This window comes from Halobacillus sp. AWH4_228, assembly GCF_056158365.1.
The window spans coordinates 222,501-337,843 of sequence record NZ_JBSWTE010000001.1 but is presented as its reverse complement, the minus strand read 5'-3'; the positions used below and the strand labels follow the sequence as shown (position 1 = coordinate 337,843).

At 49.6% G+C, this 115,343-nt stretch carries 110 protein-coding genes, 4 tRNA genes, 1 other RNA gene and 1 other annotated feature (1 of these 116 only partly in view); of the genes, 51 read left to right on the top strand and 64 right to left on the bottom strand.

What is annotated here, in order from left to right; genetic code table 11:
• Positions 1–19: 19 nt before the first annotated feature.
• The 6 genes from ACXADP_RS01815 to ACXADP_RS01790 form a co-directional block, all read right to left on the bottom strand.
• Positions 20–1,303: a GntP family permease gene (locus ACXADP_RS01815; protein ID WP_474970663.1), complete on the bottom strand. Its 1,284-nt coding sequence runs from the start codon at positions 1,301–1,303 to the stop codon at positions 20–22.
• Between the two features lie 36 nt (positions 1,304–1,339).
• Positions 1,340–2,518, bottom strand: a complete 1,179-nt coding sequence (locus ACXADP_RS01810) for a thiolase family protein (protein ID WP_474970662.1) — start codon at positions 2,516–2,518, stop codon at positions 1,340–1,342.
• A 17-nt stretch (positions 2,519–2,535) separates the two neighbouring features.
• Positions 2,536–3,312, bottom strand: coding sequence for a 3-hydroxybutyrate dehydrogenase (locus tag ACXADP_RS01805; RefSeq protein WP_474970661.1), 777 nt, complete (start codon positions 3,310–3,312; stop codon positions 2,536–2,538).
• Between the two features lie 13 nt (positions 3,313–3,325).
• A complete protein-coding gene (locus ACXADP_RS01800; RefSeq protein ID WP_206934889.1) occupies positions 3,326–4,006 on the bottom strand; it encodes a 3-oxoacid CoA-transferase subunit B in 681 nt (226 codons plus the stop codon).
• A gap of 17 nt (positions 4,007–4,023) precedes the next feature.
• Positions 4,024–4,719: a CoA transferase subunit A gene (locus ACXADP_RS01795; RefSeq protein WP_474970660.1), complete on the bottom strand. Its 696-nt coding sequence runs from the start codon at positions 4,717–4,719 to the stop codon at positions 4,024–4,026.
• Positions 4,720–4,913: 194 nt separating this feature from the next.
• On the bottom strand, positions 4,914–6,275 hold the full coding sequence (locus ACXADP_RS01790) for a sigma-54 interaction domain-containing protein (RefSeq protein WP_474970659.1): 1,362 nt from the start codon (positions 6,273–6,275) through the stop codon (positions 4,914–4,916).
• 132 nt (positions 6,276–6,407) lie between these two features.
• Between ACXADP_RS01790 and ACXADP_RS01785 the strand changes: the two genes are divergently transcribed.
• From ACXADP_RS01785 to ACXADP_RS01775, 3 genes are all read left to right on the top strand, one after another.
• The gene (locus ACXADP_RS01785) at positions 6,408–6,551 is read left to right on the top strand and encodes a LapA family protein (protein WP_474970658.1); all 144 of its coding nucleotides are present in this window, start codon (positions 6,408–6,410) and stop codon (positions 6,549–6,551) included.
• Positions 6,552–6,783: 232 nt separating this feature from the next.
• Positions 6,784–7,305: a PilZ domain-containing protein gene (locus tag ACXADP_RS01780; RefSeq protein ID WP_474970657.1), complete on the top strand. Its 522-nt coding sequence runs from the start codon at positions 6,784–6,786 to the stop codon at positions 7,303–7,305.
• Positions 7,306–7,522: 217 nt separating this feature from the next.
• On the top strand, positions 7,523–8,716 hold the full coding sequence (locus tag ACXADP_RS01775) for a hypothetical protein (protein WP_474970656.1): 1,194 nt from the start codon (positions 7,523–7,525) through the stop codon (positions 8,714–8,716).
• A gap of 52 nt (positions 8,717–8,768) precedes the next feature.
• On the opposite strand, the gene ACXADP_RS01770 is transcribed toward ACXADP_RS01775, so the two are convergent.
• The 3 genes from ACXADP_RS01770 to ACXADP_RS01760 form a co-directional block, all read right to left on the bottom strand.
• Positions 8,769–10,022, bottom strand: coding sequence for a M48 family metallopeptidase (locus tag ACXADP_RS01770; protein WP_474970655.1), 1,254 nt, complete (start codon positions 10,020–10,022; stop codon positions 8,769–8,771).
• A gap of 55 nt (positions 10,023–10,077) precedes the next feature.
• Positions 10,078–10,545 carry an NUDIX hydrolase gene (locus ACXADP_RS01765; protein ID WP_474970106.1) on the bottom strand — a complete coding sequence of 156 codons (468 nt, stop codon included), beginning with the start codon at positions 10,543–10,545 and terminating at the stop codon, positions 10,078–10,080.
• A 790-nt stretch (positions 10,546–11,335) separates the two neighbouring features.
• Positions 11,336–12,460, bottom strand: coding sequence for an endonuclease (locus tag ACXADP_RS01760; protein WP_474970654.1), 1,125 nt, complete (start codon positions 12,458–12,460; stop codon positions 11,336–11,338).
• 237 nt (positions 12,461–12,697) lie between these two features.
• Here ACXADP_RS01760 and ACXADP_RS01755 point away from each other — a divergent pair, with 237 nt between their 5' ends.
• Entirely contained in the window at positions 12,698–12,979 is a 282-nt protein-coding gene (locus ACXADP_RS01755; RefSeq protein WP_474970653.1) for a hypothetical protein, read from the top strand.
• Positions 12,980–13,126: 147 nt separating this feature from the next.
• A complete protein-coding gene (locus tag ACXADP_RS01750) occupies positions 13,127–14,485 on the top strand; it encodes an FAD-dependent oxidoreductase (RefSeq protein ID WP_474970652.1) in 1,359 nt (452 codons plus the stop codon).
• A gap of 286 nt (positions 14,486–14,771) precedes the next feature.
• Here ACXADP_RS01750 and ACXADP_RS01745 read toward each other — a convergent pair whose 3' ends face one another.
• The gene (locus tag ACXADP_RS01745; RefSeq protein WP_474970651.1) at positions 14,772–15,788 is read right to left on the bottom strand and encodes a threonine aldolase family protein; all 1,017 of its coding nucleotides are present in this window, start codon (positions 15,786–15,788) and stop codon (positions 14,772–14,774) included.
• Between the two features lie 188 nt (positions 15,789–15,976).
• Here ACXADP_RS01745 and ACXADP_RS01740 point away from each other — a divergent pair, with 188 nt between their 5' ends.
• Positions 15,977–17,320, top strand: coding sequence for an alanine/glycine:cation symporter family protein (locus ACXADP_RS01740; RefSeq protein WP_474970650.1), 1,344 nt, complete (start codon positions 15,977–15,979; stop codon positions 17,318–17,320).
• Between the two features lie 221 nt (positions 17,321–17,541).
• Here ACXADP_RS01740 and xylE read toward each other — a convergent pair whose 3' ends face one another.
• The 4 genes from xylE to ACXADP_RS01720 all read right to left on the bottom strand — a co-directional run bounded on the left by xylE (position 17,542) and on the right by ACXADP_RS01720 (position 21,989).
• Positions 17,542–18,984 carry a D-xylose transporter XylE gene (gene xylE, locus ACXADP_RS01735; protein WP_202411455.1) on the bottom strand — a complete coding sequence of 481 codons (1,443 nt, stop codon included), beginning with the start codon at positions 18,982–18,984 and terminating at the stop codon, positions 17,542–17,544.
• A gap of 66 nt (positions 18,985–19,050) precedes the next feature.
• The gene (locus tag ACXADP_RS01730; protein WP_474970649.1) at positions 19,051–19,878 is read right to left on the bottom strand and encodes a sugar phosphate isomerase/epimerase family protein; all 828 of its coding nucleotides are present in this window, start codon (positions 19,876–19,878) and stop codon (positions 19,051–19,053) included.
• Positions 19,879–19,910: 32 nt separating this feature from the next.
• Positions 19,911–20,921 (bottom strand): LacI family DNA-binding transcriptional regulator, encoded by a 1,011-nt coding sequence (locus ACXADP_RS01725; protein ID WP_474970112.1) that lies wholly within the window; start codon positions 20,919–20,921, stop codon positions 19,911–19,913.
• 48 nt (positions 20,922–20,969) lie between these two features.
• On the bottom strand, positions 20,970–21,989 hold the full coding sequence (locus ACXADP_RS01720) for a Gfo/Idh/MocA family oxidoreductase (protein ID WP_474970648.1): 1,020 nt from the start codon (positions 21,987–21,989) through the stop codon (positions 20,970–20,972).
• A 369-nt stretch (positions 21,990–22,358) separates the two neighbouring features.
• On the opposite strand from ACXADP_RS01720, the gene ACXADP_RS01715 reads away from it, so the two are divergent.
• On the top strand, positions 22,359–23,063 hold the full coding sequence (locus tag ACXADP_RS01715) for a DUF2306 domain-containing protein (RefSeq protein WP_474970114.1): 705 nt from the start codon (positions 22,359–22,361) through the stop codon (positions 23,061–23,063).
• A gap of 386 nt (positions 23,064–23,449) precedes the next feature.
• On the opposite strand, the gene ACXADP_RS01710 is transcribed toward ACXADP_RS01715, so the two are convergent.
• The 9 genes from ACXADP_RS01710 to ACXADP_RS01670 all read right to left on the bottom strand — a co-directional run bounded on the left by ACXADP_RS01710 (position 23,450) and on the right by ACXADP_RS01670 (position 32,404).
• Positions 23,450–24,676: a S1C family serine protease gene (locus ACXADP_RS01710; protein ID WP_474970647.1), complete on the bottom strand. Its 1,227-nt coding sequence runs from the start codon at positions 24,674–24,676 to the stop codon at positions 23,450–23,452.
• Positions 24,677–24,755: 79 nt separating this feature from the next.
• A complete protein-coding gene (locus tag ACXADP_RS01705; protein ID WP_027955913.1) occupies positions 24,756–25,550 on the bottom strand; it encodes an MBL fold metallo-hydrolase in 795 nt (264 codons plus the stop codon).
• Positions 25,551–25,567: 17 nt separating this feature from the next.
• Entirely contained in the window at positions 25,568–26,479 is a 912-nt protein-coding gene (gene yycI, locus ACXADP_RS01700; RefSeq protein ID WP_027955912.1) for a two-component system regulatory protein YycI, read from the bottom strand.
• Positions 26,480–26,498: 19 nt separating this feature from the next.
• Positions 26,499–27,878: a YycH family regulatory protein gene (locus ACXADP_RS01695; RefSeq protein WP_474970116.1), complete on the bottom strand. Its 1,380-nt coding sequence runs from the start codon at positions 27,876–27,878 to the stop codon at positions 26,499–26,501.
• Positions 27,875–29,722 (bottom strand): cell wall metabolism sensor histidine kinase WalK, encoded by a 1,848-nt coding sequence (walK, locus tag ACXADP_RS01690; protein WP_474970117.1) that lies wholly within the window; start codon positions 29,720–29,722, stop codon positions 27,875–27,877. Before walK ends, ACXADP_RS01695 begins: the two co-directional genes overlap by 4 nt.
• Positions 29,723–29,726: 4 nt before the next feature.
• Positions 29,727–30,431, bottom strand: coding sequence for a response regulator YycF (gene yycF / locus ACXADP_RS01685; RefSeq protein WP_027955909.1), 705 nt, complete (start codon positions 30,429–30,431; stop codon positions 29,727–29,729).
• 178 nt (positions 30,432–30,609) lie between these two features.
• Entirely contained in the window at positions 30,610–31,848 is a 1,239-nt protein-coding gene (locus ACXADP_RS01680; protein ID WP_474970646.1) for a peptidoglycan DD-metalloendopeptidase family protein, read from the bottom strand.
• Between the two features lie 283 nt (positions 31,849–32,131).
• Positions 32,132–32,204 (bottom strand) — tRNA-Phe (locus ACXADP_RS01675).
• 123 nt (positions 32,205–32,327) lie between these two features.
• Positions 32,328–32,404: transfer RNA gene (locus ACXADP_RS01670), tRNA-Asp, on the bottom strand.
• A gap of 138 nt (positions 32,405–32,542) precedes the next feature.
• Between ACXADP_RS01670 and ACXADP_RS01665 the strand changes: the two genes are divergently transcribed.
• Positions 32,543–33,028, top strand: a complete 486-nt coding sequence (locus ACXADP_RS01665; protein ID WP_474970119.1) for a hypothetical protein — start codon at positions 32,543–32,545, stop codon at positions 33,026–33,028.
• A 14-nt stretch (positions 33,029–33,042) separates the two neighbouring features.
• Here the strand turns inward: ACXADP_RS01665 and ACXADP_RS01660 are convergent, their stop codons facing one another.
• Both ACXADP_RS01660 and ACXADP_RS01655 read right to left on the bottom strand, forming a co-directional pair.
• Positions 33,043–33,600, bottom strand: a complete 558-nt coding sequence (locus ACXADP_RS01660) for an LOG family protein (protein ID WP_474970645.1) — start codon at positions 33,598–33,600, stop codon at positions 33,043–33,045.
• 72 nt (positions 33,601–33,672) lie between these two features.
• A complete protein-coding gene (locus tag ACXADP_RS01655; RefSeq protein ID WP_027955905.1) occupies positions 33,673–34,962 on the bottom strand; it encodes an adenylosuccinate synthase in 1,290 nt (429 codons plus the stop codon).
• Positions 34,963–35,201: 239 nt separating this feature from the next.
• Between ACXADP_RS01655 and ACXADP_RS01650 the strand changes: the two genes are divergently transcribed.
• Positions 35,202–35,984 (top strand): DeoR/GlpR family DNA-binding transcription regulator, encoded by a 783-nt coding sequence (locus ACXADP_RS01650; protein WP_474970121.1) that lies wholly within the window; start codon positions 35,202–35,204, stop codon positions 35,982–35,984.
• Positions 35,975–36,829, top strand: coding sequence for a Cof-type HAD-IIB family hydrolase (locus ACXADP_RS01645; RefSeq protein ID WP_474970122.1), 855 nt, complete (start codon positions 35,975–35,977; stop codon positions 36,827–36,829). The genes ACXADP_RS01650 and ACXADP_RS01645 overlap by 10 nt, the downstream gene beginning before the upstream one ends.
• A gap of 140 nt (positions 36,830–36,969) precedes the next feature.
• Here ACXADP_RS01645 and dnaB read toward each other — a convergent pair whose 3' ends face one another.
• The 4 genes from dnaB to ACXADP_RS01625 form a co-directional block, all read right to left on the bottom strand.
• Positions 36,970–38,331 (bottom strand): replicative DNA helicase, encoded by a 1,362-nt coding sequence (dnaB, locus tag ACXADP_RS01640; RefSeq protein WP_035532384.1) that lies wholly within the window; start codon positions 38,329–38,331, stop codon positions 36,970–36,972.
• A gap of 134 nt (positions 38,332–38,465) precedes the next feature.
• The gene (gene rplI / locus ACXADP_RS01635; RefSeq protein WP_474970123.1) at positions 38,466–38,912 is read right to left on the bottom strand and encodes a 50S ribosomal protein L9; all 447 of its coding nucleotides are present in this window, start codon (positions 38,910–38,912) and stop codon (positions 38,466–38,468) included.
• The gene (locus ACXADP_RS01630; protein ID WP_474970124.1) at positions 38,909–40,882 is read right to left on the bottom strand and encodes a DHH family phosphoesterase; all 1,974 of its coding nucleotides are present in this window, start codon (positions 40,880–40,882) and stop codon (positions 38,909–38,911) included. The genes rplI and ACXADP_RS01630 overlap by 4 nt, the downstream gene beginning before the upstream one ends.
• Before the next feature lie 29 nt (positions 40,883–40,911).
• Complete coding sequence (locus ACXADP_RS01625; protein WP_474970644.1) at positions 40,912–41,865, bottom strand: YybS family protein; 954 nt, start codon at positions 41,863–41,865, stop codon at positions 40,912–40,914.
• 158 nt (positions 41,866–42,023) lie between these two features.
• Here ACXADP_RS01625 and ACXADP_RS01620 point away from each other — a divergent pair, with 158 nt between their 5' ends.
• Positions 42,024–42,839 (top strand): histidinol-phosphatase HisJ family protein, encoded by an 816-nt coding sequence (locus ACXADP_RS01620; protein WP_474970126.1) that lies wholly within the window; start codon positions 42,024–42,026, stop codon positions 42,837–42,839.
• Between the two features lie 459 nt (positions 42,840–43,298).
• Here ACXADP_RS01620 and ACXADP_RS01615 read toward each other — a convergent pair whose 3' ends face one another.
• The 3 genes from ACXADP_RS01615 to ACXADP_RS01605 all read right to left on the bottom strand — a co-directional run bounded on the left by ACXADP_RS01615 (position 43,299) and on the right by ACXADP_RS01605 (position 48,072).
• Positions 43,299–44,816, bottom strand: a complete 1,518-nt coding sequence (locus ACXADP_RS01615) for an AbgT family transporter (RefSeq protein WP_474970643.1) — start codon at positions 44,814–44,816, stop codon at positions 43,299–43,301.
• 505 nt (positions 44,817–45,321) lie between these two features.
• Positions 45,322–46,908: a phosphoglycerate dehydrogenase gene (gene serA / locus ACXADP_RS01610; protein WP_474970642.1), complete on the bottom strand. Its 1,587-nt coding sequence runs from the start codon at positions 46,906–46,908 to the stop codon at positions 45,322–45,324.
• A gap of 3 nt (positions 46,909–46,911) precedes the next feature.
• Entirely contained in the window at positions 46,912–48,072 is a 1,161-nt protein-coding gene (locus ACXADP_RS01605) for a pyridoxal-phosphate-dependent aminotransferase family protein (RefSeq protein WP_474970129.1), read from the bottom strand.
• Positions 48,073–48,374: 302 nt separating this feature from the next.
• Here ACXADP_RS01605 and ACXADP_RS01600 point away from each other — a divergent pair, with 302 nt between their 5' ends.
• Together ACXADP_RS01600 and ACXADP_RS01595 are read left to right on the top strand one after the other, a co-directional pair.
• Positions 48,375–50,024: a peptide ABC transporter substrate-binding protein gene (locus ACXADP_RS01600; protein ID WP_474972283.1), complete on the top strand. Its 1,650-nt coding sequence runs from the start codon at positions 48,375–48,377 to the stop codon at positions 50,022–50,024.
• 527 nt (positions 50,025–50,551) lie between these two features.
• Positions 50,552–51,184 (top strand): YczE/YyaS/YitT family protein, encoded by a 633-nt coding sequence (locus tag ACXADP_RS01595; protein WP_474970130.1) that lies wholly within the window; start codon positions 50,552–50,554, stop codon positions 51,182–51,184.
• Between the two features lie 2 nt (positions 51,185–51,186).
• Here the strand turns inward: ACXADP_RS01595 and hmpA are convergent, their stop codons facing one another.
• A complete protein-coding gene (hmpA, locus tag ACXADP_RS01590) occupies positions 51,187–52,410 on the bottom strand; it encodes an NO-inducible flavohemoprotein (RefSeq protein WP_474970641.1) in 1,224 nt (407 codons plus the stop codon).
• Positions 52,411–52,589: 179 nt separating this feature from the next.
• On the opposite strand from hmpA, the gene ACXADP_RS01585 reads away from it, so the two are divergent.
• Positions 52,590–53,027: an Rrf2 family transcriptional regulator gene (locus ACXADP_RS01585; protein WP_474970640.1), complete on the top strand. Its 438-nt coding sequence runs from the start codon at positions 52,590–52,592 to the stop codon at positions 53,025–53,027.
• 56 nt (positions 53,028–53,083) lie between these two features.
• Here ACXADP_RS01585 and rpsR read toward each other — a convergent pair whose 3' ends face one another.
• The 7 genes from rpsR to ACXADP_RS01550 all read right to left on the bottom strand — a co-directional run bounded on the left by rpsR (position 53,084) and on the right by ACXADP_RS01550 (position 57,790).
• A complete protein-coding gene (gene rpsR / locus ACXADP_RS01580) occupies positions 53,084–53,311 on the bottom strand; it encodes a 30S ribosomal protein S18 (protein WP_027955890.1) in 228 nt (75 codons plus the stop codon).
• Positions 53,312–53,332: 21 nt separating this feature from the next.
• Positions 53,333–53,821 (bottom strand): single-stranded DNA-binding protein, encoded by a 489-nt coding sequence (gene ssb, locus ACXADP_RS01575; protein WP_027955889.1) that lies wholly within the window; start codon positions 53,819–53,821, stop codon positions 53,333–53,335.
• 12 nt (positions 53,822–53,833) lie between these two features.
• On the bottom strand, positions 53,834–54,127 hold the full coding sequence (gene rpsF, locus ACXADP_RS01570; RefSeq protein ID WP_027955888.1) for a 30S ribosomal protein S6: 294 nt from the start codon (positions 54,125–54,127) through the stop codon (positions 53,834–53,836).
• 136 nt (positions 54,128–54,263) lie between these two features.
• The gene (gene ychF, locus ACXADP_RS01565) at positions 54,264–55,361 is read right to left on the bottom strand and encodes a redox-regulated ATPase YchF (RefSeq protein ID WP_474970133.1); all 1,098 of its coding nucleotides are present in this window, start codon (positions 55,359–55,361) and stop codon (positions 54,264–54,266) included.
• A 241-nt stretch (positions 55,362–55,602) separates the two neighbouring features.
• Entirely contained in the window at positions 55,603–55,797 is a 195-nt protein-coding gene (locus ACXADP_RS01560) for a DUF951 domain-containing protein (protein WP_474970134.1), read from the bottom strand.
• 14 nt (positions 55,798–55,811) lie between these two features.
• Entirely contained in the window at positions 55,812–56,720 is a 909-nt protein-coding gene (locus tag ACXADP_RS01555; RefSeq protein ID WP_474970135.1) for a mechanosensitive ion channel family protein, read from the bottom strand.
• 50 nt (positions 56,721–56,770) lie between these two features.
• Entirely contained in the window at positions 56,771–57,790 is a 1,020-nt protein-coding gene (locus ACXADP_RS01550; protein ID WP_474970136.1) for a YkvI family membrane protein, read from the bottom strand.
• An 89-nt stretch (positions 57,791–57,879) separates the two neighbouring features.
• On the opposite strand from ACXADP_RS01550, the gene yyaC reads away from it, so the two are divergent.
• Positions 57,880–58,506, top strand: coding sequence for a spore protease YyaC (yyaC, locus tag ACXADP_RS01545; protein ID WP_474970137.1), 627 nt, complete (start codon positions 57,880–57,882; stop codon positions 58,504–58,506).
• Between the two features lie 2 nt (positions 58,507–58,508).
• On the opposite strand, the gene ACXADP_RS01540 is transcribed toward yyaC, so the two are convergent.
• The 5 genes from ACXADP_RS01540 to ACXADP_RS01520 form a co-directional block, all read right to left on the bottom strand.
• Positions 58,509–59,213 (bottom strand): DUF554 domain-containing protein, encoded by a 705-nt coding sequence (locus ACXADP_RS01540; RefSeq protein ID WP_474970138.1) that lies wholly within the window; start codon positions 59,211–59,213, stop codon positions 58,509–58,511.
• 62 nt (positions 59,214–59,275) lie between these two features.
• Entirely contained in the window at positions 59,276–60,109 is an 834-nt protein-coding gene (locus ACXADP_RS01535; RefSeq protein WP_474970639.1) for a ParB/RepB/Spo0J family partition protein, read from the bottom strand.
• Positions 60,090–60,863: a ParA family protein gene (locus tag ACXADP_RS01530; protein ID WP_027955880.1), complete on the bottom strand. Its 774-nt coding sequence runs from the start codon at positions 60,861–60,863 to the stop codon at positions 60,090–60,092. The genes ACXADP_RS01535 and ACXADP_RS01530 overlap by 20 nt, the downstream gene beginning before the upstream one ends.
• A gap of 112 nt (positions 60,864–60,975) precedes the next feature.
• Positions 60,976–61,839, bottom strand: a complete 864-nt coding sequence (noc, locus tag ACXADP_RS01525; RefSeq protein ID WP_474970638.1) for a nucleoid occlusion protein — start codon at positions 61,837–61,839, stop codon at positions 60,976–60,978.
• A gap of 336 nt (positions 61,840–62,175) precedes the next feature.
• Positions 62,176–62,718 carry a GNAT family N-acetyltransferase gene (locus ACXADP_RS01520; protein WP_474970637.1) on the bottom strand — a complete coding sequence of 181 codons (543 nt, stop codon included), beginning with the start codon at positions 62,716–62,718 and terminating at the stop codon, positions 62,176–62,178.
• 156 nt (positions 62,719–62,874) lie between these two features.
• Here ACXADP_RS01520 and ACXADP_RS01515 point away from each other — a divergent pair, with 156 nt between their 5' ends.
• Positions 62,875–63,135 carry a transcriptional regulator SplA domain-containing protein gene (locus ACXADP_RS01515; RefSeq protein ID WP_474970142.1) on the top strand — a complete coding sequence of 87 codons (261 nt, stop codon included), beginning with the start codon at positions 62,875–62,877 and terminating at the stop codon, positions 63,133–63,135.
• Positions 63,129–64,157 carry a spore photoproduct lyase gene (gene splB, locus ACXADP_RS01510; RefSeq protein ID WP_474970143.1) on the top strand — a complete coding sequence of 343 codons (1,029 nt, stop codon included), beginning with the start codon at positions 63,129–63,131 and terminating at the stop codon, positions 64,155–64,157. The genes ACXADP_RS01515 and splB overlap by 7 nt, the downstream gene beginning before the upstream one ends.
• 48 nt (positions 64,158–64,205) lie before the next feature.
• Here splB and ACXADP_RS01505 read toward each other — a convergent pair whose 3' ends face one another.
• Genes ACXADP_RS01505 through ACXADP_RS01495 form a run of 3 tightly spaced genes read right to left on the bottom strand, consistent with a single transcriptional unit; the run spans position 64,206 to position 67,903 of the window.
• On the bottom strand, positions 64,206–65,294 hold the full coding sequence (locus ACXADP_RS01505) for a Ger(x)C family spore germination protein (protein ID WP_474970144.1): 1,089 nt from the start codon (positions 65,292–65,294) through the stop codon (positions 64,206–64,208).
• Positions 65,284–66,399 (bottom strand): GerAB/ArcD/ProY family transporter, encoded by a 1,116-nt coding sequence (locus tag ACXADP_RS01500; RefSeq protein ID WP_474970145.1) that lies wholly within the window; start codon positions 66,397–66,399, stop codon positions 65,284–65,286. Before ACXADP_RS01500 ends, ACXADP_RS01505 begins: the two co-directional genes overlap by 11 nt.
• Positions 66,392–67,903, bottom strand: coding sequence for a spore germination protein (locus ACXADP_RS01495; RefSeq protein WP_474970146.1), 1,512 nt, complete (start codon positions 67,901–67,903; stop codon positions 66,392–66,394). Before ACXADP_RS01495 ends, ACXADP_RS01500 begins: the two co-directional genes overlap by 8 nt.
• Positions 67,904–68,008: 105 nt before the next feature.
• Between ACXADP_RS01495 and ACXADP_RS01490 the strand changes: the two genes are divergently transcribed.
• From ACXADP_RS01490 to nei, 5 genes are all read left to right on the top strand, one after another.
• Entirely contained in the window at positions 68,009–68,215 is a 207-nt protein-coding gene (locus tag ACXADP_RS01490) for a hypothetical protein (protein WP_474970147.1), read from the top strand.
• Positions 68,187–69,173, top strand: a complete 987-nt coding sequence (locus ACXADP_RS01485) for a DUF3231 family protein (RefSeq protein WP_474970148.1) — start codon at positions 68,187–68,189, stop codon at positions 69,171–69,173. Before ACXADP_RS01490 ends, ACXADP_RS01485 begins: the two co-directional genes overlap by 29 nt.
• 22 nt (positions 69,174–69,195) lie before the next feature.
• Positions 69,196–69,663 (top strand): hypothetical protein, encoded by a 468-nt coding sequence (locus ACXADP_RS01480; RefSeq protein WP_474970149.1) that lies wholly within the window; start codon positions 69,196–69,198, stop codon positions 69,661–69,663.
• 75 nt (positions 69,664–69,738) lie between these two features.
• Entirely contained in the window at positions 69,739–70,608 is an 870-nt protein-coding gene (locus tag ACXADP_RS01475) for an SDR family oxidoreductase (protein ID WP_474970636.1), read from the top strand.
• A 16-nt stretch (positions 70,609–70,624) separates the two neighbouring features.
• Positions 70,625–71,455 carry an endonuclease VIII gene (nei, locus tag ACXADP_RS01470; protein ID WP_474970635.1) on the top strand — a complete coding sequence of 277 codons (831 nt, stop codon included), beginning with the start codon at positions 70,625–70,627 and terminating at the stop codon, positions 71,453–71,455.
• On the opposite strand, the gene ACXADP_RS01465 is transcribed toward nei, so the two are convergent.
• The 8 genes from ACXADP_RS01465 to rpmH form a co-directional block, all read right to left on the bottom strand.
• Positions 71,452–71,943, bottom strand: coding sequence for a metallophosphoesterase family protein (locus tag ACXADP_RS01465; RefSeq protein ID WP_474970634.1), 492 nt, complete (start codon positions 71,941–71,943; stop codon positions 71,452–71,454). The genes nei and ACXADP_RS01465 overlap by 4 nt on opposite strands.
• Positions 71,944–71,998: 55 nt before the next feature.
• Positions 71,999–72,715, bottom strand: coding sequence for a 16S rRNA (guanine(527)-N(7))-methyltransferase RsmG (gene rsmG / locus ACXADP_RS01460; RefSeq protein ID WP_474970153.1), 717 nt, complete (start codon positions 72,713–72,715; stop codon positions 71,999–72,001).
• A 17-nt stretch (positions 72,716–72,732) separates the two neighbouring features.
• Positions 72,733–74,622: a tRNA uridine-5-carboxymethylaminomethyl(34) synthesis enzyme MnmG gene (mnmG, locus tag ACXADP_RS01455; RefSeq protein ID WP_474970633.1), complete on the bottom strand. Its 1,890-nt coding sequence runs from the start codon at positions 74,620–74,622 to the stop codon at positions 72,733–72,735.
• Between the two features lie 59 nt (positions 74,623–74,681).
• Positions 74,682–76,058: a tRNA uridine-5-carboxymethylaminomethyl(34) synthesis GTPase MnmE gene (gene mnmE, locus ACXADP_RS01450; RefSeq protein ID WP_474970155.1), complete on the bottom strand. Its 1,377-nt coding sequence runs from the start codon at positions 76,056–76,058 to the stop codon at positions 74,682–74,684.
• A gap of 261 nt (positions 76,059–76,319) precedes the next feature.
• Complete coding sequence (gene jag / locus ACXADP_RS01445; RefSeq protein ID WP_474970156.1) at positions 76,320–76,934, bottom strand: RNA-binding cell elongation regulator Jag/EloR; 615 nt, start codon at positions 76,932–76,934, stop codon at positions 76,320–76,322.
• Entirely contained in the window at positions 76,931–77,692 is a 762-nt protein-coding gene (gene spoIIIJ / locus ACXADP_RS01440) for a YidC family membrane integrase SpoIIIJ (protein WP_474970157.1), read from the bottom strand. The genes jag and spoIIIJ overlap by 4 nt, the downstream gene beginning before the upstream one ends.
• A 104-nt stretch (positions 77,693–77,796) precedes the next feature.
• Entirely contained in the window at positions 77,797–78,150 is a 354-nt protein-coding gene (gene rnpA / locus ACXADP_RS01435) for a ribonuclease P protein component (protein ID WP_027955860.1), read from the bottom strand.
• A 169-nt stretch (positions 78,151–78,319) separates the two neighbouring features.
• A complete protein-coding gene (rpmH, locus tag ACXADP_RS01430; protein WP_084163166.1) occupies positions 78,320–78,457 on the bottom strand; it encodes a 50S ribosomal protein L34 in 138 nt (45 codons plus the stop codon).
• A 671-nt stretch (positions 78,458–79,128) separates the two neighbouring features.
• Between rpmH and dnaA the strand changes: the two genes are divergently transcribed.
• The 8 genes from dnaA (at position 79,129) to ACXADP_RS01390 (ending at position 89,480) form a co-directional block, all read left to right on the top strand.
• The gene (dnaA, locus tag ACXADP_RS01425) at positions 79,129–80,484 is read left to right on the top strand and encodes a chromosomal replication initiator protein DnaA (RefSeq protein ID WP_027955859.1); all 1,356 of its coding nucleotides are present in this window, start codon (positions 79,129–79,131) and stop codon (positions 80,482–80,484) included.
• A gap of 174 nt (positions 80,485–80,658) precedes the next feature.
• The gene (gene dnaN / locus ACXADP_RS01420; RefSeq protein ID WP_474970158.1) at positions 80,659–81,798 is read left to right on the top strand and encodes a DNA polymerase III subunit beta; all 1,140 of its coding nucleotides are present in this window, start codon (positions 80,659–80,661) and stop codon (positions 81,796–81,798) included.
• A 260-nt stretch (positions 81,799–82,058) separates the two neighbouring features.
• Positions 82,059–82,280, top strand: a complete 222-nt coding sequence (gene yaaA / locus ACXADP_RS01415; RefSeq protein ID WP_027955857.1) for a S4 domain-containing protein YaaA — start codon at positions 82,059–82,061, stop codon at positions 82,278–82,280.
• A gap of 12 nt (positions 82,281–82,292) precedes the next feature.
• Positions 82,293–83,411 carry a DNA replication/repair protein RecF gene (recF, locus tag ACXADP_RS01410; protein WP_027955856.1) on the top strand — a complete coding sequence of 373 codons (1,119 nt, stop codon included), beginning with the start codon at positions 82,293–82,295 and terminating at the stop codon, positions 83,409–83,411.
• Positions 83,412–83,421: 10 nt separating this feature from the next.
• Positions 83,422–83,706 (top strand): extracellular matrix regulator RemB, encoded by a 285-nt coding sequence (gene remB, locus ACXADP_RS01405; RefSeq protein WP_027955855.1) that lies wholly within the window; start codon positions 83,422–83,424, stop codon positions 83,704–83,706.
• A gap of 63 nt (positions 83,707–83,769) precedes the next feature.
• The gene (gene gyrB, locus ACXADP_RS01400) at positions 83,770–85,692 is read left to right on the top strand and encodes a DNA topoisomerase (ATP-hydrolyzing) subunit B (protein WP_474970159.1); all 1,923 of its coding nucleotides are present in this window, start codon (positions 83,770–83,772) and stop codon (positions 85,690–85,692) included.
• Positions 85,693–85,764: 72 nt separating this feature from the next.
• Positions 85,765–88,305, top strand: a complete 2,541-nt coding sequence (gyrA, locus tag ACXADP_RS01395; RefSeq protein ID WP_474970632.1) for a DNA gyrase subunit A — start codon at positions 85,765–85,767, stop codon at positions 88,303–88,305.
• Positions 88,306–88,379: 74 nt separating this feature from the next.
• Positions 88,380–89,480, top strand: coding sequence for an HD-GYP domain-containing protein (locus tag ACXADP_RS01390; RefSeq protein ID WP_474970631.1), 1,101 nt, complete (start codon positions 88,380–88,382; stop codon positions 89,478–89,480).
• 18 nt (positions 89,481–89,498) lie between these two features.
• On the opposite strand, the gene ACXADP_RS01385 is transcribed toward ACXADP_RS01390, so the two are convergent.
• Positions 89,499–90,332: a YaaC family protein gene (locus ACXADP_RS01385; RefSeq protein ID WP_474970630.1), complete on the bottom strand. Its 834-nt coding sequence runs from the start codon at positions 90,330–90,332 to the stop codon at positions 89,499–89,501.
• A gap of 53 nt (positions 90,333–90,385) precedes the next feature.
• Here ACXADP_RS01385 and guaB point away from each other — a divergent pair, with 53 nt between their 5' ends.
• From guaB to ACXADP_RS01355, 6 genes are all read left to right on the top strand, one after another.
• The gene (guaB, locus tag ACXADP_RS01380; protein WP_206934994.1) at positions 90,386–91,855 is read left to right on the top strand and encodes an IMP dehydrogenase; all 1,470 of its coding nucleotides are present in this window, start codon (positions 90,386–90,388) and stop codon (positions 91,853–91,855) included.
• A gap of 94 nt (positions 91,856–91,949) precedes the next feature.
• The gene (locus ACXADP_RS01375; RefSeq protein ID WP_474970629.1) at positions 91,950–93,281 is read left to right on the top strand and encodes a serine hydrolase; all 1,332 of its coding nucleotides are present in this window, start codon (positions 91,950–91,952) and stop codon (positions 93,279–93,281) included.
• Positions 93,282–93,400: 119 nt separating this feature from the next.
• On the top strand, positions 93,401–94,285 hold the full coding sequence (pdxS, locus tag ACXADP_RS01370; RefSeq protein WP_027955848.1) for a pyridoxal 5'-phosphate synthase lyase subunit PdxS: 885 nt from the start codon (positions 93,401–93,403) through the stop codon (positions 94,283–94,285).
• 17 nt (positions 94,286–94,302) lie between these two features.
• Complete coding sequence (gene pdxT / locus ACXADP_RS01365; protein WP_474970164.1) at positions 94,303–94,893, top strand: pyridoxal 5'-phosphate synthase glutaminase subunit PdxT; 591 nt, start codon at positions 94,303–94,305, stop codon at positions 94,891–94,893.
• Between the two features lie 35 nt (positions 94,894–94,928).
• Positions 94,929–95,142: a binding site (T-box leader), on the top strand.
• A gap of 44 nt (positions 95,143–95,186) precedes the next feature.
• Entirely contained in the window at positions 95,187–96,461 is a 1,275-nt protein-coding gene (gene serS, locus ACXADP_RS01360) for a serine--tRNA ligase (RefSeq protein ID WP_474970165.1), read from the top strand.
• Between the two features lie 196 nt (positions 96,462–96,657).
• A tRNA-Ser gene (locus tag ACXADP_RS01355) sits at positions 96,658–96,750 on the top strand.
• Positions 96,751–96,897: 147 nt separating this feature from the next.
• On the opposite strand, the gene ACXADP_RS01350 is transcribed toward ACXADP_RS01355, so the two are convergent.
• Positions 96,898–96,970, bottom strand: a tRNA-Arg gene (locus tag ACXADP_RS01350).
• 216 nt (positions 96,971–97,186) lie between these two features.
• Between ACXADP_RS01350 and ACXADP_RS01345 the strand changes: the two genes are divergently transcribed.
• Both ACXADP_RS01345 and ACXADP_RS01340 read left to right on the top strand, forming a co-directional pair.
• Positions 97,187–97,828: a deoxynucleoside kinase gene (locus ACXADP_RS01345; RefSeq protein WP_027955845.1), complete on the top strand. Its 642-nt coding sequence runs from the start codon at positions 97,187–97,189 to the stop codon at positions 97,826–97,828.
• Positions 97,825–98,508 (top strand): deoxynucleoside kinase, encoded by a 684-nt coding sequence (locus tag ACXADP_RS01340; RefSeq protein ID WP_027955844.1) that lies wholly within the window; start codon positions 97,825–97,827, stop codon positions 98,506–98,508. The genes ACXADP_RS01345 and ACXADP_RS01340 overlap by 4 nt, the downstream gene beginning before the upstream one ends.
• A gap of 59 nt (positions 98,509–98,567) precedes the next feature.
• Here the strand turns inward: ACXADP_RS01340 and ACXADP_RS01335 are convergent, their stop codons facing one another.
• From ACXADP_RS01335 to modA, 4 genes are read right to left on the bottom strand one after another with little or no spacing between them, the layout of a single operon-like run.
• A complete protein-coding gene (locus tag ACXADP_RS01335; RefSeq protein ID WP_474970628.1) occupies positions 98,568–99,020 on the bottom strand; it encodes an NUDIX hydrolase in 453 nt (150 codons plus the stop codon).
• Between the two features lie 23 nt (positions 99,021–99,043).
• Positions 99,044–99,655 (bottom strand): NAD(P)-dependent oxidoreductase, encoded by a 612-nt coding sequence (locus tag ACXADP_RS01330; protein WP_474970168.1) that lies wholly within the window; start codon positions 99,653–99,655, stop codon positions 99,044–99,046.
• A 36-nt stretch (positions 99,656–99,691) separates the two neighbouring features.
• Positions 99,692–100,372 (bottom strand): molybdate ABC transporter permease subunit, encoded by a 681-nt coding sequence (modB, locus tag ACXADP_RS01325; RefSeq protein ID WP_474970461.1) that lies wholly within the window; start codon positions 100,370–100,372, stop codon positions 99,692–99,694.
• Positions 100,372–101,151, bottom strand: coding sequence for a molybdate ABC transporter substrate-binding protein (gene modA, locus ACXADP_RS01320; RefSeq protein WP_474970169.1), 780 nt, complete (start codon positions 101,149–101,151; stop codon positions 100,372–100,374). Before modA ends, modB begins: the two co-directional genes overlap by 1 nt.
• A 75-nt stretch (positions 101,152–101,226) precedes the next feature.
• On the opposite strand from modA, the gene ACXADP_RS01315 reads away from it, so the two are divergent.
• The 4 genes from ACXADP_RS01315 (at position 101,227) to aldA (ending at position 104,012) form a co-directional block, all read left to right on the top strand.
• Positions 101,227–101,883, top strand: coding sequence for a M50 family metallopeptidase (locus ACXADP_RS01315; RefSeq protein ID WP_474970627.1), 657 nt, complete (start codon positions 101,227–101,229; stop codon positions 101,881–101,883).
• A gap of 104 nt (positions 101,884–101,987) precedes the next feature.
• Entirely contained in the window at positions 101,988–102,092 is a 105-nt protein-coding gene (locus tag ACXADP_RS01310) for a YjcZ family sporulation protein (protein WP_084163164.1), read from the top strand.
• Positions 102,093–102,190: 98 nt separating this feature from the next.
• The gene (locus ACXADP_RS01305) at positions 102,191–102,442 is read left to right on the top strand and encodes a hypothetical protein (protein ID WP_160890095.1); all 252 of its coding nucleotides are present in this window, start codon (positions 102,191–102,193) and stop codon (positions 102,440–102,442) included.
• A gap of 118 nt (positions 102,443–102,560) precedes the next feature.
• On the top strand, positions 102,561–104,012 hold the full coding sequence (aldA, locus tag ACXADP_RS01300) for an aldehyde dehydrogenase (protein ID WP_474970626.1): 1,452 nt from the start codon (positions 102,561–102,563) through the stop codon (positions 104,010–104,012).
• A gap of 72 nt (positions 104,013–104,084) precedes the next feature.
• On the opposite strand, the gene queF is transcribed toward aldA, so the two are convergent.
• Positions 104,085–104,579 (bottom strand): preQ(1) synthase, encoded by a 495-nt coding sequence (gene queF / locus ACXADP_RS01295; RefSeq protein WP_474970625.1) that lies wholly within the window; start codon positions 104,577–104,579, stop codon positions 104,085–104,087.
• Positions 104,580–104,923: 344 nt separating this feature from the next.
• Here queF and acsA point away from each other — a divergent pair, with 344 nt between their 5' ends.
• The 5 genes from acsA (at position 104,924) to ACXADP_RS01270 (ending at position 110,931) form a co-directional block, all read left to right on the top strand.
• Positions 104,924–106,633, top strand: coding sequence for an acetate--CoA ligase (gene acsA, locus ACXADP_RS01290; protein WP_474970174.1), 1,710 nt, complete (start codon positions 104,924–104,926; stop codon positions 106,631–106,633).
• A 102-nt stretch (positions 106,634–106,735) separates the two neighbouring features.
• Positions 106,736–108,034, top strand: coding sequence for a purine/pyrimidine permease (locus ACXADP_RS01285; protein ID WP_474970175.1), 1,299 nt, complete (start codon positions 106,736–106,738; stop codon positions 108,032–108,034).
• Between the two features lie 39 nt (positions 108,035–108,073).
• A complete protein-coding gene (locus tag ACXADP_RS01280) occupies positions 108,074–109,393 on the top strand; it encodes a lysine N(6)-hydroxylase/L-ornithine N(5)-oxygenase family protein (RefSeq protein WP_474970624.1) in 1,320 nt (439 codons plus the stop codon).
• A 93-nt stretch (positions 109,394–109,486) separates the two neighbouring features.
• Positions 109,487–109,999, top strand: a complete 513-nt coding sequence (locus tag ACXADP_RS01275; protein WP_474970623.1) for a type 1 glutamine amidotransferase domain-containing protein — start codon at positions 109,487–109,489, stop codon at positions 109,997–109,999.
• A 146-nt stretch (positions 110,000–110,145) separates the two neighbouring features.
• Positions 110,146–110,931, top strand: coding sequence for a DUF3891 family protein (locus ACXADP_RS01270; protein WP_474970622.1), 786 nt, complete (start codon positions 110,146–110,148; stop codon positions 110,929–110,931).
• Positions 110,932–110,944: 13 nt separating this feature from the next.
• Here ACXADP_RS01270 and ACXADP_RS01265 read toward each other — a convergent pair whose 3' ends face one another.
• Entirely contained in the window at positions 110,945–112,234 is a 1,290-nt protein-coding gene (locus ACXADP_RS01265) for a glycosyl hydrolase family 18 protein (RefSeq protein WP_474970462.1), read from the bottom strand.
• A 133-nt stretch (positions 112,235–112,367) separates the two neighbouring features.
• On the opposite strand from ACXADP_RS01265, the gene tadA reads away from it, so the two are divergent.
• From tadA to ACXADP_RS01245, 4 genes are all read left to right on the top strand, one after another.
• Entirely contained in the window at positions 112,368–112,847 is a 480-nt protein-coding gene (tadA, locus tag ACXADP_RS01260; RefSeq protein ID WP_474970178.1) for a tRNA adenosine(34) deaminase TadA, read from the top strand.
• 50 nt (positions 112,848–112,897) lie between these two features.
• An RNA gene (ffs, locus tag ACXADP_RS01255) (signal recognition particle sRNA large type) lies at positions 112,898–113,163 on the top strand.
• Positions 113,164–113,350: 187 nt separating this feature from the next.
• Positions 113,351–115,075: a DNA polymerase III subunit gamma/tau gene (gene dnaX / locus ACXADP_RS01250; RefSeq protein WP_474970621.1), complete on the top strand. Its 1,725-nt coding sequence runs from the start codon at positions 113,351–113,353 to the stop codon at positions 115,073–115,075.
• 24 nt (positions 115,076–115,099) lie between these two features.
• On the top strand, positions 115,100–115,343 hold the 5' portion of the coding sequence (locus ACXADP_RS01245; RefSeq protein ID WP_474970180.1) for a YbaB/EbfC family nucleoid-associated protein. Its footprint extends 74 nt past the window's final position; 244 of the gene's 318 nt are visible here — the first part of the coding sequence; it begins with the start codon at positions 115,100–115,102; its stop codon lies beyond the right edge, outside the window.

The window sequence follows — 115,343 nt, the reverse complement described above, 5'->3', positions numbered from 1 at the left end:
GACAAATCTTTCTCTCTTTTTATAGAATGCCAATCGTATTCAACAGAATGACGACCGCAACGGAAATGACCGGAATCAGAAGCGCGACGACGAAGATGTCGCGGTAGCTGTCCTTGTGGGTCATGCCGGTGATCGCAAACAGCGTGAGAACCGCTCCGTTATGCGGCAGTACGTCTAGCCCGCCGGAGGACAGGGAAGCGACGCGGTGGAACGCTTCGGCGCTGATGCCGGTGTCCTGGGCGATTTGATAGTACTTGGAGCCGAGGGCTTCAAGGGCGATGCCGAGGCCGCCGGAGGCGGAGCCTGTGGCACCGGCGAGGACGTTGACGGCGACTGCTTCGGAGATGAGCGGGTTGCCTTTGATGCCGACGAGGATCTGCGTGAGCTTCTCAAAGCCGGGCACTTCGCGGACGACAGTCCCGAAGCCGACGGCGGCACTGGTATTGATGATGGCGATGACGGAGCCGCTCGCCCCTTTGTTGATGGATGTGACGAACTTTTTGAACAAGGTGACGTTCAACAGCATGATTAAGAGAATTCCTGCGATTAAGGCGGTGACGACGTCCCATTGCAGCAAGTTGAGTGTCAGTAACACGGTCAGCAGTGGCAGAATCGACAGGATGAAGTGCGGCTCGCGCTCCACGTCACCGAGGGAACTTTTATCCTCCGGTTCGACGAAGATGTCGCCTCTGTCGCGCAGCTGTTTCTCTCTAAAGCGCAGGTACAAATAGCCTCCGACCGCCATGATGATGGCGGCGACGATCCCCATGACCGGGGCCGCGGATGCGGTTGTACCGAAGTATTCCATTGGAATGAGGTTTTGGATCTGCGGTGTACCAGGCAGGGCCGTCATCGTGAAGGTGAAGGCGCCGAGCCCGACGGTCGCTGGTATGAGCTTCCGGCTGATGTTGGCTTCCCGGAACAGTGATAAGGCGAGCGGATAGACCGCGAAGACGACGACGAACAAGCTCACCCCGCCGTACGTTAAGACGGCGGCGGAGACGAGTACGCCGAGGATGGCGCGCTTGGTGCCGATCACTTTTGTGAATGCGACGGCGACCGAGCGGGCCATGCCGGTGTCCTCCATCAGTTTTCCGAAGATCGCCCCGAGCATGAAGACCGGGAACCATGATTTCGCAAAGGCGACAAAGCCGCCCATGTACGTATCTTTATAAGCATCGAGCAGGTCGAGACCGCCGGTGACGGCGACGACGCCGGCAGCGATCGGTGCGACCCAGATGATCGACCAGCCGAGGTAGGCGAGCGCCATCAGGACGATGAGGCCGAGTAATATCCCGAACATTGGTGTTTCCCCCTAAATGATTTTTACGTTAAGATTTTAGACGGTTTCGACGACCATGGCAATCCCCTGTCCGCCTCCGATGCAGAGCGAAGCCACGCCATAGCGTCCGCCGCGGCGCTTCAATTCCTTGATCATCGTATACAACACGCGGGTCCCGCTGGCGCCGACCGGGTGGCCGAGCGCGATGGCGCCGCCGTTGACGTTCACTTTTTCACGGTCGAGGCCGAGCTCTTTTTCCACCGCCAGATACTGCGCGGCAAAGGCTTCGTTCACTTCGATAAGATCCATATCCTCAAGGGAGAGCTCCGCTTTTTCAAGCGCCTGACGAATCGCCGGCGCAGGGCCGATGCCCATGTAGTGCGGATCCACACCGGCCACGGACCAGGAGACGATTCTTGCGACCGGGCTTAAGCTGTGGTCGTGTACGTAGTTTTCACTGGCCAGAACGACCGCTCCAGCGCCGTCATTGATGCCGCTTGCGTTTCCGCCTGTGACACTGCCGTCTTTTTTGAAGGCGGGCTTCAGCTTGGCCAGATTTTCTGAATTCGTGTCTTCCCGTATGTGCTCGTCCTGATCGACGACGGTCATGCCTTTGCGTCCCTTCACTTCCACCGGAGCGATTTCCTCAGCAAACCGGCCGGAGCGGCGGGCTTCGGCGGCACGCTGGTGACTGCGGGTCGCATATTCATCCTGGGCTTCGCGTGAGATTTCATAACGTTCGGCCAGATTCTCCCCTGTCATGCCCATGCCGGCACCGATGTACTCATCGGTGAGCGCGGACCAGAGCATATCATCGACCTTCGGTGTGCCGAGCTTCGTACCAAAACGGCTGCCGCGCAGGGCGTACGGGGCGAGACTCATGCTGTCGACACCACCGGCAAGTGCGGTATCCCCTTCCCCGAGGAGAATGGACTGGGCTGCAGATACAACGGACTGCATGCCCGAACCGCAGAGGCGGTTGACGGCAAGGGCCGGGCTTTCCATCGGGATGCCTGTCTTCAGCGCGATGTGGCGCGCCATGTACGGTGCGTTTTGAGATGAATGAATGACGTTGCCGATGACGGAAAAGTCGATGCTGCCGGCGTCGATGCCGCTCCGCTTCAGTGCTTCTTTTCCTGCGGTGATGCCGAGGTCTGTCGGCTCCACGTCCTTGAGGGCGCCGCCGAACGTGCCGAACGGCGTGCGCGCTCCTTCTACGATATATACGGATTTCATTGAAATACCCCTTTCGGTTACTGAGTCGTATAGCCGCCGTCGATGACAGCCGCCTGACCGGTAATGCCTTTCGCTTTGTCACTGGCTAAAAACAGCGCGTAGTCGGCGATTTCCTGAACTTTTAGAAGACGCTTCTGCGGCACGAGCGGGTAGATGACTTCCTCGAGTGCCTTATCGAGCGAGACGCCGCGGTTGTTGGCGAGATCCTCAAGCTGGTTGCGGACGAGCGGGGTATCGACATAGCCCGGGCAGATGGCGTTGACGGTGATGCCGTCTTCCGCGCCTTCCAGAGCGGTCACTTTGGTCAGACCGATGACGCCGTGCTTGGCGCTGTTGTAGGCGGACTTGCCGGCGAATCCGATCAGGCCGTTGATCGAGGCCATGTTGAGGATGCGGCCGAAGCCCTGCTTTTTCATAATCGGGAACACGTGCTTTGTCGCCATGAACGGCGCAACAAGCATGATCTTCGTAATCAGCTCGAACTTCTCTGTCGGAAACTCCTCGATGGACGAAACGTGCTGGAGGCCGGCATTGTTGACGAGCACGTCGAGACGGCCGTATTTGTCCACGGTGGCATCAATGGCGTCCTGGATATCCTTTTCCTTCGTCACGTCACAGACGAGCCCTGTGACGTCATATCCCTCTGAAGATAGCTGCTCTTCAGCTTCCTTCACTTTTTCCTCGTTTATATCGCTCAAGGCGACCTTGGCACCGTTCTTTGCGAATTCGGTGCCGATTTCATAGCCGATGCCGCTGGCCGCGCCTGTAATGAAGACGACTTTATTTTCTATCATCCGGTGTTCCTCCTCACGTGTTGGACTGGATTGTCATCAGCTCGTCGCTGACGATCAGATCCGCTTCTGTCGATGCCTTGATTTCGTCTACTGTCCAGCCTTCGGCGATTTCGATCAGCTTCAGGCCTTCCTCTGTTACGTCCATAACGGCACGCTCGGTAATGATGCGGTCGACGACGCCTTTTCCTGTGAGCGGCAGACGGCATGCCTTCAGGATTTTCGGATCGCCGTGCTTGTTCACGTGGTCCATGATGATGACGACTTTTTTGGAGCCGTGGACGATATCCATCGCCCCGCCCATGCCTTTGATCATTTTTCCAGGGATCATCCAGTTGGCGAGATCACCGTTTTCTGCGACTTCCATCCCGCCTAAAATCGCAAGGTCGAGGTGCTCACCGCGGATCATAGCGAACGATTCGGCACTGTCACAGTAGGCGGCGCCGATGGAGGCGGTGACGGTTTCCTTTCCGGCGTTGATCAAGTCCGGGTCGACTTCCTCTTCATACGGAGAGCGTCCGATGCCAAGCAGTCCGTTTTCCGACTGCAGGACCACTTCCTTATCGGAATCAATGTAGTTGGCGACCATCGTCGGCATTCCGATTCCAAGGTTCACATAGTAACCGCTTTCAATTTCCTTTTCAGCACGTCGGGCAATCAGTTCCCTGACTGCCGCTTTATCCATTTCTACGGCCATAATAGCCCCTCCTTTTGTTATGCGTGAGTGCGTACGGTCCGGCGTTCGATACGTTTTTCCTGCTGTCCTTCAATAAGTCCCTGTACGTAGATGCCCGGTGTGTGGATTTGATCGGCATCGAGTTCTCCCGGCTCGACCAGCTCTTCGACTTCAGCGATCGTGACAGCCCCGGCAGCGGCCATCATCGGGTTGAAGTTGCGCGCCGTTTTGTTATAAATGAGGTTGCCGTGCTTGTCACCCTTCAGGGCACGGACGAGGCTGACATCAGCGGTAAGTCCGGTCTGCAGCAGATAGTCCTTACCGTCGAAGGTGCGCACTTCTTTTCCTTCCGCAATCGGTGTTCCGACGCCTGCCGGTGTATAGAAAGCCGGAATGCCGGCGCCGCCTGCACGGATGCGTTCGGCGAGTGTTCCCTGCGGCGTGAGCTCGACTTCCAGTTCGCCTGCGAGCACCTGGCGTTCGAATTCCTTGTTTTCGCCGACGTAGGAGCCGATCATCTTATCAATCTGTTTGTTTTCCAAAAGCAGGCCGAGCCCCCAGTCGTCGACGCCGCAGTTGTTGCTGATGACGGTGAGATGCTTCACGTTCGATTCGACGAGTGCCAAAATGAGATTTTCCGGGATTCCGACGAGTCCGAATCCTCCGACCATAATCGTTGAGTGATCGTTTATGTCCTTAACCGCTTCCTGAAATGATGTGTGAATGTGTTTCATATTGGTTTCCACCCCTTCCACCCTACTACATGCAAGTTTCATGCCAACTTTTCAACCGCGGTACTAAAGGAATCTGGTTTTCCGGTTTCCGGATTTATGGAAAAACTGATTCGTTATTCATGAGAACCCTTACAAAAAGGCGTAAAAAAACCCATTCCGGATTTCCGGAACGGATTCCTGAAATCTGGAATGGCTTACAGGTCGTACTTTTTCACTTTGTCATACAGGCTTGATTTGCCGATGCCGAGGCGGTCGGCGGCTGTGCACTTGTCACCGTCTGCTTCTTCGATCGCGCGGAGGATCGCCGTTTTTTCCGCTTCCTCGATGACGTCCTTGAGCGTCTGTCCGGCGCGCTGGCCGTTTCCGGATGATGATAGATAATCCGGCAGGTCGCCGTAACGGATTTCCCCGTCGTCCGTCATATGAATGGCGGATTCGATGACGTTTTCCAATTCACGGACATTCCCCGGCCAGTCGTGTTTGTTAAAGAGAGCCTCCACATCCGGGGCGAGCGTCTCGACCCGTTTGCCGGTCCGGTCACTGAGCTTTTTCAACAGAAACTTCGTGAGCACTTTGATGTCGCCCCGGCGTCTGCGGAGCGGCGGAATATCGATCTGGACGACATTGATGCGGTAGAAGAGATCCTCCCGGAATTTGTCCTCCTTAATGAGCGCTTCGAGCGGCCGGTTGGTGGCAGCGATGATGCGGACGTCGATGGCCTGCGGCTTCTCTGCGCCGACCGCTTCGATTTCGCCTTCCTGCAGGGCACGGAGGATTTTCACCTGGGCGTGCAGCGGCATGTCGCCGATTTCATCGAGAAACAGCGTACCGCCGTGGGCGAGCTGGAATTTGCCCGGCTTGCCGCCTTTTTTCGCTCCGGTAAATGCCCCTTCCTGGTAGCCAAACAGCTCCGCTTCGATCAAATGCTCCGGGATGGCCGCACAGTTCACCTTGATGAACGGCTGCTGGCTCCGCTCACTCAAGTGATGGATGCTGTGGGCGAACAATTCCTTCCCTGTCCCGCTTTCGCCGCGGACGAGCACCGACACATCGCTGTAGGCGGTTTTACGGATCTTTTCCTTGACCTGCAGCACTTCCGGTGAGGTGGTGATGATGTCATGAAGCGAATACTTGGCACCGTTCACGTGCTGCATCTGGCTGCGGTACGTCTCGAGCTCAAGCAGCAGGTCCTTGATGTGGGTGTTCATGATTTTCCATTCGTCGGTATCACGGAACAGCACCATGCCGAGGGCCCCAATCACCTCGCCGTCCTCCTGGAGCGGAATCCGGTGGGCGATCATATAATCGCCGCGGATCTTCTGGAGATCGGCCATCTCCTCCTCCCCTGTGTCGACGACGATGTGCATCCGCGTATTCTCGATCACTTCGGTGACGTGGCGGCCGGCGATCTCTTTTGGATCCACTTCCAAAAAACGGCCGTAGCTTTCGTTCATATAGGAAATCCGTCCGTCCCGGTCGACGACGACGATACAGTGCTTCACATTGCCAAACAGCGTCTCCAGCACATGATTGCGCTCCTCAAGCATCGATGGCATCCTGGGTCACTCCTTTATTATGATAACGTTTTCAATAGTCGCTACTTTGAGTCTATCAAAAGAGAGCTGGCGTTGCTAGATACCCCACCTCCTTTTTTTACCATGATAGGATGGGAAAGGGAGGTGTTTGATATGGATTGGTTGTGGAGCTGGATGGCCTTATCTTTGGCCGTCGGTGCCTTTTATACAGCGGAACAGGCGAAAAAAGAGAATAAGAGGTTGAAGGAGCGGTTGGACCGTCTGGAGCGGGAAAGAGACGAGGACCATTCCTTATAATAGGTTATACTCTTCCTGTGTTTTAGTAAAAATTACAGCTTTTCCTAAAACAAACATGGGATATGTAAAAGCAAATACCTATATCATGCAATAAAATAGATAAAAATGCCTACAAAAGGAGCGTGAAGCCGCCAAAAATAAAAAAACGGGAGACCGCATCCATACAACCTTTCGGCCCGGACCAGTCAGAAAGAGAACCGGGATACACTTGAAGGAATACGAGGTGGTTGTTTTGGTTTATATCGTATGGGCAGAAGCCCTGATCATTGTCGTGTTTACCGTGTTATTAATGAAAGATCTTCTTAAGAAAAAGGCAGCGGACGCTCCAACAGCTGCCGATCCCCCCGCAAGAAGCGGCCCCCCGTCGAAACAACCGTACGTACAAAGAAGCTTCCGGGTCGATGTACCCCATGTCGAAAGTAAAATCATCATCATTGATATCGATACCAAACGGTTCAAAGCCTTGAACCAGAAATACTTTATCGGCTACATCGAAAACATCAGCCTCACCGGATTGAAATTTTCTTCACCGTACAACATCCCCATCCAGGAGAACATCACCATTGCGCTGCACTTTTTCTTGAACGACGAAGAGTTTGACCTGCAGGCCCGGATGGCCCGGAAACACGAGGAGTTATCAAGCTCCGCCGTTGTCTATGGGGTGGAGTTCATCGAAATCAGCGAAAAGAACCGGGAGCGCCTGGCGCGCATCCTGAATCAGCTGCAGATCGTGACAAATAATAAAGCGCTCTGAACAGAACAAACCCCCGGATACCCGGGGGCCTGTGCCTACTCCTCTTCGCTCAGCTCATAGTTTTCCAGCATATAGATCCGCTCCATCATGATTTACATAGCGTTTTGAAAAAATTAACATAGAATAGGTTATTTTTTCAATTTATGTTATTTTTTTGGTCGCTTTTCACATATTAAATGATAGAATTTTACTAAATAGAAAAGAAGGTGTGTGGGTTATGAGTTATATAAAAAGAGATTATGAAATAGTTTTTGATGGATTACAAATTGATAAGGATGATGAAGAAAAATATATTTCGTTGTCTAAAATTGATCAATATGGTATGCAAAGAATTAAAAAAATCACAATTGTGTCATTTATAATAACGTTCATAATATCTATATTTTATGGGGATTTCAATGAATTTAACATCGATTTTTCTATAATGCCGAAAACAACCACCGTAATTTTTTCAATAATATTCTACCTTATACTAGCAGGATTAATTAGATACGCACCATTTTCTTTAGTTAAAAGTGTATATTTGAAAAGTAATAAAACTTCTTCTAACAAAGAAAAAACACCTACACCTAGATTTGGGTGTATATTCAGTTTTATGAAATTTTTACTTAGCCCGGATTTATATTACTCTAATTACTTTAAAGTTAAATTCACAAAGCTTTGGAAGGAACAAAATGAATGCAATTGCTCCAATAAAAAATATATCAGCATTAAAGAGAATTTATGTATTCAATGCTTTGATTCAATCAAAATTATGAATAAATACTTTATAAAATTTTCAAATTGGCTAAATTTATGCTTTTCGTTAATTCTTGCTGATTTTATAATCCTTACTTTACTATATGGCAACTCAGATTTAAAAAGCATACTTCAAGTTATATTTCCTATATTAGTTTATCGTCTTATATCTCGAACATTTGAAATTACAACTGCATTTTACAAAGATGTAGTAAATGTCAAAGCTAAAATTTTCAAAACCAATGATAAAGTAAAATCTAAAGTAAGCCAACGAGAAAAAATGTATTTACACGAATGGAGAAACTCTTACTTAAGAAAGCCCGAGAGAATTTCACTAGCAGTTCACAGCCTAATAGAATTATTAATTTCTTTTTTTCTGCTTTACCTTTTTCAATATATAGCCTTGCCAGAAAATTTTATTAAAGTAGAACCTATAGGACAATTTTTCAGTGATAATGTCTCTTTGTTAGAACTTGCTCTATACACAACATCGGTAACCTTTTTCAACATATCTTACTTTGATTCAGGATCTATTTTTTGGAATGTGGTCCACGTTTGGCAAGTATCTTTAAGCATGGTTTTAATTGTACTTTCTATAGCTGCTTATCTCAGTTACGATGATGATATCTTTCAAAGAGAAAGAATTTTTTTCCAAAATGTTTTATCTAAATAGTTGATCAATGAATAAACATAGCCCCTCTTTATTTAATAAAGAGGGGCTATGTTTATTCATAGTTTTCCAGCATATAGATCCGCTCCATCATTGTCGGATGCCCGTAGCGCAGGTACTTCACGAGCGCCGGTGGATCGACGTCACTCAAACCGTTGACGGTGAGCTCCTGGAAGGACCCGACGGCCGCTTCCGTATCCTGTGTCATCTCGATCGCATAACGGTCGGCATCCGCTTCCGCATTGCGTGATATCGCAAGCTCCACAGGACTTGTGATAAAGGAAAGCAGCGTCAGAATCAAATAAAACATCGGCAGACTGGCAATGTCGGACACTTTCGTGAAGCCGAGTTTTTCTCCGTAGCGCCGGACGCTCCACCGCAGCAGATGATAGGTCGCCAGCAGTCCTAGGAAGGTGGCGAAGATGGCACCGGCAAGATTCCAATACAGGTGATTCATGACGTAGTGGCCGATTTCATGCGCCATGATGAAAAGCACTTCATTTTCCTGAAGCCGGTTCAGCGTCGTATCCCATAAAACGATGCGAAGATTGGAGCCAATGCCGTTCACATAGGCGTTCATGCTGTTCGTTTTCTCCGACATGTTCACTTCATAGACACGGTCGGCGGGAATATCCGCTTCATCGGCGAGCGTGAGAATTTTTCCCTCGAGCTCTTTATCCTGCAGTTCACCGAAATCATTATACAGCGGGTCGATGACGACGGGCTGCAGGTACATCATGAAAATGAGAAACGGGATCATGAGCAGCCAGGCGATCAGCCACCAGCGCTTTTCGAATTTTTTCATGAGGAAATATAAGACAGTAATGAGAACGGCCATGATGAGCCAGCCGATCCAGAAGCTGAGCAGCTCATCACGCATCCAGCTTGAAAAGCTCTGGGTGGAAATGCCGTACTCCACCGACAAGCGCCGCTTTACGTAATCGATCGGGAATAACAGGATCGATGTCAGCGTCGATAACAACAGCACAAACAACGGAATCTGGATGATGCGGAAGCGTGACACCTTCTCCCCGAACTGCTTGAAGACGATCGACGCGCCGAAAATCATCACACCGAGGTAGACGATCCACTCCAACGGCTCGCCGAGAAAGGAGAGGAAGTTCTGATAGGTCGAGTATTCCTGACTGAGTTCAAGCTCCCTCGCGGTCATAAATGTCGCAGGGTCGGCGGCGGTCCCTTCGTATTCCGGAGGCACGCCGGGGTTTGACCACTGGAAAAAATACAGGCCCAGGACCAGACTATAGAGGCCGTAGAGAATGAACGTCCATGTGATAAATTTTTTCTTCACTGCCTGCCCTCCCTGACATACGCATTCGTCATAGTGTACGAGCCCGTCCGCCCGCTTAGAACGTTTCCTTCAGGATCAGATGCATCAGATGATCCGGAATTTCCAGCAGCGACTTTTTAAGAAACGCCGGCTTCACCTCATGCAGGGACAGATCATCCAGAGCAATCCACTGATAGATAAGACGATCGCCTTCTTTACCGGAAAAAGGACCGGTCCTGAACTGTGGCTCCTTCGTTTCCAGCGCATAGTAAAAAGCCACCTCATGAAGCGCTTCCCCGCGGTGAGGGAAAAAGCTTTCGGCAATCCAGACCGTACGCTCGACCTCGACTTCCCAGCCGAGTTCCTCCCTCATCTCACGGATGATCGTATTCATCGAATCCTCGCCGAGCTCAATGCCACCACCCGGCAGGGACCAGTGGGCATCTTTCTTTTGTTTATGTAACAGCACATGCCCCTGCTCGATCAGTATGCCGGCGGCGCGGTGATTGAAAAACCGGCCGTCGCTGCGGAATCGTACATCCATCCGTCTGCCCCCTTTTTTCGTTAACAAATCCCATTCCTATTACTTACGCCGGACGGGGGCGGTAGTCCTTTATTTTTTTGGAGCAGCTGTGACTTATCTGAATATATGGATTTCCACCTATTCAAGGATATGTGGGTAAACAGAAGATCGGCTGGTTCTCCCCTCCCTTTTTATCAGCATATAAGAAAAGCCCCCAAAAAGGACGTTAAGACGGAAGATACTGTTTTGGAATAAAATCGTTTATTATTAGTTGCTTTCCCAGGGTTGTCTGTCTCAGGTAATCCATGAATAATTAGATGACAGAAGTGTTGTTTAAAAGAGGAGTTGATAGAACGTGAACTTTATAAAATATGGTGTCTTTCTTTTATTCGGTTCTTTTGTTCATTACAGTATAGTGATGATGTACAGCCAATGGCTCATGTTGCAGAATTTAGAGACTTTGGGGAGTGGCTGACCGATGGAGGCGCATGTCTTCACTGGCTTTCCCATGATATTCAGGACCGAACTCATCGTCGCAGCTGTACTGCTTGTCCTTGGAACCTACCAGATGTTGAAGAAAAATCGTTCGTAAAAACCGGAGCGGCTTTTTGTTAAGTCCCCTACTTTCCGGGACTGAATTAATGTATCTTAAGGTTGTACAACAAGGAAGAATATCATGAAGAACTCTAACAAGTTGGAGATACGTTTACATAAGTTCAGATACAATAGCACTCATCATGACTGATGTTGCTGCTGTAAGAATGAAAGAATGCAGAACCCCCGGAAGCAGGTCGCTTCCGGGGGTTTCTCTTTACCAGATCTGTTCCACATATTCCGGGTGGTCGATGAACGGGTTGCGGTTGCCTTGATAGTCACTGAAAATGATCTCGTTACGGTTACGCTCAAAGCTGTCTACCGGATCGCTCTCATGCCACTGTTTCAATGTGGAAAGCTTCCCTAAGTATGGACCGCTCGTACCGGTGTAATCCGCAATTTCAAGGTCCAGTTCGCCCTGATCGCCTTCATAGCGGACGGCCATATAGAAAATCATCCGTGCCACATCCCCTTTGACCTCATCACGGGGCTCCCAGGAGTCACTGTCCGAATACGTATCCGGAGCGTCGGCATAAGCGGATCCGCCATTATCAAAATCTAGGTTGCTGCGGGCAGAGTTCACCGATACATCGGTCGGACGCAGGTGATGAATGTCGGTGCCGGCTCCCATGCTCGTGCCGAAATCGCCGTGCGACTTCGCCCAGACGTGCTCGCGGTTCCAATCATCGACATACCCGCCGTTGTCATACTTGGATATCGAGTTCCCTGTATACAGGAGCAGGACATTGCCTGTGTTGCTCGGATCTTCATCGGTATGACGAAGCGCATCCCATACGTCGGAATATGTAAGCTCCGTGTGATCGTCGATGACGTTGTGCAGCTCCTGCTTCAACGCATCTCCTGTTAATCCATCCGCACTGCTGTAGTAGTCACCGGACGTCGAGCCGTCTCCGTCCCCGCTTCCGGTGTCGCCGCCGCAGTCGCCGGACGTTTTGGCGATCGAGCTTACGTATTCGACGCCTTCATGGCCGAAGTAGGCATCACGTGTGCCGTCCACGACGATTTTTTCACCCATCAGACCGGGGTTGTTCTGGAGTCCCCACTCATAGCGGTATTCGGAATCCAATTTGACCAGAATCATGTCGTTCATATCGGTTTCGCCGGCATCATCCGCAAGCGCGAGGGCATAATTGGAGGAAAAATCGCTCTGCTCCACGGTGGACTGGGATACCGGTACGCCGACGATGTACCCTTCAACAGTCACATCGGACCCGTTGGACGTCTGCATCGCTTCCTGGACAGACAGGTTTCCAGCGGCGCTTACAGCTGGTCCCCCGGTAAAAAAGACAAGACTAAAGACAATCAAAAATAATTTCTTCATCATGTACACTCCCTTGTTTGTCATGTGGCCTTACACCGCTTCTTTCCATATCGACCTTTGATTTCCTGCCTGAAACCGTGAAGTTAGCACGATTCTCACAGAGCGTTAACATCCGCTTCATAATGAGGACCTCCGGCGCATGACGTCCGAATCAGATTTCTTTTCTCCTGTCATAGGAACATCACGGGTACATATGTATAAAGGGTAAGCCATTGATTCCAAGGAGGAGATGTTCACATGAGTGAAAAGCGCAGCTCTAAGGAAAAAGACGGCTTCTTCAAGCAGGTGGCCAAAGAGGCCAACAACATCGTCCACCAGACGGTCGATTCGTCCGGGAAGGTCATCAAATCGATTACCGGTGAAGGCGGATTGATTGGCAGAACCGTCGATTCATCGGGGAACATCATTAAAAAAGCGTCCGAAAAAAGCACCGAAGCCATCGACAAAACGGTGGATACGTCCTCTGAAGCCTTCAAGAAAGTGAAAAATAAAACGTTCCCCCGCAAGGATAAGGAATAACCCCTGCCCCGCCGGCTTTCCGGCGGGTTATTTTTATTTTGTGAAATAGTGAGCAAAAGGGTTGTATTCTTCTTCGATCCGCCTTATAATACAATTACAGTTAACATGTGAAGTATTTCACATGAGCTTATAAGGAGGATCTATTCCATGAAGATTGCAGTAATTGGAAGTACCCACGCAGGAACCGCTGCGGTGACGAATATGGCGACCATGTATCCTGAAGCTCAGATTACCGTTTATGAACGAAACGATAACGTCTCCTTTCTATCCTGTGGACTCGCTCTCTATGTCGGCGGAGTCGTCGAAGACCCGCAGGGACTCTTTTATTCTTCTCCGGAGGAGCTGCAGAAGCTCGGCGTTACGATCCGGATGCAGCATGACGTGAAAGCCATTGATGCTGAAGCGAAAACGATCTATGCTGAGAACCTTGTGACCGGTGAACATCTCACCGATTCCTATGATAAATTAGTGATCACGACCGGATCATGGCCGGTGACACCGCCGATCGAAGGCATCGATCTTGAGAACATTCTGCTTGCGAAAAACTACAACCAAGCGAATACCATCATTGAACGAGCTGCACACGCTGAAAAAGTGACTGTCGTTGGAGCTGGTTATATCGGTGTCGAGCTTGTTGAAGCCTTTGAAAAAGCAGGCAAAGAGGTGACATTGATTGATGGTGCCGACCGGATTTTGAACAAATATCTGGATGAGGCGTTCACGTCCATCGTCGAAGAGGACTTCATAAACCGCGGCATGACGTTAGCGATGAATGAAACTGTCCAGCGGTTTGAAGGCAGCGACGGCCAGGTCGGGCGTGTGATCACGAACAGCGGAAGCTATGAGACCGATCTTGTCATCATGTGTGTCGGGTTCCGTCCGAATACCGATCTTGTCAAAGGAATCGTCGACACGCTCGATAACGGTGCGATCATCGTCAATGAATATATGCAGACGAGCCACCCTGATATCTTCGCAGCAGGAGACTGCTGTGCCGTGACGTACAACCCGACTGGAAAACATGCCTATATCCCGCTCGCAACGAACGCGGTCCGCATGGGAACACTCGCCGCCCGTAACATCATGGAGCCGGTCATGCCCCACGGAGGCACCCAGGGTACATCCGGGCTGCACATTTACGACTACAACATGGCATCCACAGGGCTGACAGAAACATCTGCTCAACTTTTAGATGTACATGTGAAAAGTTTCACAATAGAAGATACTCACCGCCCGGCGTTCATGCCGACAGCGGAAAATGTGAAGCTGAAAGTGACGATCGATCCGGAAACAAGGAAGATTCTCGGCGCCCAGGTGCTGTCCAAAGCCGATGTGACGCAGTCCATCAATACGATGAGCGTCTGCATTCAGGCCGGGATGACGATCGACCAGCTTGCTTACGTCGATTTCTTTTTCCAGCCGCACTTCAACCAGCCGTGGAACTTCTTGAACAAGGCGGGACTTGAAGCGCAGCAGGATTACAACCGAACACCAGCCCTTGTCTAATAAATCAAACCCCCGTGCCCATTCACGGGGGTTTGTTCATTTTTTCTTACAGCCTTTCTGCCGGTTCGTCAACGTCCGTCGCAGATGATGACCGAGTTCATCCAGAGGGATATTGTCATTCATGTACGGATCGCGCTCATATAACTCCACACATTCACGTTCTGCAGTTGACGTACGCTCACCTGACCTGAATGGAATGACATCTGCGATCAGAGCCCACCTCCAAGTGTGTTGTAGTCTCTGTATACTCGCAAACCTTCCATTTCCAACCAGTAAATCGGCTGGGTCAGCCTATCCGTTCGATATCATCCAGCACGTCGTAAATCTCCTGCTCTGTCACATCATAATGGGTCACAAACCTTACCACATAAGGTCCGAACGGGACAGCGAGAATGCCGCGTTCCTTCAGCTTTTCAACGAATGCTGCAGCCGTCATTCCGGTCGCTGTGACATCAACTAGGACGATATTCGTTTCGACCGGAGCGGCCTCATACCCCGGTAAACGGGACATTCCATCAGCAAGCAGCCGTGCTTTTTCATGATCGTCCGACAGCCGCTCCGTCATTTCCGTCAATGCAATATAGGCAGGCGCAGCGATCATCCCGACCTGCCGCAGACCACCTCCGAGCCGCTTCCGCCATTTTCTCGCCTGACGGATAAACGAGGACGAACCGGCGATGATCGACCCCACAGGTGCGCCCAACCCTTTCGATAAACAGATCTGCACGGTATCCGTCCAATCAGCGTACGCTTTCACAGACTTCCCTGAGGCAGCTGCGGCATTGAACAGTCGTGCCCCGTCCAAATGAACCGGAATGCCGTGCTCCCGGGCCGTTTCGTAAACCCGGCGCATGTTTTCAAGCGGGACAACGGCTCCCCCTGCTTTGTTGTGCGTGTTTTCCAGACAGATCAAACCAGTTTCCGGAAAATGAATATCATCCGCACGGACAGCCGCTTCAATATCATCCGGGTTCATCACTCCCCGGTGGCCGACGATCGTGCGGGGCTGAACGCCGGCAAGGGCGGACATGGCGGCCCCTTCGTAGAAGAAAACGTGCGAGGCGGCTTCAAGAATCACTTCATTCCCCGGTCTTGTATGGGTCAAAACGGCAATCTGGTTGCCTTGGGTACCGCTTGTGACAAACAAGGCGTCTTCCTTTCCGAGTGTCGCAGCCGCTTCGGCTTCCAATTTTTTGACGGAAGGATCCTCTTCATACACATCATCCCCCACCTCCGCTTCATACGCGGCCCGGCGCATCGCTTCCGTTGGTTTGGTTACTGTATCGCTTCGTAAATCGATCATCGTCTCTCCCCTTTTTCTTCTATTGTATAGAAGTTTCTGACAAAAGGAAAAGACGGCCGTGTCAAAAAACAGTCGAAAATCGCTTCAAATCGCCGAGTTTTCAATAAATGTCACTTGCTGTGAAACGCTTCCACGTGCGATACTCTTTTTTATGGTTATACATTAAAGAAAGAAAGGACATTAAAAAAGTGGAACAGTTGACGCAACTTTTTAAAGATATAAACAGTGTTCTCTGGGGACCTGTCATGCTCGTCTTCCTTCTCGGAACCGGTGTATGGCTCACCTTCCAGCTCCGCTTCATCCAGGTGCGCTTCCTTGGTAAAGGCTTCAAGATTACCTTCGCACCGCTTTTCAAAAAGGAAAAACAGGAAGGCATCCATTCATTCAAAGCGCTCGCCACATCGATTTCTGCGCAGGTCGGAACCGGAAACCTGGCTGGTGTCGCCACAGCGATCGCTGCCGGTGGACCCGGTGCGATTTTCTGGATGTGGATCAGCTCGTTCTTCGGCATGGCGACGATTTTTGCCGAAGCGGTCCTCGCCCAGCTCTATAAGGTAAAGAAAAATGGATCCGTCCACGGTGGTCCGGCCTATTACATCCGTGACGGTCTTGGCAGCAAATGGCTGGCCGGATTTTTCGCTGTAGCCATCATCATTGCGCTCGGCTTTGTCGGAAACATGGTGCAGTCCAACGCGATCGCTACAGCGATGAATCAGGCGCTGGATGCCTCCTCGTTCGGTCTCAATCTCGGTCTTGGTATTGTGATTGCTATTTTAATCGGTCTTATTTTATTCGGCGGGATTGACCGGATTTCCACCTTTGCCGGAAATGTCGTACCCGTCATGGCGCTGTTGTACATCGGCGGAAGCCTCGTCATTATGGTGCAGTACTGGGATCAGGTGCTGCCGACGCTGCAGCTGATCGTGCAGGCTGCGATTAGTCCGGAAGCCGCCGGCGGTGGTGTGCTCGGTGCAACGGTGAAAGAAGCGATCCGGTACGGCATTGCCCGCGGCTTGTTCTCGAACGAAGCGGGTATGGGTTCCACCCCGCACGCCCATGCCGTCGCTCAAGTGAAGCGCCCGTCCCACCAGGGGCTTGTCGCCATGGTCGGTGTTTTCATCGATACCGTGATCATTTGTACGATGACCGCCCTCGTCGTACTCGTAACCGATGCCCATAAAACAGGGCTTGAAGGAAGTGCGATTACGCAGGAAGGGTTCGCCCGCGGACTCGGTGAATTCGGTATTCCGTTTATCGCGATCTGCCTCTTGTTCTTCGCCTTTACGACGATCCTCGGCTGGGCGTTCTTCGGAGAGGTGAACGTGAAGTTCCTGTTCGGGGAAAAAGCCGTACCGGCATACCGTGCGTTCGTGCTGCTGTTTATCGTCACAGGAGCCGTCGTCCAGGTGGAATTCGTCTGGCAGATGGCCGATACGTTCAATGCATTGATGGTGGTTCCTAACTTGATCGCTGTCCTTGCCTTAACGAAAATCATCAAAAAGACGTGGAACAGCGACCGTCTTCACTCCTGAAACAGAAAAAAGCCAGCCTGATGCCGGGCTGGCTTTTTTTCTATCCTCAGTGCGTTTGCTTTTTTCTTCCGGAACGCATGTGATAAAATGATTCTGATTTGGCTGGATCCTTTCGTGTGCTGTTTTTTGGTCGAAACTCGTATACGAAAAGGGGTCCTTCCAAGTCACCTTCACATGAATAACGCTCCATTGTATATCCCTCTTTCTATAACCGCTTTCAGTTAAGCTTTTCTTTCTTCCAGTGTAGAATAGGCTGCAGATGATTGATCCTCCGCTTTGCTTGTCCAATGTTCTTCAATTTCCTCGAGTGTTTTTCCTTTCGTTTCCGGAACGAGCTTCCAGACGAATAGGAAGGAAAGGACACACATCACGCCGTAGAAACCGTAGGCGACGCCTGCACCGATTTCAAGCAGCGACGGGAATGTGGATGAAATCAACAAGTTACTTCCCCAGTTCGCTACAACGGTAATCGCCATGACCTGTCCGCGAATCTTGTTCGGGAACAATTCCGATGCCAGCACCCAGACGAGCGGTCCGAAGGAAAGGTTATAAAAAGCGACGTACAGCAGAATGAACAATAATGCGCCAAGTCCAAGTGAATCAGCGAAGGACAGGGCGGATATCCCGAACATCCCCACACCCATACCGACCGATCCGATCAGCAGGAGCGGTTTTCTTCCGACTTTTTCAACAAGCAGCAGCGCAATCAATACGAAAATGAAGTTGACGACACCAATCAGAACGGTCTGCATCATCGATCCGTCTGCCGATGCTCCCATGTTGGCGAAAATACGCGGCGCGTAGTACAGGATAACGTTGATACCGACGAACTGCTGGGCAGCAGCCAGTAAAATTCCGACGATGACGACAAGCTTGCCGTAGGAAAAGACGCGTGCTTTCTTCGTGCCTTCCTTCTGAACGGTTTCTTTGATCTCATCGAAGATCGCTTTCGCCTTTTCTTTCGAGCCGTTGACCTTCGTTAAAATATCCATCGCTTTTTCGTCTTTGTTTTTCAAGATTAAGTAGCGCGGTGTTTCCGGTACTAAGAATAACAATCCGAAAAATAACAGCGCAGGGATGGCTTCAGAAGCGAACATATAGCGCCAGCCGATATCATGGATCCACGCGGTACTCTGTCCGGCAGCAATCCGCCAGTTGATGATATAGACGACGAGCATACCGAAAATGATGGCCAGGTTGTTCAGTGTCACCAGCTTGCCGCGGATCTTGGCCGGTGATGTTTCACTGATGTAAAGCGGTCCAAGACCGGAGGCCAGTCCGACACCAATCCCGCCGATAATGCGGTACAGGTTAAACATAATGAAAAGTCCGATGGATGGATCGCCTTTCGTGAAAAATAAAAATTCAGGATACGCCGAAAGCAGAGCGGACAAAAAGAACAGGACAGCGGCTGTAATGAGGGAATTCCTCCGTCCGATGCGGTTGGAAAGCACTCCGCTGATCAGTCCGCCGATGATACATCCGAATAAGGCACTGGAGACCGTCAATCCCTGGAACAAGCTGTTCAGGCCTAGACTGTCGATGAAATACACCTCAAGCGACTGCTCCGCACCCGAAATGACAGCCGTATCATATCCGAACAACAACCCGCCTAAAGCAGCGACGACAGATAAAAAGATCATATACTTCAAATGCTTTGTCATAATTACGTGAACCCCACCTTTATACGTAATGTGATATAGACAGCGCTTTCAAATTTCAAGTGGCTGTCAGCCTTTGACCTCTGCGCCTTCCCACTGCTTCAATTTCTTAAGTGACGTCTCGTAATAGCCGGTGACCACATCCAGATAATCAGCGCCTTTGACCGGTGTGAACGGATCCGGTCCTGCAGCGGTCATTTCCATGATGATCGGTCCTTGATAGCCGATGTCATCGAGTGCCTGAACCTGCTCTGCCAGATCGGCGCTGCCGTTTCCGACAGCCTGTCTGTTCGAGTCGGCGATGTGATAGACACCAAGCTGGCGACCGGCTGCCTTCAACGCCTCGGCCGGGTTCTTTTCTTCAATATTCATATGGTAAGCATCAAGCAGCACCTTCAAATAGGAGCTCCCCACCGATTCAATCAGTTCCAGGGCTTCTTTTCCTGTAACGACCTGGTGGTTTTCATACCGGTTCAAGACTTCAAACACCACTTCCATGTTGTGGTCTTCCGCTTTTTTCATAATTTCAGAGGTGCTTTCTACAAGAAGCTGCCAGTCCTTCTCTTCGTCGCCGCTGCCGCGGACTTTCCCGACGTCACCATGCAGGCAGATTCTGTCCGCACCGAGCTCATCGGCCCAGCTGATCAGATCCAGGAAGTATTGGACCGCTTCCTTTCTCACTTGATCTTCGGCACTGGATATATCGACATTGTCCGGGGTGATGGATAAAATTTTAAGCCCGTACTGGTCGAGAACACCCTTCAGCTCTTTCGGGTTCCGGGAGACATCCCCCTGTACTTCCACGCCGTCCACCCCTATGTCAGCAGCAAGGCGGCACTTCTTATCAAAATCGATCTCTCCAAACGTCCATAAACACAAGCCGTAATCTCGATTCATTGGATTCCTCCGTTCTATAGTTCCCGTCTGTTCTATGTAAGACGGGCGGTTGATTCCCGTTCGATCAGCGACGGGGTGAGTACCAGCCGCTGTACGATTTTTTCTTCCTGCTCCTTCTTATTAAGGAGCTCTTCGACGAACAGCTCAATCGCTTTTTCCCCCATTTTCTGAGCCGGCTGGCCGATCGTCGTCAGCTGCGGATCGGTAACCTGGGCAAGGATGCTGTTATCAAACCCGATGACGGATAAATCCTCCGGCACCTTCAGCCCTTTTTCCTTGGCTGCCTGCAGAACGCCGACGGCCAGAATCTCGGTGGATGCAAAAATGGCTGTAGGAGCGCTTTCCTGTGACAGCAGATCAAGCGCCGCTTGTTTACTTTCGGCAAGCGAATGGGGAGCATAGCGTGTGAACGCTTCCGTCATAGGCACGCCGCAGGCCTGGAGGGCTTCTTTCAATCCATAAAAACGCTGTTTGATGGACGGTACATCTACATCCTCCATCAAGGCCGCCACCTGTTTGTGTCCAAGTTCAGCCAAGTGAGTTCCTGCATCATAGCCGCCCTGAAAATCATCCACCATCACCGAATGCGCTGGAAACTTAGGGACGTCCCTCGTCAGCAGTACAACAGGAACTTCACTTTTCTTCAGCTTGTTCAGCGCACGGCTGTTTTTCAAGCCGGTGGCGATAATCATGCCGTCGAGGTATTTTTGCTGCAGCATCGTGATATATTCCTCTTCCTTATCCGGATCGTTGTCTGTACTGCAGATCATGACGTTGAAGCCTTTCTTCCGGCCGCTGTCCTCCACGGCTCTCGTCACTTCCGCCATGAACGGATTGGAGATATCCGGGATGAGGACACCGATCGTCTTCATTGCTTTTTGGACAGAAAGGACGACACTCGGCTTATAATCGAGCGCCTTGATGGCGTCGTATACCCGCTGTTTCGTTTTTTCGTTAATGTTTCCTTTTTCATTCAACACCTTGGATACGGTGGAAATCGATACGCTGGCTTTTTCTGCTACATCATAAATGGTGACTTTCATTATTTGCTGCCCCTTTCTCTCTGCTGCCTGAGTGAGGGCAGCTTATGGTTAAACGAGTGCTGGTTTTGGTATTTGAACAGGCTGATTCGTCTGGACGGATTCAATACAGGCAAGCGCAATCTTCAGTGCCCATCTGGCATCTTCAGCTGTCGCATAGGAAGGATGCTTGTGTACGACACCGTCGACGAAGGCCCGCAGCTCTTCTACATACGCCTCGAACAATAAATGCTGGTCATAACGGCTTGTATCATAGCTGACTCCGTCCTTATTATAACGTGTCATACTGGATTCGCGGATGCCTCCGGCTGTAATCATCCCGTCAGATCCGAAAACTTCGGCTCTGACGTCATATCCATACACAGCCTGGAAGCTTGCTTCTGCTGTTGCAATGGCGCCGTTATCAAACTTGATCGTCGCTACGGCTGTATCCAGCAGGCCGCTTTCCTTAAGGTCAGGACGGACAAGCGCATCAGCGGCCACATAGACTTCCACCGGCTGCGCGCCCGGGTTCAAGTAGCGGAGGGCGTCAAAATCGTGGATGAGCGTCTCCAGGAAAATCGTCCACTGCGGCTTCGACTCTGCTCCCTGAAGCTCCGGATCCCTCGTATTCGATTTCAGCAGCTGTGGTATGCCAATGCGTCCTTCGGCAATCTCACGATGGGCAGCGCGGAACCCTTTTTCAAAACGACGGTTGAAACCAACTTGAAGGAATGTTTGATGCTCATCCGCCGCCTGTACGATTTCATCTGCTTCTTCCATGGTAATCGCCATCGGTTTCTCACAGAAAACCGCTTTCCCGTGCCGGATGGCAGCAAGAACATTCGCAGCATGCGTTTTTGCCGGAGACACGATGACAACAGCCTCTACTTCAGGGTCCTTGATCAATTCCAAAGGATCGGTGTACACCTTCGCTGTTGTATTCAGCGTGTGGACAAGCTGCTCTGCTGCGTTGGGTACCGGATCTGCAACCGCATACAATTGTGCGCCGGGTAAACGCTGGGCTATGGTTTCTCCGTGAAAGGCCCCCATTCTTCCTGCTCCGATCAATCCAATGTTCAATGTATTCAAAACAAACGCCTCCTAGATAAATGAAATTTAGGAAAGAACTTTCCTTAACTTGGATTGTAAACCTTTTCATAAAGCTAGTCAAACAGAATTTTAAATTGTTTGAAAACTAAAAGTTTTATTAAAGAGCAAGAAGATTCGTTTAAATCAAGGGATAAACAACAACACAAGACGGAATATGTTTGATGAGGAAAGTTCTTTCCTTTTTTATGTGAATGTTTCCTAAGACATCGTTCATCACCCCTCCACATAAAACGACAAACCCGTGTCCTGTGACCAAGGATTTGTCGTTTCTTTGTAAAAATCGTTAAGAATGCAGGAATTCCCTTCTTACGCTCCGTATAACTGGTAGAGTAGAGAGGAGTGAAAACCATGTCTTTATTTTCAATCATACTCATGCTTCATATTGCCGCAGGGTTTACCGCGCTCACCGTATTCTGGATTCCCCTCGTCACGAAAAAAGGCGGCCGTGCGCACCGCAAAATCGGCTGGGTATACGTCTGGGCCATGTATACAGTCGCGGGCAGTGCGCTGTTCATGGGGTTGTACCGCCTGTTTATCGATCAGGAAAGATCATCAGCCGAACAGGCTTTTTCCTTTTTTCTTTTGTTTATCGCCGTCTTGAGTGCAGCGACAGCCTGGATGGGCATCCGTGTACTCCGCTTCAAACGCCGGACAGACGCTCACCGCAACCCTTATGATTTGGGGATATCCGGTCTGCTCGTCATCATGTCCCTCGTTACTATGGTGGTCGGCTGGATCGATGATTTTGCCCTGCTGAAATTTTTCCCGATCCTGGGCCTCGTGCTCGGATGTGGTCAGCTTTCCTATTGGCTCACCCCTCCCAAAACAAAAATGCACTGGTATTTTGAGCATTACGGAAACTTGATCGGCTGCTCAATCGCCACCATTACGGCTTTTGTCGTTTTTGGTGCTCCAAGATTATTGAATATCTCAAGTGTGAGCATCTGGCTCTGGTTTCTGCCGGCGGCAGTCCTGACACCTCTGATTTACAGCTTCAATTTCTATTACCGCAGGAAATTCAATCTCCCAAGAGTTAAAAAGTCAGCCTCTTAAACAGGTACTCACGAATGACGTTAGCATTAGACATTTTTTTCACAGAACCGATGGAGAGAACGTTTGAAATTCATACACATGTGGAAAACAGCCACTAACGAAAGCAGTTACCCACAATTGTCCACAGACTTATGCACAAACCTTGTTAATTTTCTGATATTCACAGGCTCTCCTTAGATATAAACAGGTTATACACATATTTCATCCACATATTCACATGGTTGATGGCTATATGGTATCGGAATATATGTTCCCTACCATATATGACAGTTATCCAGAACTCTATACACAGGCTGTGGATAATCATATGTTGAACAAAAGAGAAGAATGTCGATTCCTGACCATAATAAGAGTACCTCCACAACGAAGGTACTCTTTTTCATGATTTATTCCTGTGAGCCGAGGGTAATGGATGTTGTCTGCTGCTGTCCATCGCGGTAGTAGGTGATTTCCATCTCTTCGCCAGGATTTTTCTCATTGTACAAATACTTTCTGAGGTCAATGATATCCTCAACTGGTTCGCCATCAAGAGCGGTAATGACATCAAGTGGCTCCAGTCCGGCTTTTGCGGCTGGTGACATCTGCCGGATGCTGCGGATGTAAAGGCCGCCTTCCACGTCCTCAGGAAGGTTCAACGTATTTCCCCATTCGGATGTCGGCACTTCATTCAGGCCATAGGCTTCAATGCCGATATAAGGGCGGTCGACCTGCCCTTTCTGCTCCAGCTCATCGATGATCGGCTTGGCTGAATCGATCGGAATGGCAAAACCGATCCCTTCTACAGAGGACTGGGCAATTTTCATCGAGTTGATTCCGATCAGCTGTCCTTCGATATTGATCAACGCCCCTCCACTGTTTCCGGGGTTGATGGCGGCGTCGGTCTGTATGACTTCCGCCTGCCAGTCTTCCAGGCCGTCTCCGTTAAAATCCTGCGGAATGGCCCGTTCTTTTCCGCTGATGATGCCCTGCGTGACGGATCCGGCGAAACTCAAGCCGAGCGGGTTCCCGATAGCAATGGCCGGTTCACCGACTTTCAGATCTTCAGAACTGCCAAGCTCAGCCACCTGTTCGACCTGATCCCCCGGCATTTTCAATACTGCGAGATCGGTGAAGACATCGCCGCCGATCAATTCGGCTGTGATCCTTGTTTCATCGGCGAGAACGACTTCGATTTCACTGGCGCCTTCAATAACATGGTTGTTCGTTACCACATAAGCGGTCCCGTCTTCCTTTTTATAAATGACACCGGAACCAACGCCTGCCTGCTGGGAGGAATCCTCAGCGCCTTCCTGCCAGAAATTCTCCCTCGTCTGCAGATTGACGACGCCGACAACCGTCGGTGTGACCTGTTCGACGACATCGGTAATCTGTGTCGTTACATCCACAGATACACTCTTCGTATCGCCGGTCAGTCCTTGATTGTCATCCACAAGGCCGCTTTCATCCTCCGGAATCGTCATATCGTATGGAAGCAGCTCGGTCTGGACGAGTGCCGGGAGAGCAAGCAGAACGAGCACAGCGCCTAAGACCCCTCCGACGATGGTCGGCATGACCCAGCGCCTGCGGGTTCTTTTCTGCTGTGTCTGGGGTGAATGGTCATCGTAATAACCCACTCCGCTTCACCTTACCTTTCCTTCGTTCCTATGAACTTCAATAGGTATTGTTCCCTTATGTTTAACTAAATCAAACCTTTTAAACCTCAAAAATCGGTGTGGCTTCAGCGGGATCAGTATCATACAGCGCTACTTTCGTGCCCAGCTCGAAACCACGCTCCTCAAGAATGTTGGAGACGGACATCCGGGCTAAGTCCTTCATATTGTTATCCAGACTCAGGTGGGCCAGGTAGATCCGCTTCGTCTGATCGGTGATGATATCCGTCAAGGCAAGCGCGGCATCTTCATTGGAAACGTGCCCGGAATCGCCGAGGATCCGCCGTTTCACATTCCAAGGATACCGTCCCATCCGAAGCATGCTGACATCATGATTGGATTCAAACACATAGGCGTCGGCGCCTTCCACTGTCTTTTTGATGCGCTCCGACACGTAGCCGAGGTCGGTGACCAGCGCCACTTTTTTCCCGTCCTGATGGAACGTATAAAACATCGGATCCGCCGCATCATGGGATACCGCGAAGCTTTCCACATCGATGCCCCCGAATGTCTGCACTTCCTCCATTCCGAAAAGGAACTTCTGGTCCAGAGACAGCTTGCCGATCTGCCCTTCCATCGCCTGCCACGTCTTCTCGTTGGCATAAACAGGCAGGTTGTAGCGGCGCGCCATGATGCCGAGCCCCTTAATATGATCACTGTGCTCGTGCGTGACGAGGATCCGCGACAGCGATGCGGGGTCGATGTCCACCTGCTCCATCAACCCTTCCATTTTTTTGCCGCTCAAGCCGGCGTCCACCAAAATCCGTTCGTCCCCTGATTCAATAAAAAACGCGTTCCCCGTACTGCCTGAAGCCAGTACACTAAAGCGTAAGGTCATGATGTAAGACACTCCATTTAATTGTTTTCACTTTCTTCGTTCTCCTCTGTCGTACTTTCTAATGGATTTTCCTGCAGATTGTACGTTTGTAACTCTTCTTCGATAAATTCTCCTTCTTCGACATCAATGACGCCGCCTGACAAAGCATAGACAAAGTGGCTGCGTTCTCCATTGACGGTCACTTTCCAGGCAGGGGCAAAGACCTGCTCCCCTTTTTCCTCACTCGGTTCAACAAAAATTTCTGTGTAATACCCGATGCTCATCGAGGTCACTTCGTCTCCGCTCTTCAGCATCCCCTGGTTACGGAGATTTCTCATTGCACTGAGGGGCGCTATAACCGCCCCGTCCTGTTCGGAATCAATGATCATTTCCCCTTCATTGAACGCAAGCATCGTCGCTACATAACCGGTAATCTCCCCGTCCTCAATCGAGACGAGCAGGGATCCGCTGTTATTGAAGTAGATCGTCCGGTCGTTGGCTTTCTGGAAAAACAGCGCTGCTCCTTTTTCTTCATTCCATCCCCAGAACGAATACTGGGAATAGAACGGCACGAGCGCCCGGACTTTTTCGATCAAATTATCCTTTGTGACAGGAACCGGCTCGTCCAGTTCGACTTTCAGTACTCGGTTTTCATTCAGCACTTCGACGGTCTGGTTTTCTTCGTCCATATCTTCGATCTGTCCAAGAATTTCATCAGAGAACGTGCTGCCTGAGGACTTGATCGTCGACACTTCTCCCGGCTCCTGCGGGTTCGCGTCATCGGCGATCGTTATGCCATCTTCTTCAAGCTCGGTTTCAATATTTTCTTCAGCTGTTGAAATCTGTCCCAGAACATCCTGCGACTGTTTGGTGATAAACTGCTGCAAGAGGAAAAGGTCGAGAATCAAGAAGCTGAGGATGAACAACAATTTTATCTGGCCCCACTGCATTCGTTATCCCGCCTTCCTCTTAAGGTGCCGCGTCGCCATTCGGCATCGGCTCTTCCTTGAATAATGGTGCCCAGCTTTCGGATTCCGTTTCGATATACCATTCCGGTATCAAGTTGTACGCCAGATTGTTCGTCTGCTCTTCCAACGTGTAGCGAATCCCGATATTTTTGATGCTGTTGAAGTCATACGTGTTGGAATTCTGTACTTGATTAATGACTTCATCGACAGACTGCAGTTCAGCCATGGAATCTGTTTCATACGGCGTCCGTACGAACTTGATCAGCGGCCGGTCGTAGCTTTGGATGTCACTATCCTCATACGTCATGGATATCTGCGCGAACCCTTCTGTAGCCTCGTCTTCCATGACCGGGAATTCATTGAAATACATCCTGTATTTCAGTTCATCCAGCCCGGTGGATAAGGATTCGATCCTGAATTCATTTGTCCAGCCAAGATGACTGTTGATGTCCTGCACACTTTTCGTCAGCAGGTCATATTCGGTCATCCCGGATTCATTGATACTCTTCGTTGTTAAAAATAGAAACTCCATCAGCCGGTCATCCATTTTCTGATCCAGCCTCCGGTCATTCGTTTTCGTCCGTTTGATTCCTTCTCCCGCCTCATAGAAGATGGTGCTGGATGGCGAAGGGAACAAATCATTCTGCAGCGGTGTGACCGGCACAGCCGTCGTCTGCAGGACGACCTGAGGCACAGAAATATCATCCTTCGGCAGATAGATATGATTGGCGCCGGTATTCGCGGCGTCGACGGCCGGCATTTCATCGGCAAGACGGACAATTTCCGTCAGGTCGTTCCGATCTTCGAACGCCTTCAGTGCTTTGTCCCCTGCACTCGCATTGACACTTGCCTTCAAGGTGACTTCATCCCCCTGGCTGCCGGCCTGGACGAACCAAAGCTCATAAGTAGAGGAAGAGCGTTCCTCATTTTGGATAAGGAATACCCGTTCAAAATTCTTATTGATATTATCAAGAATGACATTGTTGTTGACGGTAAACAGGTCTTTGATCACTTTTAACGGAAGAGAGGTCGGAAAAATGACTTCTACGCCTTTTTCGATCGTATTCAGATCGATTTCACCGGGTGTTGTATCAAAATTGGATAACGACCATTTTTTGAATTGGTCATTAAAGCTCGTCTTTCCATTCGGTTCAGGAAATGTGAAGTGTCCTTCATTTTCATGATAGACGACCAGTTCAGGAATCAATAACTCGGAAAGATCCTTTTCGGTGCCGAGGCCTTCCAGCTTGTTGTCGGCTGTGCTTCCACCCTCTTCCAACGTTTCCGAAGCCGGCTGGTAACTCCAGAGGGCGACGGTCAACACGAGACTGAAGGCAATCAGAATAACGAGAATGATTGACTTCAACGTTTCTCTATTCATGATTTATCCCTCCGCTTCTGACTCATGAGCGGGAGAGTAAAGTAAACGGTTGTTCCTTTCCCTTCACGGCTTTCCGCCCATATTTTCCCGTGGTGGGCATCAATTATTTCCCGGGCAATTGCAAGACCAAGACCAGTACCGCCCATTTCCCGGGCCCTTGATTTATCTACACGGTAAAAGCGGTCGAAGATTTTATCGACCGTATCCGGAGGCATCCCGATGCCTTCATCGGTAATGCTGACACGCAGCTGTTTCCGCGTTGAAGAGGCTTCAAAGGTAATCCGCCCGCCTTCCGGGGAATACTTGATGGCGTTGGAAATCACATTATCCAGCACCTGGGTGATTTTATCCTTATCGATCCATACATGCATCTTTTTCTTCGTCAGGCTGCGGACGAAGTTCACTTTATCATCCTTGTTCATTTCAAAGCGCTCGATAATGCTTTCATAGAAGCTGACGAATTCCACCCGTTCTTTCATAAGGGTCGTTTCTTTATGATCCATTTTCGTCAGCTGGAGCAGATCGTTGACGAGCCGGATCATCCGGTCCGTTTCATTCTGGGTGACATCAAGGAAGCGCGGAGCGATCTCCGGATCCTGCCATGCTCCATCGTTCAGTGCTTCGATGTAGCTGCGCATCGTCGTCAATGGTGTGCGGAGTTCGTGGGAAACATTGGAAACGAATTCGCGGCGCTCCTGCTCGACGCGCTGCTGCTCGGTAACATCACTGATTACCGTGATGAATCCGTCCATTTCATTGTTTTCATCCTCCACCACCGAGAAATTCGCTTTCAATAACAGGTGATCATCGTCGTTGCTCAAATCGATAATCATCGAGTTGGTTTCTTCGACTTCGTCCATTTCTTCAATCTGGTCGCTCAAATCGAGCACATCGATGAGCGACTGCCCCTGGATATCCTCAAAGCGCTGGCCGACCAACTTGGAAGCCGGCGCGTTCATTAAAATTATCGCGCCCAGCCGGTCCGTGGCAATCACGCCGTCCGACATGTTGGAAAGCACGGAACTCAGCTTCCGCCGCTCTCCTTCGGTAGTCGCCTGAGCCAGCTTCAATTTATCATTCATATCGTTGAACGCATGCCCCAGTTCGCCGATTTCATCATTTCCCCGGACATTGACCTTCTGGGAAAAGTCACCCGTCGCCATAATCTGGGCCTGACGCTTCATTTCCGTCAGCGGCTTCGTAATGGTCCGGGCCACCAAAATCCCGAGCAGAGCCGTTACGACGATGGCTAAGACCGTCCCTTTGGCAAAAATACTGCTGATCTCCTGCATCTGTGTCGAGATTTCATCCCCGTAGATTTCATAATGGAGAAGACCGAGGACTTCCTCGCCCGTTTCATCGGTGATCGGGCGCGTGCCTACATACACGCGGTCATTGCTGCCCTCTTCCCGCTTGAACTTCGGTTCGGTCGCCTCACCGATAACCAGCACGTTAGTCAGCTGGTAATCCGTGACCTTTTTTCCGATATCCGATGAATCATCCCGGTTGCCGACCGAGGCGATGATGTTGGAGTTGCTGTTCAAAATCTGCAGTTTGCGGGGATTGATGCTCTGCGTTTCTTCTATAAAGTCACTGATCAGCCCCTGCACTTCATCCTCCAGTGTCGGGCTGTCTTCGTCCCGTTCGGCGTTAAACGCATTCTGCAGGCTGAAAGTCAGAGAATTCAGCTGGTTATCGATGGAACTGGTGAAATTGCTTGTCAGCTGATTATCAAGCTGACCAACAAAATAGGCCCCAATCACTTGGATGCCTAATAATAAAAGCAGTATATAAACAACAATCAGCTTCAGCCGGACCGACTGAAAGAAACCCACTTTCTTCATAAAGTCAGTCCTGCTCTGGATTTCTCAAATAGTAGCCGACCCCTCGTCGTGTCACGATCCACATCGGGTTACTCGGGTTCTCCTCAATTTTTTCACGGAGACGGCGGACGGTCACATCAACGGTACGGACATCACCGTAGTAATCGTAGCCCCATACGGTTTCAAGCAGGTGTTCACGCGTCATCACCTGTCCGATATGGCGGGCTAAGTAGTGAAGCAGCTCGAATTCACGATGGGTAAGCTCGATATATGTCCCATCACGCGTCACCGTATAAGCATCCGGATGGATCGCCAGGCGGCCGATTTCAATATCCTTCGTCTGCTGGGAGGAATCCTCGGGCTCCTGCTGCTGGCGGCGCAGGTTCGCTTTGACACGGGCAATCAGTTCACGGTTGCTGAACGGTTTCGTTACATAATCGTCCGCACCCATTTCCAGTCCGAGCACTTTATCAATTTCAGCGTCTTTAGCCGTCAGCATGATGATCGGCATATTGTGGCGCTTACGCACTTCCCGGCACACTTCATTGCCATCTTTATTCGGAAGCATAATATCAAGCAGAATCAGTTCGGGCTCTTCCTCATCCGCTTTAGCGATCGCTTCGTCCCCATCATAGGCACACACGACTTCATAGCCTTCCTTCTCAAGGTTGAACTTCAATATATCAGCAATTGGTTTTTCATCGTCTACAACTAAGATCTTTTGAGCCATCTTGTCTCATCCCTTTCATCGACTTCTGTTCTTTCCCTCATTTTAACTTATTTCCTGCCAAATGTCTTATTTCATCTGAAGACACGATAGGAAATCATCCGTTCATCCTATCTATAGGCCTCCATGATTAGTCATTCCCATGAAAAAAACCGCTATGACTCTGCATAGCGGCTTTTCATTATTGAGATACGTGGGAAAGCGGGTTTTCCAGGCCGCCATCCTTATGCACTTCAAAGTGGAGATGGACACCGGTGGAATGGCCGGTCGTTCCCATATCCCCGATTTTTTCACCCTGCTGAACCGTGTCCCCCACCTGGACATCGATGGAAGACAGGTGGGCATACAACGTCTCATAGCCGTTGCCGTGATTAATGACGACTTTGTTTCCAAAGCTCTCCTGGTAACCGGCTTCGGTCACTTTCCCGTGATCGGCGGCTTTGATGGTCAGATCGGAAACGCCGGCGATATCGATCCCTTTGTGATAACGCCCCCAGCGTTCTCCCTGTTTACTCGTAATGACTCCTCCGACTGCCGGCCACACAAAGTTCCCGGATCCGGTGGATGGCGACGGCTTCGTGCCTTTCAACACGACTTGTGTGACGGGATCCTCTACGACTTCCTCTTCAAGGACTTCTTCCTCTGTGGTCTCGCCGTTTTCCGTCACCGTCTGAATCAAGGTTTCCTTCTTCCCATCCTGTCCTTCTTGATGGATTTCCGTTTCTCCTTCATACAGCGCATCCGTATTCCTGACTTCGACCTTGTGGGCAATCATTTCTGCTTCCCGTTCCTGTTCGGTTACGATCACATCGACCAGCGGTTCGCCGCTGCTCAGCGACACCTGCTCTGACATGTTACCGGTTTGAATGCGGTCCACCGTCTCCTCTACGGTATTGATGGACGAAGGAGCCGCTTGAACAGGGGCATAGTCGATCACACCATTGACGTAGACGTTTTCAAGTTCTGTTGCGCCGGCAGACACGTCCTCTTCCTCCGAGCCGCGCTCGTCATTGACGTATTCCGCTTTTAACGTCTCCATCACTTCCTCTACATCTCCGGCCTCCGGAAGGTAAGCGATGGACTGCCCATTCACTTGGACTTGTACCGCTTCCACCGCGTACGACACGTCCTGTTCCAGGTGGTCAAGCACCTCTCCCTCGTCTGCTTCAACAGAAAAGACGCGCTCCGGCTTGAATGTAATATCTTCAGCCACCGTCAAGTTCCAATCTTCATGCTTCTTTTCCTTCTGTTTTACCAATGCTTCCAGTTCATCCTGGACAACAGCCTTCTCCGTCACGGTACCAATCTCCCGGCCATCCATCTGGACGTGATAAACGGTCTGCATGGACTGCTCTGCATAAACCGTTCCGACTCCGAGTACAGCGATTCCAATTCCCGTGATGACAACCTTCTTCCACATGTTTCCTTCCCCCTGGATTTTTATGTGTATCGATCTATAAAAAAATGTAAAATTCACTTTCATTAATCTATCATAGCCAAACTTTTAATAAAATAGATTTTAAAACTTGTAAAAAAGATATAATTTTCCTGGAAATTTTACGAAATAGATAATAATCTTATATATATTGATATAAATTAGCATCAAAATGAGGATGTGGAAACACGGCTAATCTTTTCCTGTAATTGAACACAAAAAAGCCTGTAGAGGAACATAAAGTTCCTCTACAGGCTTTTTAAAGAAGTGGCTCGGGACGGAATCGAACCGCCGACACACGGATTTTCAGTCCGTTGCTCTACCGACTGAGCTACCGAGCCCTAGGAAGATGAAATTTTTCAAAACCGATGAAGCTCCTGCAATTACCGAGCTTTCGACTTCTTCTTTCCATTACTGAATCACATTACGTGTGAATTCGACTACACAGAATGATATAATGAAAATGGCGGTCCGGACGGGACTCGAACCCGCGACCTCCTGCGTGACAGGCAGGCATTCTAACCAACTGAACTACCGGACCAATACGGCTCGTTCACCGCAACGATATCTATCGTACCACACGGTCAAAGGGGAAGCAATAGTAAATTTCATAGAATGTAAGATATTCTTCAGTCCTTTGTCTGAACAGCTGCCATTATACATAGAAAGGAGGATCTCGTTGACGAGGATATGGTTCCGCTATCTGGTTTACGCCCTTATCTTTTTATTGGTATCGTTCATTGCCTATCTGAAGCTGAATCCGCCGCTTGAGCACGGATCGATTGGATCGACAGAGGACAAACAGTCGGTCATTGTTGCTTTAGGAAACAAAAGCATGCTGGGAAGTATCCACATTACGGATGTTTCCATTAATGATGATGAAGCTCCTTCCCACGTGAATGTTCAGATCAGCGACACAGAACAAGGTTTCACCCTTACGGATACACATGCGCTCCTCGGGGAGAACCAACGCACGCAGGATTTCGCCTCATTCTCACTAGGACCCGATACCTCTCCTCTTGCTGCTAAAACCGTTGCCGCTGCCACTGATCCAGCCCCTGCCACCATCTATGGCCTGAGCATTGCCGAAGAAACAACCATCAGCAAAATTAAAGTGACATACCGGTACTTCGGGTTGATCTTTTCAAAAACGATTCACGTATAAGAAGGAACCGGACCTCAGCGAAGGCCCGGTTTTTCTTTTGCTTCCATTTCATCCAAAAGCTGGTGCGGATCCGAAGAGGCTGCCATCAAGTCCTGGTGCTCCTCTTTCACGAATCCGGCCTGGACACTGTGTTCCACGAGCTTCATCACGGGGGTATAGTATCCTTCAATGTTGAAGAGGGCGACAGGCTTTTGATGAATGCCGATTTGTGCCCAGCTGACCGTTTCAAACAATTCCTCAAGCGTGCCGAAGCCGCCGGGAAGAGCGATGAATCCATCGGCCAGTTCACTCATTTTCGTTTTTCGCTCATGGAGAGTGTCCACTTCAATCATTTTCGTAATATCCGGGTGGGGAACTTCTTTATCAAAAAGATGCGTCGGCATGACGCCTGTAACGGACCCGCCATGTGCAAGGACTTCATCAGCCACAGCGCCCATCAGACCGCTCCGGGCTCCTCCGTAGACGAGTTCAATCCCACGGGAAGCGAGGGCCTGTCCGAGAATTTTTGTCTGTTCAGCGAAGACCGGGCTGCTTCCGGCACTTGACCCGGCAAAAATACAAATGCGTTTCACATGAAACACTCCTTTCCTTTATCGTTATCCTATACAAAAACACCTGACTGATAACAGCCAGGTGCTCGTTGATTATTCGCTGTACACACTGCGGACGACGTTCGTTTGGGAACGGTCAGGACCGACAGAGAAGACAGAAAGCGGAATTCCTGTCAGCTGTGACACACGTTCGATGTAATGGCGTGCATTGGCCGGCAGTTCGCTCAGGTTTTTCACACCCGTGATGTCTTCCGTCCAGCCCGGCATTTCTTCATAGACCGGTTCACATTCAGCGAGAACTTTCAAGCTGGCCGGGAACTCCTCGATGATTTCACCTTTGTACTTATAGGCCGTACAAATCTTCAGCGTTTCGATGCCTGTCAGCACATCAATCGAATTCAGGGAAAGATCCGTGATTCCGCTCACACGGCGGGCGTGGCGGACAACAACACTGTCGAACCAGCCGACACGGCGCGGACGGCCTGTTGTCGTTCCGTATTCACGGCCGACTTCGCGGATTTGGTCGCCGGTTTCGTTTTCAAGCTCCGTCGGGAATGGGCCGTCGCCGACACGCGTCGTATAGGCTTTGGATACACCGACAACGTGCTTGATTTTAGATGGACCGACACCGGAACCGATCGTAACTCCACCGGCAATCGGGTTGGAGGATGTGACGAACGGGTAAGTTCCCTGGTCGATATCGAGCATCACACCCTGGGCGCCTTCGAAAAGGACGCGGCGGCCGTCATCAAGGTTGTCATTCAGGACGACAGACGTATCGCATACATAAGAAGCAATCTTCTGACCATACTCGTAGTATTCATCAAGAATTTCATCCACGGTAAATGGTTCTGTTTCATACACTTTTTCGAACAGACGGTTCTTCTCGGCAAGGTTCTGCTCCAGCTTCTCACGGAAGCTCTCCTTGTCCATGAGATCTGCTATACGGATTCCTGTACGGGCCGCTTTGTCCATATAAGCCGGTCCAATTCCTTTTTTCGTCGTTCCGATCTTATTGGCGCCCTTTTCCTCTTCCTGAAGCGCATCCAGCTTCAAGTGGTAAGGAAGAATGACGTGCGCACGGTTGCTGATCCGCAGGTTGTCTGTGGAAACACCTTTATCGTGAAGGTATTTCAATTCCTCAAGAAGCGCTTTCGGATCAATGACCATGCCATTTCCGAGTACGCAGATTTTATCATCAAAGAAAATCCCTGATGGAATCAGGTGAAGTTTATAAGTTATTCCGTCAAATTTAATCGTGTGTCCCGCATTGTTACCACCTTGGTAACGCGCAACCACTTCGGCATTTTGTGAAAGAAAATCGGTAATTTTGCCTTTACCTTCGTCCCCCCACTGGGTTCCGACTACAACTACTGAAGACATAAGGCACCTCCGCAATGAATTTGGTTATTGGTTTGAATTTCCTTCGTCAGTTTACCAATTCCCGACGTGAAAGTCAACGCTGAATCCGAACATTAATTTCAATAAAATATTTCAATGTTCGATAATAGCCTATATATCAGGCTTTTCTAACAACTTAATAAAACTTATTATCCATTGATTTTGATTATAAAATTACTTATAATCACTTACAAGAGGATAGATATGGAAGGGGTTCTCCCATGTATCAGGAAGAAAGACTGATCGGCGTCATTGAATACTTAAAAAACAACCGCCGCATCACGATTGATCAAATGTGTGAGATGTTCGACATTTCACGAGATACCGCCAGGCGTGACCTGGTGAAGCTGGAAGAGCGCAAAGCCATTGTACGGACGCGGGGCGGGGCCATCCTGCCGAAAACTCATGCGGCTATTCAGGATTATACCCATCGTTTGAAGGCTGTATCCTATGAAAAACAGGAAATCGGCAGAAAAGCAGCTTCGCTGATCCATTCGGGGGATCATATCATTTTAGACACATCCACGACCGTACAGGCCTGCGCCAGTCAGATCTCACCGATGGAGATCAAGGTGATCACCAATTCGATTCACCAGGCGGATATTCTCTCCAATGTCGGTCTCGTCTCCATCCAGCTCCTCGGAGGCTACCTGCAGAAGGAGCACCAGTTCCTTTACGGCGCTTCTGTCATTGAACGCCTGAAAAGCTATCATGTTGATAAAGCCTTCATCGGCGTAGTGGGCATCTCTGAACACGGACTGACCCTCGGACATGAAGAGGACGGGATGGTGAAGAAAAATATGATCAAGCAGGCCGGGGAAGTGATCGTCCTTGCTGATCATACGAAATTCGGGATGACGGAATTCTTTACGTTTGCAGGACTGGAGGATATCGACATGATCATTACCGATCAGGCACCGGAGGAACCTTTCCAGCGTCTATTGAAGGAATGCGGAGTAGAATTGATTGTCACAGAAGAGGAGGAGAAGGATTTATGGACTTGATTGCCATCGATCTCGACGGAACGCTTTTGAACAAGGAAAATTCGATCAGTGACGGAAATGCAGAAGCGCTGAAGAACGCACGGGAAAACGGCGTGGAAATCGTTATTGCGACAGGCCGGGCCTACTTCGATGTCCAGAAGATTTTTTCCAGTCTTCCCCTCCAGCCATGGGTCATCAGTGCAAACGGAGCCGTCATCCATACACCGGACGGCACCTTGTTTGAAGAAAAAGCACTGAATCGGCAGGATGCCGGGGAAGCCTTGGAGTGGCTGGAGCAGGAGGATTATTATTATGAGGTGTTCAGCGGCTCATCGATTTACACGCCGCAGAATGGACGGGAACTCCTTCACGTGGAGATGGACCGCCTCATCAGCGCCAATCCGGAAACTGATCAGCAGAGCTTGAGGCATGCACTGGATAAGCAGTTCAGCCAAAACGGCTTCGCTTTTGTCGAATCTTATGAGGAGATCGTCGAGTCCAAGGACCCGATGTACAACATCCTCGCTTTCACGTTCGACCTGGATAAACTCGAAAAAGGCAGAAACAAGTTCCGTGACCATCCATCGTTCACGATGGTGAGCTCTGCGGAGCATAATTTTGAACTGGAAGACCGAACAGCCTCCAAGGGCAATGCCTTAAGATCCGTAGCGGAGCACCTTGATATTCCGATGCACCGGACAGCGGCCGTCGGAGACAGTCATAACGACCTTTCCATGCTGAAGGCCGCCGGAAGAAGCGCAGCCATGGAAAACGCGGTCCGTGATGTGAAAGAAGCAAGCGATTACATCACGAAATCCAATGATGAGGATGGCGCAGCCTACGCCATCACCCACTACTTTTCTTAAGATCACCCACGACCCAGCGTGACTCTCCGGGAGGCGTGATGGGTGGTGATCATCATACATGGCTTCACAGAAGCTGATAAAAAAGACGCTCCTCCAGATCTCCCCTCTGGATGTGAGCGTCTTTTCGTTTCTTTCTCTTGTCAGGCCGGTGGTATATCGGCATCGGTATAACGGTGGTCAAGGTCGACGAACTTGTTGTACTCCTTCACGAAGGCCAGTTCGACGTTTCCGACCGGGCCGTTACGCTGTTTAGCGATAATGATTTCAATGATGTTCTGGCTTTCGGATTCTTTATCATAATAGTCATCACGATAAAGGAATCCAACGATATCAGCATCCTGCTCAATCGATCCGGATTCACGAAGGTCCGACATCATCGGGCGTTTATCCTGACGGGATTCCACACCACGGGAGAGCTGGGACAGGGCAATCAACGGCACGTTCAGCTCACGGGCCAGACCTTTCAGGGAACGGGAGATTTCAGAAACCTCCTGCTGACGGTTTTCCTTGGAATTTGCGCTTCCCTGGATCAACTGCAGGTAGTCGATCAAAATCATGCCGAGGCCGTGTTCCTGCTTCAGGCGGCGGCATTTGGAGCGGATTTCACTCACGCGCACCCCGGGGGTGTCGTCAATGTAGATGCCGGCGTTGGACAAGCTTCCCATCGCCATCGTCAACTTGTTCCAGTCTTCCGTTTCCAGGCTTCCGGTACGCAGACGCTGGGCATCGATGTTTCCTTCTGCGCAGAGCATACGGGAAACGAGCTGGTCAGCGCCCATCTCCAAACTGAAGATGGCCACGTTCTCATCTGTGTGCACGGCGACGTTCTGGGCGATGTTCAAGGCGAAGGCCGTCTTACCCATCGATGGACGCGCAGCGATAATGATCAAATCATTCCGCTGGAAACCGGAGGTGATGTGATCGAGGTCACGGTAGCCCGTCGGAATACCTGTCGTCGATCCATCGTTCATGTGCAGCTGTTCAATGTTGTCATACACATCGATGAGGACGTCTTTAATGCTTTTGAACGCACTGGAATTTTTCCGCTGGGAGACTTCTAAGATGTCCTTCTCTGCGGAGTTCAGGACATCGTCAATCTCTTCTTCCTCCGAATATCCTGTCGTCACAATGTTCGTAGCGGTTCGGATTAAACTGCGGAGCGTCGATTTTTCACCGACGATGTTCGTATAATAACCGACGTTGGCTGCGGTCGGCACCGAGTTTGCGATATCTGTCAGATAGGAAACCCCGCCGACCTCCTCCAACACCTTATTGTTGGAAAGAGCCGTGGTGACCGTAACCAGGTCGATTGGCTCGCCTCTGTCCGCAAGCGTCAGCATCACCTCGAATATCCGCTGGTGGCTTGCTCGATAAAAATCTTCCGGGAGTAAATTTTCTGCGGCTGTCGACATTGCTTCAGGTTCTAAAAAGATCGCACCGAGCACCGCCTGCTCTGCTTCTATATTATGAGGCGGGGTACGGTCGTTCCACATTTCACTCACTAGCTTTTCCTCCTCTAAATCGTTAACACCAATACATCATATTAACTCATATTCTGACCGCTGTCCATATGGCGGAAAGGGCAGAAAAGCGCCCTGTTCATCCGGACAATGGACAGGGCGCCTCTTTGATACATTTATTTTTCAGCGATGTGGACACGGATTGTGCCTGTCACTTCCGGGTGAAGCTTTACAGGAACGTTGGAGTATCCAAGCGTACGGATCGGATCATCCAGCTCAATTTTCCGTTTGTCGATCTTGATGTTGTGATCCTTCTTCAACTGCTCGGCGATCTGCTTGCTCGTAATCGACCCGAAAAGACGGCCGCTGTCGCCGGATTTCGCATCAAGCTTCACTTCCAGATCAGCGAGCTGAGCCTTGAGGCGCTTCGCTTCCTCCACTTCTTCCTGAGCCTGCTGCTCAACCTTGGCATCCTTGGCTTTTTGTGCCTGCATGTTGCCTTTGGTCGCCTCGACAGCCAGGTTGTTCTTCAGAAGGTAGTTACGTGCATAACCGTCGTTCACTTCTTTAATTTCGCCTTTTTTCCCTTTACCTTTTACATCCGTTTTGAATATGACTTTCATTCTGTGTCTCCCCCTTCAAAATATTCGTCAATAATATCCTGCAGCAAATCTCTGGCATCTTCAATCGTTGTGTCTTCCAGCTGTGTCGCCGCATTGGTCAGGTGACCCCCGCCATTCATCTTCTCCATGATGACCTGGACGTTGATGTCGCCGAGGGAGCGGGCACTGATGCCGATTCGGCCGTCACTGCGTTCAGATATGACAAACGATGCGACGATTCCACTCATCGTAAGCAGCGTATCTGCCGCTTGAGCGATGATGACAGGACCATAGGATTCACCGTGGTCGCCTGTTGATATGGCTATCCCATCTCTATATATGGACGCCTTCTCAATCAACTTGCTCCGCCTTACATAGACATCCAGATCCTCTTTCATGAATTTCTGGACCTGGACGGTATCCGCTCCTTTGGAACGCAGGTAGGAAGCGGCGTCAAACGTTCGTGAGCCCGTACGGAGTGTGAAACTCTTCGTATCGACGATGATCCCGGCAAGCAGGGCCGTCGATTCAAGCATGGACAGCTTCAGCTTCTTCGGCTGATATTCCAAAAGCTCGGTGACAAGCTCGGCCGTGGAAGAAGCATATGGCTCCATGTAGACGAGCGTCGGATCCTTGATGAACTCCTCCGCCCGCCGGTGGTGATCGATGACGACGACATGCTCGGTCTTCGACAGCAGTTTTTCCTCCATGACCATGGATGGTTTGTGCGTATCGACGACGACGAGCAGTGTATTGTTCGTCACCATTTCGAGCGCATCTTCCGGCGGGATGAAGTACTCCCACAAGTCTTCGTCCTTTTCAATCTCTTCGACCATCCGCTGCACGCCTGTATCGATATCATCCGGATCCAGGACGATGGCTGCTTTTTTGTCGTTGGCCTGAGCGATTTTCAGTATGCCGATGGAAGCCCCGATCGAGTCCATATCCGGGGATTTATGTCCCATAATCAAGACCTTTTCACTCGCCTGGACGAGCTCCTTCATAGCGTGGGAGATGACTCGTGCCCGTACACGCGTCCGTTTCTCCATCGGGTTGGTTTTACCGCCGTAGAAGCGGACCTTCCCGGAATCATCCTTGATGGCCACCTGGTCGCCGCCGCGGCCGAGAGCAAGATCCAGACTCGACTGAGACAGCTCCCCGAGTTCAGGCAGGCTGATCGGCCCGACACCGATACCGAAACTCAGTGTCAGTGGAACGTTCTGATCGGTAATCAGTTCGCGGACATCATCCAGGATTTCGAACTTCGCTTTTTCAAGCGTGTAAAGAATCTCCTGGTTCATCACAGCCATAAACCGTTCCTGTGAAGTGCGTTTCAAGTAGATGCCGTAGTCCCCGGCCCATTTGTTCAGAATGGAGGTTACCTGGGAATTGATATGGCTTTTCGCTGTATCATCCATTCCCTGCGTAATTTCCTCATAGTTATCAAGGAAGATGATCGCAAGTACCGTCTGTTCATTTTCATAACGGTTATGAATCTCGGTCTGCTGTGTCCGGTCAAACAGATAAAGCAGGCGCTCCTCCCGTTTGACAACCGTCTGGAATTTATAGCCGTCGATCGTAATCCACACCTCATCCTCCTCTTCCTTCAAAGCAGGAATCAGCTGATCCGACAGCTTTTTCAGCGATTCGCCGACGACCGTATCCTCATTCGTGAACCGGTTCATGTACGGGTTGGCCCATTCGACGGTGTAATTCTCGCTGTACAGGATAATTCCGATCGGCATTTCCAACAGAGCTTCCTCGCCCACCTTTTTCACCCGGTAGGAAAGGGTCGATATATATTCTTCGGTTTCATTGATCATGTGCTGTTCGGTGCGGACACTGTAGAATATCGATGCAGCAAGGAACAGCGTCATCAATAACCCGAGCATCCACTGATAATACCAGATAAACCCGAGCAGAATTAAGGAAATCGCATAGATGATCCATAAGTGTCCGCTCATCGTTGGTTTCTTAAAAAAGTTCGGCATTGCATTCAGCTCCTACCATCTTCTCCGAGCTAGTTTTTTTTCTTCTCACTGACATAGCTGCGCAGTGGAAATCCTAAGTCAATTATACCTAAAATTCGAACAAGATACATGATCAATCCCGGAGAAAGTAATGAAAAAACGATCACCAGGACAGGTACAGCCTTCGGCCACTTCTTCTGTGATGCGTAATAGAAGACGAATGAAAAGCCTTGGATGGCAAGTAGTGTGCCCGCCACAATGAAGACGTTGATGGCTCCGAAGTACACCCAGCCTTCCCGGTCTGTCACCACATAGTTCAAAATCATCGCAAAGAAGTAATACCACAGAATAGACGTCGGCAATCGGAAATTTTTAAACGAAGCAAAGGCATAGGATTTATTTTCAATTCTGTTCATGAGCTTGAACGTCAGCCACAAACTGATCAAGGCCGTAATGACGCTTGTCATGACGAAAATACTTGGGATGATGTCCGGGATGAAGGTGATCGCTTCACGGACTGTGTCCACAGCTTCCTCTGAGCTGTCCCCTTGTCCGAAGATACCCATCGTAGATTCCACCGTGTCTAAACTATCGCTCATCCCTGCGGTGAGTTCATCAATAAGATTGATGCCGAGAAGAAGCTGGACAAGCCCCATACCGAGGACCAGTCCTCCCGTATACCCGACGGTTCCAAGAGCAAGAGACTCATAGGCTGAACGGCCGGCATGCAGGACGCCGCCGGATACCACGCCCCCGATTCCCGCTGTGAGTGTAAAGGGAATGGAAAGGACCGGAACGATCAGCAGACTGAAGATCATCGTTAAACAAAACAGGAGCAGGCCGGGCTTCCAGCCGTGACGGCTGCTGTAATAAATGTATGGCACCGGCAGAACGAACAGCAGTAACGATCCGATTCCTCCCGGCAGGAAAATAATTACCAATAACAATAGCAGATATATCCCTGCCATTAAAGCCCCTTCGGTTATTCTTTTTGAGTTGTTCATATTCAGGTTGCACCTCGACTTTTTTCGCGCTGTCTTAACCTCCCTATTTTAACATATGTACGGTTTGTACGGGTTGTTGTTTACTTACACCTGTTCTGTCTTGGTGAACAGGTGTGAGTCTGGTATGATGAATGAAATTCCACCTGAGGAGGATATTCATGCTGACCGATTATCACGTGCATATGGCTGAAACAGGAAATTTAGACGTCGACTATCTGAGAACCTACATACAAAAAGCAAAAAACGAAGGCATTCAGGAATTAGGCATTTCTGAACATGCGTATTTTTTCCAGGAGACAAAAGAGATTCTCTCCAATCCGTGGGTCAACAACCGGCGGACCCTCGATTTCGACACCTACCAGCAGATGTTTGATGAAGCCGAAAAGCAGGGACTTCCCATTAAAATGGGCATCGAGATGGATTACATGCCTGGTAAGGAAAAAGAGATGGAAGCCTTTATCGAAAACCATCCCTTCGATTATGTGATCGGTTCCGTGCACTGGATCGACGAATGGGGCATCGATCTGGCCATTTACCGCGAGGAATATGAAAAAAGAGATTTGAAAGAAGTCTATGAGCAGTATTTCGACCGCGTCGTCACCCTCGCTGAATCCGGACTGTTCGACTTTGTCGGCCATATCGATGTGATCAAAGTATTCGGCTACCGTCCGGATGACCGTGATTTTCTTATCGGGCAGTACAGGCGGGCGGCGGAAGCACTGGCTTCTACGAATACGTTGATTGAAATCAGTACCGCAGGTCTGAGAAAACCGGTCGGAGAGCTGTATCCTGATCCTGATCTACTGAGGATCTGTAAGGAAGCCGGAGTTGGAATCGTTCTCTGCTCCGATGCCCATAAGCCGGACCATATCGGCTACCGCTATGATGCCGCCATCGACCTTGCGAAATCAGCCGGCTATTCGCATGTCCATACATTTACGAACCGAAAGGCTGAACGTCATCCGATCGGGTAATTAAAAAGGCCGGGCGCTCTCGACGAGCATCCGGCCTTTTCAGCTTGGAGAAAAACTTTTTTTCTAGTGACTCCAATACCTGGTCATGGATAGGATTTTTCCCACGCAAGCGGCAGTAACGACCCCTGTAATGTCCTATAAAACGGCGAAGGAGCGATGCTCAACGTTCTCTTTTATCAGAGGGTAAAGCTGTTTTCCCACAGGCGTCGGCACGAGGAGCGTTCGGTGGTGACGCCTGCGGGAACAGCGCGAGCCGAAGATCCAATTGGTCAAATGGTTTTCTTGACCAATTTAGCTGAGGCCGTGCCCGCGGCAAGCATCCACCGATAAGCGGAACGTGTCCCCCTGAACACGACATGCGGACAACTCTAACTGGATAGGACGAACTTTTTCTACAGACTGAAAGGCCGGACTCCTTATAAGGAGTCCGGCCTTTTTTTCATGATCTGTGTTGATTCATTAATAGCTGATTGGAGCTCCCGGTCCGACTGGGATGCCAAGAATGACCCAGACGAGCAAGAGCAGCAGCCATGCAAGCAGGAAGGCGACCGAATACGGAATCATCATGGAGATGAGGGTACCGATGCCGAGCTTCTTGTCATAACGCTGCGCAAATGCAATGACCACCGGGAAGTACAAGAGCAGCGGGGTGATCATATTCGTCACAGAGTCCGCGATCCTGTAAAGCAGTGTCGTGAATTCCGGGGAGTATCCGAGATTCATCATAATCGGTACGAACACCGGTGCAAGAATCGTCCACTTGGCCGAAGAACTTCCGATAAAGAAGTTGACGACCATCGTCAGGCCGAGGAACGTAAGGATCAGCCCAACACCGTCAAACCCTGTGGAATCAAGGAAATCAGCCCCTTTAAAGGCGATAACCGTTCCAAGGTTGGTCTCACGGAAGTAAGCGATGAACTGACCGGCTGTAAAGGCGAGAGCGATATAACCGCTCATCGTGGCCATCGTTTTTCCTAACAGCTTCGTCAAATCTTTGTCATTGGTAATTTCCTTGACCACAATCCCGTAGATCAGTCCTGGAACGAGGAACAGGATGAAAATGACAAAGACCAGGGCGTTGAAGAACGGTGATTCGATATAAGCCCCGTCCCCGCGCAGCGGCCCGAACGAAAGATAGGCCATCAAAGCGAAGGTAAGCAGGAAACCGATACCGGCCCGGCGCATCCCTTTTTTCTCCCGGGCTGTCAGTTCATCAATCTCCGCGGCTTCGTCCCCTTTATAAGTGCCAAGACGCGGTTCTACAATTTTATCAGTTACGAATGTACCGACAATCGTAATCAACGCAACCGAAGCAGCGGCAAAGAAATAGTTCATCGTCACCGTGATCGTATCAGCGTAGGCAGGGTCAATGGTACCGGCCGCATCAGCCGTCAACTCAAGCAGAATGGCATCCGTGGACGTCAGCGCCAGGTTGGCACCGAAACCACCAGACACACCAGCGAAGGCCGCAGCCAGACCGGCAAGCGGATGACGTCCCAGTCCCAGGAACAGGACAGCGCCAAGCGGCGGAAGAACAACATATCCGGCGTTAACCGCCACACTGGACATGACACCGGCAAATACAAGCGCAGCTGTAAGCAGGCGGCGCGGGAAGGAAAAGACGATGCCCTTCAGTGAGGCGTTGATCAATCCTGTCTGTTCCGCAAGCCCGATACCAAGCATCGTTACAAGAACAGCGCCAAGTGGCGGAAAACCGATGAAGTTTTCAACGGCACTGTTGAATATATAATCCAGTCCACTGAGACTGAATAGGTTTTTGACTTCGACCACTTCTCCTGAGGTCGGGTTGGTGACAGATACACCGGAAAAGATGCCGGAAATCACCACGACAAGCGCTGCCAGAATGGCAAACAGCAGCAAAGGAGAGGGCAGTTTATTCCCCAGCCACTCGATCCCGTCTAATATACGGAAGAGGAGCTTTTTCGGGGCAGAAGCTTCTTTTTGTTGAGCATTCATAATGGTCCTCCTTGTTTTTTTATTTAATACTTACAAATAAGGTCGGCATTAAATTTAACAAGGGATTGTCTCAAAGTCAAAGTTTATGATTCACTTTTTTACAAAAACCACACCAAAATGAACCCACTGGCAGACGATTAGACGGCAAGATCGTCCGTTCCTCCTTATAAAGTTCCCCCTATACGGAGCGGCCTCGTTCCACTTATCGGTGGATGCTCCTCGTAACCTCACCAAAAAAAGAGAACGATTTTCCGTTAAACAGAAGATCGCCCCCTAATTATTAGACATAAAATAATCGAAAATGAACTTTTTCCAATTACGTATGGGGCGCAGACCGTTCCGGAAGAACGAGTGGGCCGGGATCTCTGAGCGTGGGTTTTGCGAGGAAGAGCGGGCGCGGAAAGGGAAGAGCTTATGCTCCTGGCGGTAAGACAGAAAAAAAGCTTGTAAAGAACCAGAGGTTTCTCTACAAGCTGAGACCGGCCTGCTCAGGCCGGTCTTTTGGTTATTTGAGGGTTAAATAATCCACCTGACGGATGTCGGCAATCTCAGAAAGCTGATCAGCCGCCTGCTTATCTATGGCTTTATCGACGGTTAAGACCATGACCGCTTCTCCACCTTCATTCGCACGTCCCACCTGCATCGTTGCAATGTTGACGTCCTGCTCGGCAAGCAGGCTGCCGACACGCCCGATGGCTCCAGGCTGGTCCGTATGGTGAATAACAATCAAATGACCTTCCGGAACGATATCAATGGAATATTGGTCGAGCTGGACGATCCGCGCCCCAAGTCCATTCAAGCGGGTACCGGCTGCACTGCGTGTTTCCTGATCGGTTTCAATTTCCACCGTAATGAGGTTCGTGAAGCCTTTCGTTTTCGTAGACTTCTGCTCATTGATCGTAATGCCTTTATCTGCCGCTGTTTTATAGGCGTTAACATCGTTGACCCGGCTGCCGATGTATCGACCGAGCATACCTTTCACCGCAATTCTCGTCAGCGGCGTCGTATCGATGTCGAGCAGTTCCCCACTGTAGTAGACATTGATTTTTTCAAAGGTGCCTTCTGCAATGCGGGACACAAACGAACCGAGTCGTTCGGAAAGCGTAAAGTATGGCGACAGCTTCTCCATCATTTCGGTAGACACCGAAGGCAGGTTGACCGGATTTCTCACGGTTCCTCCGCGCAGCAGTTCAAGGACGTCGGCACTGACATCGGTCGCCACGTTTTCCTGCGCTTCCACGGTACTTGCACCGAGGTGAGGAGTGGCAATCACTTCAGGCAGGGACAGCAGCGGATGCTCCGTAGCCGGTTCTTCTTCAAATACATCGAGAGCCGCTCCCGCAATTTTCCCGGATTTAACTGCTTCATATAAAGCATTCTCTTCCACGATTCCTCCGCGGGCACAGTTCAAAATACGGGCACCGTCTTTCATGAGTGCAATCGCTTCTTCATTAATCAAGTGCTTCGTTTTTTCAATCAGCGGCGTATGTACAGTCAGGAAATCCGCCTGCTGGAGTACTTCTTCCAGTGTACCGTGGGTGACGCCTGCCTTCTGTGCTTTTTCTTCATTAAGAAAAGGATCGAAGGCAACGACTTTCATGCGGTGCCCTTTGGCGCGCTGGGCCACCTCGCGGCCGATCCTTCCGAAGCCTACAATTCCAAGCACTTTATCCTTCAGCTCCACACCGACGAATTTCTTGCGTTCCCAGCGTTTCTGCTGAAGCTGGTGATACGCCTGCGGGATGTTGCGGGCCAGAGACATGAGCATCGCCATGGTGTGTTCGGCTGTGGAAATCGTATTGCCATCCGGGGCGTTCACGACAATCACACCATTGTCGGTGGCCGCATCCAAATCGATGTTATCAACACCGACACCGGCACGGCCGATGATTTTCAGGTGGGTTCCATGTTCAATGACTTCACGCGTTACCTGCGTCTGGCTGCGGACAATCAATGCTTCAGCAGAGCCGACCGCTTCCAACAGTTCCTCATGGGACAAGGACGTTTCCTTAATGATTTCGATATCATCCGCTTCACGGAGCGGTTTGATGCCTTCCTCACTCAATGGATCACTAATTAACACTCGGTGCATGGATTAATCCTCCCTTGTAAAATCGAGGTACGCCGCCTGAGCTGCTGCTGTACCCGCACCCGGTTCAAACGTATGACCAAGGCGCTTCAGAATGATTTCGATAATGCCGATATACTGCAGAACATTGGCCGGACGGGAGTACCCCATATGGCCGACACGGAAGATTTCACCCTTCAGCTGTTTCTGTCCGCCGGCAAGCTGCAGGCCGAATTCTTCTCTTGCCAGTTTTCTCAACTGCTCGGCTTCGAACGTTTCCGGCCGGACGGAGGTGACCGTCGTGGATGCCTCTCCATCGGAAACGAGCAGAGGAATCTGAAGAGCCTGAAACGCTTCACGTGTCATCTGCTTCATTAATGCATGACGTTCATACACTTTTTCCAACGTTTCTTCCTCTAAAAGACGCAGCGCTTCCTGCAGGCCGAACAGCAGGGAAAGAGCAGGAGTGTACGGGGTCTGACCGGCCATCAGCTGCTTACGGTAGACGCGCAGATCCAAATAAAAACGCGGTCTCGGATTCTGATCGATGACTGTCCATGCAGCATCCGCTACGGCAACAAACGCAAGACCCGCCGGGAGCATCATCGCCTTTTGCGAACCGGAGACTAAGATATCGATTCCAGAGGCGTCCATATTCAAACCAGCGCCGCCGATCGAAGAGACACCATCAACAATAACAAGCGCCTCACTGACTTCCTTCACTTTTTCAGCGACGGCCTCCACCGGGTGCATGACTCCGGTCGATGTTTCACAGTGCGTCACGAATACAGCCTTGATATCCGGGTTCTCCTGGAGGGCCTGTGTCACCTGATCGACCTTTACAGCCTCTCCCCATGTGACATCGAGGCGGTGGACATTCAATTCATAGGTTTGACAAATCTGGGCAAAACGATCACCGAACGCACCGGCCACAACGACAAGCACTTCATCTCCCGGCTGGGTGACATTGACGACAGCAGATTCCAGCGCGGACGTCCCGCTTCCTGTTATAACGAGAACGTCACCGGATGTACCGAAGACCGGCTTCAACCTCGGGGCGATGTCCTGCATCAATTCCTTGCATTTTTCTCCTCTGTGTCCAATCATCGGCTGACTCATACTGCGGTCCACACTCGGCGGGATCGGCGTCGGTCCCGGAGTATGAAGCAAATCCCATTCACGCTTCATTCGACTTGTACCTCCTATTTATTCAATGCTCTCTTTTCATCTTTTAGACGCGTTAAAACGTTAGAAAAGAATTGGATATTCTATAATCCTATCAGAAGTAAACCCGATGTCAATGTAATGGGAATATTCTGTTTAAAGCAGGATAAGCCGGTGTTTTCCCGCGTATGCCAAAGGATTAGACAAAAATAGACTTTGCTTTTTTTCTTATTTATTTGTATAATTCAAAAAGTAATTATTTTTAGAAAATTTAAACTATAGGGGGAGTCACTTTGAGAAAACATCTGTTGGTGCTTTTCGGATTGATGTTTGTGCTTGTACTGGCAGCGTGCAGCGGCGGGGACAGCGAAACATCATCTGAATCAGGGGAAGGTAATGAGGAAACATCAGAAGGAACAGAAGAAAGCAGTGCTTCGGGAGAACAGGAAATCACGATTACATCAAAAAGTGAGATCCCAAGCATGGACCCGTCCTTGATTACGGATTCCGTCGGATTCCAATGGGCAGGGGAAACCTACGAGGGACTTTACCGACTCGATGAAAACAGCCAGCTTGTCAACGGAATGGCGGAAAGCTCTGAAGTGAGCGAAGACGGCCTGACGTGGACATTCAACCTGCGTGACGCCGAATGGTCAAACGGCGATCCGGTTACCGCTGACGATTTCGTTTACGCGTGGAGAAGAGCGGTTGATCCGGAAGTGGGATCCGAGTACGGTCCATACTTCCTTGGTGGCATCATTAAAAATGCAACTGAAATCAGCAACGGGGAAGCTTCTCTGGAAGACCTCGGAGCAACAGCTGTCGATGATAAAACGCTTGAAGTCGAGCTGGAAAAGCCGGTTCCTTACTTTGAGTCCATGACGGTCTTCATCACGTTCATGCCGCTCAATCAGGAGTATGTTGAAGAGCAAGGGGACAAGTTCGCAACAGAAGCGGAATATACCATTTCCAACGGACCGTTCGAAATGACTGAATGGAGCCACGGCGAAGGCTGGTCGATCGAAAAGAGCGATTCCTACTGGGATAACGAAACGGTGCAGCTTGAGAAAATCAATGCCAAAGTCGTAAAAGAAGTTTCCACCGGTGTGAACCTTTATGAGTCCGGTGAAATTGATCAGACAGAATTGAATGCGGAATTTGTCGACCAGTATCGTACGAACGAAGCGTTCAACGTCGTCGAAAAACCATACTTATATTTCTTCAAGTTCAATCAGGAAAATAACGAGGCGCTAGCCAATGTAAACGTACGTAAGGCCATTTCCTACGCGATCGACCGTCAAGGTCTTGTCGATGTTATCCTGAATGACGGATCTGTTCCGGCAGAAGGTTATGTCCCATCCAACTTCGTGTCCATGCCGGACAGTGAGGAAGATTTCCGCGAGGCACAAGGGCCGCTTGTAGAATCCAATGTTGAGAAAGCTAAAGAGCACTGGAGCAAGGCGCTTGAGGAACTTGGTACAGATTCTGTTGAAATCGAGCTGCTGGGTGATGATACAGGGACATCCAAAGATGCCCTTGCGTATTACCAAAACCAGCTAGAAGAAAACCTGGACGGCCTGACGATCAAGCTTCTGGAAGTACCATTTAAGGAACGTGTCCGCCGTGACAACAATTCCGAATTCGAAATCGAAGCGGCTACGTGGGGACCGGACTACGTGGACCCGAACACGTACTTGAACATGTATTTGACAGATGGTCAGAACAACAACATGGCGTACTCCAGCGAAGAGTATGACAGCTTAATTGACAAAGCCAATTCAGAGTATGCCCAGGATCCGGCGAAGCGTTTTGAAACCTTCCTGGAAGCCGAGAAGCTGCTTCTTGAAGAAGATCAGGCTGTGGCTCCTATCTATCAGGATGCCAAAGCACAGCTGTTCCGCCCGTCCATTAAAGGCGTTTATTCTACAGCAACAGGCCCTGAATTCGAATTCAAGTGGGCTTACGTTGAAGAGTAATAGATATCATAGAGAAAGCAGGAGCAATAAGCTCCTGCTTTTTTATATGTAGATAACTCCCATTTACCCCAACGCCTCCAGTCTTCCTTATTCAAGTAAAATGCTTTCGATTACGGTAAGTGGACGTCTCCCTACACGTATACAACACATCGTTCAGGGTTCCTGTCATGACCCGTACGGCATGTTCTTGTAAAACAAGGATCGTTTAGAAACTTCATATCCTTCATCATTTGGTGAAGTCACGAGGAGCGTTCGGTGGTGACGCCTGCGGGAACAGCACAGGTCGAAGATCCACTTGGGCAGGTGTTCTTTCTGCCCAAGTTAGCTGAGGCCGTGCCCGCGGCAAGCATCCACCGATAAGCGGAACGTGACCGTTCACCCAAATGGTGGTCAAGGTTCCTCACTCACCAGCTTGAAAGGCAGGAGCGATAAGCTCCTGCTTTTTTACTTTTATTTACACCCTCTCCCTTGAAATACGGGTGACTCCCGCTGTATAGTCTAAGGATAACGAGAAAAGGGGTGGTGTCATGAAACGCCATTACATCCGAGGCTTGTATTATATGGCAGGCCTTTTCATTATGACCGCCGGTATTGCCTTGACTATTCAATCCTCCCTCGGTACCTCACCTTTTGACGCCCTTCTTGTAGGACTGCACCGGACATTCGGATTGACAATCGGCAGCTGGGAAATTGTTGTCGGCCTGACGATGATCCTGTTTAATGCGGCGGCATCGAAGAAAAAACCGGAACTTTTCGCTGTCATCACCTCCCTGATGACAGGGGCAGGGATTGATTTCTGGGTGTTTCTTCTAAGAGAATCCATCCAGCCGGAAACAGCAGCCGTACAGTTTATCTGCCTGATCAGCGGCATGATCATTGCCGGTTTCGGGATTGCGATGAACCTTCAGGCAGATTTTGCACCGAATCCCTTCGACCGGATGATGCTTGTGATTAAGGATTTAACAGGATGGAACGTTTCGATATCGAGAGCCTTCATCAGCATCATTCTTGTCATTCTGGCGGCCTTGTTCGGAGGAGCGGTGGGAATCGGCACCGTGATCATTACCATTTTCAGCGGGTATATCATTAACATCTTTATGAAGATGATCGACCAGTTCGACCAGCGTACCTTCCAGGCCGCTCCACTGAGAGAATCGTAACGTTACGATTCTCTCAGCACCAATGCTTCCTGAGGACCGAAAAATTCATAGTGCATCGCATCCTCCTTCACACCCCACTCGGTCAGACTCCTGTACACCGCTGTCATAAACCCCTTCGGTCCGCAGAAATAAAATTCAGCATCTTTCGGAACCGTACGCTGAAGGATATCCAAATCAACGAAGCCCCGCTCATGAAACGCGTCCGAGCGGATATCTTCTTCTGTCGGCTGTTCATAAACGAAGCAGGACTTCTCTTTCAGCATATCCTCTTTGAATGCGTGCACCCTGCCGTTCCTAGCCGCATGAATAACATAAATATCCCGTTTAGGCTGCCGTGCTGCAGCTTCCTTCTGCATGCTCATCAATGGAGTCAATCCTGCCCCTCCGCTGATCAGAACGAGCGGACGCTTACGGTCATCCAGGTGGAAATCACCGGCCGGAACGCTTACTGGAAGCGTATCTCCAACATTCACATGGTCATGCAGCCACGTTGAAACGATTCCGGCCGGAACATCCTCGGATCCTGCCTCACGTTTGACGGTGATTCTGAAATGATCACTGCCCGGAGCATCAGATAAGCTGTACTGACGAAGATGATCATAGGACTCCCCTTCGATCTCAGCTTTCACCGTAATGTATTGACCAGCTTTGTAACGGGGCAGTGGGCGCTCGTCTTCCGGCTCCAGGTAAAAGGACGTCATTTCATCACTTTCCTTCACTTTATCAACGACCTGCATCAACCTCCAGTCTGACCAGCCACCTTTCTGATCCTCCGCTGCTTCATATAAGTCTTTTTCGACATCGATGAAAACACCTGCAATGACACCATAAGCCTCTCCCCAGGCTTCAATAACTTCATCCGTCGCCTGCTCGCCAAGCACTTCCTTCATCGCTTTCAGCAGATATTCACCAACAATGGGGTAATGTTCCGGCTGAACATTCAAGCTTCGATGCTTTTCCGCAACTGTTCTGACCTGAGGAAGCACCGCGCCAAGGTTTTCGATATGAAGAGCTGCCATGTAAACCATATTTGCCAGGGCTCTCGGCTGATCTCCCGCCCGTTGGTGGGTCTGGTTGAAGATATTTCTAAGCTCCGGATAATTTTCAAAAAGTCGTTTGTAAAACAAGGTCGTAATCGTCTCTCCATGCTCCTCCAGCACAGGAACCGTTGCCTTAATAATCCGTACCGTTCTTTCATCAAGTGGATGTTTAACGTGATTGGTCATCATTCAAACCCCTTTAAAAGATGTATTTTATATACACCTTTATTGTATCGAAAGATAATTCTTCTGCAACGTCTTTTCCACAAAAAGATTTGACAATTCGAAGGCAGTCTTCTCTCCGCTTTTCATAGAAATGCATGTGGTATGATAAAAGAAATAGAAAACAAGAAGGGGTGCCGGACATGCAGCTAAAGAAATATACGGATTATGCCCTGAGGGTACTGATGTTTGCCGGGTCCAAGGAAGACGGTGCCCTGGCGAACAAAAAGGAAATTTCCGAGGTGTTTCATATATCTGAAAACCATCTGGGGAAAATCATTCATGAATTGAGCAGGCTCGGTCTGATTGAAACGATCCGGGGAAGAGCTGGAGGAATTCGTCTGGCTGAAGAACCGAAAGATATAAATATTGGAAGCGTCGTACGGGCGATGGAGGATAATTTCCATCTGTTGGAGTGCTTTGACTGTGGATCGGATTACTGCGTCCTTACACCGGCGTGCCGGCTGAAACGTGCCCTGCACGAAGCTCTGGCCGCATTCTTTCAAGTGCTGGACAGCTATACACTGGCGGACTTACTGGATAATCGGGGAGAACTGCAGAAGCTGATGGGGCTGGCCTGAACATAAAAAAACCGTGAAGTCTATAAAAGACTTCACGGTTTTTAGTAACGCTGCTATTACTCAGTAGAGTAAGGAAGCAGGGCCATTTGACGAGAGCGTTTGATCGCTTTTGTCAATTTACGCTGATATTTAGCAGAAGTTCCAGTTACTCGACGAGGAAGAATTTTTCCACGGTCAGAGACGAAACGTTTCAGCAAATCAACATCTTTATAGTCGATGTGTGTGATTCCGTTAGCTGTGAAGAAACACACCTTTTTACGTTTTCCGCGTCCACGACGTGCCATGTAGCATTCACTCCTTTCTGATTAAAATGGTAGATCGTCGTCTGATATATCGATGGGTTCGCCATTATCTGCGAATGGATCATCGTTTCGTTGATTATTATTATTGGAACCGAAGTTGTTTCCTGATGGTTGATTCTGATTTGGCTGGTATCCTGAACCTCCACGGTTTCCTCCGCCCTGCGAAGAACCACCCTTGGATTCAAGGAATTGTACGCTGTCTGCAACGACTTCGGTTACAAACACACGCTTGCCTTCCTGATTGTCGAAACTGCGGGACTGTAGACGTCCGTCCACTCCGACAAGACTGCCTTTACTCATGAAATTCGCAAGGTTCTCCGCTGCTCTTCTCCAAACGACACAGTTGATGAAATCGGCATCGCGATCTCCCTGATTGTTTGAGAACGGGCGGTTCACAGCGATCGTAAAGTTGGCGACAGCTACTCCGTTTGGCGTATAGCGTAAATCAGGATCCTTCGTCAATCTGCCGGCTAGTACGACACGATTTAACACCAGAATCACTCCTTATTTGTCATCTTCGCGTACTGCGATGTGGCGGATAATATCATCCGTGAACTTCGCCTGACGGTCGAATTCATTGATCGCTTCACGTGTACCGTTGAAATCAACTGTTACGTAGATTCCATCACGGTGGTCGTTAATTTCGTAAGCAAGACGGCGCTTGCCTAGTTCTTTAACTTCCTGGATCTCCGCTCCGTTATCTGTAAGGATTTTGCTGAAACGATCTTTGACAGACGTTTTCGCTTCCTCCTCGATATCTGGGCGGATGATATACATGATTTCGTATTTTCTATTCATCCGTTTTCACCTCCTTATGGACTTAACGGCTCCTTTTTCGTAAAGAGGAGCAAGGAGTAATTCGTTTAATTACTCACAATATAGTATTGTAACAAACTTGTCCTCACTTTACAACCTTTTGTGGAAGGTTCCCCGTTTATACGTTGAAACGGAAATGGATGACGTCGCCGTCTTTGACCAGATATTCTTTTCCTTCAAGGCGTACACGGCCGCGGTCACGAGCAACGCCCATTGTTCCAGCATCAACCAGATCCTCATAGGACACTGTCTCAGCACGGATGAAGCCGCGCTCGAAGTCCGTGTGAATGATACCGGCCGCCTGTGGAGCGGTCATGCCTTCCTTAAAGGTCCAGGCGCGCACTTCCTGTTCGCCGGCAGTAAAATATGTCGCCAGGCCGAGCAGGTTGTAGGTCGCTTTGATCAATTGATCAAGACCGGATTCCTCGATTCCAAGATCGTCCAGGAATTCGTCCTTTTCATCGCCATCAAGCTCAGCGATTTCAGACTCGATTTTTGCACAGACGACAATGACTTCTGCGTTCTCTTTAGCCGCAAATTCACGGATCTGCTTCACTTTGTCATTGTCACCTTCGCCAATTTCATCTTCACTTACGTTAGCCACATAGAGGATGGGCTTGGAAGTTAAAAGATGGAGACCTTTCACGACTTTTTCCTGATCGGTGCTGAATTCGACAGCGCGGGCGGGTGTTTCAGCTTCCAATGCTTCCTTCAGCTTTTCAAGAACGGCATATTCAGCAACGGCGTCCTTGTCCTTCTGACGGGCAAGCTTAGCTACACGGTCCAGACGCTTCGAAACCGTCTCAAGGTCGGCAAGGATCAGTTCGAGGTTGATCGTTTCGATATCGGTAATCGGATCGACCTGACCGGAAACGTGGGTGATGTTTTCATCTTCGAATGCGCGTACAACGTGGCAGATCGCATCCACCTGGCGGATATGGGAGAGGAACTGGTTGCCGAGACCTTCCCCTTTACTTGCGCCTTTGACGATGCCGGCGATATCCGTAAACTCAAATGCGGTCGGAACAGTTTTCTTAGGGTTCACGAGCTCGGTCAGCTTTTCCAGCCGCGAATCCGGTACTTCCACGATCCCGACGTTCGGATCTATTGTGGCGAACGGATAGTTGGCGGATAAAGCGCCTGCCTGTGTAATTGCGTTAAACAACGTAGATTTCCCTACGTTCGGTAAACCTACGATTCCAGCTGTTAGTGCCATATGAGACTTTCACTCCTTAAGGATTTACATACATGCATGTTAGTCCACTTTATTATAGATTCTGTACTTGAAAATAACAACCTGCGCCGTCCCGTCCTTACGGGGAAAAGCACAGCCCAAAAGTCCATTTTCCACTATAACAAATTCACCCTTTGCAAAGAAACAGACCGAATAATGGAAGTTTGTCCTTTTTTTCCTCTTTCCATAAAAAAACCTCCCCTGTCAAAGGGAAGGCTTTCGTTCATTCACTCGGTTCCAACACTTTTTTCATCTTCGTTTCAAACTTCCGGCGCGGGACGAGGACACTGTGTCCGCAGCCTTCACATTTGATCCGGATATCCGCCCCCATGCGGATGATTTTCCAGCGGTTCTCGCCGCAGGGGTGCGGTTTTTTCATCTCCACCACATCATTGAGTTGATAGGATTTCTCTGCCATAACTGTGCTCCTCCTTATTGATCGACCGCTTCATTCTCGTTCTCGTTATGCCGGGAATACATGACCATACGAGGAAACGGAATTTCAATGCCTTCCTGATTCAGCCGGTTTTTCACTTCTTTACGGATCACCCGTGCCACCGCCCAGTGCTCCATCGGGTTAACCTCAGCGATCACACGCATCACGACTTCCGATGCTCCGAGGTTCTGAACACCAAGGAGTTCCGGCATAGTAATGATTTCCTCATAACGTTCCGGCAGTTCCTCAAGCAGTTTTGAAATGACCTGCTCGGCCCGCTCGATGTCCTCCTCATAGGCCACTTTCACATCGACGACCGCCACACTGTTGTGCATGGAATAGTTGGTCACCTGAGTTACATTGCCGTTCGGCAGAATATGGACTTCGCCTGTCCATGCTTTCACCTTACACGTCCGGAGACCGACTTCTTCGACGAAGCCTTCGACACCGGAGGTCTGGATATAGTCGCCGACGGAAAACTGATCTTCAAAGATAATGAAGAAGCCGGAAATCACGTCGCGCACAAGGTTCTGGGCCCCGAAGCCGATCGCAAGGCCTGCTACACCGGCACCGGCAAGGAGTGCAGCGATGTTGATCGTCAGCGTCTCCAAAATCATAATAAAGGCAACAAAGTAGACGACATAGGACAACGCATTGACGACCAGCTTGTTCAGCGTCGCTTCCCGGCGCTGGGTAATTTGAAATGGCCCCCTGCGTTTATTCGCAAAAAACTGCGCAATCAAACCGCGCCCGATCCGGATAATCAGCAGAGACAGCACAATGATCATAATGATCTTCAACGCGCCGATTCCGTAACTCCACCAAATCTCCGGATCTTTGACATAACTGACAAGTTCCTCCCACTGTGTTTTGGCATCCTCCACAGCTTTCGTTGGCTCACTCACCGCTTTCCCTCCTGTACGTCTATGAATATGACATTCATTTTAACAGGTTTTCAGCGAATTTTGAATCTGGAAAGAACGGGGTATAAAAGAAGGGCAAGGAGCACGTATAAATTCAGGATGCCGTACAGCGGATACAAGTATTCAATTAACGTGGAGAAACCGAAAGAAGTGAAAGGAAGCATGATGGCAATCACCATCATCGCCAGAATCCAGAGCGGCTGCCGGACGTAATCCCGGAACCTTGTGACGAGCCCGAGTGTGCCGGAGGCCGCGGTGGTGAAAATGGCAATCCAGAGCATCACCGACATGAAGATCATCATTTCGTACGGATAATGTTTAAGAATCGCGAAAAGGGGGATTTCATACAAAATGATGTCTTCTGCAATTTGGATCAGACTGTTGTTATAGAGATAGGAAACGACTCCGAGGACCACACCGCTTCCGATACTGGCCACCCAGATCTCTCCTTTGCGTCTGACCTGGTTGCCGATCGCCCCGAGGACAGCAATCAAAGGCAGGATGTTCAGTGCGGTAAACGGAAACGCCGCCAGCCAGTTGCTCATCTCATGCACATGGCCGAAAAGGGACAGGTCCTGATCTTTGATGAATAAGATGAGGACGAATAACAGACCTGCAATCAGCAGCGGCAGAACAAAGCTGTTCACGACGACGATCCCTTTGACGTCCCATACAAACAGGAGAATAAGCGGAATGATAATCAGAACGACCCCGAACTTATAAGAGAAGTTGAAGGCCTGCAGAGTCGCTCCACTGCCTGCCAGCATAATGACCGTCGTCGTAAACAGATAGACGATGATCATCCAGTCATATACGCCGGTCAGACGACGGCCGACGACCGCGCGGAGGACAGGGAGATAATGGCCGCTTTCCAGCTTGAAACTGATCGACAAAATCACCCAGCAGCAGAAGATGAACATAATCGAAAACAAGAGGATGGCCAGACTGCTGTCATCACCAAAAAACTGCCACAGCTCTCTTCCGGAAGCATAGCCGGCCCCTATCATCGTTCCGACAATCAAAAACATCCACTTACAACCCGCTTTTATCATGACCGTTCCTCCACATCTATGTATTTGCGACGTATAGAACCAAGGACAACCTTATATACTGTTACTACTATGTGTCTGGAGGAGAAGCTATGAATTTCAAGGACAAGTTTTCCAAAGAAGAGAAACGCGTCAGCACTGAAGACCCGGCCATGAGTGATCAGCTTGCCGACTATTTGAATGACTGGCTTCCCCCGTCGAAGGACATTGTCGTCGCCTGTATCGGAACCGACCGTTCCACGGGAGATTCCTTCGGTCCGCTCGTCGGGTCGATGCTTCACGATCAATTACTGGATACCTTCCATATATACGGCACACTGGAAGAACCGCTTCACGCCCTGAACCTGAAAGAACGGCTGTCTGCCATCCACCGGGAACATGTAAACCCGTACATTCTCGCTGTTGACGCCTGCCTCGGCAAATCTTCCTCTGTCGGTTCCGTTGTTCTCGGTAAAGGGTCCTTGAACCCGGGCTCCGCATTAAAAAAGGACCTGCCCCCGGTAGGGCAGATCCATATCAGCGGGATGGTCAATGTCAGTGGATTCATGGAGCATGTCGTCCTGCAGAACACACGGCTTCACGTCGTCATGCAGATGGCGGCTAAAGTGGCCGCAGCCATTCAGATGACCGAAGCGAAGCGGAAGAAAACAAGCATGGAGACACGGCCGTTCCAGGCGTTCACAACGTCCCGGCCGGTCATTCACAAACGGATCCAGTAACATTAAAACCACTGGTAGACCCAGAGAATCACTCCAACCATCAGCAGCGAAGGCAGCAGGTTGGCTGTGCGGATTTTGGTTATATTCAGCATATTCAGCCCGATGGCTGTGATCAGCAGACCGCCGGCTGCCGTCATTTCCACGATGAATTGATCAAGGATCGCTTCCGGCACCCAGGCATTTATCTGCGTCGCCAGGAGGGCGATGCCTCCTTCATATAACACAACGGGTACGACGGAAAACAACACGCCGAATCCGAGCGTCGAGGTCAGGACGAGCGCCACAAATCCGTCGATGATCCCTTTAGTGATCAGCACTTCATGGTCCTGGCGCAGACCACTATCCAGGGCACCCAGAACCGCCAGCGCCCCGATGACGAAAATGAGGGAGGCGGTGATGAATCCTTGTGCGATCCGTGTTTCCTGACCCGGGCGGCTGAATTTTTCCTCCAGCCACCGGCCTGTGGACTGCAGCTTTTCCTCAAGAGAAGCTGCCTCCCCGATCAAGCCGCCGAGCAGCAGACTAAGCAGAACGATGACGATGTTTTCTGTTTCGAACGCCATCTGCAGCCCGATCAAAAGAACGGCAAGACCGATCCCGTTCATGACCGTTTCCTTAAACCGCTCAGGGATTTTTGTGAAAAATAGACCAAGCCCTGTACCTACAGCGATACAGAGTCCATTGACGAGGGCTCCTGTTAAAACCATCGGCTTTCGACCTCCTCACACAAAAATAAACCAGAGACCCTGAGGCCCCTGGTCTGTACGCGTTACTCCTGGAACATATCGAGAATTCTCTCCAAATCCGCTTCATTGGTGAATTCGATCTCAATTTTCCCTTTCCGACGGCCTTTTTGGATTTTCACAGCTGTACCGAGCCGGTTTCTCAGATCGGTTTCCCGCTCCTTCAAAAACACATCGGCCGGTTTCGGCTGCTTTTTATCTTTCGCACGTGTCTGGTTCTTTTCGTGGATCAGCTGCTCCACCTGCCGGACATTGAGGGATTCTTTGACGATCCGGCCGGCGAGTGTAATCTGCTCCGACCGGTCTTTCAACCCGAGCAGAGCCCGTCCATGGCCCATGGAGAGGCTGCCGGATTCGATCAGCTCGATCACTTCCTGTGGAAGCGACAAAAGACGGATGAGATTGGCAATGTGCGAGCGGCTTTTCCCGAGTCGTTTGGACAGAATTTCCTGCGTGACGTTCAGTTCCTTGATCAACTTTTCATAGGAACGGGCTTCCTCCACCGGGGAGAGATCTTCACGCTGCAGGTTCTCCAGCAGAGCCAGCTCCATCATTTCCTCATCCGTCAGATTCTTGACGATGGCAGGAACCGTCTCCAGCTCCGCCTGCCTGGCTGCCCGCAGACGGCGCTCACCAGCAATAATCTCATAGCCTTTGATGCTTTTCCGGACAATTAAAGGCTGGAGGATACCGTGGGTTTCAATCGACTGCTGAAGTCCGTCAAGGGCCTCTTGATCGAACTGTCTGCGGGGCTGGTACGGGTTCGGCCGGCATGCGCCCACAGACACATCAATCAGTTCATCATCCTCCATGGAGCCGGTAATCAGAGAATCCAGCCCTCTACCTAACCCTCTCACCATTTGTAATCACTTCCTTTGCTAATTCTAAATAGACTTCTGCTCCTCTTGATTTCGGATCATACAGGATTGCCGGACGTCCGTGGCTGGGAGCTTCGCTCAACCGGACATTACGGGGGATGATCGATTGATAGACCTTATCCTGGAAATATTTTTTCACTTCTTCGATCACCTGGATGCCGAGGTTGGTCCTGGCATCGAGCATCGTCAGCAGGACCCCTTCAATCATCAGCTGCTTATTTAAATGCTTCTGGACAAGCCGGATGGTGTTCAACAACTGGCTCAATCCTTCAAGCGCATAATATTCACACTGGACTGGAATTAATACCGTATCAGAAGCGGTCAGGGCGTTCAACGTCAAAAGGCCTAAAGAGGGCGGACAGTCAATAATGATATAGTCGTAATCCGCTTTCAATTGATCCATGGACTTTTTCAACTGCGCTTCTCTTGAAATCGTCCGCACCAGTTCAATTTCTGCACCGGCAAGCTGGATGGTGGCGGGGATGGCATCGAGGTTCTGCACGAGCGTTTCCGTCCGGACCTTGTCCGCCTTCACATCATCGATGAGAACGTTGTAGATGCATTGATCCACTTCCCCCTTTTCCACACCTATCCCGCTCGTGGCGTTTCCCTGCGGGTCGATATCAACTAAAAGGACTTTATGATGGAGATAAGCCAAGCATGCACTTAAATTGACGGCTGTCGTCGTTTTACCGACGCCGCCCTTTTGATTTGCGATGGAAATCACTTTCCCCATGGTGTCACCTGCCTCTGTTTTAGTATAATTCTACCATTTCCCCCGGAAAATAGGCGGAACAGCTTAAAAAAAGCCCCATCTCCACTAAAAAAGTCAAGATGGGTACGGGACGTTATGATTTTTTCTTCGGAATTTTAATGGTGATTTGATAATAATCATCATGATCCTGCTCGTCTGTTTCCAGATCGATTCCGGTATCTGTCACCATATTCAACGACTGGCGGATCGTATTCATCGCAATCCGCATATCCTTGTTCACCCCTTTGAGGGTAGGTTTCTTTTTCTTCGGTTTTGGATCGGAAAGCTTGGCAATCCGTTCCTCCGTCTGCTTCACGTTCAGCTGCTTTTCAATGATTTCCTTCAGTACCTGTTCCTGTACTTCCGGATCCTTTAACGAGATCAGGGCACGGGCGTGACGCTCCGTAATCTGCTTGTCCATGATGGCCTGCTGGACGGATTCCGGCAGCTTCAGAAGCCGGATTTTGTTCGCAATGGTCGACTGGCTTTTACCGAGACGCTGAGCCAGGGCCTCCTGTGTCAGTTGATGAAGCTCAATCAGCTTCGCATAGGCGAGCGCTTCTTCAATGACGGTTAATTCCTCCCGCTGCAGGTTCTCAATCAAGGCCACCGACGCCGTCTGGGAGTCATTCATATCACGGATGATCGCCGGTACGGTCTCCCATCCGAGTGACTGGACAGCGCGCCACCGGCGTTCACCGGCAATCAATTCATATTCTTCTTCATTTAACCGACGGAGAACGATCGGCTGAATCATCCCATGCGTATGTATCGTCTGGGCAAGTTCGCTGATCTTCTCGCTGTTAAAAATCGCTCGTGGCTGATAGCGGTTAGGCTGTACACGATCTACGGGAACCTGTACAACTTCATCGGGACTGTAGCCTTGTTCCTCATTGTTGTCATTATCCGATTCCGGTTTGTCCCCAAGCCCGAATAAACGACCAAAAGGATGTAACACGATCAGACACCACCTTTATACGATCAAGCATACGCCTTTATTATTAAGAATGAAAGGAATGGTTTGAAACATAAAAAGCGCCGCAGGCTGTAGACGCTGCTGCGCACACGTATGCCGTTTTCTTTTCTCTCATTATTTTATCACATTTATACAGGGAAAAGTATCTTGATGAACGAAGATTTTACATCCTTCCCCTGTCGAAACCGGCGGGATCCTTGAAAATCCGTGCCGGTTTGATGCGTTTTTCCCTTTCTCTCCCTATGACAGATTTCGTCGATAAATTTTGTTCTATGCCTGTGCCTCGCAAAAAAACGCCTGAAAGCAGGCGCTTTTGTTTCACATGGAACGTCGCTGTGATCCACGAACGAGTCCGTACACGTCAATATCCTTGAATTCCCCTCTATGAAGCATATCCTCCTTCAAGGTTCCTTCGTAAGTGAGACCGGCTTTTTGCATGACGCGCGTAGAGGCCGGGTTGTCGGAAATCGCTGCAGCCCAGATACGGTGCAGGCCGATGTCCTCCAAACCGAACCGGACGACCCGCCGGGCTGCTTCGGATCCATAGCCGTGTCCCCAGTAGGGCCGGCCGATCCAATAGGCGAGTTCGCCTTTTTGGTGTGCCTCATCGATACGGAGCGTCATCGTCCCCAGCAGTCCATCATCTTTCTTCTGCTTTACGGCAAAAGGAAAAGCTTTCTTTTCCTCCATCCAGGAATCATGGGAAGCGATCCATTCCTTCGCGTGTTCGATCGTATAGGGATGGGGAACGAATGTCGTTGCCGCCACTTCCGGATTTCCCGCGAGTTCTGCCGTTTTCTCTATTAGATCTTCTGTAAAAGGCTCTAACATCAGACGTTCTGTTCTCAAAAGCCATGTCATACATCTCATCCTCCTGCTTTCCCTTTTCTGGACAGGAGACTGTAATTCCTTTTATTAACATCGAATTTCATAATAAAAAAGCTGGCTTAGTGGAAACATGAGCACAAATGGACAAGGAATAGCAGCATAACCAATTTTATGAGAGCAGGTGTCCGTATGGAAATTCAACCGTCCTATAAGGCGGGAGATGTCGTATATGTCATCTACCGCAATCCACACACGTATGATGTGGCGAATGTACAGGAAGCAGCCGTCGTCAATAATCCGGAACAGCCGGGCGAACTGGCTCTGTTTTTGTACGAAACGTATTTTCCACTCGACGAAAACATCGCTGTGTATGCTTCCGAAGGCGAAGCGGAAAGGGCCTATTACGATGCCTTCGGCGGCGGGGCTGAATCGGAGGGACAGCTGTGGTAAAGCCATTCGTACCAGAACTTGTTTATATTGAACCCCGGGCCCTGGAATACCCCTTAGGCCGGGAATTAAAGGAAAAATTCGAAGACATGGGAATTGAAATCCGGGAAACCACCTCCCATAACCAGGTCCGGAACCTGCCGGGGGAAAATGATTTCCAAAAGTACCGGATAGCCAAATCCACCCTTGTCGTCGGTGTAAGAAAAACATTGAAATTTGATACGTCCAAGCCGTCAGCAGAATATGCCATCCCTCTTGCGACAGGCTGTATGGGCCACTGCCATTATTGTTACCTGCAGACGACGATGGGCAGCAAGCCGTATATCCGTACGTATGTGAACGTCGATGAAGTGCTCGACTCTGCGGAGCAGTACATGAAGGAGCGGGCACCGGAAATGACCCGCTTTGAAGCCTCCTGTACGTCTGACATTGTCGGCGTCGATCACTTGACTCATTCCTTGAAACGGGCGATCGAATATTTCGGGCAGTCTGAATACGGTCAGCTCCGGTTCGTGACAAAATTCGCGCATGTGGATCACCTGTTGGATGCGAAGCATAACGGACGCACACGGTTCCGCTTCAGTATGAATGCTGATTATGTCATTAAATATTTGGAGCCGGGCACATCAAGGCTCGATGACCGTATCGGTGCCGCCGTGAAAGTGGCCGAAGCCGGTTACCCGCTGGGCTTCATCATCGCCCCGATCTATCTGTATGAAGATTGGAAGGCAGGGTACAAAGAGTTGTTTGAAAAACTTCAGGACAGACTCCCGGACCACGCTGTACAGGATCTGACGTTTGAACTGATCCAGCACCGGTTTACAAAACCGGCCAAACGCGTCATTCAGAAAAACTATCCGATGACAAAACTTGAAATGGACGAAGAGAAACGCAAATACAAATGGGGGCGCTATGGCATCGGAAAGTACGTCTACCAAAAAGATGAACAGGAAGAGATGAAGAATGTCCTCGGCGGCTACATTGCCAAATACTTCCCTGAAGCAAGCCTTGAATATTTCACGTGAAACAAAAAAGGCCTCCATCCAGAGGCCTTTTTTTGTTTCACATTCAAATCAGGAGAAGATGCCGTATTCGGTAATTTCCACATCGACGGTGAACTGGATATCCATATCCGGATAAAGATCCTCCCACCGTTTTTCATCAAAGTGTCTCGTTCTCGTTTTAGCAAAATGACCGAGACCAAGCGGATCAATGCCTTCCTTCTTGAACAATTCGATCATCTCCCCGGCATTCGTCTTGAAATACTCCACAAATGCATCTTCCATTTCTTTTGCAAGCTTCGGCGACGGCTTTTCCTCCACCCCGACCATTTCATTCACTTCCGATTCCAATTTCACGTGGATGTCCACACCGGGGTTTTCCGGCGTGCCCGTCAGTTTGTAATCCACTGTCGAACCGATATTATCCAGCATGATGGTTCCATTTTGAAAAGGGAGGTCCTGCATTCCCCTCGCGAAATTCTCTTTCATCATTTTGAATGTAAAGACTTTCGCATCCGAGAGCGTGGTTACGACTTTTCCCTTATCGAAAAAAGCAATGCCGGAGACTTCTACAAACGTCTCCTTTTTCGACAAAATCGGGAGATAGGGATCCATACCAATCGCAAAGTAGGCATATAAAAATTCGTGCAGGCTTGTCGATGGAAAGTTGTGATGGACATTATTCTCAATCAATCCCTGCAGGTGCTTGGACGTTGTCTCATCCTGTGTGTATCCATTCTCAATCAAGTCCTGCGTCTGTCCATCCACAATACCGAGATACATGTTCCGGCTTAGACGGGCGTCCCTGCTCAGCACGTCTATGACGTCGGAAATGCCTTCCTGAGCCAGCTCCATGCTGTACAACGTGACTGCCAGTTTTCCGATGGAAATCGGTTTGGAGGATTGTTTCTGGATTTCCTTCTCCACATCCTTGATGGAGTTGGCATCAACGGTTAAGTAAAGCTCAGAGGCGGCGGTTTTCTTCTCACTTTTGCCGTACTGGGGGATGGATACAGTCCCTTTAATCCTTCCTTTATCGCCGCCTTTATCATAGCCGGATATTTGGACGATGGCATTTTCTTCAACGCTCTTGCTGGGCACACAACCTGTGAAAAGAAAGAAGCTGCTGATCAAAACCAGTACGTTCCACTTAATTTTCATATCGCTTCCTCACTTTGTCCGAGATCATTTTTAATAAAAGAAGAACCGGGATGTAAAGCAGAACGTAAAAACCGACCGTGCCGGCAAAATTGTTAATGGCGTTGATCGGGTCGCGGCCTGCAACTAAAGCGACGGGAAAGAACAGGGAGATACAGACAACTCTTAAAAAGTGAATCTGCTTCACAGGGAAGATTCTTTTCATTACACGCGTCGCCCCCCAGATGCCGATACAGATGTTGGGCAGGATCACATACAGCCACATCGCAATCCCTACATATTCAAAACGTTCGATAAAAGGAAATTCGACAATCTTCCATGTCGAAATCGTCCCCCATACGACCTGTTTCAACTGTTCCTCACTAAAATAGACAAACGTGACGAGGACACTGATGAAATAAAGCATCGTCGTGTAAAACACGGCAAAGTGGGCCCATTTTTTCGATTTAGCCGGGTTTTTGATAAAGGGATAGAAGATCAATAGAAATTCAAGGCCCAGAAAGCTGAGCGCACTCTGCTTTGCTGCGGCAAGAATCTGACCGGGGCTGTGGTTGATATTCGGATAGATGTTCATCGTGTGTCCTGCCTGAATCGGGAAAAATTTCAGCAGCAGAATCGGCAGCCCGATCACGACGCTGATGAGTGCAATCCCGGTAATCACCCGGAACCCACCGGAAACGATGTAGTAGACGAGACCGATCATGACAAAAGCAAAAATCCAGACCTGGAGCCCGGGGAACATCCACACCTTGATCACTTCAATAAACGTAATCATGACATCAAATGACAACAGCAGCGCGTAAGCCGCAAAGAGAAGACTTAGAAAACCGCCGATATATTTCCCGAACACCTGCTTATGGATATGGACGATATCTCCGCCTCCATTTTGAAGGAGACGGTACATCATCCATACGAGGATGTGCAGAAATACGCCTGCAGCCAGTACCGATATCCAGGCATCAAACCCGGCTTTTTCCACTAAGTACCGCTCAAACCCGAGAATTCCGATTCCCACCTGCATCGTAAAAATGATGAAAAAGACATAAAAGGGGCTCACCAGATAGTTTTCCGATATGTTCAATCCTTGGTTTTCATTTAATTTATTCATCAATATCCCTCTTTGCTTTCGCCCTGTCTTCATTCATACGCTTTGGGTCTTCGGATCTCATCAATACCGGACGGTCCACCTGTTTGGTAAAAGGCAGGCGGATAAAGGCATCTTTCAAATCTTTGAACCGGAGCGGATACAACGGTTCAAAAAATGGACGACCGATAGACTGGAGCTTGATCAAATGGCCGATAAAGAAAACCATACACATCGACACTCCGACGAGTCCCCAGAGCTGCGCACCCATTAAAAACGGAAAGCGGATCAGCCGGATCGTGTTACCAATTTGATAGACCGGCGTCGTAAAGGAAGCAAGGGCGCTCAGTGCGACGATGATCAGGAGTACATTACTCGTCAATCCGGCATCAACAGCTGCGGTACCGATTACGATACCACCTACGATACCGATGGTCTGCCCGATTTTCGTTGGAAGCCGTGCTCCCGCTTCCCGGAGGAGTTCAATCGTCAATTCAAGGATGATCACTTCAAGGATCGGCGGAAAAGGGATGTCGGACCTTGACGAAACAATGGTAGCCATCAACTCAGGGGGAATCATCTCGAAATGATACGTCAGAACAGCGACATATAAAGGTGTGCTGAGAACGGAAAAGATAACGGCAAATAAGCGGATCAGCCGGAACACGGAAGCCAGATGCCACGGTAGAAAGTAATCATCCGAGGCCCCGAAAAACTCGACGACCGTTGTCGGACACGTGAGGGCGTGAGGTGATCCATCGACTAAAATGGCTACTTTTCCTTCAACAAGGCTTGAGACGACCCTGTCCGGCCTTTCCGTATCAAGCAGCTGGGGAAAGGGAGAATGATTGTTATCAGCAATCATCTGTGTGACGAACGAGCTGTCGATCAACTGGTCATACTCGATATCCTGGAGTCTTTGAATGACGGTTTCAACGTTATCCTGATCCGCTATCCCGTCTACGTAAACGACAGCGGTCCGGGTGCTCGTCATTTTGCCCACCTGCAGTTCTTTCACGGTCAGCTGCGGAAGCGGCAGTCGTTTCCGGATCAGATTGATGTTGGTATTGATCGTTTCCACAAATGCTTCCTTCGGCCCGACAACACTGAATTCGACTTCCGGTATGCTCACATCTCTCGATTCCAAGGAAACCGCCGGAACGAGGAGCACCTGTTCCATAGAGGATTTCACTTGGATCATAATGTAACCGAACATCACTTTCGTCTGGATCACTTTCAGATCATCAGTAATCAGAACGTTCTCAACAGGAATCGTCTCTTTGATTTCCTTCAATCCGTGCAGGGCATGACTGTTCAACGTGGTGAGCACAGAACGGTTCAAAATTTTCGAATCGCTCATCGTCTTCAAGTAGGAAACGGTACATCGGGTCATTCCGTCGAGTTCAAATTGAATGAAATCCTCGGAATGACCCAGCACTTCAATAAATTCAGGCAGCGTGTCGCTCTGGTTATACGACGGCTTCTGCCCGCCCTGCTTTTTTTTGTTTTTCCGCATCCATTTCCACATGATGAGCTCCTTACGTTAAGTCTGACTTCTTCTCTCTTATCATCCGCACCTCGTAATAATTTATACTCAAGCGGACAGGATAAGGGGGATTAAGGAGGGCGCGACATGCTTTATGCCTATCTTTCCCCATTGTTTTTGATCGTCTGCATCTTTGTTTCGACCCTGTTTGTAGTCGACTGGCTCGCCAAAATGTTGATCTATGGATTTCTTGTGAATTTCATATTCCTACCATGGCTCCTTCTTTACCGCCATGAAGATAAAGATACGCAGGAGGGAAAACGCAATGCCGGAGAAGAAACTAACAGCCAATGAAATCGGGCTGCTGTGGACGCAGTACATCCAGAACAGTATGGCCGTCCCTGTACTCGAATACTTGAAAAATACATGTGAGGATGAGGAAGTAAAACCACTGATCCAGCTGTCGAGGGATCTGGCGGATAAGGGAATCGAAACGTGCAGGACATTTTTCCAGAAAGCCTGTCTCCCTGTCCCCAATGGATTTTCCCTCGACGATTTAAACCCGAGGGCGAAGAAATTGTTTACGGATGCCTTTATTTTGTCGTTTTTAGAGCATATGGGAAAAGTCGGACTAACGTCGGACGGCTACTCCCTCGGGGCTTCTGCGAATAGTGATGTCCGCGCTTTCTTTACCAATCGGATCGATCAGCAGGATAAACTCTACAATCTGAGCGTGCGCACGGCGCTTGAAAAAGGGATCTATACGAGAGCTCCTCAAATTGAAGTTCTGAATGAGACGGAATACATCGAAAGCAAAGCCTACTACCATCCGTTTCACAAGCGTTCCTTGAATACGATAGAAATCACCCATATTTATGAGAACGTCAAAAACAATGCCCTCGGGGAAGTGGTCTGTCAGGCCTTCGGGCAGACCAGCAAAAATAAAACCGTGAAAAAGTATATGAGACGCGGAAAACGCATCTCCATCGATCATCGGATCTGCCTTTCCAATATCCTTGAGAATTCTGGAATCACCGTTCCCATGACATCTGCGAGTTTATTGACTACGAGTACCGACCCGGTATTTTCCGACAGGCTCATGATGTATATGATCAGCGTCCTCATATCCGCCGGGCAGGGGAACTATGTCAACGGGGCAGCCGTAAGTCTGCGCTATGACATCGTCTATCACTATCACAAGCTCATGCTGGAAGCGGCCATCTACGGAAAAGACGGCTTGGATATTATGATTGAGAACGGCTGGTTTGAAGAGCCTCCGCAGGCACCGGACAGACAGAGACTCATCCAATAAACTCAGCGGAAGAGGAATAGACATGAAGGAAAAACGATTGGAAATTATACTATGGAGCATTGCGTTCCCGGGGTTCGGGCAGATCCTGAACGGACATTTTATCAAAGGGCTCTCCTTTATCATCATTGAAGTGATTTTGAACTACAACAGCCGCTTCAATATGGCCATCATACACAGCTTTCACGGAGATATCGCCAAAGCGGTCGATGTGACCCATTACCAGTGGCTTATGTTTTATCCGTGTATCTATATGTTTGCCGTATGGGATGCCTATGCCCATGCCGATGGAAAGGTTCCGGCCTATTCATTCCTTCCGTTTGCTTTTTCTGCCTACTTCGTCACGGTGGGATTGATTTTTTCATCCACTCTTCGCTTATTCGGCGTATTGATCGGACCGATCTGGCTGCCGATACTCTTCCTTATCCCAGGTATAGGAAGCGGCCTGATTCTGAGGAGACTGCTTCTCCGTTATGCTGATCATTCCTCCTGAATATGCCCCCGGCTTGTTTGAACATTCCATGATGGTGGAATGAGCACACTAAAACAAGTTGGAGGAGGAATTGAAATGAATCGACAAGAACGTCAGACACAAGGTCAGCCGGGTCAGGAGCAGGAGCGGCAGCCAGGTACAGAGGGAGCGATGAACCCATCTCCCCTCCAGGCGGATGACGATTACAAAAGCGGAAATAAGCTGCAGGGGAAAGTCGCATTGATCACAGGCGGCGACAGCGGCATCGGTCGTTCCGTCGCCATCGGTTATGCGAAAGAAGGCGCCGATGTAGCGATTTCCTACTTAGAAGAGCATGAAGATGCGGAATATACGAAGAAGCAGGTCGAAGCCGAAGGACGCCGGGCGATTTTGATTGCCGGGGACGTCGGCGAGGAGCCCGTCTGTCAGGAAGCAGTGGAAAGAACCGTGAAGGAACTCGGTCAGCTTGATATTCTTGTGAACAACGCAGCTGAACAGCATCCGACCGACGACCTGCTGAATATTTCAACGGAGCAGCTGGAGCGTACATTTAAAACGAATATCTATTCGGTCTTCCATATGACGAAAGCTGCCCTGCCTCATTTGAAGCAGGGAAGTTCCATCATCAATACAGCTTCCGTCAACCCTTATGTCGGAAACCCCGATCTTGTGGACTATACAGCTACGAAAGGCGCGGTCGTTGCGTTCACACGTTCAATGGCGAAACAGCTTGTCGATAAAGGCATCCGCGTCAATGGGATTGCGCCGGGGCCGATTTGGACACCACTCATTCCATCCACCTTTTCTGAGGATAAAGTGGAACAATTCGGTACCAACACCCCGATGGGACGCCCGGGACAGCCGGTGGAGCACGTCGGAAGCTATGTGCTGCTGGCCTCTGATGACTCTACGTATATCACCGGACAGTTTATCCATATCAACGGTGGCATGTTCACGTCCAGCTGAGGAGAGGAAGAGACCTATGCCGGAAGGACCGGAAATCCGCCGTGCTGCGGATCAAGTAGAAAAAGCACTCAAAGGTCGGGCTGTGCTCGACCTTTTTTTCGCCTTTGAGCGATTACAGGAGTATGAGGAGATTTTACAGGGGGATGTCGTTGAAAAAGTGGATACGAAGGGAAAAGCGATGCTCATCCGCTTTCAAAGGGGCTACACGATTTATTCGCACAATCAGCTGTACGGCAAATGGATGATCCGGAACGCCTATAACTATCCGGACACCAACCGCCAGCTCCGCCTTGCGCTGCACAATGAAAAAAAGTCCGCCCTGCTATACAGTTCCTCGGATATTGAAGTGCTCCGCACAGAGGAGGCAGAGGAACACCCGTTTATCCGGAAGACTGGGCCGGACCTGCTCAGTGAACCGGTAACAGCAGAAGATCTGTTCGAACGCTTCATCAGCAGAAGATTCCGGAACCGCAAATGGACGTCCCTGCTGCTCGATCAATCATTTATCGCTGGAATCGGCAACTATCTGCGCAGTGAAATCCTATTCAAGGCCGGCATCTCCCCTTCCGCCCGCCCATCTGATTGTTCAGAGGAACAGCTTCGGAAAGCCGCCGAAGCGTCGATCGACCTGACATGGCAGTCGTACCGCCATAAAGGCATCACGAATGATCTTGAACTGGCCGGTCAGTTGAAAAAACAGGGCATCAAGCGCCGGGACTACCGTCACTGGGTGTTCAACCGGGCAGGTAAGTCCTGTCGGATCGATGGCACAGAAATCGAAAAGATCCAGGCGGCTTCCAGAAGGCTCTATTACTGTCCGACGTGTCAAAAACACCCGGAACGCTAGCGGAAAAAGATATGCTCGGCATGAATGCCCTCCTCCCCAAGGGTAAGAATACCAAAAGAATAGAAAGGCAGCCGGCGTTTGTCCGTAATGGATCCCGGATTGAACAGCAGTGTCTTTTTAAAGTAACGGAGAACAGGGATGTGGGAATGGCCGTAAATAATAAGGTCCGGGGGATGTTCCTGAAAAGCTTCCACCGCCCGCTTTTCCGTCGTTTTCTTATCCCCGTGTCCGTGGACGACGCCGATGGAATACCCGGCCCACGTTACGAGCTGTCGTTCGGGCACGATCTCTTTCATGTCTTCACCATCAACGTTACCGTACACCCCTGTGACAGGAGCAAAGCGGCTCAGTTCTTCAAAAACGTCCGGCGTCTGCCAGTCGCCGGCATGAATGATCTGGTCCGCTTCTTGTAACGCAGTCACCAGACGATCAGGCAGACGGGACGCTTTTTTCGGCATATGTGTATCAGACAGCACGACAATCTTCATATAGAGCCCTCCTAAAAAAAGCCACCCTATCGGTCTATGATAGAGTGGCTTGCTGTTATTGAATCGGTGTTTTATTCGGTGTGCCCGCTTTACGCGGGTATTTTTTCGGTGTCTTCCGCCGTTTTTCAACGATGGCAATGTTCCGTTCACTGCCCTCTTCCGGAAGCTCGAACGTGTAGATATCCTTCACTTCGCCTCCGACCGTTTGAATAGCGATCTCGGCCTCTTCCATTTCGTCTCTCAGGTTCGGTCCCTTCATAGCCATGAAGCGGCCGCCCTTCTGCGTTAACGGCAGACAAAGCTCACTGAGGACGGACATCCGGGCGACGGCACGGGCCATCACCAGGTCATAGCTTTCCCGAAAGCCCGTGTTTTTCCCGAAGTTTTCGGCACGATCATGGTAAAAAGCGACATCATCCAGCCCCAATTCGTGGGCTAAGTGATTCAGGAACGTGATCCGTTTCTTCAACGAATCGACAATGGTCACCTTCAGATGCGGAAAGACGATTTTCAGCGGCAGACTAGGGAAACCAGCCCCCGCTCCGACATCACAGATACGGAGGGGTTCGGAAAAATCATAGTAAAAAGCCGCTGTCAAAGAATCATAAAAGTGTTTCAAATACACGCCTTCCTGATCGGTGATGGCGGTCAGGTTCATTTTTTCGTTCCACTCGACGAGAATTTCGAAATAACGCTGAAACTGGTGCTGCTGCTGTTCATTTAGTTCAATGCCTTGTTCTTTTAAAGCGTTCAGAAAGGTGTTCGTATCCATAAACCCATCCTTTCGAGTTATTCTCCAGACACACGAGCGATTCTGCCCTGCTCAATATACACAAGCAGGATGGAAACATCCGCCGGGTTCACACCGGATACACGGGAAGCCTGTCCGACAGAAAGTGGACGGACCGCTTTCAGACGGTCACGCGCTTCTGAAGCCAGACCGTGGATGGCATCGTAATCGATGTTCTCTGGAATTTTTTTCGTTTCCATTTTCTTCATACGGTCAATCTGCTCGATCGCCTTCTTGATATAACCGTTATATTTCGTTTGGATTTCAACCTGCTCTTTGACATCATCCGGCAGTTGAACCTCACTGGCACTTAAGCGCTCAATGTGGCTGTAATTCATTTCCGGACGTTTCAAGAGATCTACCGCGCGGATGGCGTCTTTCAGTTTCGAGCCTCCCGCTTCTTCGATGACGGCCTGTACCTCATCGGTTTCCTTCAAAATCACTTTATCGAGACGTTTTTTCTCGTCTTCGATCAAACGCTGTTTCTCAAGGAAACGGTTGTAGCGGTCCTCAGGAATCAACCCGAGCTGATACCCGATTTCGGTCAGGCGGAGATCCGCATTATCATGACGCAGCATGAGACGGAATTCCGCACGGGACGTCAAAAGACGATACGGCTCGCCGGTTCCTTTTGTGACAAGGTCATCAATCATGACACCGATATAGCCCTGGGAACGGTCAAGAATCAGTGTCTCAAGATCAAGCGCTTTGGCAGCGGCGTTGATTCCCGCCATCAGCCCCTGCCCCGCGGCTTCTTCATAGCCGGACGTTCCGTTCAGCTGACCAGCTGTGAAAAGACCATCAATTTTCTTCGTTTCAAGTGTCGGCCACAGCTGTGTAGGGACGATGGAGTCATACTCGATCGCATAGCCGGCCCGCATGATTTCAGCGTTTTCCAGTCCCGGTACTGTCCGCATCATTTCGTTCTGGACGTATTCAGGCAGGGATGTCGACAAGCCCTGGACGTACACTTCCTCCGTGTCACGACCTTCCGGCTCAAGGAAAATCTGGTGCCGCGGCTTATCATTGAAGCGGACGATTTTATCTTCGATGGACGGGCAGTAGCGCGGCCCTGTCCCTTTGATCGCCCCGGAGTACATCGCTGAGAGACCGAGGTTATCATTGATGATTTTGTGCGTGTCTTCATTCGTATACGTCAGCCAGCAAGGGATCTGATCGGTAATGAATTCGGTCGTTTCATAGGAAAAGGAGCGCGGCTCTTCTTCCCCCGGCTGGATTTCCGTTTTGGAATAATCAATGGTATGGCTGTTGACGCGCATCGGTGTTCCAGTCTTGAAGCGGACCATCTCAATGCCCATCTCTTCCAGCTGTTCGGAAAGAGAAACGGTGGAACGCTGGTTGTTCGGTCCACTTTCATAGGATATGTCACCGATGATGACGCGTCCGCGCATGAAGGTTCCTGTCGTTACGATAACCGTCGGCGCATAGTACGCTGCCTTCGTTTCTGTGACAACACCTTTTATCTGATCGTCCTCGACAAGCAGCTGCTTCACCATCGCCTGGCGCAGCGTCAGATTTTCCTGATTTTCAAGCACACGCTTCATTTCCTTGATATAAAGCGGCTTATCCGCCTGGGCACGCAGCGCACGCACAGCCGGACCTTTTCTCGTGTTCAATAGACGCATCTGGATGTGGGTCTTATCAATCACCTTACCCATTGCGCCTCCTAATGCATCAATTTCCCGGACGACGATCCCCTTAGCCGGACCCCCGATGGACGGGTTACACGGCATAAAGGCGACAAGGTCGAGGTTCAGGGTCAGCATCAATGTCTTCGCCCCGCGGCGCGCTGCGGCAAGTCCTGCCTCTACGCCCGCGTGACCGGCACCAATTACTATTACATCATAATGCCCTGCATCATATGTCATTTGGATGTCTCTCCTTTAAATAGTTGTTCCAAAATCACTCTATATTTACGAACCAACACTTATTTACCTAAACAGAACTGGGAGAACAGTTGATCAATCAGGCTGTCATGCACCGACTCACCGACGATTTCCCCGAGAATTTCCCACGTACGAGTCACATCGATTTGAACGACATCCAGAGGGACGCCCATTGCCATCCCGTTCTGTGCGTCTTCAAGCGCCTGCTTGGCCTGCTTCAGCAGCTGCACGTGGCGGACATTGGAGACATACGTCATATCACCGGCATCAAGATCTCCTTCAAAGAAGGTCTCGCCGATTGCCTGCTCAAGCTGATCGATGCCTTCTTCGCGAATCAGCGCCGTCGTAATGACCGGCTGATCGTTCGCGAGCTCCTTCACACGATCAAGATCGAGCTTTTTCTCAAGATCGGTTTTGTTCACGATGACGATCACATTCATGTCGCTGATTGCTTCAAACAACTTCTCATCTTCCTCGGTCAGTTCATCGCCATAGTTTAACACAAGCAGGATCAAATCGGCTTCCTTCAGCACTTGACGGGAGCGCTCCACGCCAATCCGTTCGACGATATCTTCCGTTTCCCTGATCCCCGCCGTATCGATCAGCCGCAGAGGCACCCCGCGGACATTGACATACTCTTCGATGACATCCCGCGTCGTCCCCGGGATTTCCGTTACGATGGCTTTGTTTTCATGAACAAGAGCGTTCATCAATGAGGACTTCCCGACGTTCGGACGACCGATAATCGCAGTCCCGAGACCTTCCCGCAGGATCTTGCCCTGCTTGGCCGTCTCTAAGATCCGCTCGACTTCCTCGTGCACTTCCTTCGTTTTCTGCTCCATCATGTCATGGGACATTTCTTCGACATCATCGTACTCCGGATAATCGATGTTCACTTCGACGTGTGCAAGCGTCTCTAAAAGCTTCTGACGCAGATTGTGAATCAGATTGGACAGGCGTCCATCCATCTGCTTCAGCGCAACATCCATCGCCCGGTCTGTCTTGGCACGGATCAGATCCATAACCGCTTCGGCCTGGGAAAGATCGATCCGCCCGTTCATAAACGCACGCTTCGTGAATTCCCCCGGTTCAGCAAGACGGGATCCCGCAGCCAGTGCGATTTCAAGCACCCGGTTCACAGACACGAGTCCACCGTGGCAGTTGATCTCAACGATGTCTTCTCTCGTAAATGTTTTCGGGGCACGCATGACAGAAACCATCACTTCCTCTGCCATTTCACCGGTTTCCGGATCGATGATCTTTCCGTAATGCATCGTATGGGAATCAACGTTGTTCAAATCCTTCCCTTGAAAAAGACCGGCGGCTGTCGAAACAGCCTGGGGACCGCTCAAACGGACGATGGCAATGGCTCCTTCCCCCACCGGGGTGGAAATCGCCGCTATTGTATCTGTTTCCATACGTTTTCACCTCCTGGAATGATTGGTTATCTATAGTTATCCGAAATATTTTTCACTAGTCACTAACATACTACCTTACCACACACCCGTGTGTTTTGAAAAGATATGCGGACCGAAATCCGCATCAGGCGGTTATCCACATGTGCATAACCTGCCATCTATCATCTTTTCCCCGCAAGAGGTCTCCAATACCCCTTGTGGACAACCGTACAGCCAAAAAAATACTCCTGCCGGCTTTTCGGGCAGAAGTATTTGTTGAAATCAGCGTGGGTGAATGACGACATGCCGGCGCGGATCGTTTCCGTCCGACGATGTTTTCACCTGGTCATGCTGCTGCAAAGCATTGTGAATGATTTTTCTTTCATAGGAAGGCATCGGCTCAAGCCGTACGTCCCGGTTCGTCCGGACTGCTTTATCTGCCAGCCGTCCAGCCAGGTTCTCAAGTGTTTCTTTCCGACGGCTTCGATACCCCTCTGCATCAAGCATAACGGTATAAAAAACGTCAGATTCACGGTTGACGACGAGCTGAGCCAGATATTGAAGTGAATTCAATGTCTGACCACGCTTACCGATCAGGACAGCGATCTGTTCTCCCTCCAGGTTGAGGAAGATATCCCGCTGCCGCACTTCTGAATGGACCTGAACAGGAGCTCCCATTTGTTCTGCTACTTCATAGATGAATGTTTCAGCATCCTGCAGAGGATTTTTCTTGATGGCTACTTTGACAATCGCTGGTTTGGAACCAAACCCAAGAAATCCTTTTTTACCTTCATCAATGATATCAATGGTGACTTGATCTTTTGATGTCTGTAATTGTTCTAATGCAGATTGGACCGCTTCATCAATGGATGGACCCGTAGCAGTTAATTGTTTCACTCACTTGCTCCTCCCGTCGCATCTTTCATCATTGGTTTACGGATGAATACCGTCTGCAGAATCATAACGATGTTACCGACGATCCAGTACAGGGCAAGGGCAGATGGGAAGAAGAATGCGAATGTACCAATCATCAGCGGCATCACATAAAGCATCATCTGCATCTGCGGGTTCTGCGCTGCTGCGCCGCCCGCCATCATTAGTTTTTGCTGCAGGAAGGTCGTTCCAGCTGTCAAAATGGCCAGGAATGGATCGGATGAACCGAGTTCCAGCCATAGGAAGTTATGCGTCTGAATCTCCGAAGTTCTCATAATGGCATGATAGAATCCGATCAAAATCGGCATCTGCACGATAATTGGCAGACAGCCCGCCAGCGGGTTCACGCCGTGCTTTTGGAACAGCTGCATCGTCTCCTGCTGGAGCTTCTGCTGTGTCTGGGCATCCTTGGATGAATATTGTTCACGAAGACTCTGTAATTCCGGTTGAATATCCTGCATCGCTTTGGAGCTTTTCAACTGCTTAACGTTCAACGGAAGCAGAACCAATCGAATGATAATCGTTACAACAATGATCGACAATCCATAGCTGCCACTGAAAAGGTCCGCAAAAAATAGTAGGGTTTGAGACAATGGCCATACGATATACTCGTTCCAAAAACCTGTGCTATCCGAGTTGATTTCCTGGTTTACCTGCGTACACCCGGATAGGAACGTAAGCACGCCCGCCATGGCAAGCAGTGCTATCATTTTATTACGCAACGTTCCTTCCTCCTTAAATGACTCTTCACTTTTTCTTCTATCAAAACGATCGTACTACGACAATCATAAGTTTAGCATTAATGACTGTCCTTTTTCTATAACGATTACGTGCGAATTTTCTTATTTAGAAGCTTGGACCTCATAAGTACATGGGTCAGGCTTTTCTTTATTTCATGAAAATCCATCTGGCTGGCCGGCTTACGTGCAATGACCACCAGATCATAGTGAGGATGGATATCGTCTTCCAGCTCATGAAAGGCCTGGCGCAGGTAGCGCTTAATCTGGTTGCGCTTGACCGCATGTCCCAGCTTCTTGCTGACGGAAAGACCAATGCGGAAATGCGTCTGCTCTTTTTTCTTCATGTAGTAGATCACCAGCTGCCGGTTGGCGAAAGACTGGCCGCCTTGAAAGACCTTCTGAAATTCCTCGTTTTTCTTAATTCGATTTACTTTCTTCATCGAACACCCTCCAGATGAGTGAACATAGAGGGAGATACTGCCCTCACATTCCGATCAATCCCGTTAAAACGTTCTCAAATTATCCTTAAAATAAAAGCGGGACGTTCGATCCGCCCCACTTTCGACTTTCCCTATTCTGAAAAAAAGACCACTGATAGTTTTCAGTGGCCTATGCGGATAGAACTTTTCTTCCTTTACGACGACGGCGTGCAAGAACTTTACGTCCATTTGCAGAGCTCATGCGTGAACGGAAGCCGTGTACTTTTTTACGCTTACGATTATTTGGTTGAAACGTGCGTTTACTCATTATATATACACCTCCTGGGCAATAATCCAATAAAACAATTAAAAGGCAGTCTTGAACAGTATAATAAAATGACCCCTGAATTGTCAACTCGATTTTCAATCTTCCTTTTTTCGATTCTGCACGACGTTATATAACAGGCTGTAGTATAACACATCAAAAATACCCCCGGCAGCGATCTTCATTCCTTTCACATGACGAACATTCACAGCCATTGTGTATAATTTTTCAGCGGTTTTTGACTGTCCACAACAAATATCGACAAGAAAATCACAAAATCCAGTGCTGTGGATGAAAGTTTTCTACAAGCCCTTGATATTGTGGATAAGTTACGCCGACCCATTGCAAGCCGTGTTTTTATCTGGTATCATATTTGTGTTTAACAGCGATTGACTTCAAAACAGTTGAGATCTTTTCCACAGACTGTGGATAACATGTGGACATTTATTAACAGACCTGTTCATGCAGTTATACACAAGCGTGTGGACAATGAAAATAACTCTCTGGAAGTCTAGTAAAATCAACATTCAAACATCCACACCCGTGCAGCACTGATGAGGATGTACAACCTTATACAAACCTTATACGAGCGCCTTTCGATCCTTTTGCTACGTTCGAAAAAGAGAACGAAAGGTGTTTTTGTTTTCCAATGAAACAGAGAGGGGTGAAACAATTTGGAGAACATCCACGAACTATGGAACAATACGCTGGACCATATAAAAGAAAAAATAAGCAAGCCCAGCTTTGAAACATGGCTTAAAGCGACAAAAGCCGACTCCCTTAGTGAAAATACGCTGACAATCGTCGCTCCAAACGAATTCGCCAGAGACTGGCTTGAAAACCAATACGAAAGCTTGATTACAGAAACATTATATGAGGTAACGGGGGCCGAACTGGAAACAAAGTTCATCATTCCAGAGTCCAAGGACGATGCCCTGGAGGACGTGAAGCTGTCTTCCAAAAAGGTTCCGAATGTAAAAAATAACGGAAATGAAGAATCGCCTCAGAGCATGCTCAATTCCAAATATACCTTTGATACATTCGTCATCGGATCCGGCAACCGCTTCGCCCATGCAGCCTCACTGGCTGTAGCCGAAGCACCGGCAAAAGCCTATAACCCGCTGTTCATCTACGGAGGGGTCGGGCTTGGGAAAACACACCTGATGCACGCCATCGGCCATTATGTGCTTGATCATAATCCGAATGCCAAAGTCGTTTATCTGTCCTCGGAAAAATTCACGAACGAATTTATCAACTCGATCCGGGACAACAAGGCCGTCAATTTCAGAAATAAATACCGCAGCGTTGATGTCCTTCTTATTGATGACATCCAGTTCCTCGCAGGCAAAGAGCAGACACAGGAGGAATTCTTCCATACATTTAATACGCTCCACGAGGAAAGCAAGCAGATCGTCATCTCCAGTGATCGTCCGCCGAAAGAGATCCCGACCCTGGAAGATCGTCTGCGTTCCCGGTTCGAATGGGGATTGATCACAGACATTACACCGCCGGACCTGGAAACAAGAATTGCGATTTTGAGGAAAAAAGCGAAGGCAGAAGGGTTGGATATCCCGAACGAAGTCATGCTTTACATCGCCAACCAGATCGACACCAACATCCGTGAACTGGAAGGCGCCTTGATTCGTGTCGTTGCCTACTCTTCCTTGATCAACAGCGATATCAATGCCTCTCTGGCAGCTGAAGCGCTGAAGGATATTATTCCAAGCTCCAAGCCGAAGGTGATTACGATTGAAGCCATTCAGGAGATGGTCGGAGAAAAATATAATGTGAGGCTGGAAGATTTCCCTGCTAAAAAGCGGACGAAATCCGTAGCCTTCCCCCGTCAGATCGCTATGTATTTATCAAGAGAACTGACCGACTTCTCTCTGCCGAAGATTGGGGAAGAGTTCGGCGGCCGGGATCATACCACCGTCATTCATGCTCATGAAAAAATCTCAAAAATGGTCGCGGATGATCAGCAGCTCCAAAAAGAGCTCGATGAAATCAAAGAGCAGCTTAAATCCCACTAGTGGATAATGTGGACAGTAGTTGCAGGTTCATCAACAACCTATCCACATGTGTATAACAAGCCATATAAAGGCTTTGATAAGGTTATCCACAATTCCACAGCCCATACTAGTACTATTACGACCTTTTTTATAAAAAAATATATAATACAAGCTCATTAGGAGGAGTGTTCGGAAATGAAATTTGTCATCCAGCGGGATCAGTTGATGGATAGTGTGCAGAATGTCATGAAAGCCATATCTTCAAGAACAACGATTCCAATCTTAACGGGAATGAAATTAGAAGCCACTTCAGAAGGAATTAAATTAACAGGCAGTGATTCAGATATCTCGATCGAATCTTTTATCCCTGCAGAAGAAGATGGCATCGTGTATGCAGAAGATATTGAACCAGGCAGCATTATTCTTCAGGCTAAATATTTTCCTGATATCGTAAGAAAGCTCCCGCAGAACACGGTGGAAATCACCAGCGATGAGTCGAGAAATGTCACGATCCGCTCAGGGAATGCAGAATTCCACTTGAACGGCCAGGACCCTGAAGAATATCCACAGCTTCCCCAGCTTCATACGGAGGACAGCTTTGAACTGCCGATTGATCTTTTGAAAAACCTGATCAGACAGACGGTATTTGCTGTATCCACTTCAGAAACGCGCCCGATTCTTACAGGGGTCCATGTGAAAATGGATGAAGGCAGCCTTGAGTTCATTGCAACCGACAGCCACCGCCTGGCGTCAAGGAAAGTCTCTCTTGACCAGCCTGAAGGAAAATCCCTGCCTGCGGTCGTCATTCCAGGAAAGAGTCTGACAGAATTGAATAAAATTCTTGACGATTCGGATGATAAAATTGAAATCAGCGTAACAGACAACCAGGTCCTTTTCCGTACGAAGCATTTATACTTCCTGTCCCGTCTGCTGGATGGAAACTATCCAGAAACATCCCGCTTGATTCCGGAGCAGAGTAAAACCGTCGTCAAGATCGATGCCAAGGATCTTCTTCAGTCCGTCGACCGTGCCTCTCTATTAGCAAAAGAGAACCGCAACAACGTCGTAAGACTTGTGACTAAAGAATCCAACCATCTTGAAATTACCGGGAACTCACCGGAAGTCGGAAATGTCGTGGAAGAAGTAACGGCGAATGATGTCGATGGGGAAGACTTGAAAATCTCTTTCAGTGCGAAATATATGATGGACGCTCTGAAAGCCGTCGACTATGATCAAGTGAAAGTCGAATTTACGGGTGCCATGCGTCCGTTCCTGATCCGTCCGGTTGATGATGATCAGATTCTTCAGCTGATTCTTCCCGTACGGACATACTAAAATATAAAACGTTGAATAAAAGAAGGTGCTCGATAACTTTCATAGGAGCACCTTCTTCTTTTTGTCCTCAAAAACAGGAGGAATCCGCAGAAAAAGCACCTGTGGAAAACCACAGGGAAGAAGAAATGAAGTTATCCACATTGGGGATATCCGGTTTAAACAACCGGCAGCAGAAGAGTTCGAGGGATTGGACTTTCCTTACACCTTTATCTTTAGTAAAATATAGAGATAGGTGAATTCATGAAATAGGGTGAAAATATATGAGCGAAGAAATTGGAATCAGCACAGAATACATCCCACTCGGGCAGTTTCTGAAATTAGCGAACGTTGTCGAATCTGGTGGAATGGTGAAAATTTTTCTGGCTGAATTTGAAGTGAATGTAAATGGTGAACCGGAAAACCGCAGAGGCCGGAAACTGTACGTGGGCGATACAGTGGAGATTGAGGAATTCGGCAGCTATACAGTTGTAAGCGAAGGGTAACCCCCTCCATCTATGTATATCCATGAGCTGTCCCTGCGTTCTTATCGTAATTACGAGCAGCTTTCATTGAGCTTCGACCATACAATCAATGTGATTATTGGTGAAAATGCCCAAGGAAAGACGAATTTGATGGAAGCCATCTATACGCTTGCCTTTACCCGGTCCCACCGGACGCCGCGGGACAAAGAATTGATACAGTGGGACCAGGAATATGGTAAAATAAAAGGGACGATCTATAAACGTAACCGCCGCTTTCCTCTGGAGATCATCATTTCCAACAAAGGGAAAAAAGCGAAGTTGAATCATATTGAGCAGAAGCGTCTCAGTGACTATATCGGCGCTTTGAATGTTGTCATGTTTGCACCTGAGGATTTGAATCTCGTCAAAGGGAGTCCTCAGGTGCGTCGTCGGTTTATTGACATGGAAATCGGCCAGATCCAGCCTGCCTATATCTATCATCTCGGGCAGTATCAAAAGATTTTGAAGCAGCGGAACCACCTGTTGAAGGATCTTCAGCGCAAACCGCAGGCGGACCGGACGATGCTCGGTATTTTGACCGAGCAGCTTGTGGAGCACGCCGTGACCATCATTGAACGACGCTTCAAGTTTCTCCAACTTCTCAGATCCTGGGCAGGTCCGATCCATGAAGGGATCAGCCGCAGCCTTGAACAGCTTGAAATTTCCTATGATGCAAGTGTGAAAGTATCAGAGGATATGAATTTGGAAACAATAAAGAAGACGTATATAGAGAAGTTCCAGGAAATCGAAACGAAGGAAGTCGAACGGGGGACCACTTTGGCAGGCCCTCACAGGGATGATCTGGTTTTCTACGTAAACGGAAAAGACGTCCAGACATACGGGTCGCAAGGTCAACAGCGGACGACAGCCTTATCTTTGAAACTCGCTGAAATTGAACTGATTCATAGTGAAGTAGGAGAATATCCGATTCTGCTGCTGGATGATGTTCTAAGCGAACTGGATGATTTCCGTCAGTCCCACCTGCTTCATACAATCCAGGGGAAAGTCCAGACGTTTGTATCGACTACGAGCATCGACGGGATTGAGCATGAAGCTTTGGAAGAAGCGGCCATTTTCCGTGTGAAAGAAGGAACGATCGAGATAGAGAAATGAGGTGTACCGCATGTTTATTCACATTGGGGATGATCATGTGATTCAGTCGAAGGATGTCGTGGCTATTATCGATCATAGTTTGATTTCCTCCTCATCCATCATCGAGGAAATGATCGTCAGCCAGCGGAAAAACAGACGCGTCATAGAATCACAGGAGCATCAGGCAAAAGCCATCGTCATTACCAGTGATGTTATTTATTTCAGTCCTCTTTCCGTGTACACGCTGAAAAAGCGGGCGAACATGATGACGACGCTGAACAAGCTCGAGGATTTTTCCGAAGAGCCAATGGAATAGATAGAGAGAACATTTGGTGTAAGAGATTACTGTCAAACCACTTGAGAAATGTAGGTGAGTACCATGAAGGAAGATATTATCGAAGAACAGCAGACCTATGATGAAAGTCAGATACAGGTGCTTGAAGGTCTGGAAGCTGTTCGGAAGCGTCCCGGCATGTACATTGGATCCACCAATGAAAAAGGGCTGCACCACCTCGTGTGGGAAATTGTCGATAACAGTATCGATGAAGCGATGGCCGGCCATTGTGACCACATCCAGGTCATGATTGAAAAAGACAACAGCATCACCGTTACGGATAACGGACGCGGGATTCCTGTCGGTATTCAGGAAAAAACCGGACGTCCGGCTGTCGAGGTTATTTTGACGGTTCTTCACGCCGGAGGTAAATTCGGCGGAGGCGGTTATAAAGTCTCCGGAGGACTTCACGGTGTTGGTGCTTCTGTCGTAAACGCCCTGTCTACAAAACTGGAAGTCTTCGTCCACCGTGATGGTCAGATCCACTACCAGTCCTACAAGCGCGGCGTACCGGAAGAAGACTTGAAAGTAGTCGGGGAGACCGATCAAACCGGTACCCGCATCCATTTCATCCCTGATGATGAAATCTTCCAGGAAACGCAGGAATACAAGTTTGAGGTCCTGGCCAACCGGCTGCGTGAGCTTGCCTTTTTGAACAAAGGCCTGACGATCACGATTGAAGATAAACGTACGGATGAAGATCCCGTCGATTACTACTACGAAGGAGGCATTCTTTCCTACGTTGAACATATGAACCGCACCCGTGAAGCGATTCATGATGCGTTCTTCATCGAAGGGGAGCAGGATGAAATCTCGATCGAAATCGCTATGCAGTACAATGACGGTTTCGCCAGCAATATTTATTCCTATGCCAACAACATTCATACGTATGAGGGCGGGACACACGAATCCGGATTTAAAACCGGACTGACCCGTGTCATCAATGATTACGCGAGAAAGAACAGTATGTTCAAGGAGACCGACCCGAACCTGACCGGTGATGACGTTCGTGAAGGTCTGACAGCGATTATTTCCATCAAGCACCCGGATCCCCAGTTTGAGGGGCAGACGAAGACGAAGCTCGGAAACAGTGAAGCCCGTACCGTTACCGATGCGCTGTTCTCGGAATCCTTCTCAAAGTTCCTGTTTGAAAACCCGACGATGGCGAAGACGATTGTCGAAAAGGGTCTGATGGCTTCCCGGGCCCGTATGGCTGCGAAGAAAGCTCGTGAACTGACACGTCGTAAAAACGCGCTGGAAGTCTCCAACCTGCCTGGTAAACTGGCGGACTGCTCCTCCAAGGATGCCAACATATCAGAACTGTATATTGTTGAGGGTGACTCCGCGGGTGGATCAGCCAAACAGGGAAGGGACCGTCATTTCCAGGCGATTCTTCCGCTGCGTGGTAAAATCATCAACGTGGAAAAAGCCCGCCTTGATAAAATCCTGTCCAACAATGAGGTCCGGGCCATTATTACAGCCCTCGGTACAGGAATCGGGGAAGAATTTGATATTTCCAAAGCCCGTTACCATAAAATCGTGATCATGACGGATGCTGATGTGGACGGCGCCCATATCCGGACGCTGCTTCTCACTTTCTTCTACCGTTACATGCGTCCACTGATCGAATCGGGCTACATTTACATTGCCCAGCCGCCTCTTTATAAAATCCAGCAGGGGAAAGCGGTGTACTACACGTACAGCGACAAACAGCTGGATGCGAAACTGGCGGAGCTGTCCAGTTCACCGAAACCAAGCGTCCAGCGTTATAAGGGTCTTGGAGAAATGAACCCGGAGCAGCTTTGGGAAACGACAATGGATCCGGAAACACGGACGATGCTACAGGTCAGCCTGGAAGATGCGATTGGAGCGGATGAAACGTTTGATATCCTGATGGGAGACAAAGTGGAACCGCGTCGTAACTTCATTCAGGAAAATGCGCAGTATGTTCAGAACCTTGATGTGTAAGAGATAGATCGGAGATGGAGCTTTTTTCATAAGGCTCCTCTCTTCCTTTAAGGCAACTAGGAGGTAAATAGAATGGTCGATCAACCCGAGCGCCCGCGCGTGCAGGAAATCAATATCAGCCAGGAGATGCGGACATCCTTCCTGGACTATGCGATGAGTGTTATCGTCGCCCGGGCTCTGCCTGATGTCAGAGACGGTTTGAAACCTGTACACCGCAGAATACTATATGCCATGCACGACCTCGGTATGCATGCAGACAAAGCTTACAAGAAATCCGCACGTATTGTCGGAGAGGTGATCGGTAAGTACCACCCTCACGGTGATTCTGCCGTTTACGATACGATGGTGCGGATGGCGCAGGACTTCAACTACCGCTATATGCTTGTCGACGGACACGGAAACTTCGGTTCTGTCGATGGCGATGCAGCGGCAGCGATGCGTTACACCGAAGCCCGGATGTCGAAGATCTCCATGGAGATTCTCCGGGATATCAACAAGGATACGATAGACTACAACGACAACTACGATGGCACGGAGCGGGAGCCGGAAGTGCTTCCAGCCAAATTCCCGAACCTTCTCGTCAACGGAGGATCAGGAATTGCCGTCGGTATGGCGACCAACATTCCGCCCCATCAGCTTGGGGAAGTGATCGACGCGGTGCTGGCGTTAAGTAAGGATCCGGAGATTACCATCCAGGAATTGATGGAGAACCATATTTACGGACCGGACTTCCCGACAGCTGGTAAAATTCTTGGTTTAAGCGGGATTCGTAAAGCGTACGAAACCGGAAAAGGCTCCCTGACCGTCCGCGCCCATGTGGAAATCGAAGAGCAGTCCAATGGTAAACCATTCCTGATTGTCACCGAGCTTCCTTATCAGGTGAACAAAGCCCGGCTCGTCGAAAAAATCGCCGACCTCGCCCGTGATAAGAAAGTGGACGGAATTACCGATCTTCGTGACGAATCAGATCGGAACGGCATGAGGATTGTCATTGAACTGCGCCGGGACGTCAACCCGAATGTACTGCTGAACAACCTGTACAAAATGACGGCCCTGCAGTCCACATTCGGCATTAACATGCTCGCCCTCGTCAACGGCCACCCGAGAGTGCTTAACTTGAAGCAGTGCCTGGAATATTATCTGGATCACCAGAAGGTCGTCATCCGGCGCCGTACAGAGTATGAGCTGAAAAAGGCCGAAGCCCGGGCCCACATCCTTGCTGGTTTACGAATTGCTCTTGATCATCTGGATGAAGTGATCGCGTTGATTCGTGAATCCCAGACGACGGAAATCGCCCGCACAGGCTTGATGGAACGCTTCAGCCTTTCAGAAAAGCAGGCCCAGGCGATTCTTGATATGCGTCTGCAGCGTCTGACTGGTCTTGAGCGCGAAAAGATCGAAGAAGAATACCAGGATATTATGAAGCTGATCGCTGAATTGAAAGCGATTCTTGCAGATGATGAGAAAGTATTGGAAATCATCCGCGGGGAACTGATGGATATTAAAGAGCGCTACAATGATGAGCGCCGCACAGAAATCGTGCTCGGCGGTACAGACTTCATTGAAGACGAAGACTTGATTCCTGAGGAGACGGTCATTGTGACTCTGACCCACCAGGGATACATCAAGCGTCTTCCGGCCAACACTTACCGCTCCCAGCGCCGCGGCGGACGCGGAGTGCAGGGCATGGGTACCCATGAAGAGGACTTTGTGGAGCATCTGCTTTCCACATCCACCCACAATACGCTGTTGTTCTTCTCGAACAAAGGGAAGGTCTATAAGGCGAAGGGCTATGAAGTACCGGAGTTCAGCCGTACAGCGAAAGGGATTCCGATCATCAACATGCTGAACGTGGAGCGTGATGAGTGGATCAACGCCGTGATTTCCGTCAACGAATTCGCTGATGACTGGTATCTCGTTTTCACAACGAAGAACGGGATTACTAAACGGACGACCCTTTCCCAGTTTGCCAACATCCGTAAAGGCGGTCTGATTGCCCTTGGACTGCGTGAGGATGATGAATTGATTTCCGTCCGCCTGACAGATGGAAACAAGGACATTATGATTGGAACGAAGAACGGGTACCTGATCCGCTTCAACGAAGATCAAATCCGTGCCATGGGCCGTACAGCAGCAGGAGTGAAGGGAATATCGCTCCGTGAGGACGATGATGTCGTATCCATGGAAATCGTTGATGATTCCCTGCAGGTGCTGACCGTGACAAGTAAAGGTTACGGCAAGCGTACACCGGCAGATGAATACCGCATCACCAACCGTGGTGGTAAAGGAATCATCACATGTAACCTGACGGATAAAAATGGCTATGTCGTCGCAACGAAAGCCATTAACGGTGAAGAGGATATCATGATCATCACCGAAAGCGGCGTCTTGATCCGTATGCCGATGGAAACCATCTCTGAAACCGGCCGGAACACACAAGGTGTCCGTCTCATCCGCCTCGGCGACGGGGAGGAAGTTGCAACGGTTGCACGAGTGGATTCCGAGAAGGAAGAAGAGGAAGCAGCAGAGCTGATGGACCCGGAGTCTCCGGAAGAGACGCCGATGGTCGAAGGTCAGCCGGAAACAACAGAAGATCCTTCAGATGAATCATAAAACACATGATCGTCGCCTGTCCCTTTGCGGCAGGCGGCTTTTTTTATACCTTATTGGAAGGGTGGAGGAAAATAATGAAAGTGGCTTCTGAAAAAGTGGAGACCGGCTGCCTGCTTATCAAGGATGTGATGGGGCGTACCCATCGACCGATCATCCCTAAAAATACGACATTAACCCCGGTTCATATTGATGTTTTGAAAAGCTTCCACATCGAGTACGTGGAGGTGGCCACCCGTAAAGTGGACGGCCGTCCATTTACAGCCGGGGAAGCGGGAGAGAAGAAAGGTTCTGCAGCTTCCTCTTTTTCCGGAAGGCAAACGAAGGCCGTTCTTTCCTTCCAGGATGAATACAGGGAAGCCGTCGAAGCGTGCAGGGAGTGGTTCCGTGCATGGCAGGGCGGGGCGCCTGTCGATATGGGAGCCGTCCGCAGCGTCATGGTCCCTCTATTGGAAAGAACGGCGTCTGCTTCCAAGGAAGTCTTTCACCTTCATCATCTAAGCACAAGCGAGGACTATATCTATCACCACAGCATAGCGACAGGCGTGATGGCCGGATATCTGGCCTCTAAACTTGGGTTCAATTACGGAGAGTGGATTCAGGTCGGCCTGGCCGGCGTGCTGTGCGATGCGGGAATGGCGAAAATCGATCAGCGTATCCTTCATAAGCAGGGTGCCCTGACGGAACGGGAATACGAACAGGTGAAAAATCATCCGACCTATTCCTACCGCGCCATTGAACGCATTCCGTCTCTGAGCAGTCAGGCAAAACTCGCCGTCCTCCAGCACCATGAGCGTCTCGATGGCACCGGCTATCCGCTTGGACTGACGAAGAAAAAGATTCATACGTTCAGCCAGATCATTGCTGTCTGCGATATGTTCCACGCGATGACGAGTGAGCGGATCTACCGTTCGAAGCAGTCCCCGTATAAAGTATTAGAGGAACTGCTGCATGAACATTTCGGCAGGTATGACCATAAAGTCATAGAAACGCTGAAAAAAGAAATCGCCAATTTCTCAACAGGCGTAAAAGTCCGCCTTTCGGATAAGCAGGAAGCGGAAGTTCTTTTTGCGGAAATGTCCCATCCGACCCGGCCGATGATCAAGCTGTTGGAAACCGGGGATATCATCCAGTTGAAGGAATATCTCCAGCTTCATATTGAAGAAGTGTACGATTGAATCAAAGACCGGCCTCTGTCATTGTATGGACAGGTGCCGGTCTTTTAACCATGTGCTGATCAATGCCGGCACCTGATCCATCGCGGTCTGCAGAAAATGAACGATAAAGACGTAATCCTCCCTGTCCCGCATCTGTTCCATCTCTCCCCACCAATCCCCTTCATAACGGACGAGCATACTGAGGTTGTAGAGAACGGCGAAATAGCTGAGCAGTTCCGGCCATGCCGTCCCTTCACGTTCCAGCTGACATTTTTTCAACGAGTAAAGCTCCTGCATAGCTGGTAAAGGACGGAGCAGTTCATCCATGGCTGCCTTTTCTTTCTCTGCGGAAAAATCGAACAGATGAAACGCGGCATGGGGAAACAGCCCGTGCGGCTGAATTCGGATCTCATCTTCAAGAAAACGGTATTGCTGTTTCTTTCTTTTCCTTGTTGATAGACCATGGGCAAGCACTTTGGCTGTAGCCGGATAGCCGGGATCCACCGTCAATAGACAAGCCTTCAAATAATGGTTCAGGCCGTAATATAAAAGGAGAGGCTGCACACTTAAGGGGGTGGAGGAAGCAGAACTGACATACTCTCCCCCGAGAGTGAGGCCGTACATGAACCGCTCCGCATTGTTGTAGGCATGGTGCTCCACTCTGGAATGCTTCCCATCCGTATAGCAGGCATGCAGAAATGGACGGGTGTGAGAAGTTACCTGCATGTACTGCAAAAAAGAATCCGGCCGTCTCATGATCGTTCTTCCCTCCTTCTTGATCCGCTGCTCCGCCTTCATTTTTATGGTTGAAAAAGGGCGGTCATTGTCGTATTGTAAATAACAATAAGAAATGGTAGCTTCCTGCTGTTCCACTTATTTTACCCACTTATACCCAGATTATTTTTAAGAAAAAGGAGAGGTCAAGCATGCGTGAAGACAAGTTTGCAAAAGAAGGATTAACGTTTGATGATGTACTGCTTTTACCTGCGAAATCTGATGTACTGCCCCGCGATGTATCCCTGAGGACGGAACTTTCCCCGACGCTCAAGCTGAACATGCCGATTATCAGTGCCGGTATGGACACTGTGACAGAAGCGGCGATGGCCATTGGAATGGCACGTCAGGGTGGTCTTGGTGTTATTCATAAGAACATGTCCATTGAAGAGCAGGCGGAACACGTCGACCGTGTCAAACGCTCCGAGAGCGGCGTCATCACGAATCCATTCTTTTTAACTCCCGAGCACCAGGTGTTTGATGCCGAGCATTTGATGGGCAAATTCAGGATTTCCGGTGTTCCGATTGTGAACAATGAAGAAGAGCAGAAGCTTGTCGGCATTTTGACAAACCGTGACCTCCGTTTTATTGAAGACTATTCCATTCAGATCCAGGAAGTGATGACGAGCGAAAACCTTGTCACAGCTCCTGTAGGGACAACACTCGATGAAGCTGAAAAGATTCTTCAGAAATATAAGATCGAGAAACTGCCGATGGTCGATAATCAGGGTATCCTGAAAGGTCTGATTACCATCAAGGATATCGAGAAAGTGATTGAATTCCCGCAGTCGGCCAAGGATGAGCAGGGACGCCTGTTGTGTGCAGCCGCTGTCGGTGTCACAGCCGATGCGATGACACGGATTGATAAGCTTGTCGAAGCGGGTGTGGACGCTCTTGTTGTCGATACAGCCCACGGCCACTCCCAGGGCGTCATCGCACAGGTGAAACGGATCCGCGACCGTCATCCGCACGTCAACATTATCGCTGGAAACGTGGCGACTCCTGATGCCACCCGCGAACTGATTGAAGCAGGAGCGGATGTGGTTAAAGTCGGTATCGGACCTGGATCCATCTGTACGACCCGTGTTGTCGCTGGTGTCGGCGTGCCGCAGATCACAGCGGTATATGACTGTGCGAGAGAAGCGGCGGAACTTGGTAAGCCGGTCATTGCCGACGGCGGTATTAAATATTCCGGTGACATCGTCAAAGCGCTTGCTGCCGGTGGACATGCGGTTATGCTCGGAAGCCTGCTTGCCGGAGTATCCGAAAGCCCTGGAGAAACAGAAATCTTCCAAGGACGCCGTTTCAAAGTGTACCGCGGTATGGGTTCCGTCGGTGCGATGGAGTCCGGCTCCAAGGACCGTTACTTCCAGAACGAATCGGAATCGAAAAAGCTTGTACCGGAAGGCATTGAAGGCCGTATGCCGTATAAAGGACCTCTGGCCGACAGCATCCACCAGCTGCTCGGCGGTCTTCGTTCTGGGATGGGGTACTGTGGAACACCGGACCTTGATTCTCTGAGGTCGGACAGCCAGTTCACACGCATCACAGGAGCAGGACTCAGAGAGAGCCATCCCCACGATGTCCAGATTACAAAAGAATCGCCGAACTACTCCGTTTGACCTAGATAGACAGGGACTATTCCCTGTCTATTCTTTTATATACGCATGTGATAAAATAACAGGGATGCATAATTAAAGGGTGGAGGTAGAGAAAGTGACACAAAGATTTAAAACATCTATCGCCTTAATCATGTCCTTGTTAATCGGGATTTTCGCTGTAAGTGCCAATCCCGGACATACATACGCAAGCGTAGATGTTGGGGCAAAATCAGCGATACTTGTAGATGCAGAAACCGGGAAAATTTTGTTTGAGAAAGAAGCGGATTTGACACTGCCGCCGGCCAGTATGACGAAGATGATGACGGAATATCTCGTCATGGAGGCTGTGGAAGAGGGGAAAATCAGCTGGGATCAGAAGACCCCTGTCAGTCAGTATGCTTTTGATATATCAGCCAATCCGGAATTCTCCGGTGTCGGCTTACGTTTAGATGAACAATACACGGTTCGTGAGCTTTATGAAGCGATGGCGATCAACTCGGATAACGCAACGACGATTGCGCTTGCTGAACTGGTAGCTGGAACCGAAGGCGAATTCGTCAAGATGATGAATGCCAAGGCAGAGGAAATGGGACTGCCGGATTATGAGTTTGTCAATGCCACCGGGTTGAACAATAACCATCTGGGGGACAACTATCCTGAAGGCACCGATCCGGATGCCACCAATATGATGTCGGCCAAATCGGCGGCCTTGCTGGCTTATCATTTGACGAACGACTATCCGGAAGCGTTGGAGGTTTCCAGCAAGCCTACATTGGAATTCGCCGATCAGACGGTGACCAACTGGAACTGGATGCTTCCTGGTATGCCGGGGCAGAACTTGAAGCAGTTTGAATACGAAGGTATGGACGGCTTGAAGACGGGTTATACAGAACTTGCCGGCAACACATTTACAGGTACAGCTGAGCGTGATGGCCAGCGGTTCATCTCTGTTGTGATGAAATCGGAAACACGTTCCTCCCGTTTCAATCAGACACGGACGCTTCTTGATTACGGATTCAACCAGTTTACAAGGCAGGAACTTCTGGCTGCCGGTGAAACAGTTGAGGATCAGAATTCTCTTTCTGTGACGAAAGGAAAAGAAGAGTCTGTTGCGATTGAGACGAGTGAAGCTTTGAGCACCCTTTTAAAGAGCGGCGAACAAGAACAATATGAGGTGGAGTTTGTCATCTCTGAAGATCAGCTCAACGAAGACGGCGAGCTTGTGGCGCCTGTTGAGAAAGGTCAGAAAGTCGGAACAGCCAAGCTTGTCTATACAGGGGACGAAAGCTACGGAAACCTTGTGAAGGAAGAAGGACAGACGGTTGATATCGTCACTTCAGAAGCGGTGGAGAAAGCCAACTGGTTCATGCTGATGCTTGGTGGAATCGGTGAATTCTTCAGTGATATTTTCACAGGGGCCGTCGATATGGTGAAAGGCTGGTTCTAACGGTAAAATCCCTATTTAATGAGTGGGAATTAAGGCTGAGATGCGATACAATAGAGAGTAAGAATCTATGATTCAAAAATAAATGCTTGAACGATATAGCTGTTAGGGAGGAAATTAACATGTCACAAACAGGTACTGATCGCGTAAAACGTGGAATGGCTGAAATGCAGAAAGGCGGCGTCATCATGGACGTTGTCAATGCAGAGCAGGCGAAGATTGCAGAAGAAGCAGGTGCGGTGGCGGTTATGGCCCTTGAGCGTGTTCCAGCCGACATCCGTGCGGCCGGCGGCGTAGCTCGTATGGCTGACCCGACAATTGTTGAAGAAGTGATGAATGCTGTATCCATCCCTGTCATGGCCAAAGCACGTATCGGCCATATTGCAGAAGCCCGTGTCCTTGAAGCGATGGGTGTCGACTACATCGATGAAAGTGAAGTACTGACTCCGGCTGATGAGATCTACCATATCAAAAAAGATGATTACACGGTTCCATTCGTCTGCGGATGCCGTAACATCGGTGAAGCTACACGCCGTATCCGTGAAGGCGCCTCTATGCTTCGTACAAAAGGTGAGCCGGGAACAGGAAACATCGTGGAAGCTGTCCGTCATATGCGTCAGATCCAATCAGAAATCCGTCACCTTCAAAGCCTTGCAGAAGACGAAGTGATGGTCTTTGCCAAGGAAAACGGTGCACCATTCGACCTTCTTATGGAAATTCGTGAAGAAGGCCGCCTTCCTGTCGTCAACTTCGCTGCAGGCGGAATTGCGACACCAGCTGATGCTGCGCTTATGATGCAGCTTGGTGCGGACGGCGTATTCGTCGGTTCCGGCATCTTCAAGTCCAACAACCCTGCTCAGTTTGCCCGTGCGATTGTAGAAGCTACCACTCACTACGACGATTACAAACTGATCGGTGAATTGTCCAAAGGACTCGGCACAGCGATGAAAGGCATGGAAATGTCCACGCTTACTCCTGATCAGCGTATGCAGGAGCGCAGTCAGTAAGAAAAGGAGAATGCAGCATGACTACTATCGGTGTATTAGGTCTGCAGGGAGCTTTTCGAGAGCACATCCGCTCCGTAGAAGCCTCTGGTGCCACCGGCGTTGTTGTTAAGAGAAAAGAACAGCTGGAGGACATTGACGGACTGATTATTCCCGGCGGTGAAAGCACAGCGATCCGCCGCTTGATTGATAAGTATGACTTCCTTGAACCGATCCGTGAATTCGGAAAGCAGGGGAAGCCGATCTTCGGTACGTGTGCAGGGTTGATCCTGCTTGCCTCTGAAATTGACGGCTCGTATGATGTCCATCTCGGACTCATGGATATCAAAGTCCGACGTAATGCATTCGGCAGACAAAGGGAAAGCTTTGAAGCCGACCTGAATATCGACGGAGTCGCCGATCAGTTTACAGCTGTGTTCATTCGAGCTCCTTATATCGAGGGAGTAGGAGAAGAGACGAAGGTACTGGCCCGCTATGATGGTCATATTGTGGCTGCCCAGCAGGACCATTACCTCGCCTGTTCCTTCCACCCTGAACTGACAGATGACCACCGGTTAGTTTTACATTTTGTAAAAATGGTGGAGCAATCCCGAAAAAGCCTTGCAATGTAAGGTGAATTCAGCTAATCTAAGATCACCAAATAAGAATGAACGCGATGACAGGACATAGTAGCATGTTCCTCTTCCTCCAGAGAGTCAGTGGCTGGTGAAAACTGACGGAAGAGCCATGTGAATCCATCCTTGAGTGTCCGGCTGATAACGCTGGACCGGCCCCTCACCGTTATGAGTCGAGCCGGAAGGTCATGAACCTTCAACCTGGGTGGTATCGCGGGAAGCATAAACAAAGCTCTCGTCCCTTATATGGGACGGGAGTTTTTTTATATGAAAAAAAGGAGGACATACACATGTTGGATATGAAATTTTTACGTCAGAACTTTGATGAAGTGAAAGCAAAGCTGGAGAAGCGGGGCGAAGATCTCTCTGATTTAGATGCCTTTGGTGAACTCGACAGCCGGCGCCGTGAGCTGATTCAGGAGACTGAGGAGCTGAAGGCGCGCCGGAATGACGTTTCCAAGGAAATCTCCCAGCTGAAGAAAAACAAAGAGGACGCCGATGACAAGATTAAGGAAATGCGTGAAGTCGGCGACCGTATCAAAACGCTCGACACGGAGCTGAAGGAAGTGGAAGAGAAGCTGGAAACGCTCCTCTTATCCATTCCGAACATCCCTCATGAAAGCGTACCTGTCGGAGAGGATGAAGAGGATAACATCGAAGCCCGCCGCTCTGGAGAAACGCCTGTCTTTGATTTTGAAGCGAAACCCCACTGGGATATCGCCACAGACCTTGGTATTCTCGACTTTGAACGCGCAGGAAAAGTAACCGGCAGCCGGTTTGTCTTCTATAAAGGCATCGGTGCCCGCCTGGAGCGTGCGCTGCTGAACTTCATGATGGACCTGCATGCCGATGATCACGGCTATCAGGAAATGCTTCCGCCACAGATGGTCAACCGTACATCTATGACAGGAACGGGCCAGCTGCCGAAATTCGAAGAAGACGCCTTTAAGATTGAAGACTGGGATTACTTCCTTGTCCCGACCGCAGAGGTGCCTGTGACGAACTACTACAGGGAAGAGATTCTGTCCAGCGAGGACCTGCCGCAGAAATTTGTCGCCTTCAGCACCAACTTCCGCTCTGAAGCCGGCTCTGCCGGACGTGACACGCGCGGACTCATCCGTCAGCACCAGTTCAACAAAGTCGAACTTGTCCAGCTGGCAAAACCTGAGGAATCCTACGATGTGCTTGAGGAATTGACCGGGCATGCTGAAAAGGTCCTTCAGCTGTTGAAGCTTCCCTACCGCGTCATGAGCATGTGTACCGGTGATCTTGGATTTACAGCCGCCAAGAAATACGACATCGAAGTGTGGATCCCGAGTCAGGAAACCTACCGGGAAATCAGCTCCTGCTCCAACTTCGAGGATTTCCAGGCGCGTCGTGCCGGGATCCGTTTCCGCCGTGAAGAAAAAGGACGCCCGGAATTTGTCCACACGCTGAACGGTTCCGGCCTTGCGATCGGCCGTACCGTCGCCGCTATTCTTGAGAATTATCAGCAGGCGGACGGTACCGTCGTTGTACCGGAAGTCCTCCGCCCATATATGGGTGGAAAAGAAGTCATCCGATAAAACAGCAGAAGAGCGGCGGGAGTGCCTCCACGCCGCTCTTTATTATAGGGAGACACAGGTTTGACTGCAGCGCCGGGGCTTTGTATAATTACGAGGTGGCATCATCCGGATCCTTTCGACAAATTTTTATAAAAAATTTACGGAGAGTGTTGACGGTCACTACAGGCCATGATAATATATTACTTGTCGGTCACACGGAGGAGTACCCAAGTTTGGCTGAAGGGAGCGGTCTTGAAAACCGCCAGGGGGTTTACGCCCCGCGGGGGTTCGAATCCCTCCTCCTCCGCCATTTTATTTATAACAATCGCGCATAAATATTGGAGATTTATAGAACAGAAATCGTTACTACGTGTAACGATTTTTTTTTTGCCCAAATGATGCTGATATAAAAAAACACCCTGCCTGGATCAGGCAGAGTGCTGATGTTTATAGAGAATGCCCCCGGCAGGATTCGAACCTGCGGCACACGGTTTAGGAAACCGATGCTCTATCCCCTGAGCTACGGGGGCCTGAGAAGCGTACGAGTCATATTATACTAAAGAATCCAGAGATTGCAAAGGAATCCTTTTGATGAAAATGCATCTCCGCCTGTTACTTCCGACAGGTGGATATGATAAAATGATACCTGTCTGTCAAAAAGGATCGTTTTTTGTAGTCGAAAAAGAACAAGGGTAGGCCGCTGAACGGCTGATCCCGCTTGAATAGAGTTTGAAGGAGGAACAGCGATGGGAGATCTACCTTTCATTTCCGTTGAAGGGCCCATTGGGGTTGGGAAAACGTCTCTGTCTAAAAAGCTCGCCTCCCAGTTTGATTTTCACTTGTTGAAGGAAATCGTTGAGGAGAACCCGTTTTTAGGCAAGTTTTATGACAATATTGAAGAATGGAGCTTCCAGACGGAAATGTTTTTCCTTTGCAATCGTTTCAAGCAGCTGGAAGACATTGAACGTAAATATCTGCAAGCTGGCAAGCCTGTTGTAGCGGATTATCATATTTCAAAAAATATGATTTTCGCCCGTCGAACCCTTAGAGAAGAACAATTTGATAAATACGCACAGATTTTTGATATATTAACACATGATATGCCTAAACCGAATATGGTCGTCTATCTTCATGCAAGCCTTGATACATTGATGGACCGCATCCGTATGCGGAACCGTGATGTGGAGGCCAATATTCAGCCCGCTTATCTTGAACAGCTTTCCCAGGATTATGAGGATTTCATGAGCCATTTTGAAGCCTCGCATCCGGACATTCCTGTGATCCGCCTCAATGGAGATCATTTGGATTTCGTAAAGCATCAGGACGATTTAAACTACATTGTTGCTCAAGTTGAACAGCATTTAAATAAAGGAGAAGTTATCAAATGAATGCACGTGAACGCTACGGTATTCCACATGATAGTGTGATCACGATTGCCGGTACCGTCGGTGTCGGAAAATCTACGATGACGAATGCGATTGCGGATGCTCTCAAATTCCGGACATCTTTTGAAAAAGTGGAGACCAATCCGTATCTTGATAAATTTTACCAGGATTTTGAACGCTGGAGTTTTCACCTGCAGATTTATTTCCTGGCTGAACGCTTTAAGGAGCAGAAGAAAATCTTCGAATACGGGGGCGGATTCATCCAGGACCGTTCCATTTATGAGGATACCGGCATCTTTGCCCGGATGCACTATGAAAAAGGGACGATGTCAGGAACGGATTATGAAACGTATCGTAATCTGTTCGATGCCATGGTCATGACGCCCTATTTCCCTCATCCTGACCTTCTCATTTATCTGGAAGGTTCCTTCGATGATGTTCTCGGCCGTATTAAAGAGCGTGGACGTCCGATGGAACAGGAAACACCTGTCGAATACTGGGAGGAAATGTTCAACCGTTATGACAACTGGATCGACAATTTCAATTCCTGCCCTGTGCTGCGCCTGAACATTGCGGACTATGATGTCCTCAATGATGAAAACAGCATTGAGCCGGTTCTTGAAAAAATCGGTCACTTTATCCAGCAGTCCCGTAAATGGCGTTCCAGCCGTCTGCTTACGTAATATGGGTATAAATGAAGAAACCGGTACGATGATCACCGCTGATCATCGTACCGGTTTTTTTATGGTTTTTTTAAATAGTCATGGATCATTTTCCGGTGGCTGCCGACCATGGAAGCAGGAAGCTTATCGGGCGGCGTAAACTTAAACTGGAGCGACTCTCTCGGGTCCATGCGGTAATCACCGGAGTATGTGTCCGTATCATAGGCCGTTGTGACAACGTAAAACTCATCGCCATTATCAGCCCGGATAAATTGGTCCGCCCCGGAGTACACATTGAATAGGTTCAGCTTGTCGACCGTCAACCCCGTTTCCTCCCGCACTTCCCGTTTGGCTGTTTCTTCCGTGCTTTCCCCGAGTTCCATCAATCCTCCGGGCAGCCCCCAGACGCCGTGCGGGGACGTTCGCTGCTGCAGGAGGATGCGCCCCTGGTCATCCACGATAACGACGACAGCCCCGACGAAGATCAACGGCCGGTGACCGACAAGCGCCCTTAAATCTTCTACATATCCCATATGGCTGTTCTCCTTTCGAAGCGTTAATCAGCGAGTCCTGTTGTTTCCTTTACATAGGTGCCTTCTTCAAGTGCGTGAAGCAGAAAATGGGCCACATCCCCTCTGGAAATGCTTCGGCCCTCCTGCGGCACGGTTTCGGACGTCCGGTAATTCCCTGTGACAGGTCCATCCAGGAGGCGCATCGGACGGGCAATCGTATAATCCATATCCGCTGCTATGATTGCATTGACCGCCCGGCGGTGATCGTGCAGGACGTTTCTTAAAATTATCCGGCTCATCCACCCGGTCAGTCCGGGAATTTCATTGTACAGCCCGGCAGAGGCGACGTAGAGAAGCCGCTTGATGTTATGCTGCGCGGAAGCGGTCAGGATGTTTTCCGTCATAGTGGTCAGGGTGCTGCGGTCTTTCAACGATTCTGAACCGAGACAGGAGACAATGGCCTCCTGTCCGAGGACGGCCTGGCGAACATCCTCCTCATTCCTTGCGTCCCCTTGTACCCTATTCAGTCGTTCATGATTTATGCGGAGCTTTTCGGGATCCCTCAGAAAAGCGGTAACGTCATGGCCGGATTCCAGAGCTTGTTCGACAAAGGCCTTTCCTGTTCCACCGGTAGAACCAAAAACAACAATTTTCATGATCTCACCTCATTGATTTATTTTAGAAACGCCCATTCAGGAAGAATGATGCCTGAAAAAATTGATTTTCCGTCTGCTCCATGTCTGCAGCCAGTATACAGCACTGAATCCGAGTGCGATAATTGTAAGCACCCAAAGGAGAGCTTCCTCCATCCGTCCGGATTCGACGGCAAAGTAGATGGCAAGAGGAATGGTGTCGGTTTCTCCCGGAATATAGCCGGCCACCATCAACGTCGCTCCGAATTCTCCGAGAGATCGGGCGAATGTCATGACAAGGCCGGCGAGCAGTCCCGGCCAGGCCAGCGGCAGCGCGATCGTGAAGAATACCTTTGCTCTGGAAGCACCAAGATTATGAGCCGCATTTTCCAGCTGTGTATCATAGTTTTGAAAAGCAGCCGCCGCACTTTGATACATCAGCGGGAAGGAGACGACGGCGGAAGCGATGACAGCTCCTGTCCAGCTGAACACCACCTGCAGGTCAAACCAGTGCATCAATAACCGCCCAGCCCAGCCATTCCTGCCGAACGCATATAGAAGACAAAAGCCAATGACGGTCGGCGGGAGGACAAGAGGCAGGAGAAATAATGATTCCAGTAAACTTTTCCCGGGAAATATTTTCCGGGAAATCAATCGTGCTGCAAGCGTCCCGGATATGAAAACGATCATGGTGGCGATGGCTGCTACTTTTAGGGAGAGCAGGAGAGGACTGATGCTCATCATTCGTTCGTTTCATCCCCTGCAGCGGTAAAACCATAGTTTTCTAAGGTTTTACCGGCCGCTTCTGTAGACAGGAAGGTTATAAAGTCAGAGGCGGCCTCCTCAGCCCGGCTTTTTGTAATGACGGCGGCAGGATAAATGATCGATTCATGTAAAGACGGGTCGACTTCTGCGGTGACGTGTACCTTGTCCGATGTGAAGGCATCACTGGCATAGACGACACCATAGTCCGCGTCGCCGGATTCTACATAAGTGAGCACCTGCCGGACATCTCCGGCAAAGACCATGTCATCTTCCATCTGATCCCAAAGGTGAATCGTTTCCAACGCCTGTTTCGTATATGTACCAGCAGGGACGCTGTCCGGGTTACCGATGGCTGTCGTTTGATCTTCCGCTGCCTTTTTCAATGCGTCCAGGGAGCCGGCCGCTGCGTGTTCCTGATGACTGATAACGACGAGCCGGTTTTCCGCAAAGGTTTCCATCTGCGCATCATCCGTGTATCCACGTTCTTTTAAGTAGGTCGTCCATCGGGTATCGGCAGATAGAAAAACGTCGACAGGAGCCCCCTGCTCAATCTGACGTGCCAACTTACCGGAACTTCCTAATAATAAGGTCACATCGACGTTGTAGGCCTCTTCATAGGATGGAACGATTTCCTCCATAGCATCTGTCAAACTGGCCGCAGCAGCTATGGTCACGGTCGGTTTTTCACTGGCACTCGCGCATCCGGCTGAAAAGAAGAGAAGGATTACGGAAGCAGCCCATATGCTTTTTTTCATAAACAGCCTCCTTTCGGCCTTTGTTGATTCGGTGACAGGGCATAAAACATCCATGATAAAGAAAGGTTGAATAGCATGAAACTCCAAATCATCACCGCGCTGGTTCTGGCGCTTTTGTTGACCCAGCTTCCCGTAGCAGGTAAATATTTTGCAGTCTTGAATACTATGATACATGAAACCGGTCATTCTCTCACAGCTTTATTGACAGGTGGGGAAGTGAGGCATATCTCTTTATTCCCGAATACGTCCGGTGTTACGCTGACCGGTCACAGTTCGTGGCTGAGCCATGTGGCGACAAGTCTTTCGGGATATATAGCGGCCTCCTTCACAGCCTTTGTTTTTTTCTATTTCATCAGTAAGGGATACTGGTCATGGGTGATGTATATCCTGCTTGCCATCCTTGCTGTGAACCTGCTCTTCTGGGTCCGGAATATCTATGGAGTGTTCTGGATCGTGACCTTTGGGGCCGGTTTTATCTGGCTGCTTCGGACCGGTCATGACACGATTGTGCAGTATGTCCTTCTTCTGCTCGCCTCCCTCGTCCTTGTCGAGTCCGTAACCAGTGCGTTTGAAATCATGTGGATCAGCTTCGTGTCTCCGGGGCAGGCTGGTGATGCCGCCAATCTGGCCCGCGCCTTCCGGATCATCCCATCTCCGGTATGGGGCGTGCTGTTCTTTCTTCAGGCTGTCTATTTTGCTTTTCTTTCCCTGAAGCGTGTCTTTACTTTTTGAAAATGTGCAGACACGGGGGGAATTCTTTCAAAATCCGCACCTGCCCTGTCTTTCCTTATCCACCTGAATAAGGTAATAAGGTAGGAAAGAGAGGAGGGGAAGAAATGAGCGGAGGATACGGCGGTGGTTTCGCACTGTTGGTTGTTTTGTTCATCCTTTTGATCATTATCGGTGCTTCTTACATGGGCGGCCGTGGATACGGTTATTAAATAGACAGCGGGATTTTTCCCGCTCTTACATATATAAAGTTTGTATAAGGTGCAGGAAGGGTAAAACGTACTATAAAAAAAGGACGGGGGAGTCCACTATGGATTTAAAGGAACATTTATTGACGGAAGGATATAACCAGATTGATATTCTTCTCGTCCGCGAAGGGGAAGACCAGACCACAGTACCTGGAATTACGCTTCATAAAGTCACAGATTTGGAGTACAAGCTTTATCTGGACCCTGAAACGATCACGTATCACCTGAAGGAAGAACACCCGTATTTCCAGGGAGATCAAAAAGTCGAATCCGGGGAAATGAAGCAGGTGAAGGGATATATTCTAGAATGGTAGGAAGCCTTGATGTTCAAGGCTTTTTTATATGGTCCGCTGAAACTTTAACACATTCTGTCGTTTAGTTGAGGAAACAAAGTGGAACGAAGGAGACAAAAAGCATGGAGGAGGATCATCAATGAAGGAACATCAATTATACATGAATGGTGAATATACACAGTCACATGGATCGGAGTGGATTGACGTCGTTAATCCAGCCACAGAGGAAGTCATCTCCCGTATTCCCAAAGGGACGGAGGAAGATGTGAACAAAGCAGTGGAAGCAGCAGCTGCTGCGCAGAAGGGCTGGGAACTGACTCCGAATATCGAGCGTGGTAAAATCGTCCGGCGCCTTGGAGATAAAATTGAAGAAAACCGTGACCGGTTCATTGATCTTCTTCAGGAAGAGCAGGGGAAAGATTATGAGCTGGCCAGCGGAGAAATAGATCTCGCAATTGATTATTTCCGGTATATGTCGGAATGGGCCCGCCGTATTGAAGGGGAAATTGTCCCGAGTGATCGTGCAAACGAAAATATATTCATTTATAAAAAGCCGATTGGTGTCGTAGCCGGAATCGTCCCTTGGAATTTCCCGATGTTTATTCTGGCAAGAAAAGTAGCGACAGCGCTTGTTACCGGCTGTACACTCGTCTTGAAGCCAAGTCAGCAGACACCGAATACAGCTGTCGAATTCACGAAAATCATCGACAGCATGGAGGATATTCCTAAAGGGGTCTACAACCTTGTCACAGGAACAGGCTCTGAAATCGGCAATACCCTTGCCAAGCATAAAGATGTCCACATGATTACGATGACGGGGAGTGTGGGAGCCGGAACGAAAGTCATGGAAGCGGCTGCTCAGAATATTACGAAGGTCAACCTTGAACTCGGCGGTAAAGCACCGGCTATCGTAACAGCCAGCGCCGACCTGGATGTAGCGGCGGAAAACATAACGACTTCCCGTTTAGCTAATAATGGACAGGCGTGTACAAACGCCGAGCGTGTCTACGTACACGAAAGTGTCGCAGAAGAACTGATCAGCAAGCTGCGTCATAACTTCGAAAATAAAACACTCGGTAACCCGCGTGAAAATAAACAAGCCGAAGTTGGTCCGCTCGTCAGTATGGACCGCATCGAAGAAGTGGAATCCATGGTCAAAGAGGCTGTGGATGCTGGTGCCCACATTGAAATTGGCGGGGAACGCGCAGACATGGACAAAGGGTTCTTCTATAAGCCGACCATTTTGACGAATGTCACCCATGATATGAACATTATGCATGAAGAGATTTTCGGTCCGGTCATTCCGATTTCCACATTCAAGACGCTGGATGAAGCGATTGAAAAAGGAAATGACACGGAATATGGTCTGTCCTCTTCTGTTTATACGGAAGATATGAATGAAGCGATGCGTGTCGTGAACGAGCTGAAGTTCGGGGAGACATTCGTGAACCGTGAAAACTTCGAAGCTGTTCAAGGCTATCATGCGGGTATGAAGAAATCCGGCCTCGGTGGTGCCGATGGTAAACACGGTATGGAAGACTTCCTCGTAACCCAGGTCGTCTATATGCAGTATAAAAACGATAAGCAGTAAACCAAAAGGAGCTGTCCCACCGGGGCAGCTCCTTTGTATAGGATCGTCTCTGACGGAACGCTTGGTCTTTCTTCAGCGGTTGTCGACTTTTTCAGGGTAGAGATCGTGATTCATCAGACGGTGATCGGCCATCTGCTCATATTTTGTTCCAGGCTTTCCATAGTTACAGAACGGATCAATGGAAATACCGCCTCGTGGTGTGAATTTCCCCCACACTTCGATGTAGCGCGGATCCATGAGGTCAATCAGGTCGTTCATGATCGTGTTCACACTGTCCTCATGGAAGTCGCCGTGATTGCGGAAACTGAATAGATAAAGCTTGAGTGATTTACTTTCCACCATCTTCACATCGGGGATGTAGCTGATGTAAATCGTCGCGAAGTCCGGCTGTCTCGTTTTCGGACAGAGCGTGGTGAATTCCGGACAGTTGAATTTAACAAAGTAATCACGGTTCGGATGCTGATTGTCGAACGTTTCCAATACCTCCGGATCGTATTCAAACGAATAGCTTGTTCCCTGGTTTCCGAGCAGGGAAAGGGGAAGCTCCTCTTCATTTCGTCCTGGCATAATATCGTCTCCTCCATATAAGTAAAATAAAAAGCCGCTGCCTCTAAGGGCAGCGGCTTGTGTCGTCTACATCCTTAGTTTTTTATAGAGGGGTGGGCTAAGAAACCTCTTTGTTCTGTTGGGTTTATTATATAGAAGGGAGGAGAAACCTGTCAATTTCCTCCGGCATCCGACCCGTTTCTGTAAATCTTTGGAGAATACTCTTTAAAAATCATTCGTAATCCCCTACAATAGAAGTAATTCGTGAAATTTTCAGAAAAAATGCGCGGCTCTGATTTCCTTCAGAGCTTTGTTTTGCCACATGCAGAAAACGTTTACAAAAAACATTCTAATGAGGTGATTTAATGGACATGCAGCCAATTCCAGCTCGATCAGGCAATCACAACATGGAAAACTACAAGCAGACGTATGAAAATTTTCAGTGGGACGATGCAAAGCAGCATTTTACTTGGAACGACACCGGACGGGTCAATGCCGCTTATGAAGCGATTGACCGCCATGCGGAAAACCCGGACAAGAAAGATCAGCCGGCGTTGATTTATTCCGCACCGGACAGGGAGGAAACGCTGAGTTTCTCAGACCTGAGCAGAAAAAGTAACCAATTTGCCAACGTGTTGAAAAAACACCATATAGAAAAAGGGGACCGCGTCTTCCTTTTCATGCCGAGAAGCCCGGAATTTTATGCGGCTTTCTTTGGTATTTTGAAGGTGGGAGCGATCGCAGGCCCGTTGTTTGAAGCCTTTATGGAGCAGGCGGTCCGGGATCGTCTGGAGGACAGCGAAGCGACGATGCTGATCACGACACCGGATTTGCTGGAGCGTGTACCGGCCGATGATCTGCCGCACTTGAAGCAGATTGTCCTTGTGGGCGGGGAAGCGCCTGGCAACTACATTTCCTATGAAGAGGAAATGAAGGCCGCCTCTGAATCTTTTGATGTGGAATGGGTCGACTTGGAGGATGGAATGCTCCTTCATTATACTTCTGGCTCAACAGGAAAGCCGAAGGGTGTCTACCACGTTCACAATGCGATGATCCAGCACTATCAAACCGGAAAATGGGTGCTCGATCTGAAGGAAGGCGACGTGTACTGGTGTACCGCCGATCCCGGGTGGGTGACCGGTACAAGCTACGGAATATTCGCCCCGTGGCTCAACGGAGTGACCAACGTGATCCGCGGTGGACGTTTCAGCCCGGATGACTGGTACGGGACAATTGCGGCCTATGATGTGTCGGTATGGTATTCGGCGCCCACAGCCTTCCGTAAATTGTTGAGTGCTGGTAAAGAGGCGGCAGGAAAGCATGACTTATCATCACTCCGACATGTATTGAGTGTGGGAGAACCATTGAACCCTGAAGTTGTGACATGGGGATTATCCGCCTTTGATCTGCGGATCCATGATACGTGGTGGATGACGGAGACCGGCGGGATGCTGATCTGTAACTATCCGGCAATGGATATTCGACCGGGATCGATGGGTAAGCCGTTCCCGGGTATTGAGGCCGCCATCGTAGATAACGAAGGAAACGAACTCCCGGACAATCAGATGGGGAACCTCGCTGTTAAAGAAGGATGGCCGTCCATGATGCGTGCCGTCTGGAACAACCCCGGAAAGTACGAAAGCTACTTCCTGAACGGCTGGTACGTCTCCGGAGACAGTGCTTATAAGGATGAAGATGGCTACTTCTGGTTCCAGGGCCGTCTGGATGATGTGATCAACACGTCCGGCGAACGCGTAGGGCCTTTTGAGGTGGAAAGCAAACTGATTGAACATGAAGCGGTGGCAGAAGCAGGGGTCATCGGTAAACCCGATCCAGAGCGGGGCGAAATCATTAAAGCCTTTATAACACTGCGGGATGGATACGAGCAGTCCGATGAGCTGCTGGAGGACATCCGCCAGTTTGTGAAAAAGGGACTCAGCGCCCATGCCGCCCCTCGTGAAATCGAAATCAAGGACACGATACCGAAAACGAGAAGTGGTAAAATCATGCGGCGTTTATTGAAGTCGTGGGAGCTCGGGCTTCCGACAGGTGATACGTCCACATTAGAAGAATAAGCAGGAAAAGCACAGCCTTCCGCTGTGCTTTTCTATTTGTCGTTTCACGTGGAACGATGACGTTTTATGTAGAAAAATCAGTGTAGACAGCAGGTGGATAGAATGGAAAAACAATCAACGCAATGGATGACAGAGACGCTGGAAACCGTCCAGTGGTTTGTGTTTCTTCTGGCAAGTGCTGTCGCCCTGCCGATCGTGATCGGCTCTTTGTTCGGCCTTTCCTTTCCGGAGGTTGCCGGGTTGATGCAGCGGACGTTATTTGTAGTAGGGGCGGCATCCTTTCTTCAAGGAGTGATCGGTCATAAGCTTCCGATCATGGAAGGTCCGGCCGGTATTTGGATCAGTATTTTTGCCGTTATGGCTTTCAGTGGAAAACAGAACGGGGATACCTATATGGAGACGCTTCAAGTGCTGGAGGGGACGATGCTGTGGACCGGACTGTTTTTAGTTTTATTCGGCTTGTTCAAATTGTCCCACCGGGTTTTGTTCGTCTTTACCCCTTTTGTGACCGGCGCTTTTTTATTTATGCTGACCGTTCAGTTGAGCGGGACCTTTCTTGAAGGGATGCTCGGCCTTCAGGAAGGAGCGGAGGGTATTGACGGGACAGATGCGTGGACGGCTTTTGTCACGCTTGCCCTTGTTCTCGGGCTTTCTATCACTGGGCGGGGATGGATGAAAAGTTTTGCTGTCCTGATTGGGATCAGCGCAGGATGGGTATTGTATGAAATAGCTGTTCCGGCGAAGGGCGTTGAATCTACAGCCGTCGAGTGGTTTGCCCTTCCCGAAGTTTTTGCCTGGGGACCGCCGGCCATGACTCTCGGTACTCTTCCCCTGGGATTGATTACTGCCGTGATTCTACTGTCGAATTTAGTGGCTTCGGTCATCGCTGTCAGCCAGACCATATATGGAAAGCCCCGGTATACATATGAGCAGATCAACCGGGGGAGCGGCTTTTTGGGCATCAACCACGGCCTGACCGCCCTTTTTTCTGCGGTGGCCAACGTCTCGCTGGCTTCCTCCTCCGGATTTATGCAGCTGACTGGACAGAAACGGAAGCAGCCGTTCCTTTATGCTTCCCTGCTCCTGACCGGTCTGTCTTTCTTTCCGCCTGTGGTCAGGTTCATATCTTCTGTGCCTGCTCCGGTGGCGAATGCAGCGCTTTTAGCCACGTTTGTACAGTTGATGGGCCTCGGTTTGTCGAACTTGACGATGGAACCCCTCGATCAGCGGAAACTGACGATTCTAGGCCTGTCTTTTCTGCTCGGGATCGGACTGATGTTTCTGCCGCCGGACGTCTTCACAGGACTCCCGGGTGTGCTGCAGAATCTTCTAAGCAATGGACTTCTCATTGGAACAGTACTCGTCATTACATTGAACCAGTTATGGAAGGAACCAAATTAATTATCCCGGCTTATGGGATGGATAGAGGAAGTGTATTTTATGGCTGAAGAAATCAAAGACATCATCGGTATCGGTATCGGGCCTTTCAACCTTGGACTTGCCGCACTTGCCGACCAGACGGACGAAGTGGACGGTTTGTTTTTTGAACAGACAATCGAGTTCAACTGGCATCCGGGCATGCTCATAGAAAAAATGGATCTTCAAGTTCCGTTTTTGGCCGACCTTGTAACATTTGCTGATCCGAAGAGTCCTTATACATTTATCAATTACCTGCACGAACACAACCGTATGTTTCCGTTTTTCTTTCACCGCCACTTTGAAATTCCAAGACAGGAGTTCAATCATTATATGCAGTGGGTGGCTGGTCAGGTGGATGGCCTGCACTTCGGTCATACGGTTATAGATGTGATCGATCATAACGAAGAAAAGACGCCGCACTATGAAGTGATTGTCGAAGAGACGACGACCGGTGAAAGAAAGCATTACCGGTCCAGGCACGTCGTGATGGGGACTGGGAACGAACCGATCGTCCTGGATGGCATGAACCGCCTGCCGAATGAAGATGTGCTTCATACGAGCCGTTACCTGTTCCAAAAGGATCAGCTGCTGAAGTCGCGCCATGTTGCGGTTATCGGCTCCGGTCAAAGTGCACTTGAAGTTTTCCTTGATCTATTGGAGGAGCAGGAGCGCAGTGATATGAAAGTGACGCTTTTGACGAGATCGGGCGGATTGTTCCAGCTCGATACGGCAAAATTTGCCCAGGAGATGTTTACTCCTGATTATGTGGATTATTTTCATAGTCTGAGCTTTGACCAGCGGAAAGAAGCGTTGAGTACGCTTGATCCGCTCCGTAAAGGGATTGCTCCGGACACGCTCACACGGCTTTATACAAAACTGTACCACCGGACGACAGCGATGGAAGACAGCCGTGTCCTTATCCAGCCGATGACAGAGATCAACGGTATTGAAGCGTCAGAAGAGGGGGGCTATGATCTTCAGTGCCGCCAGTGGCAGGAGGAGTATGACTATACGTATCATGCCGACAAAGTGGTGTTTGCCACCGGCTACAAGCCTCATCTTCCTTCATGGTTTATGGACCGCTATAAGGATCAGGTCGAATGGGAGGCCGATCAGATGTATAAGGTGTCCCGTGACTACCATCTTGAATTCAAGGACGGCCGGGATCATCACTTCTTCACCTTGACGAACCTGGTGCATTCCCACGGAGCAGGGGCGACGAACCTCGGCCTTTCCGTTCACCGAAATGTTCATATCATCAACACCATTGCCGGCAGGGAAGTGTATAAAAATCAAAAGGATACCACATTCCAGACCTTCTCCATGAAGCATTCGAAGTAACCTGAACCTGTCACCGGTGTTTAAAAGCCTGCCAAACGGGAAGACAATCTATGGAAAATATAATGGACAAATCTTTCAAGGAGTTGAGTTTTCATGAGTAAGATTGCATGTCTCGTAACGTCCCATTTTGAAGATGTCGAATATACACAGCCGGCGGATGCCTTTTCCAAGGAAGGTCATGAAGTGACAACCATTGAATGGGAAGCCGGAAAAGAAGTGGAAGGCAAGCAGGGAGAAGCCTCGGTCAAAATCGATACGTCCATTGATGATGTAAAACCGGAAGACTTTGATGCCTTGTTCATCCCGGGCGGATTTTCCCCGGATATTCTCCGCGGAGATGAGAAGTTCGTTTCCTTCGCTAAACATTTTATGAATGAGAAAAAGCCTGTCTTCGCCATCTGCCACGGACCTCAGCTGTTGATTACAGCTAAAACACTGGAAGGCCGTACAGCTACAGGGTTCAAATCCATCGCTGTCGATATGGAGTATGCGGGCGTGGATTATAAGGACCAGGAAGTCGTCGTCTGTCAGGATCAGCTGGTGACCAGCCGTCAGCCGGATGACATCCCTGCCTTTAACCGCGAAGCATTGAAACTTCTTAAATAATCTGCGTCACCATGGGGCCGCGGGGGATTCTCCCCACGGCTCTTTTTCTATCAATCGGATCCAGCGGTGGTGAGTGGTCGTGTGATCCTATATAATGGAAGGACAAGTCTGCCTACATAATGGATGAAGAACTAGGAGGATCGTTTATGATTGTTATTGAGAAGACGGACCACTTCATCATGATACCCCAGCACGAACATGCCGGCATTTCAGGAAGCCTCGTTGATCATTGGAAAAATCATTTTCTGCTGCGCTCGAAGCTGAGGGAAGAAGCGGACTGGGCCATCCGTCAGCATGACCGGGCCTGGATTCCTTTGGATGAGAAGCCTTTATGGAATGAAGAGAAGAACCGCCCGTATACGTTTGTCGATTATCCGCTCCAGGAAAAACTCCAGGCTTATGAGCGTGGGATTGGAGAAGTGGCTTCCCAGTCCTTTTATGCAGGGATGCTGTGCAGCATGCATTATGCCTCCTTCTTTCAGGAGGACAGCCATGATCCTGTGATTGTCGAATTCCTGAAGCAGGAGGAGAAACGGCGGAAGGATTTGTATGAATGGATGGAAATGGACATTCCCTACGACGTCTATCATCTTCACTTCAAACGCCTTCAGTTCTGTGATGATCTTTCTTTGTATGTGTGTATGCAGGAACCGGGAACACCGAAGGAAGAGGAAATCCCGTGGTTTAAGGACGGGTTCAGACAGACGTTCGATTTTGCGCCGGAGGGGATATATCCGCAGTGGGACAGCGCACGTCAGGTCGTCCTCGATCCGTTTCCATTTGAACAGTCCTTCCATGTGCAGATTCCTTACCGGAGAGTATCGAAAGAGGACATCCAGCGCCGTGGATTGACCAAGGCTTTCCAGGAGGCTGATATTGATCCGGTCACGGTCACCTTTGTTGGAAAAGAAGAAAAGCCGCCTCTCTCATGAGAAGCGGCTTCTTTTATGGATTTTTTTTCACGCTGAATTGATTGCTGAGAAGGACCCAGTTCTGGGGGAAGGATAGTCCGAGCTTCCAGTAGCTGATTCCAAGCAGGTTCTTTTCCTTAATCAGATCGAATTTCTTTTGTATGGATCTGGCGTCTTCGAACCACACCTCATGCTTTTTTCCATCTCCATCCGTATACGTGAAATAGGGGGCCTGCTCCTTCTGGTCGTATGAAATTGCCACATTATTTTTCCGGGCTGTCTGAATGGCCTGCTGCGGACTGAGGGCTTTGGCGAATTCTCCCCCGGGTTCGTACGGAAGCGTCCAGTCATATCCATAGAGGTTCTGGCCAAGCAGAATTTTCTGAGCCGGCATTTCCGACAATGCATAATTCACAACATCTGTGACAGGGCCGATCGGAGACACGGCGCGTGGCGGACCGCCGCTGTATCCCCATTCGTAGGTCATCAAGACGACGAAGTCTACGATTTCCCCGTGGGCTTTATAATCGTGGGCTTCATACCAGTCGCCTTTCTGGTCGGCACTCGTTTTAGGAGCGAGCGCTGTCGAAATGAGCAGTCCTTCCTTGGATAGACGCTGTTTTGCTTTGCGAAGAAATTGATTATAGGAATCTTTCATATCCGGAGGAAGGAATTCCATATCAAAATGGACATCCTTGAATCCTACCTGTTTCGTAATTTGAATGATTTCATCGAGCAGTTTGTCTTGAAGGGCCTCGTCGCTGAGAATTGTTCTGCCCAATTCTGCACTGAACCCGTCATCAGCCAGGTTGGTGACGACCATCATGAGAGTCGCATCGTTTTTCCTGGCAATTTCCTTGAAATTGTCGAGCGGAGGTGCTTTTAATGTGCCGTCCTCCTGGATTTCATAGCTGAAGGGGGCCAGATAAGTCAGGTTCACGGCCCGGCTCTCTGCTGACTGCCGGAGGGTGTCGGAGACGGTTCCTCCATAGGGTTCAATGTACGCATTGCTCGTAATCGGTGTCGGGGGCTGGTCCGGAATATAAAGCCGCAGCCCGACAGCGAGAGCGCTGTCCGTATTCAGTCCATTGACGGCTGCCAGGCGATCCGCCGTCATATTGAATTGTTCAGCAATCGTATATAAACTGTCTCCCGACTGAACAAAATAGTATTGTCCGACGATAGGAACCACAAGAGCCTGACCGATGACAAGTTCTCCCGGCGTCTCTAATTCGTTTGCTTCGATGATGTCGTTTGGCGTACTATCATAAAGACGGGCGATCGAATACACAGAGTCTCCCTCTTGAACAATATGAATCTGCACATGTCTCACATCCTTTCTCATCCTTTATCAATGTATGAAACAAAAAAACGGATTTATTCTTAAAATCCATTTCTGGATTCGAGGAACAGGATTTTTTCTATCAGTCTTTCTATAGGAAAAGGAGGTGGTCCGGATGGAAGATGAGCACTTTATGGAGCTTGCCATGGTGGAAGCGGAAAAAGCAGAGGCGGAAGGAGAAGTGCCGATTGGTGCTGTTATCGTCAAAGACAATCAGGTGATTGCTTCCGGGTACAATCAGCGCGAACAATCCCAGCGCGCTTCTTCCCATGCCGAATTCATCGCAATTGAGCGTGCCAATGAGCATGAGGGCAGCTGGCGTCTGGAAGACTGCACGTTATATGTGACCTTGGAGCCCTGCCCCATGTGTGCTGGAGCCATTCTGCAGTCGAGAATTCCCCGGGTCGTATACGGAGCGGCCGATCCTAAAGCCGGCTGTGCCGGAAGCTTGTACCAGCTTTTGGAGGATAATCGTTTCAACCATCGATCTGAAGTTGTGCCCGGTGTTCTGGGAGAAGCATGCGGGGAGATGCTGTCTCATTTTTTCCGCAGCCTCCGGTCGAAGAAGAAAAAGAAACCGGCTGTAGATAATTAACAGTATGAAACCATTGCATTTTCTGCTGAAAATCGCTATACTTGTTTATGCCGTGCTAAGCGGGGAGGTAGCGGTGCCCTGTACTCGCAATCCGCTATAGCGAGGCCGAATTCCCACCCGAGGTGGCACAGCTTTAAGGTCTGCCTTATGTGAGTGGTGTTGACACTCAGGTCCTGCGCAATGGGAACCAGTGAACCCTGTCAGGTCCGGAAGGAAGCAGCAGTAAGCTGACCCTCCCGTGTGCCGCGGGAGTGCCTGGGTCGAGCCACAACCATAAGTAACGCTTAGGGCTCTGCCATCGAAGGTGGGTGCACGGCATTACATAAGTCGTACACACATGATTCACATATAAGGGGAGCCGTTATGATACGTTCATAACGGCTCCTTTTTTCTATCATTTATAGACGATCCCCCTGACTGTCTTCTTGTCTGCCGGTAATGGTTCACAGCAGGAATGTCTATCAGGTATAATGGGAATGAAACTAAAAAGGGAGAACGGTTTTATGAGCTACCAGGCTTTATATCGTGTATGGCGTCCCCGGGATTTTGAAGGTGTCGTTGGGCAATCGCACATTACGCGGACACTGCAGAACGCAATCGTACAGGAAAAGTTTTCACATGCGTATTTATTTTCCGGACCCAGGGGGACGGGAAAAACGAGTGCGGCCAAAATTTTCGCAAAGGCCGTCAACTGCGAACGCTCCCCTGTGAAAGAGCCGTGTAATGAATGCGATGCCTGTCTTGGCATCCAGGATGGCTCCATCTCTGATGTCATAGAGATTGACGCTGCTTCCAACAACGGGGTGGAGCAGATACGTGAAATCAGGGACAAGGTCAAATATGCCCCGAGCGCGGTGCCGTACAAGGTCTACATCATTGATGAGGTTCACATGCTTTCCATGGGTGCGTTCAACGCCCTTTTGAAAACATTGGAGGAACCTCCAAAGCACGTGATCTTCATTCTGGCGACGACTGAACCGCACAAAATTCCGTTGACGATCATATCCAGGTGTCAGCGGTTTGACTTCAAACGGATTTCCCAAAAGTCGATGGTCGACCGGATGGTGAAAATCACAGCAGCGGAAGAGATTGCCGTGGTTCCTGAGGCTTTGGAAATCATTGCTCTAACGGCAGAAGGCGGCATGCGTGATGCCTTAAGTCTGTTGGACCAGGCCGTTTCCTACAGTGAAGAGGAAGTGACGATGGACGATGTCCTGGCTGTGACGGGGTCCGTATCGCAGGCGAAGCTTACCGTTGTCTTGAGAGCCTTGAACGATCAAGACGCCAGATCAGCTCTGGAAGCGGTGGATGATCTGATCCAGCAGGGGAAAGATCCGGGACGTTTTGTTTTCGATCTTATCTATTATTTAAGAGACCTTCTGCTGTATCAAAGTGCTCCGGATCTTGAACAGAACCTGGAACGTGCCATTCCGGATGATTCGTTCCGGAACCTTTCCACAGAGCTCACAGCCGGATGGATTCAGCAGGCGATCCGTGAATTGAATCACTGTCAGCAGGAAATGAAATGGACGACAAGTCCGAAAGTCTTCATAGAAATCGCCATGCTGAACATGGTCGAAGTACAGGCAGGTCCTCCGTCAGCACAGGCGGTTGATTCCAGTGCTGTCGAAAAGCTGTCCGGGAAAATCCAGGAGCTTGAAAAACAGCTGGCAGCTCTAAAGGAAAGCGGACCGGCGCCTCAGGCTTCTGCCCAGCCTGCTAAAAAACGTGCGCCTGCAAAATCAGGAAGAAAAGGGTATAATGTTCCATATGAGCGGATCAGGCAGGTCCTGAGTGAAGCTTCGAAGGAAGAGATTAAAAATATCCAGAGTCGCTGGGCTGACTTTATGGAGGCGCTCAAGCAGCAGAATGCGCCGGCTCATGCGACACTGTTAAACAGCAAACCGCGGGCTGCATCACCGAAGGCGCTCGTCCTGGCTTTCCGCTATGATATTCACTGCTCCCTGGCTCTGGAGCATCAAAAGACGATCGAACCCCTTTTGACGGAGTATGCAGGAAAGCCGATGACAATCATTCCGATTCCTGAACAGAATTGGCAGGAACTGCGAGAGGAATATGTCCGGAAGCAGAAACAGGCTCCGGATGAAGTGCCGGAAGTGGACGGGGAGGAAAACGGAGAAAGTACGCCGCAGGAGCCCCAGGAGGACCCGCATATTTCAGAAGCCCGAAAACACTTCGGGGATGACCTGATTGAAATCCAGGACTAACAATCCCACAAGGAGGAATGCCCCATGCGTGGTGGTGGAAACATGAACAATATGATGAAACAGATGCAGAAAATGCAGAAGAAAATGATGAAGGCTCAGGAAGAGCTTTACGAGATGACTTTTGAAGCTTCTGCAGGAGGCGGTATGGTTAAAGTGGCGGCAAACGGGAAAAAAGAAATTACCGATGTTGTCATTGATGAGGAAGTAGTCGATCCGGATGATGTGGAAATGCTGCAGGACCTTATCATTACGGCGACGAATGATGTCA

Bases quoted from the DNA above. Each gene is read 5' to 3' on its own strand.
- ACXADP_RS01605 (WP_474970129.1), bottom strand. From the start codon at position 48,072: ATGAAGCGTGAATGGGATTTGCTTCATACTCCGGGACCGACGCCGATC.
- rpsR (WP_027955890.1), bottom strand. From the start codon at position 53,311: ATGGCACGTCGTGGACGCGGAAAACGTAAAAAGGTGTGTTTCTTCACA.
- ACXADP_RS01315 (WP_474970627.1), top strand. From the start codon at position 101,227: ATGAAACTCCAAATCATCACCGCGCTGGTTCTGGCGCTTTTGTTGACC.
- ACXADP_RS01600 (WP_474972283.1), top strand. From the start codon at position 48,375: ATGTTTGTGCTTGTACTGGCAGCGTGCAGCGGCGGGGACAGCGAAACA.
- ACXADP_RS01500 (WP_474970145.1), bottom strand. From the start codon at position 66,399: ATGAATAAATTAAATGAAAACCAAGGATTGAACATATCGGAAAACTAT.
- queF (WP_474970625.1), bottom strand. From the start codon at position 104,579: ATGCCAGGACGAAATGAAGAGGAGCTTCCCCTTTCCCTGCTCGGAAAC.
- yyaC (WP_474970137.1), top strand. From the start codon at position 57,880: ATGAATTTCAAGGACAAGTTTTCCAAAGAAGAGAAACGCGTCAGCACT.
- acsA (WP_474970174.1), top strand. From the start codon at position 104,924: ATGGACATGCAGCCAATTCCAGCTCGATCAGGCAATCACAACATGGAA.
- ACXADP_RS01620 (WP_474970126.1), top strand. From the start codon at position 42,024: ATGCTGACCGATTATCACGTGCATATGGCTGAAACAGGAAATTTAGAC.
- ACXADP_RS01550 (WP_474970136.1), bottom strand. From the start codon at position 57,790: ATGATAAAAGCGGGTTGTAAGTGGATGTTTTTGATTGTCGGAACGATG.
- ACXADP_RS01715 (WP_474970114.1), top strand. From the start codon at position 22,359: ATGTCTTTATTTTCAATCATACTCATGCTTCATATTGCCGCAGGGTTT.
- ACXADP_RS01750 (WP_474970652.1), top strand. From the start codon at position 13,127: ATGAAGATTGCAGTAATTGGAAGTACCCACGCAGGAACCGCTGCGGTG.
- ACXADP_RS01275 (WP_474970623.1), top strand. From the start codon at position 109,487: ATGAGTAAGATTGCATGTCTCGTAACGTCCCATTTTGAAGATGTCGAA.
- ACXADP_RS01705 (WP_027955913.1), bottom strand. From the start codon at position 25,550: ATGACCTTACGCTTTAGTGTACTGGCTTCAGGCAGTACGGGGAACGCG.
- ACXADP_RS01655 (WP_027955905.1), bottom strand. From the start codon at position 34,962: ATGTCTTCAGTAGTTGTAGTCGGAACCCAGTGGGGGGACGAAGGTAAA.
- hmpA (WP_474970641.1), bottom strand. From the start codon at position 52,410: ATGACCAATCACGTTAAACATCCACTTGATGAAAGAACGGTACGGATT.
- ACXADP_RS01730 (WP_474970649.1), bottom strand. From the start codon at position 19,878: ATGAATCGAGATTACGGCTTGTGTTTATGGACGTTTGGAGAGATCGAT.
- ACXADP_RS01790 (WP_474970659.1), bottom strand. From the start codon at position 6,275: ATGCCATCGATGCTTGAGGAGCGCAATCATGTGCTGGAGACGCTGTTT.
- ACXADP_RS01475 (WP_474970636.1), top strand. From the start codon at position 69,739: ATGAATCGACAAGAACGTCAGACACAAGGTCAGCCGGGTCAGGAGCAG.
- ACXADP_RS01490 (WP_474970147.1), top strand. From the start codon at position 68,009: ATGCTTTATGCCTATCTTTCCCCATTGTTTTTGATCGTCTGCATCTTT.
- ACXADP_RS01805 (WP_474970661.1), bottom strand. From the start codon at position 3,312: ATGATAGAAAATAAAGTCGTCTTCATTACAGGCGCGGCCAGCGGCATC.
- ACXADP_RS01280 (WP_474970624.1), top strand. From the start codon at position 108,074: ATGGCTGAAGAAATCAAAGACATCATCGGTATCGGTATCGGGCCTTTC.
- guaB (WP_206934994.1), top strand. From the start codon at position 90,386: ATGCGTGAAGACAAGTTTGCAAAAGAAGGATTAACGTTTGATGATGTA.
- ACXADP_RS01680 (WP_474970646.1), bottom strand. From the start codon at position 31,848: ATGTGGAAGAAGGTTGTCATCACGGGAATTGGAATCGCTGTACTCGGA.
- gyrB (WP_474970159.1), top strand. From the start codon at position 83,770: ATGAAGGAAGATATTATCGAAGAACAGCAGACCTATGATGAAAGTCAG.
- walK (WP_474970117.1), bottom strand. From the start codon at position 29,722: ATGAAGAAAGTGGGTTTCTTTCAGTCGGTCCGGCTGAAGCTGATTGTT.
- ACXADP_RS01695 (WP_474970116.1), bottom strand. From the start codon at position 27,878: ATGAATAGAGAAACGTTGAAGTCAATCATTCTCGTTATTCTGATTGCC.
- rnpA (WP_027955860.1), bottom strand. From the start codon at position 78,150: ATGAAGAAAGTAAATCGAATTAAGAAAAACGAGGAATTTCAGAAGGTC.
- ACXADP_RS01345 (WP_027955845.1), top strand. From the start codon at position 97,187: ATGGGAGATCTACCTTTCATTTCCGTTGAAGGGCCCATTGGGGTTGGG.
- ACXADP_RS01535 (WP_474970639.1), bottom strand. From the start codon at position 60,109: ATGGTGAGAGGGTTAGGTAGAGGGCTGGATTCTCTGATTACCGGCTCC.
- ACXADP_RS01765 (WP_474970106.1), bottom strand. From the start codon at position 10,545: ATGGATGTACGATTCCGCAGCGACGGCCGGTTTTTCAATCACCGCGCC.
- ACXADP_RS01465 (WP_474970634.1), bottom strand. From the start codon at position 71,943: ATGAAGATTGTCGTGCTGTCTGATACACATATGCCGAAAAAAGCGTCC.
- ACXADP_RS01630 (WP_474970124.1), bottom strand. From the start codon at position 40,882: ATGCCGAACTTTTTTAAGAAACCAACGATGAGCGGACACTTATGGATC.
- mnmG (WP_474970633.1), bottom strand. From the start codon at position 74,622: ATGACATATGATGCAGGGCATTATGATGTAATAGTAATTGGTGCCGGT.
- ACXADP_RS01330 (WP_474970168.1), bottom strand. From the start codon at position 99,655: ATGAAAATTGTTGTTTTTGGTTCTACCGGTGGAACAGGAAAGGCCTTT.
- ACXADP_RS01815 (WP_474970663.1), bottom strand. From the start codon at position 1,303: ATGTTCGGGATATTACTCGGCCTCATCGTCCTGATGGCGCTCGCCTAC.
- dnaN (WP_474970158.1), top strand. From the start codon at position 80,659: ATGAAATTTGTCATCCAGCGGGATCAGTTGATGGATAGTGTGCAGAAT.
- ACXADP_RS01495 (WP_474970146.1), bottom strand. From the start codon at position 67,903: ATGTGGAAATGGATGCGGAAAAACAAAAAAAAGCAGGGCGGGCAGAAG.
- ACXADP_RS01540 (WP_474970138.1), bottom strand. From the start codon at position 59,213: ATGGTTTTAACAGGAGCCCTCGTCAATGGACTCTGTATCGCTGTAGGT.
- ACXADP_RS01520 (WP_474970637.1), bottom strand. From the start codon at position 62,718: ATGACATGGCTTTTGAGAACAGAACGTCTGATGTTAGAGCCTTTTACA.
- yycF (WP_027955909.1), bottom strand. From the start codon at position 30,431: ATGGCTCAAAAGATCTTAGTTGTAGACGATGAAAAACCAATTGCTGAT.
- ACXADP_RS01335 (WP_474970628.1), bottom strand. From the start codon at position 99,020: ATGGGATATGTAGAAGATTTAAGGGCGCTTGTCGGTCACCGGCCGTTG.
- modB (WP_474970461.1), bottom strand. From the start codon at position 100,372: ATGAGCATCAGTCCTCTCCTGCTCTCCCTAAAAGTAGCAGCCATCGCC.
- ychF (WP_474970133.1), bottom strand. From the start codon at position 55,361: ATGGCACTAACAGCTGGAATCGTAGGTTTACCGAACGTAGGGAAATCT.
- recF (WP_027955856.1), top strand. From the start codon at position 82,293: ATGTATATCCATGAGCTGTCCCTGCGTTCTTATCGTAATTACGAGCAG.
- ACXADP_RS01485 (WP_474970148.1), top strand. From the start codon at position 68,187: ATGCCGGAGAAGAAACTAACAGCCAATGAAATCGGGCTGCTGTGGACG.
- yaaA (WP_027955857.1), top strand. From the start codon at position 82,059: ATGAGCGAAGAAATTGGAATCAGCACAGAATACATCCCACTCGGGCAG.
- ACXADP_RS01585 (WP_474970640.1), top strand. From the start codon at position 52,590: ATGCAGCTAAAGAAATATACGGATTATGCCCTGAGGGTACTGATGTTT.
- ACXADP_RS01775 (WP_474970656.1), top strand. From the start codon at position 7,523: ATGAGTTATATAAAAAGAGATTATGAAATAGTTTTTGATGGATTACAA.
- gyrA (WP_474970632.1), top strand. From the start codon at position 85,765: ATGGTCGATCAACCCGAGCGCCCGCGCGTGCAGGAAATCAATATCAGC.
- ACXADP_RS01785 (WP_474970658.1), top strand. From the start codon at position 6,408: ATGGATTGGTTGTGGAGCTGGATGGCCTTATCTTTGGCCGTCGGTGCC.
- rsmG (WP_474970153.1), bottom strand. From the start codon at position 72,715: ATGGATACGAACACCTTTCTGAACGCTTTAAAAGAACAAGGCATTGAA.
- ACXADP_RS01310 (WP_084163164.1), top strand. From the start codon at position 101,988: ATGAGCGGAGGATACGGCGGTGGTTTCGCACTGTTGGTTGTTTTGTTC.
- ACXADP_RS01305 (WP_160890095.1), top strand. From the start codon at position 102,191: ATGGATTTAAAGGAACATTTATTGACGGAAGGATATAACCAGATTGAT.
- yycI (WP_027955912.1), bottom strand. From the start codon at position 26,479: ATGCAGTGGGGCCAGATAAAATTGTTGTTCATCCTCAGCTTCTTGATT.
- ACXADP_RS01390 (WP_474970631.1), top strand. From the start codon at position 88,380: ATGAAAGTGGCTTCTGAAAAAGTGGAGACCGGCTGCCTGCTTATCAAG.
- ACXADP_RS01650 (WP_474970121.1), top strand. From the start codon at position 35,202: ATGTATCAGGAAGAAAGACTGATCGGCGTCATTGAATACTTAAAAAAC.
- ACXADP_RS01800 (WP_206934889.1), bottom strand. From the start codon at position 4,006: ATGGCCGTAGAAATGGATAAAGCGGCAGTCAGGGAACTGATTGCCCGA.
- ACXADP_RS01595 (WP_474970130.1), top strand. From the start codon at position 50,552: ATGAAACGCCATTACATCCGAGGCTTGTATTATATGGCAGGCCTTTTC.
- ACXADP_RS01285 (WP_474970175.1), top strand. From the start codon at position 106,736: ATGGAAAAACAATCAACGCAATGGATGACAGAGACGCTGGAAACCGTC.
- dnaX (WP_474970621.1), top strand. From the start codon at position 113,351: ATGAGCTACCAGGCTTTATATCGTGTATGGCGTCCCCGGGATTTTGAA.
- ACXADP_RS01625 (WP_474970644.1), bottom strand. From the start codon at position 41,865: ATGAACAACTCAAAAAGAATAACCGAAGGGGCTTTAATGGCAGGGATA.
- mnmE (WP_474970155.1), bottom strand. From the start codon at position 76,058: ATGGAAACAGATACAATAGCGGCGATTTCCACCCCGGTGGGGGAAGGA.
- rpmH (WP_084163166.1), bottom strand. From the start codon at position 78,457: ATGAGTAAACGCACGTTTCAACCAAATAATCGTAAGCGTAAAAAAGTA.
- pdxS (WP_027955848.1), top strand. From the start codon at position 93,401: ATGTCACAAACAGGTACTGATCGCGTAAAACGTGGAATGGCTGAAATG.
- ACXADP_RS01615 (WP_474970643.1), bottom strand. From the start codon at position 44,816: ATGAATGCTCAACAAAAAGAAGCTTCTGCCCCGAAAAAGCTCCTCTTC.
- ACXADP_RS01810 (WP_474970662.1), bottom strand. From the start codon at position 2,518: ATGAAATCCGTATATATCGTAGAAGGAGCGCGCACGCCGTTCGGCACG.
- modA (WP_474970169.1), bottom strand. From the start codon at position 101,151: ATGAAAAAAAGCATATGGGCTGCTTCCGTAATCCTTCTCTTCTTTTCA.
- tadA (WP_474970178.1), top strand. From the start codon at position 112,368: ATGGAAGATGAGCACTTTATGGAGCTTGCCATGGTGGAAGCGGAAAAA.
- aldA (WP_474970626.1), top strand. From the start codon at position 102,561: ATGAAGGAACATCAATTATACATGAATGGTGAATATACACAGTCACAT.
- rpsF (WP_027955888.1), bottom strand. From the start codon at position 54,127: ATGAATAGAAAATACGAAATCATGTATATCATCCGCCCAGATATCGAG.
- ACXADP_RS01505 (WP_474970144.1), bottom strand. From the start codon at position 65,294: ATGAAAATTAAGTGGAACGTACTGGTTTTGATCAGCAGCTTCTTTCTT.
- ACXADP_RS01340 (WP_027955844.1), top strand. From the start codon at position 97,825: ATGAATGCACGTGAACGCTACGGTATTCCACATGATAGTGTGATCACG.
- ACXADP_RS01560 (WP_474970134.1), bottom strand. From the start codon at position 55,797: ATGGCAGAGAAATCCTATCAACTCAATGATGTGGTGGAGATGAAAAAA.
- xylE (WP_202411455.1), bottom strand. From the start codon at position 18,984: ATGACAAAGCATTTGAAGTATATGATCTTTTTATCTGTCGTCGCTGCT.
- ACXADP_RS01745 (WP_474970651.1), bottom strand. From the start codon at position 15,788: ATGATCGATTTACGAAGCGATACAGTAACCAAACCAACGGAAGCGATG.
- ACXADP_RS01795 (WP_474970660.1), bottom strand. From the start codon at position 4,719: ATGAAACACATTCACACATCATTTCAGGAAGCGGTTAAGGACATAAAC.
- serS (WP_474970165.1), top strand. From the start codon at position 95,187: ATGTTGGATATGAAATTTTTACGTCAGAACTTTGATGAAGTGAAAGCA.
- serA (WP_474970642.1), bottom strand. From the start codon at position 46,908: ATGCACCGAGTGTTAATTAGTGATCCATTGAGTGAGGAAGGCATCAAA.
- ACXADP_RS01645 (WP_474970122.1), top strand. From the start codon at position 35,975: ATGGACTTGATTGCCATCGATCTCGACGGAACGCTTTTGAACAAGGAA.
- ACXADP_RS01270 (WP_474970622.1), top strand. From the start codon at position 110,146: ATGATTGTTATTGAGAAGACGGACCACTTCATCATGATACCCCAGCAC.
- ACXADP_RS01760 (WP_474970654.1), bottom strand. From the start codon at position 12,460: ATGAAGAAATTATTTTTGATTGTCTTTAGTCTTGTCTTTTTTACCGGG.
- nei (WP_474970635.1), top strand. From the start codon at position 70,625: ATGCCGGAAGGACCGGAAATCCGCCGTGCTGCGGATCAAGTAGAAAAA.
- ACXADP_RS01480 (WP_474970149.1), top strand. From the start codon at position 69,196: ATGAAGGAAAAACGATTGGAAATTATACTATGGAGCATTGCGTTCCCG.
- ACXADP_RS01755 (WP_474970653.1), top strand. From the start codon at position 12,698: ATGAGTGAAAAGCGCAGCTCTAAGGAAAAAGACGGCTTCTTCAAGCAG.
- remB (WP_027955855.1), top strand. From the start codon at position 83,422: ATGTTTATTCACATTGGGGATGATCATGTGATTCAGTCGAAGGATGTC.
- ACXADP_RS01530 (WP_027955880.1), bottom strand. From the start codon at position 60,863: ATGGGGAAAGTGATTTCCATCGCAAATCAAAAGGGCGGCGTCGGTAAA.
- ACXADP_RS01515 (WP_474970142.1), top strand. From the start codon at position 62,875: ATGGAAATTCAACCGTCCTATAAGGCGGGAGATGTCGTATATGTCATC.
- rplI (WP_474970123.1), bottom strand. From the start codon at position 38,912: ATGAAAGTCATATTCAAAACGGATGTAAAAGGTAAAGGGAAAAAAGGC.
- ACXADP_RS01725 (WP_474970112.1), bottom strand. From the start codon at position 20,921: ATGAAAGTCACCATTTATGATGTAGCAGAAAAAGCCAGCGTATCGATT.
- pdxT (WP_474970164.1), top strand. From the start codon at position 94,303: ATGACTACTATCGGTGTATTAGGTCTGCAGGGAGCTTTTCGAGAGCAC.